The organism is Hydrogenophaga atypica (genome assembly GCF_042665215.1).
GTDB lineage: Bacteria > Pseudomonadota > Gammaproteobacteria > Burkholderiales > Burkholderiaceae_C > Hydrogenophaga > Hydrogenophaga defluvii_A.
Window position 1 is genome coordinate 337,297 of sequence record NZ_JBHTCA010000003.1, and the last position, 107,261, is coordinate 444,557.

The following is a 107,261-nucleotide window of genomic DNA, read 5'->3' on the forward strand; positions in this document are numbered from 1 at the left end:
GGCCGGCGACGATGTGATGGCCGTGCTGCCCAACATCGACTGCGTGTTGATGGTGGTGGGCAACGGCAACAGCACCCGCCGCGAGATCGAGGAGAGCATGCGTCACGTGCCTGCAGACCGCTTGTTGGGCGTGGTGCTGAACAAGGCCGAAGCGGCCACCCGTCAGGGTTACTACTAAATTCTAAAATTTTGACAATTGATATTTGTGTTTTTTTTTCCGCATGAAGTGCCGATAATGAACACATGTTTACAAAATTTGTCATTTCGTCCGCCTGCCTGATCTTGCTCGCCGCGTGCGGTGGTGGTGGCAGTTACGCAACCGATGAGGACCACAACCGTGATGGGTCCAATCAACTGGCGGAAGGTGATCTCCTACAGACCGCCATTCCAAACATAGGCATTGGCGTACACCAACTTTCGTACTGGGACCGCAGCTTTGCCATGGCGGATGTGGTGCGGCAGGCACGTTTCGTTAACTTGAGCTGGGGCATTGACGTAGGAGCAGACGCGCAAGGTGCACCCACTCAAGATTTTTTTCTGATCTTTGGCTCACACAGAACTGGCGCAGGCAAGTACACGCTGATGTTCAACGGGCGCGCGGACGTTACGGTCAGAGGTGCACCTAATGGCAGCATACAAAACATGCGCTACGACGTCACGAGTAATCGCAGCACCGCCGATGTATTGCTTCCCGAAGACGTTTCCGGGAACATTTGGCTCAGCTTCCGCAACACCCGAAGAGCACACACCTCCAGCATCAGCGACGGGGTCACCAATGTGCAGTTGTGGCGCCCTGGCTATCCCACGGATGGTTCTGTCACATTCACCCAGGAGTTCATCCACGCGATGAAGAAGTTCAAGGTGATCCGCACCATGGACCTTGTCAGCACCAACACCAACCCCACCGCCAATTGGAGCGAGCGGACATTGCCGGATTTTGTGGGGATGACGGGTGACAAAGGCCAGTCGTGGGAAATGATGGTGACTTTGGCCAACGCCACCGAGCGCGATCTGTGGATCAATGTACCGGTCAAGGCCGATGATGAATACATTCGAAATTTGGCGCTGCTTTTGCGCTATGGCTCCGATGGCGCTATGCCTTACACCAGCCGGCAGACCGAACCGAAGTACCCGCCGCTCAAAACAGGTATCAAGGTGTACGTGGAGTACGGCAACGAAGTCTGGAATTTTGCTGGAGGGTTCAATGGATTTCGTTGGGCGTTGGAATTGGCCAACCTGCACCGTATGAACCCGGCGCACCCTATTGCCAACGACGGTGTCGTTGGCGACCAATACATGGCACTGCGCCGCTGGATTGCCTTTCGCTCGGCGCAGATCAGTCAAACCTTTCGCCAAGTTTGGGGCGACAGCGCCATGATGAGGACGGTACGTCCAATTTTTGCAACACAAGCGGGTGACGCGAACCGTTACCTCTCACATGGTCTTGCGTGGGCTGAGAGCTACTACGGCGACGTGTCCCGCTTGTGGTACGGCGGCGGAGGCGCTGCGTACTATGACTCCACGGTGGAGCCAACCGACCTGCTGCCTTCCACCATGCAGGCATTTTTCGATGGATTGCCTTCCAGCCAATTCGCACGTACCGTTGCCGCAGACAGCGTTTGGACCAAAGCCTACGGTCTGAGGAACGTAGCGTACGAAGGCGGTCCTGGTCCGGGTGGACGCACGCTTCGTCCCGACAGCGCTAGAGCAGAAATTGCATATGCCTACAACGCCGATCCTCGCATGCGCGACCGTATGCATGTGGCACAAGATATATGGCGTGCCAATGGCGGCGACTTGTTGGTTTACTACGTCTATAGCTCGTCTGCATCGTGGTCGTTCTCTGATGGCTCTCGGCCGCTCACACGATCGGACACGGACAGCACCAAGATGCAATTTGTGTCGGACTTGTCTGATGCGCTTCGCCCCGAGCCCCATGTCGCCCTGGGCACTCCGGTGCCGGGCACCGTGTACCTGCGATCACCCGATGCAGCCATTCAAACACGCATCAGTGGCAGCACCACATGGAAGTACAACGGCACCGCCTACCGCATCAATGCCAATGCACAGCAACCGGCCCATTCAGAAACCGTGCTTGTGCCCATCCACACCCGCAGGACTGGCACCTACAGCGTGTCGGTCAACACGCTGGATGCACTGGCCACAGACCGGCTTGACATCTTTGTGAATGGGCAGTGGGCCGGGCAGGTCAGCCCTGGGGTGACCACCACGCCGGGCCAGCCGGTGGCAACGACCCACGTGACCCTCCGTTTGCCCGAAGGCCTTTCGGTGGTGCGTGTACGGGCTAGGGTGGGCAGCGTGTGGATTCGCGATCTGGTGGTGTCGGCCAATTGAATCTTATCGTGCCGGTCCACGCCCGTAGGTATCTTCGAACCGGACGATGTCGTCTTCACCCAAGTAGCTGCCGCTTTGTACCTCGATCAGTTCAAGCGGCACTTTGCCCGGGTTGACCAGGCGGTGGGTGTGGCCGATGGGGATGTAGGTGGATTCGTTTTCCGTCAACAAAAAGGTTTTGTCGCCACTGGTGACTTCGGCAGTGCCGCTGACGACGATCCAGTGCTCTGCCCGGTGGTGGTGCATTTGCAGGCTGAGCTGTGCACCGGGCTTGACGACGATGCGCTTGACCTGGAAGCGCGCACCGGTGTCGATGCTGTCGTACCAGCCCCAGGGGCGGTGCACCTTGCGGTGTGTGGAGGCCAGGGTGCGTTTTTGCGCCTTGAGCTGTTCGACAACTTTTTTCACATCTTGCGTGCAGCGCTTGTCGGCCACCAGCACGGCGTCAGCCGTTTCAACCACCACAAGGTTGCTGACGCCGACCGTGGCCACCAGCCGGTTTTGTGAGAACAGCAGGCTGTCGCGCGTGTCCACCGCAATGGTCTCACCCGTTCTGGCGTTGCCGGCCTCGTCGCGGGGCAACACATCCCACAGGGCATCCCATGCGCCTAGGTCTGACCAGTCCGCGTCCAACGGCACCACGCACGCAGGCACACCCAGCGCCGGGTTGCGCGGCAGGTGTTCCATGACGGCGTAGTCGATGGAGTCGGCCGGGCAGGTGGCAAAGTGATCGGGCTGCGGGCGTATGAAGTCCATGTCGCGGCTCGGGTTTTGCATGGCCCGCTGGCAGGCCTGCAGCATGGCAGGCTGCAGCTGGGCCATGGACTTGAGCCATTGGTCGGCCCGCACCATGAACAAACCGCTGTTCCACAGGTAGTTGCCGCTGGCCACATAAGCCTGCGCCAACTCAAGACTGGGTTTTTCGGCAAAGCTCTCAATGGCATAGGCTGTGCCGCCCGCCATGGCATGTGCTTTTTGGATGTAGCCGTAACCCGTTTCGGGCCGACTGGGCACGATGCCGAAGGTGACCATGGCACCTTGCGCGGCGAGCGGCCAGGCCGCCTCCACCGCCGCTTGCAGGCGGGCGGGGTTGCCCACCACGTGGTCGGCAGGCATGGCGAGCAGCACCGCGTCGGCCGGCGCGGCCAGGGCAGCCAGCGTGAGTGCCGGCGCGGTGTTTCGCCCCACAGGCTCCAGCACCAGGCTCACGCCGGTGATGCCCACCTCTTGCAATTGTTGCGCGGCCAGAAACCGGTGCTCTGCGTTGCAAACGATCAAAGGCGGGCGCTTGGCGATGGTGGGCGAGAGGCCATCGAGTCGCCGTGCGGTGTCTTGCAACATCGACACACCGTTGCCACCGAGTGCCAAAAACTGCTTGGGGTAGGTTTCGCGCGACAGGGGCCACAACCGGGTGCCAGAGCCGCCACAGAGAATGACCGGGAGGAGGTGAAGGGTGCTCATGAATTTCCTGGGCATGGGGTATTTGAATCAAACCGCCGGGCGCAACGCGAGCCACTGCACCGGCAGCCTGCCGTCGAGTCGAATCAGGTAGTGGCCGTTGGCGTAGCGCACCGGGTGCTCCGGCCACTGGTTGAATGGCCCGTTGCGGTAGAGCTTGAGCCCGGGTGGCGCTTTCACCTGCATTTCGCCGGCCAAAGCTTCTACGCGGAAGGGGGTTTTGTTGCCCGGTGCTGGCATCGATCGGGTGCCGATGGACAGCAGCACATGGCGTGATTCGCCCAGCACCGCATCGTCCAGGCTTTGCACCGCCACCGATGCGTGGCGCGTGTCCAGCTTCAAACGCGCGGCAGGTAACGCGATGTCTTCGCCACCTATCCAGCCCAGTGCCGCTTGGGTGCGTGGGGTGTTGATGGTGTAGGTGCCTTTGGCCCAATTTCGCGTGAGTTGGCCGGTGTCGCTGGTGACTTCCTGGGCGCCGCTGGGCAGCAGCGATGGGTTGGGGTCTTTCAGCACCACCGCACCGGGCGGTGGCGCCACACGTTGCAGCCAGGGCAGGGCAGGGGTCTCGGGCATGGCGATCAGCAGCTTGCCTTTTTCAGCCGCGGTGCGCAGCGCGGGTGCGTTGGCCGCTGAAATGGCCTGGTTGAAAAACACCTCTGCGCCGGGGTCGAACACGTAGGTGGTGGTGGCTTCTTGCACATCACCCCGGCGGTACATGAGTGCGGCGGCACTGAGCATGGGCAACAGCGAAGGATCGTTGTACCCGTGCCAGTTGGATGGGCTGTTCCGCTCAAACGGCTCCTGGCTGTAGGCGTAGTGCATCAGGGCGCGCCAACCCTGGTGCGAGGCCATGGCCGCCATCAGCAAGGGCAAGGTGTGCCTGTCGTGGTTGGGAAACGGCTCTGCGTTCCACTCGCTCACCGTCAGCGGCTTGCCCACCACCTGGGCGGCCGCCGCCCAGTGGCCCAGGTGCGCGGCGTGGGCCGGGTCTTTTTCCAGTTCGCCCACACCGCCGTAGCTGTGCACGTCCACCACGTCACCCACCGTCAAGGCGGGCAGCGACGAGATGGGGTTGCGCCCCCAGGTGCTGGTGGTGGACAGCGCCTGCGTGACGCCCATGCCCCGCAAGTGGCCCACCATGGTGTCGTTGAAGCGTTGCTCCAGGTCGTTCAAAAACAGTTTGCTTGGGCCGTGCTCCCAACTGCGCCACACCTTGTCTGCCGACAGCTTGTGCTGGCGGGCAAACGCGTCGGCCGCGTTGCGGTACACCTTGTGGTGCAAGGGCACTTTTTTGTCGGGCAGCAGCGCGTTGCCAAAGTGGTGGGTGATGTCGTTTTCGTTGGTGATTTGCATCGCCACCACCGCCGGGTCGTCTTTGTAGGCAAGGCCGGTGTAGGCGTTGCGCCGCGTGAGGTAGGCCTCGTTGAAGCGCTGCATGGCCTGCTGCATGGTCAGGTTCACGTAGGCGTAGCCCTTGAGGTCGGCGCTGTCTTTGCCCTTGGCCGCCTCTTCAAAGCCGTAGATGTTGTCGCCAGGCTTGAAGGCGCGCTGCACGTGCAAGTCCAGCCAAACAGCGATGCCTTCGTCTTTCAGGCATTTGATCCACCAGTCCAGTTTGTCCAGCGACTCGGCGCTCAGTTGGGTGGTGCTGTTGTAGGTTTTGGGGTTGCCAAACACGTTGGGGTTGACCCAAGGCGAATCGTGGTGGTGCAGGCGCACCAGGTTGTAGCCCAGGGCTGCCAGACGTTTGGCTTGTTCGGCCACCGCCGGCTTGGGTGTGTTGAACAGGGCGTAAGCCGTGACGTTGGTGCCCCAGTAGCGTGTACTGGCATCCCTGTTCGGCGACGAAGCCGCAGCCAAGGTGGTGGTGCCCGTGGCGCTCAGCAATGGGGCGGGCGCACTGCGGGTGCCAATCACATCGCCGGGCCACATGTTCGCCGGTGGGCCACCCAGACGCTCGGTGCGGCTGGGCTGCCACGTCGCGTCGCCGGTCCAACTGAGTGTGATGGTGTGGCTGCGTTCGCCTGAGGGAACGTGGCCGTCATAAAAGAAGGCGCGAATTTCGGCCGGGTTGTTGCGTTCAAAGTACAGCTTGGGCAAGACAGGCTCAAAGCGCATGGTGAATTGCGTGCCGTCACTTCGGCCCCAGCGCCAGCCGGTGTTGCCCGGCAACAGCTCGGGCCGTCCCATGCTGGCGCCAAATGCCGGCAGGTCGAATTTGAAGACCATACCGCCGCCCACCACATTGGGCATGTGTTGCGGTGCCTCCATCTCAACCTGGTACTGCAGCCGCCTCTCTTCTCCGGTCGCGATGGAGCTACGCCAGGCAACGCCCAGCGCGGGCACTTGCCCGGTCCACCGCTTTATTTGCGACGTGGCTGTTTGTTGGGATGCCATCTTGACCTGAGCCCACTTCCACTCAGGCCCCCAGAAGGCCCAATCCGCTCGCACACCCGCCGCGCCGCCTTCGGAGACGACAGGCAGGCCCGTTGTTTCGTTGTTTTCAATTTGCCAACTCAACTGGGCGAGTGCGCTGAGTGGCGCACAAAACAGCAACAGGCAAGGCGCCAGTCTTTGGCGCATCAAATGAGGCAATGGGTGGGTCATGGAGCGGGTGTGGGGTTGGAGGTCAGGCGTTTGAGCATGTCCAGATACGCGACGCACAGGCCGGCCACCAGCCAGTACACAAAGGGAATCACGCCGACGCTGCTGAGAGATGAAATCATGACGGCTATGCCCACCAGCGTGGCCAGCAGGGCTCTGCCCAAGAATCGGGTTTCATCGTCTGGGGGCAAGCGGCGTTGTGCCTGCCACAACTGCCATGCGAGGGTGACAAAAAAGCCCGCAAACAGCGCCAGCCCAATGGCGCCGTGGTCCAGCGCCACGCCCACATAGCTGTTCACGATGTCGACAATGCCCTCGCCCTGGATCATGCTTTGCATCTCGGGCGTCTGCAGGTAGTCCACCGAGCCCAGCCAAAAGTGGCGGTCGATCACGGACAGTGCCTTGTCTAGCAGCTGCTGTCTGTACGTCACATTGAACTCATCCACCTTGCCAATAAATGGCAGCAAATTCAGTGCTTTTTGCCCCGCTGATGTGACTGAGAGCGCGCCCATTCCCAGCGCAGCAAGCACCACCAACAAGGCCGTGTGGCGTGCCGCCCGCGGCCCCGTCCAAATGAACACCAGAAGGATGACCACAGCGCCGACCCACGGTCCGCGGGACAACGCCGCAACGCTGCCACCAGCCATCATCAGCAAGGGCACTTCGGTGCCTGCGGTTGACGGCCTGTCTGAACGGAGGAACAACCAGAACCCTATCCCGATCGCCATGACATAGCCCAGCACAAGGGGCTGTCCCAAGCTGCCCGAGGCGCGGAGAAGACCATCACGACCCAGGTACCCGCCATAGCCCCAACGCAGCCCAAGCGAGTGGGTCAAGCTTGAGTAAAGGTTCCAGTGCTTCAGCGTTTCAAAAGCCGCCAAAACCCCCAACAGGGCCGCGGCACCCACAAACGCCAGCATCACGACCCGGAAATCACCTAACTGGCGCGGTGCGCGGCTTGCCACGTAGTAGGGCAGTACGGTCCCCAACACCAAGTAGTAGCCCCCTCGCAGCGAACTCGTGAGGTTGGCTTCGCGCAGTTGCAACAGCCCCACCAGAAGAACGTAGGCCAGCAGCAGCTTGTCGGCCGGCGTGGCACCCAGCCGCAGGGTGTTTTTTTGTCGTGAGAGCAAAAAACCGGCGGGCACCAGCAGCAGCAATGCCAGCAGTTGGGGCTGGTTGAGTGACACGAAGTAGTTGATCAGCCCGAAGCCCGGCACATTGATGGATGCGGCTGGCACCGCAAACATCAACAAACAGCAAGCAGCAAGAGCTGCTACAGGATTGAGTTCGCGGGTCAACAGCAGCAGACCTGCCACAGCAGCGTAAATCCAAAAATTCCCCACCAAAAAAGCCGTGAGCGTCACGACGAACCACTGAAGGCACCAAGCGCGCCATTGAGCCGTAGCACCCAAGTTTTTGAGCGCAGGTTGCAGCGCAACCCACGATAGGCCCGAAAGAACTACAACAATGATCAGGGCGCGAATGTGTTCTGGCATGACAATTGTCGAATGGGTGTTCTTCGGTTTTGATAATTGCCGGCAGTCTAAGGCAAGTTCACCCGATCACTGTGGCATCGCAAATCTACAAATAATGTTTCGTACTCTGTTTGTCATTTTTCGTCATCTCAGCCTAAAGCGGAGATGGCAGCTCAGCGTGGTCTTGGCCTTGATGTTATGTGGCGCCGTGGCTGAGATTTTCACGCTGGGTGCCGTGGTGCCATTTTTGGGATTTTTGATCAATCCGGATGCGATATCTGGGGCATCAAGAATCTATACGCCCATAAATGCGATTGCCGTATATTTGGGAACCACGTTGCCCTACGCCGCATCAATGGTATTTGCAGTGTTTGTAGTGTGTGCGGCAGCATTGCGTCTGATATTGTCATGGGCCAGTTTTCGTCTTATATATTCGGTGGGGGCTGATTTCGGCGAAAAGATCTATTCGTTGATATTAAAGCAGCCTTATAGTTATCACGTGGAGCGGAACAGCAGTCAAACCATTGCGGCCGTGGAGAAGGTGACGGTTTTGGTGGCAGGTGTAATGGTTCCCGTCATGAATTTGCTGATTGCAGTTCTTATGGTTGTGGCTTTGCTGGGCGCGATGCTCTCGGTTAACCCGCTGGTGGCCATTAGTGCAGGTGGCCTGTTTGGGGGGCTTTATGTCGGTATCAGCATATGGTCAAAAAATCGATTAAAGCACAACAGCCAGATTATTGCTTTCAATGCCACAAAAAAAGTGCAGGCCCTGCAAGAAGGCTTAGGTGCTATTCGTGACGTGATCATTGACGGCAACCAAACTGTTTATGTGGACAAGTTCGCACAGGCCGACCGTACGCAGCGCACCGCGCAGGCATCCAACCAAGTGTTGAGCATCGCGCCCAAATACTTGGTTGAGAGTGTGGGCATGGTCATGATGGTCCTGCTGGCTATCTACCTCATGCAGCAGCCCGGTGGTGCAGCCTCAGCGCTCCCGCTATTGGGTGCGCTGGCTTTGGGGGCGCAACGCATGTTGCCTCACATGCAAAACATGTATTCGGGTGTAGCGGCTTTTCGTGGTAACAGGGTTGCGGCACAAGAGGTGCTCGACTTGTTGGATCTTCCTGCCCCCCTACATCAGCCAAAAAATACGAGAGCAAAAATCTCTCTTGATCTGAAAAAAATACAAGTGCCGGTCATTGAACTGCGCGATGTTCATTTCTCCTATTCAACTGATTTGGTAGATGTTTTGCAAGGGATTCATTTGAGGGTCGAACGCGGTGCGCGCCTCGGCTTCAAGGGTGCTACAGGTAGCGGCAAAAGTACCCTTATTGATTTGATTCTCGGCTTGTTGAAGCCTACGGGGGGGGAGATAATAGTGAGTGGGCAGCTGTTGGATGAGACCTATTTGCCCGCATGGCAAAGCCGCATTGCACATGTGCCACAAAACATCTTTCTGATTGATGCCAGCATTGCCGAAAATGTGGCACTTGGTGTGCGTGCAGAATACATCGACACCTCCCGGCTACAGGTTGCAATGGCCGCTGCACAAATGACCGAATTTATCGAGCGACTTCCCCATGGCGTCAAAACGCGCGTTGGGGAGCGTGGTGTTCAGTTATCAGGTGGACAACGTCAGCGAATCGGTTTGGCACGGGCGCTTTACAAACAGGCTGATATTTTGGTATTGGACGAAGCTACCAGCGCGTTGGATGGCGATACCGAGGCTCGCGTCATGCAAGCCATTTATCAGCTAAATCCAACAATGGTTGTACTAATAATCGCACATCGCCTCACCACGCTCGAGAAATGCGACGCTATTTTTGAAATTGTGGGTGGGAAGCTGCGCCCTGTGGATGAAGGAGAATAAGAAGAGTGTCCAATTTTATTGGTCAGAGTTTCATGTTCTTATTGTTCTAATAGTTTGGGGTTTTAGGTTGAAGATTATTTTCTTGCTTCCACCAGTTAATTTCTCTGGCGGTATTCGTGTGATTTCAATTTATGCCCAATGGTTGGCTCAGCATGGGCACGAAGTGTTGTTGCTGTCACCACCCCCTAAGCCAGTTCCATTTAGGCGAGCGTTGAAATCTTGGATGCGTGGACGTGGGTGGCCTCAAAAAATGCGTGTGGTACCAAGTCATATTGACGGCAAAGGGCTTAATCATCTGGTGCTTGATTGCCATAGACCTCCAAATATCAATGATATACCTAGGGCGGACGTGATCGTGGCGACATGGTGGGAAACCGCCGAGTGGCTTAACTCGTTTCCAGATAATTGGGGTAGTAAAACGTACTTTATTCAGGGTTACGAAGTCTTTGATTATTTGCCGCGAAATCGTTGTGAAGCGACATATCGTTTTCCTTTTAAAAAAATTGTCGTTGCTCAATGGTTGGCTGATTTGATGAGAGAGAAATATGGTGATCCTAATGTGGAGGTGGTTGTCAATGGAGTGGATCATGAATTGTTTTATTCACCTATTCGGGAAAAACAGTGTCGACCGACCATGGGGGTTTTGTATCACGAGGCCCACTTGAAAGGCTTTGATGTTGCCCTTTCGACGATTAGTCGTTTGAAAGCGAGAATCCCCGATTTGGGCGTCATTGCATTCGGCTCTAGGGCACCCAGTGGTGTATATGATATTCCCGATTACTTCGACCTGCATATTGCGCCAGCTCAAGAGCGATTGCGTGAGCTATATTCTTCGTGTGACGTATGGCTTACCACAAGCCGGTCGGAGGGGTTCAATCTTATGGCTGTTGAGGCAATGGCATGCAGAACACCTGTGGTTTCATCTCGTACAGGTTGGCCATATGGGGCAGTCGTCGACGGTAAAAACGGATATTTATTTGATATTGACGATGTCTTGGCCGCCGAAGATGCGCTATACAAAATACTAAATTTGCCGAATCAGTCGTGGAAAACCATGTCGGATAGCGCATTTTCCACGGCGTCAGAGATTTCGTGGGAATCGTCATGCCTAAAATTCGAATCTGCGCTAAAAAAAGCCGTCGCCTAGACTGTCGTTTCTTTTGTGATTTAAGTTGACTGAGTGATGTATTTTTAATGGGTTTTAGGTGCTCATCTTGGATGTTCTATATTTGTCACTATTTTTGATTTGAGCTCGCAAATGTTGGATGTATTTGTGGTTAACTACAATACGGCTAATTTATTGGTGCCTATGCTCTCTGCATGCCAAAAATCGGCTGTTGATATTGACGTCCGGTACTGGGTTGTTGACAACGCATCGCAAGACAACTCGGTGCAGATTCTGCGTCAGCAGTTTCCTCATGTTGGGCTTGAGGTGAATGCACAGAACGTGGGCTTTGGCCGTGCGAACAATCAGCTATTGCCTAATGTGACGAGAGACTACGTTCTCTTGTTGAATACCGACGCGTTTGTCGCGCCCGATACCTTGCAGCGCACGTTGGCATATATGCAAGCCAACCCCGCCTGTGGCGTACTGGGCGTGAAGCTCGTTGGGCGAGATGGTGATTTGCAACCGAGTTGTCGATACTTTCCAACACCGTGGAATGTGTTTCTTTCTCGGACAGGTTTGGGGAGATTTTTCTCCGGCACACAGATGGTGGACGACATGGCATGGGACCACGCCTCGGTTCGTGAATGCGATTGGGTGCCCGGCTGCTATTACTTGGTACGCCGGGAGGTGTTAGACAAAGTGGGTTTGTTCGACCCGCGATTTTTCCTGTATTACGAAGAGGTGGATCATTGCCGTCGCGTGAAAGCAGCCGGGTGGCAGGTGGTTTATTTTCCTGACACAACGGTAGTGCACGTGGGGGGCGAAAGTGCCAAGTCAGCCGGAAAGCTCTCGGAAAGTGGCCGTCAACTGTCGGCATTGCAGGTAGAAAGTGAGCTGCTCTACTTACGCAAACACCACGGCCTGCCGGGGCTTGCCTTGCATCTCATTCTGGCCACTGTTGGTACGTGCTATCTAACGTTGAAAAACACACTCAAGCACCGGCGCTGGGGAGCGTGGAGAGATGAGCTGAAAGAGTTGCGGTTGACCCTGTTTTTGTTATGGCAAACCCGATTTGCCAGCCATTCAACACGATGAATACGACCTCTCAGTCAGAGTCATCGCAATCCGCTGACATTGCGATCAGCAGTACCGTTCCAGATTGGACCCGCGAATACAAACGCTTGGGCGAGTGGAATCCGGGCAAGAGCCTGTTGGCGAGCATACGCGCTTACCACCGACATCAGCACAGACCAGGCTTTTGGGCGCGAATGGCAAAGCTGCGGGCGGTTCTGCAACACCGTTTATGGTCGGTTGTGAGTGGCGCCGACATCCCGTTGAACTGCCAGATTGAAGGGGGGTTGTTGTTGCCTCATCCTAATGGCATCGTTATTCATCCGGCTGCAAAAATTGGCCCCAATTGCCTTATTTTTCAACAGGTGACTTTGGGCACACGTGGTGATGGCGGGGCACCCATGTTGGCCGGGCATGTGGATGTAGGGGCCGGCGCCAAATTGCTGGGGAGCATTCACGTAGGTGAGCACGCTCAAGTTGGAGCCAATTCGGTTGTGTTGAAAGATGTCCCACCTTACGGGGTGGCAGTGGGTGTGCCTGCTGTCGTGAAAGGGTGTGTGAATGCCTGAACTGGTTTTAAGCGAAGTGGGCCTGGTGGTCATCGGGCGCAACGAGGGTGAGCGCCTAGCTGCTTGCCTGCGATCGGTGGTGGGTCGCGTGCCTCACATAGTCTATGTGGACTCAGGGTCAACCGATGGCTCGTGTGAAATGGCGGCAGACATGGGGGTGCATGTTATTCGATTGGATATGTCGGTGCCATTCACCGCAGCACGCGCGCGCAATGTAGGCTGGCGCAGTCTCATGTTCCGCATGCCAAACTTGGTGTTTATTCAATTTGTGGATGGCGACTGTGAACTGACCCCAGGCTGGTTGAACGATGGTCGTATATTTCTTGATTCGAATCCTGAATTTGCAGCCGTTTGCGGTCGGCTCATTGAGAAATATCCAGAACGCTCAATTTATAACCGCTTGTGTCAATACGAGTGGGATGCTCCATCTGGGGAGGCGAAAGCATGTGGCGGGATAGCGATGTTTCGTGCGACAGCTTTGCTTGCTGCAAACGGATTTCGAGATGAGCTTATTGCTGGAGAAGAGCCGGAACTTTGCTACAGATTGCGCCTAATGAACTGGAAGGTCATGCGCCTGCCAGGTTCTATGGCGTATCACGATGCGGCCATCATGAAATTTACTCAATGGTGGCGCCGGTCTAAGAGAGCAGGCTATGCGTTTGCCGAAGGTGCATGGCTGCATGGTCGTGGTCCTGAAAGATACTGGGTCAAGGAGACACTTCGCGCTGTCATATATGGGTTGGCTATTCCTGTTGTGATTTTTGTCCTGCTGTTTTTTGATCAATTTGTTGCGTTGGCTGGAGCGTTAATTTATCCCGTTCTGTGGGGTAGGGTGTTTTGGAGAAATTTTCTTGTTCAAAAGGCGGCAGCTTACGCCTTTTTTCAAGTTCTTGGAAAATTTTCTGAATCTTTCGGGGTCATGCAATTTTTGTTATCTATTTTGCGTGGATCTCGGCAGCGAATAATTGAGTACAAGTAATGTGTGTGATGTTGTGTTTTGAAGATTTTTGTGAGGTCAAGGGTGAGGTTTCTATTTGGCTATTTGGGTTGAGAGATGTTGAATCTGCCTGCTCATGGGGCTGACTCAATGAATATGACAGATGAACGATTTCTTGCAGGGTTGCGCGCTGAACTTCAGTTGCATTCTGCTGTCTCCCGGGAGTTGTCAAACGGCGCTGACATTTCAGTGCTTCGTGTGGGGTCGAGTGTTTCAGATGGTGCGGCAATATTCAAGATAGGGAAAAGCTATATTTTGCATCTGTCTTCTGAATCTTTTCCAAATGTTGCCGGTGAAGAGGTCGCAGCGATGTGGCATGCGAAAGAAATAATTGGATTGCAGCTTTCTGGTCCGATTTTAGACATTGTGGCGACTGGTTGGTTTCGTGGTAGATCCTATTTTGTCGTGCCATTTGCTTCCTCATTTTCAAGAAATAGATTTTATTATGCGGTACAAAAAAGGCTTGTTCGCAAAGAGGTGCTTGATTGGCTGAGAGGGCTTGCCCTTATCTCGTCAAATGTTGTTGCTGGTGATGTGGATGTTTATCTGTCCAATCTTGATTTTTTGAAGCGCACTATGAATGGTTGTGCTGGTATTGGTGAGGATATAGATGTTGCGATGGCATTGCTGAAAAATAACGAGGTCAAACCCAGTCATATTCCTATGCATTCTGACTTGTGGATTGGTAATGTGATGCGAAAAAAAAATGGAGAATTGGCAATAATTGATTGGGGTGGTTTTGAGTCACGAGGCTATCCGCTGTTTGATCTTGTTCGATTTGCGGAGTCGGTTGGAATGACAAAGTCAAGTCTCAAGACAGAAATAGTTGAGCACCTCTCCATTCTTCGTCAGCCTCCGTACGCTGCGCCAACCTTGCTGCTGTCAGGATTGGGGCATATTGCTCAGAATCTGGGTGAGTTTCCCGTGAAAAGATTCCAGATATTAGTTGAAACGAGTGTACGGCAATTGACTGTTGCCTTCAATTAGGTGTTGTGGGCGGGTATGCTACCTCCCGATTTCCTTGATTCATGATGCTGGTCTCGCTATGCAGGGGTGTTTCATGTGGTTTTGGGGCTGCTTTGGATAAATGTAGGTGTTGAATCTTTATTGTGCATATTGCTTATTTCATTAACCAGTATCCCAAAGTCAGTCACAGCTTCATCCGGCGTGAGATCCTTGCGCTGGAGGCGCGTGGCGTGTCGGTAAGCCGGTTTGCTGTGCGCGGGTGGGCCGATGACCTGGTGGATTCTGCTGACGAGCGGGAGCGCGGCCTTACCCACTATCTTCTGCAGCGTGGCTTGGCGGCCTTGTTTTGGGCGGGCGTGTGTGTGGTGGCGCGACGGCCTCGTGCCTTCTTCAAGGCGGCGGTGCTCGCCCTTACGTTGTCGAACCGGGCAGATCGGCCATGGCCTTTGCATTTGGTGTATCTGCTGGAGGCTTGTCAATTGTTGCGCTGGCTGAACAAGGCGCCCGTGCAGCACATTCACGCCCACTTTGGAACCAACTCTGCCGAGGTGGTGATGCTGACCCACGCATTGGGTGGCCCTGCTTACAGCTTTACCGTGCATGGCCCCGAAGAGTTTGACAAGCCCGAGGCCTTGCATCTGCGTGAAAAGATGACGAGCGCTCGGTTTGTGGTGGCGATCAGCTCGTATGGCCGCAGCCAGTTGTACCGGTGGTTGCCCCACGCACATTGGCACAAGGTGGAGGTGGTGCATTGCGGCTTGGATAAAGCCTTTCACGAAGTGCCTGCCGTGCATGTTCCAGCCGCGCCGCGTTTGGTGTGTGTCGGGCGCCTTTGTGAACAAAAGGGGCAGTTGTTGCTGGTGCGTGCGGCTGCCTTGGTCAAGGCGCGCGGCATCCCTTTTGAGGTGATTTTGGCCGGCGATGGCGAGATGCGGCCGCAAATTCAACAGGAGGTGACGCGTCTGGGCTTGGGTGGGCAGGTTCACATCACCGGCTGGGTGTCGTCGGCGCGGGTTCGAGACGAGTTGCTGGCCGCTCGCGCTTTGGTGTTGCCCAGTTTTGCCGAGGGGCTGCCGGTTGTGATCATGGAAGCCATGGCCTTGCGGCGACCTGTGCTCAGCACGTATGTGGCTGGTATTCCCGAGCTGGTGCTGAATGGCGAAACGGGCTGGTTGTTTCCTGCAGGCGATGTTGAGGCGCTGGCCAGCGCCATGGCCGCTTGTTTGGCTGCGCCCACGGGTGAGCTGGACGCGATGGGCGAGGCTGGGCGCGAAAGGGTGTTGGCGCGCCACGATGTGGACACCGAGGCAGCCAAGTTGGCGGCTTTGTTTGCCAAGCAGAGCCAAGCTGGGGCACCGGGATGATGGTGATCACCTTGATTGCGGTAGTGTTGTGGCTGGTGGTGTTGCTGGCCGCCGTGCCCGTGCTGGTGGTGTGGCTGCAAGTGTGCTTGGCTTGGCCGAGCCGGCATCAGGTGTTGCCAGCCCTTCCCCATGCCGTGCCCGACGACGGCCTGTCCGAGGCGCCCAGTTTTGCGGTGCTCGTGCCGGCTCACAACGAGGAAGCCGTGATTGCCGACACCGTGCGGCAGCTCATGAAGCAGCTGCGCCCCACAGACACCCTGCTGGTGGTGGCCGATAACTGCACCGACGCTACAGCGCGCCTGGCCGGCGAGGCGGGCGCGACGGTGGTGGAGCGAAGCGATGCACTGCGGCGGGGCAAGGGCTACGCGCTGGACCACGGCATGCGCTGGCTGGCAGCCCGTCCCCACGCGGTGCTCATCATTGTGGATGCGGATTGCCGTGTGGAGCCGGGTGGGCTGGGCCAACTGGCCGCCAAGGCACACGCCGTCGACCGACCGGTACAAGCGCTGTACCTGATGCATGCGCCTCCCAGCCCCACACTCAAACAGCGCGTTGCTGCCTTTGCTTGGCGCCTGAAGAACTGGGTGCGCCCGCTGGGCTGGCACAACGCCGGCTGGCCGTGCCAGCTGATGGGCACCGGAATGGCCTTCCCGTGGGCCATGGCTCAGAACATGGCATTGGCCAATGCCGAGCTGGTGGAAGACATGAAGCTGGGTGTGGACCTGGCACTGGCCGGCACGCCGCCGCTGTTTTGCCCACAGGTGCTGGTGCACAGCCATTTCCCCACCTCCGAGCAGGCCACCCAAGGTCAGCGCAAGCGCTGGGAGCATGGGCACCTGGGTGTCATCGCATCGCAGGCACCGCGCTTGCTGGCGCAGGCTTGGCGCAGGCGAGATGCGCGTTTGTGGGCAATGGCCCTCGACCTGAGCGTTCCGCCGCTCGCACTGCTGGTGCTGTTGCAACTGGCTGCGTTGGGCTTGGCTGGTATGGGGGCCTGGTTGGGCCTGGGCAGCGGTCCGTTGGAGGCAGCGATCGGATGCCTTGCCATGTTCGCCATGGCGGTCGGTGCGGCTTGGTGGGGTTGGGGCCGGTCGGTGGTGTCGGCCCGCGATTTGTTGACGGTGCCCTGGTATGTGTTGGGCAAGCTGCCGCTGTACCTGGGTTATGTGTTCAAGAGGCAAAAAGAATGGGTGAGGACGGATCGCAAATGAGGCCCAAATTCCAGCGGTTCAGCATCGCCGGCCTGCCTTTTGACGTTTTGGACCAGGCTGAAGCCGTCAACCGCGTGTGCACGGCCATACAACGCCAAGAGCGTTTGTTTTTCTCCACGCCCAACCTGAACTTTCTGGTGATGGCGCAGGAAGACGAAGCGTTTCGGCAGTCGGTGCTGGCCAGTGATTTGAGCCTGGCCGATGGCATGCCCGTGGTGTGGTTGAGCCGGCTGCAAGGCACGCCCTTGCCCGAGCGGGTGGCAGGTTCTACGGTGTTCGAACAGTTGCGCTCGGGTGCCGGTCAGGGTGTGTTGGGGCGACCGATCAAGGTGTATTTTTTTGGTGGCCCGCCCGGTGTTGCAGAAAAGGCCTGTTCGGTGCTGAACGCCGAGCACGCCGCGGGCCGCGGGCAGATGTTGGGTGTGGGTGCTTTTTGCCCCGGCTTTGGCTCTGTGGCCGATATGTCTGCTCCAGCAACCATCGCCGCCATCAATGCCAGCGGAGCAGACCTGTTGGTGGTGGCGCTGGGGGCAAAGAAGGGGCAGGCCTGGATCATGCACAACCTGGACCAACTGACCATTCCGGTGGTGAGCCACCTGGGTGCCGTGGTGAACTTTGTGGCCGGCACGGTGGAGCGGGCGCCGTTGACCTGGCAGCGCTGGGGGTTTGAATGGCTGTGGCGCATTCGACAGGAGCCGGCGCTGTTCAAGCGGTATTGGAATGACGGATGGGGCTTGGTGTATTTGATTGCACATGCATTGTTGGTTCGAAAGAAAAAATGAAATCAAATAACACGGTGCTGGTGCCCTATTTTCCGCTTTTTGATTGGCTGAGAGCGGTATGCGCGTGTGTTGTTATGCTGCATCACGATGGCGCCTTTGCGTGGGGGCAGGCTGGAAATTTTGCGGTGCAGGTTTTCTTCGCCTTGAGTGGCTGGTTGATTGGTGGAATTTTGCTTCGATTGTCGCCATCGGATTTGCCTCGATTTTATTTTAATCGTGCCGTTCGAATATGGGCGCCCTATTACTTGGCGTTATTTTTTCTGCTCGCGGTGAGTGTTTTGCGTGAGCCAATTACTGCAAAATGGATTGAATTCATAATCTATAAAATATTATTTGTTCATAACATTTTTGGTACGCCACAGTTGGCGGAGTTTGTTTCTGCTATGCCGCAAAAAGGTACGTTAAACCATCTTTGGAGTGTGAATGCCGAAGAGCAGTTTTACTTGGTTGCACCCATTATTCTTGTGATTGCTTCCGCATGGCGGGGCGTTCGATTTTGATGTGGCTTATTTTTGCGCTGTTTGCTTGGTATTTTGATATATATGCGGCAATTGTATTCGGAGTTTTGGCTGCGGTTATTGCGAGTAAGTGTCGCGTGTCGAGCTATTATTTTGTCATTCGGTTTGCTGTTTTCTTTTTGCTGAGTGGCTCGATTTTTTGCTTGGTTGAGTTTCCGGGAATTTATAGAGAGGTTGCGCCCATTGCTGCAATTGCCATTGTTTTGATTTTGGCTAAAAAAGGTGCTAAAACGAAGCTGGGGGCGATTGCGGGTGGCATGTCTTATCCCTTGTATTTGAACCATTGGTGTGGCATGTTTCTTTTTAATTTTCTCCTTCCAAATATGCGCGGTGAACCGATTCGAATAGCTGCTGCAGCTATTGTCAATATTGTATTTGCCATTTTGCTGTATTGGTACTTTGACCGACAACTGCTGGCGCAGCGGTCCGCTTGGTATAGCGAGCGGAGGGCGGTTGGCATCACTGTTATTGCGTACGCGACAGTGATTCTTGGGTTGCTGTACGGCACGTTCATGATGTACCGGACGCAGCTTGTCGGCGCGTGATGTGCGCACTTTCGCGTCAGAGATGGGGCGCCTGAAGCCTGCAAACGCGCTGCCTTGGTCCTTCCGGCCTAACGGACTGAACCGACCGGCACCGGTGGCGTCAGTTGTAATTGCTGCCTTCTCGTTTGCACCCTTCGCGCCCTGTGTCCTCAGTCCCCCGTTTTTCTCGCAAAGAGCGCCTGCTGTTGGTGGGTGTTCTCCTGGCCTTTGCCGCCTTCTATGGTGGCTTGGCCGATTTGGTGGCGCGCTGGTACAAGCAAGAGGAGTACAGCCACGGCTTCTTCCTGCCGTTGATTTCGCTGTACCTGCTGTGGCATCGGCGTGCGGTGTTGGCTGAAAGCCGTGGCGCGCCTTCGGCCTGGGGCCTCGCGGCGTTGGTGGTGGCCGCAGGTTTGCTGGTGTTGGGCGAGGTGACCGCGATCTACATTGCCATCCAGGTGGGGTTTCTGGTGGCGCTGGTGGGGCTGGTGTTGTGCTACGGTGGTGTGTCGCTGTTGCGGGTCACGCTGCTGCCCATTGCCTTTTTGCTGTTTGCCATTCCGCTGCCGTACTTCATCGATTCGCAGCTTTCGTGGCGTTTGCAGCTGATCTCGTCCAACCTGGGCGTGGGCTTTTTGAGGCTGATGGGGTATGCGGTTTACCTCGAAGGCAACGTGATCGACCTGGGCAGCTACAAGCTGCAGGTGGTGGAAGCCTGCAGCGGTTTGCGTTACCTCTACCCGTTGCTCAGCCTGGGCTTTTTGATGGCTTACATGTACCCGGCGGCGCTGCGCTGGCGGGTGTTGTTGTTTGTGTCCACGGTGCCGGTGACGGTGCTAACCAACAGCGCGCGCATTGCCATGGTGGGTGTGCTGGTGGAGCGTTGGGGCAGTGGCATGGCCGATGGTTTTTTGCACTACTTCGAAGGCTGGATCATCTTTCTGGTGTGCCAGCTGGTGCTGATGGGTGAGATTTGGCTCATCGAGCGTTACACCCAACGCCGCAGCTTGCTCGACGTGCAGCAGTTCCCCATGCCGGCGGTGGCCCGCCCGACCGGGGCGTTTGTGGCTGGGCGCATCACGCCGGCGTTGTTGGCCGGTTTGGTGGTGCTGGGGGCGGGCTGGGCCGCCGCGCAAACGGTGGGTGGCCGTGAAGAGATCAAGCCCGCCCGTGTGAGCTTGAAAACCTTTCCGCTGGAACTGGGCAATTGGCGGGCGTCGGAGTCGTCGCTGTCCATCGATGTGGAACAGGCGCTGGGTTTTGACGACTACGTCTTGGCCGATTACCGCAGCGACGCGGGCGATTTGGTCAACTTCTATGTGGCCTATTACTCGTCGCAGCGCAAGGGCGTGTCGCCGCACTCGCCGCAGGTGTGTATACCCGGTGGTGGGTGGGTGATTTCAGGCATCACCCGCGAGGTGGTGCCGCTCAACGATGGCACACCCATGGAGGTGGTGCGTGTGGTGATCGACAAAGGCAGCATGCGCCAGTTGGTGTACTACTGGTTTGAGCAACGCGGGCGGCGCATCTCCAACGAGTACCTGATGAAGTGGTTCTTGTTGTCCGACGCCGTGACCCGCAACCGCACCGACGGTGCGCTGGTGCGTGTGGTCACGCCGGTGCGGCCAGGCGAAGCAACCGATGCGGGCGATGAGCGGCTGGCGGCCTTTGTGCGCCTGGCCGTGCCTTTGATGGGGCCGTTTGTGCCCGAATGATCGACTGAAACAAGGGAGGCGGCCCGCCAGACGGGCCGGTAGAACATGATGCACAACGAACAACGTGTGGGTGGGCGCGTGCCCAAGCGGTACCTGGCGGCCACCTTGCTGGTGGCCATGAGCCTGGGGCTGGCGGGTTGTTCTTCGCCCGAAGAAAAGGTCACGGCTTTCTACAACAAGGGCCAAAGCTACTTGGCAGAAGGCAACCACGTGAAGGCCCGGCTGGAATTTCAGAACGCGCTGCAAATCAACCCCAACAGCGTGCCGGCGCTTTTTGGCATGGCCAACATCGCCGAGCGGCAGAGCGATTGGACGCGCGCCCATGGCTTGCTCAGCAAGGTGGTGGAGCTGGACCCACAACATGTGGAGGCGCACATCAAGTTGGGCAAGCTCCTGCTGGCCGGCGGCGTGATGGACAAGGCGCTGGCGCAGAGTGAGATCGTTCAGTCGCTCAGCCCCGACAGCGCCGACGCCCTGGCCCTGCGCGCGGCGGTGATGTTCAAGCTCAATGACACCAAGGCCGCGGTGGATTTGGCGCAGAAGGCTGTGGCGCGCAACCCCAAACATGTGGACGCCCTGGTGGTGCTGGCCTCTGAGCGTTTGGGCGCAGACGACGCACCGGGCGCCATCGCGTTTCTGGACCGCGCGCTGGAGGGCAACGAGCGCGACGTGGCGCTGCAACTCATCAAGGTGCAGGCGCTGGAAAAAATGGCCCGGCTGGACGGTGCCGAGGACATCTTCAAGAAGCTGATCGACTTTTATCCCGACAACAAGGTGTTCCGTCACATCCTGGCGCAGTTCTACCTGATGCACGACAAGCGCGATTTGGCCGAGGCCCAGTACCGCGCCGTGGTGAAGGCGAACCCCAAGGACACCGAGGCCAAGCTGGACGTGGTGCGTTTTCTGGGCAGCACCCAGGGTCAGGACGCCGCCGCTGCCGAGCTCGCGGCGCTCATCCAGGCCGAGCCCAAGGCGCACGACCTCAAGCTCAACCTGGCCAGCATGCGCCTGCAGCAAAACAAGCGCGACGAGGCGCAGGCGCTGTGGCGTGAGGTCATGGCCCAGGCCGGTGACGATGCCGCCGGGCTGCGCGCACGCGGCGCGTTGGCCACCGACCTGCTGGGGCAAGGCAAAAAGGCCGAAGCAACCCAGCTGGTTGACGAAATTCTGACCAACGATGCGCGCAACGAACAAGGTTTGCTGTTGCGTGCTGGCCTGGCCATGGACGAACGCCGGTTGGACGACGCCGTGGCGGATTTGCGCACCATCTTGCGCGATGTACCGTCGTCCGCACGAGCGCACGCCTTGCTGGCGCGGGCCCACGAGATGCAAGGCGCCAAAGACCTGGCACAGGACCACTACGCCCGTTCGGCGCAGGCCGGCAAATTCGAGCCCGCGTTTGCCATGCCGTACGCCGAGTTTCTGATGCGGACCGGCAAGGCCCGCCAGGTGGAAGATGTGTTGCGTGAAACGCTGCGTGTGGCGCCCCGCCACCTGCCGGCCTACCGCTTGCTGGCGCAGTCTTACCTGAGCACGGGCAACCTGGTGGGGGCACAGAACGTGGCCGATCAGGTGGCCAAGCTGGGCGACCAAGCGGTTGCTGCCAACCAGCTGCAAGGGGTGGTGGCCGCCGCACGCAACCAGTTTGACAGCAGCATTTCCTCTTTCAAGAAGGCGTACGAGCTGTCGCCCAACGATGTGCAGCCCATGGTGGCGCTGGTGCGCACTTACCTGCGTGCGGGCAAGCTCAAAGAGGCACAAAACTTCGTGCAGTCGGTGGTGGTGGCGTCGCCGGACAACGTGCCCGCCCGCCTGCTGCAAGCCCAGCTGGCGCTGCAGGCCGGTAACCGCGCGGCCGCGCGGCTGGGTTTCGAGGCGGTGCTGGCGCGCGACCCCAAACACACGGGGGCCCAACTGGGCTTGTCCAACGTGCTCGTGGCCGACAACAAACTCGACGAGGCCCAGCAGGTGCTCGAGCGCGCACTCAAAGAGCAACCAGACGACCAGGGTTTGCGCCTGGCGCAGGCCGGTGTGCTGGAGCAAGCCAACAAGTTGGACGACGCGATTGCCCTGTACGAGCAGTTGCACAAGGACCAGCCCAATGCGGAGGTGGTGGTCAACAACCTCGCCAGCCTTTTGGCCGACCACCGCAGTGATCCGGCCAGCCACAAGCGCGCTTTCGAGCTGGCCCAGCGCCTGAAAGACAGCCACATCCCCCAATTCAAGGACACCGTGGGCTGGACCCACCACCTCGCGGGCAAACACGCCGAGGCGGCCAAGTGGTTGCGCCAGGCGGCCACCGAGATGCCCGGGCTGCCGTCGGTGCACTTTCACTTGGGCATGACGGAGCTGGCGCTCAACAACACCGGTGCCGCACGCAAGTCGCTGGAGCAGGCGCTTGAGTTGGCCGCGAAGGGCGCCCCGTTTGCCCAGAAAGACCAAGCGAAGAAGAGCTTGCAAGGGCTTTGATGCATGTACGAAGCGCACTACGGCCTCACAGAAAAACCGTTTTCTATCCAGCCCGACCCGGACTTCCTGTACTTGGGGCGGCGCCACGCATTGGCGTTCACCATGCTGCAGTACGGCATACAGAACCGCTCGGGCTTCACCGTCATTTGTGGTGACATCGGTTGTGGCAAAACCACCTTGATCCGGCACCTGCTCAACACCCTGGGCCAGGAGCTGACCGTGGGCCTCGTCTACAACACGCACCCCGACATCGCCGATCTGCTTGAGTGGATCATGTTGTCGTTTGGCCAGCCATTTGATGGCCTGTCCCCGGTGGCGCGCTACGAGGCCTTCCAGCGTTTTCTTATCGCCGAATACGCCGCTGGTCGGCGGACGGTGCTGATCGTGGACGAAGCACAAAACCTCAACGCGGGGGCGCTGGAGGCGCTGCGCATGTTGTCCAACATCAACGCCGACAAAGACCAGCTGTTGCAAGTGATTCTGGTGGGCCAACCGCAGCTGCGCGACTTGCTGAAAAAACCAGAGCTGAAGCAGTTTGCCCAGCGTGTGGGGGTGGATTTTTTCATTCCACCTTTCACCCCAGCCGAGGTCGTTGACTACGTGCAGCACCGGCTGCAGGTGGCCGGCCGAGAGCAGCCACTGTTCACCACCGAGGCGCTGGCCCGCATCGCCGAAGTTACCGGCGGTGTGCCGCGCAGCATCAACGTCTTGTGCGACATGGCGCTGGTCTACGGGTTTGGCGGCGACCAGCCCATTGTCGACTTGCCCTTGGTGAACCAGGTGCTGGCGGACCGGCGGGACTATGGTGTGCTGGGCGGATCGAGCGCCGGGCAATAAACCTTGCCACACGGTAGTCCGATACGCCCATAGGAGGCCAGAGGGCTCCCGATACCATCACTGTCATCTGTTGAATGTGGCGAATCGCCACGACAGATCAATCCACATAGGGAGGTGGCATCCATGTCAATTTTGCGCAATTCTTTTTCTCTTACCTTGTGTGCCGTGGCGCTGGCTTGTGCCAGTGTGGGGGCATCGGCTGCCACCGTGACCCTGCAATACGACCAGCAACAATTTGTGGGTCAAGGCGTGTCTATCGATATGAATGCCGGGCCCGGTACCGACTTCAGGACGATCCCCAGCGGCAGCTTGGGCATGGATGTCAACGGTGTCAGCGGCACGGATCTTTTCACTCCCGACACCGGCATACTGGCGTGGTGCGTGGAGCTGTCACAGGCTGTGTCGACAGCAAACACGGTCTACAACATCGACAGCAGCGGCACACAAAGCTGGCTAAGCTCGCTGCAGAAACTCGTCAACCAGCGTTACACCGAGGTTCTGAGCGCGGCCGACGGCATAGCCTCGTCGGCCATGCAACTGGCGGTCTGGGAGCTGGTGAGCGGTGGAACCAACTTGCGCGATGGCAACTTTCAAGTCAATCCCGTTCAGAATGTTTCCTACCCCACGGAGTCCCACGCCGCCGTTGCCAAGGCGCAGAACTGGTTGGATGAACTGAACACGGGCGCAGTGCCCGAGACCGACAACTACCGCATTGTGGTGTTGACCAACAACGGCGCGCAAGATGTGGTGATGTTCGTGCCGCCGTCCGAGGTCCCGCTGCCTGGCGCGGCCTTGTTGTTCGTGTCGGCACTGGGTGCGGGGGGCTTGGCGCGGCGGCGCAAAGGCGCGGGCCGCAAGTCCGTGCTGGCTTGACGCACAAGGGGGCCAGCGTGTGCCACCGCGTGGCAACAAAAAAAGGGGCGTTGGCCCCTTTATTGTTGTCTCGCGTTCAATCTTGTGATGCCTGTACTGGGGCGCCGCTCATTTGGTCGGCATCAAGCGGCTCAGGGTCTCGACCTTGGAAACGGCTTGGGCCCGGTTCATGACATCGAGCTTTTTGAAGATGCGTTGCATGTGGTTTTTCACAGTGAACGCGCTGATGTCGAGGATGATGCCAATTTCATGGTTGGTTTTGCCCATGCGGACCCATTCCATGATTTCCATTTCGCGCCCGCTCAAGCCACCGACAGGCAGCTGGGTGTCAAAGTCCTGATCGCTGGGCAAGCGTTGGTTGACCACGGCGGGCCGACTGGCCTCAAAGTACTGTTCCGGCAGGGGCGTCACTTGCCGGAAGGCAGCGTCGATGTAGGGCAGCATGAAGCGCAGCGAATCGCGTGCTTTGCCGTCGGTCAGGTCGGTGGCGCCGAGCATGATGTAGATGCAGTCGTGTCGGCCACGCCGATCCTTGATGCCGTGAACCAAGCCGCCCCGCATGTGCCGCATGCCGGCCAAAGTGGCTTGGTCCTCGAACGGTTCGAAATCAAAACCGGTCGAGCCGTTGATGGTGAACGGCGTGTTACCACAGGCCAACCAGCGGCTGAACAAGGCGTTGGCAAAAGGCTCAATCACCTTCTCACTGAAACGATCAGTCCGCAGGCCGTCTATCGGCGACACCACGTCGAAACAGATCAGACCCATGGAAAAGTCGCCCCAGGCGGCGATCACCACATCGTGGGGAATGAAACGCTGCAGGTCGTCTTGCAGCCAATGAAACAAATCGCCATGGCTGCGCACGCCGAACGAGCGCTGCACAACTTGCAGCATGGGACCGAGGTCGTCGATCGAGAGGTGGCCCAAAAGTGACATGGCGTTTGTTTTTCTGTTAACGAAAGTTGGTCGAATTTTTGCACTTCTGAGCGCCATTCACCGGCGCCAAAAACTCAACTTCTGTCAACAAGATCACGGTTTTTGTGGGGTCCGATGGTCCGTTTGACCCGCTGAGCGTGCGGCCCGCACCACGAAAATTGGGCGCCATGACAAGCCCTTATATCTTGGTGACCGGCGGCGCTGGTTACATTGGCTCACACACCACCCTGGCGCTATTGCAGGCCGGTTTTTCGGTGGTGGTGCTCGACAACCTGTGCAACAGCTCGGCCGAATCGCTGACCCGTGTGGCCGCCTTGGCCGGGCGGCAACCGCAGTGGGTGCCAGGCGACGTGCGAGACGCCGCGACGCTTGATGCGCTGTTCCAACGCTATCCCGTGCAAGCGGTGTTGCACTTCGCGGGCCTGAAGGCGGTGGGGGACAGTGTTCGTGACCCCTTGCAGTATTTCGACAACAACGTGGTGGGCAGCTTGACCTTGTGCCAGGCCATGCAACGGGCGAACGTGCACACCCTGGTGTTCAGTTCGTCGGCCACCGTGTATGGGGCCGATGCCCCCAGCCCCTACAGCGAAACGACGCCAGTGGGCACGCCCGTCAATCCCTATGGGCGCAGCAAGCTGATGGTGGAAGACATGTTGCGCGACCTCGCAGCGTCCGATGCACGTTGGCGCGTGGCCTTGCTGCGCTATTTCAATCCGGTGGGTGCGCACGAAAGTGGCCAGATCGGCGAGGACCCCCTGGGCGTACCCAACAACCTGGTGCCCTACATCGCGCAGGTGGCGGTGGGGCGCCTGGGGTGTCTGTCGGTGTACGGGGACGATTACCCCACGGCCGACGGCACAGGCGTGCGCGATTACATCCACGTGGTTGATCTGGCCGAGGGGCATGTGGCGGCCTTGCGTGCCCTGACCAAGCGGGCCGGGGTGGCCGTTTGGAACCTGGGCACGGGCAAAGGCAGCAGCGTGTTGGAGGTGATCCGCAGCTTTGAAGCGGCCAGTGGCCAAGCGGTGCCTTACCGTGTGGTGCCACGCCGCGCGGGCGATTTGGCCGCGTACTGGGCCGATGCGTCTGTGGCGCAGCACGAACTCGGCTGGTCTGCCCAGCGGGATCTGGATCAAATGATGCGGGACACCTGGCGCTGGCAGCAGACCAATCCGCAGGGCTACCGGTTGCCGGTGCCGGCCGTTGAACCGATGCTGAGATAACGGCTGTGTTTGGGGCCTGTGGTTGTCAGCCTGTGTGCCGTTTCTCCAGCGTCACAAAGGCATGGGCCAAGCCGTTGACAGAGGTGCCTGTTTTGCGGGCTGTTTCCACCCACTCGGGGCCCAGCACGGGCGCCAACGCGTCGCCTTCAAAGTCCTGCGCGATCTCCGTCACCACCAGCCGCTGGGCGTGTGGCAGCGCCAGCGCGTAGAGCTGGGCGCCGCCGATCACCCACACCTCGGGCACGTCAGCGCAGCGGGCCAGCGCGTCTTGCAGGCTGTCGCAGCGTTCGGCGCCCTCGGCCTGCCAGTCGCTCTGGCGCGTCAGCACCAGATTGCGGCGGCCGGGCAGTGGGCGAAAGCGCGGTGGGAGGGAATCCCAGGTCTTGCGGCCCATGAGCACCGGGCAGCCGCTGGTGTGGCGTTTGAAGTGGGCCAGGTCTTCGGGCAGGTGCCAGGGCAGCTGGTTGTTCTTCCCGATCACGCCGTTGGCGGCGCGCGCGTAGATGAGGTTGAGGCGCATGGGTGTGCGGGGTGTCAGCGGCGTGCGGTGCCGCGCAGGTTCAAAACGTCGAGCTCGCTCACCGCATCGGCCTGGTTGCCCCAGCTGCGGCGCACATGGGTGAGCACGGCGGCGATGTCGGCGTCGCTCAGCGTCAGCAGGTAGGGCGGCATGCCGTAGGGGCGGGGGTGGGCGGCAGTGGCGGGTGAGAAGCCGCCGTTGAGCACGGTCTGCACCAGGTTGGCGGGCGAGGCCATGAGCACCGCCCGGTTGCCGGCCAGCGGCGGGTAGGCGTCGGGCACACCTTCGCCCGCGTCGCCGTGGCAGGCGGCGCAGTGTTGACCGTACAGCTGGGCGCCCAGGTCGAGGGTGCGCGACGGGGTGGGGCGTTGTGCCTGGGGCGGCGGGGTGTCCACACGCGGCAGGGCTTTGAGGTAGGTGGCCATGGCGCGCAGGTCGGTGTCCGTCCAGTGTTGGGTGCTGTGCTGCACCACCTCGGCCATGGGGCCGGTCACCTGGGCGCCGGGTGCGCGGCCATCGCGGAACAGGGCCACGATGTGTTCCAGCGGCCAGTCCTGCAGGCCGGCCTCGCGCGGCGCGTTGAGCGACGGGGCGTACCAGTTTTGCAGCGGGATCAGACCCCCGGCCAGGTCCAGCATGTTGCTGTTGGCGCCGAGCGCGTTGCGCGGCGCGTGGCAGGCACTGCAGTGGGCCAGGCCTTGCACCAGGTAGGCGCCCCGGTTCCATTCGGCACTGTGTTGCGTTTGGGGTGCGTAGGCGCCCGGGCGGAAGTACAGGGCGCGCCACACGGCCAAGGCTGCTTGGGTGCTGTAGGGCCAGTCCAGTTCGTGCGCGCGGTTGGGCTGGGGCACGGCAGGCAGGCTGCGCAGGTAGGCGTACAGCGCGTCGCTGTCTTCGCGGCTGACCAGGGTGGTGTTGTTGTAGGGAAAAGCGGGGTAAAGCAGCCGCCCATCGCGCGAGCGCCCATGGTGCAGGGCGCGCCAGAAGGCGTCGCTGTTCCACTGCCCCAGGCCGTGGGTGGGGTCGGGCGTGAGGTTGCCGGCGTAAACGGTACCAAACGGCGTGGCAATGCCCCGCCCGCCCGCGTAAGGCGCACCACCGCGTGCGGTGTGGCAGGTCTGGCAGTTGCCCACGGTGGCCAGCTGACGTCCGCGTTCGATGGTGGCAGCGTCCGTTGGGGCCTGCGGCGGCGCATCGGACAGGGGGGCTTCACCGCGCACATTGAGCCACACCACGGCAGTGGCCGTGGCCAGCAGCAGCACGCCCAACATCAGCAGCCATTTGATGCGGTGTGTCATGGTCGGCCCCCTGGCGTGTGGGCCGAGCCACACGCCGCCGGCAAGGCCTGGTTGGGCGGCGGGGCGGGCTTGGCGAATGCCGGTACCGCCTGCGTGGCCAGCCAGCCGCTCACGGCCGACACATCGGTCTGGCTCAGCTGCTCGGCCACCTGGGCCATGCAGTCGGGGGTGTGGGCGCGGCGCTGCCCGGTGCGCCATGCGCCCAGTTGGCTGTTGAGGTAATCGCGTGGCAAGCCGAGCAGGCCGGGGGTGGCGGGCTCCATGCCGGTGAGCTGGCTGCCATGGCAGCTGGCGCAGGCCGGAATACGCCGGGTGGGGTCACCCTGCAGTGCCAGTTGCTGGCCTCGGGCCAGATCGGCCGCCGACACCTGCACCGCTGCGGGCGCGGCGTAGGGCAGCTCCAGCGCGGCAAAGTGCTGCGCAATTTCCCACAGGTAGGCGTCGGTCAGCGGGTCCACCATCTGGGCCATCAGGCGGTAGTGGCGGCGGCCGTCGCGGAAGTTGAGCAGCTGGTTGTAGAGGTAGCCAGCCGGCTTGCCAGCAATGCGCGGGTAGTAGCCATCGGGCGCAGCGCGCCCCTGGGCGCCGTGGCAGGCGGTGCAGGCCTGCATGCGCTGGGCCATGCTGTCTTCAAATGGGGGGCGGGCGGTGGTTTGTGCGCCCGCCGTGCTGGTGGCCAGCCAGCAAGACGCCAGGCAGACCAGCCGCCAGAAGTGCTTCAGGTAACAAGGCATGGCGCTATTGTCGCCGCTCGTGTGTGCGCTCCTGGGTGGCCCGCGTGTGGCGGTTCGTGTTGCGAGCGCTCAGTCGGGGGCGCCAACGGTGAGCGTTACCGCACAGGTGCCGTGTTTGCCCAGGTCCACATGGCCGGCGATGTGGTCGCCCGTGGACACCGCCCCCACCCCTTCGGGCGTGCCGGTGTAGATCAGGTCGCCGGGCTGCAGGTGGTAGTAGGTGGAGAGGTCGGTGATGATTTCGCGGATGTTCCAGATCAGCTTGTCCACGTTGGACGACTGTTTGGTCACGCCGTTGACGTCGAGCGCGATGGCGCCTTGTTCAACGACCACACCTTCCATCGGCACGATCTCGGAGCACACCGAGCCTTCTTCGATGTCCTTGCCGGTGTCCCAGGGGCGGCCCTTGTCGCGTGCCACCAGTTGCAGGTCGCGGCGTGTCATGTCCAGGCCGGCGGCGTAGCCGTACACCAGTTCGTGGGCCTGGTCCTCGCTCACGCGAAAGCCCGGCTTGCCGATGGCCAGCACCAGTTCCATCTCGAAGTGGTAGTTGTTGGTGCGCGGTGGGTAGGCCACGGTGGCGCCGCTTTCCACCAGCGTCTGGGGCGACTTGGTGAAATAAAACGCCTGCTCGACACTTTTGTCCACCGGGCGGCCCATCTCGACGGCGTGTGCGTGGTAGTTGCGGCCCACGCAGAAGATGCGGTTGATGGGGAAACGCTCGGTCTTGCCACGGATGGGCAGGGAGGGGGCGACGGGCGGGGCGAAGAGGTAGGTGGTCATGCTCGGGGAAGGAGGCTGGGGTGGTTATCGCGTCTCGTACACACCGAGCTTGCGGTGCAGTGGGGACTCGTCGGCAATAAAAACAAAGGACGGCTGGTCGGCCGATCGGTTGGTCAGCGTGACGGGCTCATAGCCGGGCGCGCAGCAGGTGTCGGCCTCGACCAGACCGAAGGTCTTGCCGCAGGTGGAGACGTCCGCGCCGCCTTCGATCAGGTGGAACACCTGCGAGGGCGAGCGTGCGGGCAAGTTGAGCGTCTGGCCGGGCTTGAGCATCAGCGCGTAAAAGCCCAGGATGTTCTCGGCGTCATCGCCGGTCTCGGGGTTCACATAGGTCACCTGCACGCAGTCCAGCTGCGGTTCGTTGGCGGCCAGGGCCAGCAGCGCGGCGCGTGTGTCGGCCCAGGGGTAGCGCAGCATGGGGTAGCGTTTGTCGCTGCGCTTGAACACCTGGGTGGGCACCACACCGGCACGGGTCCAGGCGCGGTCACCGCTGCCTTGCTTCACGGTCTGGCGCGCGCCGTTGATGTGGTAGCTGGTCTCCATGTAATACACCAGCGGCAGGTCCAGCACGTCCAGCCACACCACCGGGTCGGTGCCGTCGTGGCCGTGTTCGTGCCACAGCCCTGTGGGAGTGAGGATGAGGTCACCACGCGCCATGGGGCACTTCTCGCCGTCCACCATGGTGTAGGCGCCTTCGCCCTCCACGATCATGCGCACCGCGTTGGGTGTGTGGCGGTGGCTGGGCGCCCATTCGTTGGGCAGCAGCAGTTGCATGCCCAGGTACATGGCTGGGCTGGCCTTCATGTTCTCCAGGCCGTGGCCAGGGTTGGCCAACACCAGCACACGGCGTTCGGCTTTCTCAATCGGGGTGAGCTCACCGGCCTTGAGCAACAGCGGGCGCAGCGTGGCGTAGGGCCAGTGCACGGCTTGTGTGGCGCGGGTGGGGGTGCCCGGCGGCAGCACCGCGCGCAGGCTGGGCCACAGCGGCACCAGGTTCAGGTCTTTCAGGTCGTCGCGGTAGCTTTGTGGCAGGTCTTCCAGGCGGCCGAGTTCGTGGCTCATGGTGTCTCTCCTCTGTCTCAGTAAGGGGTGGCCAGGCAGTTGCCGGCGTTCCAGCCGTACAGCCATTCCATGGCGTCGTAAAAACGCTCCGGGCTGCGGCTCTTCCAGAGCTCGTTGCGCACCAGGCGCTCCACGCCCTTGGCGTGGTAGATGCGGCCCATCTCGCGCGAGCTGAGCACGATGCGGGCGGTGCGCGCCACACGGCTGCGCTGGTACAGGTCCAGCGCCTTGGCCCAGTTGTTGTGGTGCACCCGCAGGGCTTCACCCAGGGTCACGGCGTCTTCCATGGCCATGCAGGCGCCTTGTGCCATGTACTGTGTGGTGGGGTGGGCGGCGTCGCCCAGCAGGGTGGCGCGGCCAAAGGTCCACTGGCCAATCGGTTCGCGGTCGGCCGTGGCCCAGCGTTTCCAGCTCTTGGGCAGGTCGATCAGCTGGCGGGCTTTGGGGCAGATGCCCTGGAAGTAGCTCTGCACCTCTTCCTTGCTGCCTTCGGTCACGCCCCATTCTTCCTGCTGGCGGCTGTGGAAGGTGACGACCACGTTGTATTGTTCGCCGCCCCGCAGCGGGTAGTGCACCAGGTGGCAGTTGGGGCCGACCCAGATGCTGGCGGCGTTCCACTGCAAATCCTCGGGGAAGTCGGCTTTGTCCACCACCGCGCGGTAGACCACATGGCCGGTGACGCGGGCCGGGTCGTTCACGTACTGCTGGCGCACCGCGCTCTTGACACCATCGGCCCCGATCAGCGCCTGCCCACGGTAGGCCAGGCCGTTCTGGTCGTACACGGTCACGCTGTCGGCGTCCTGTTCCACACGCTCAATGCGGGTGCTGGTCTGAAAGCGCACGCGCCCGGTTTCTTCCGCGCCTTCGAGCAGGGACTTGTGCACATCCACCCGGTGGATCACGGCATAGGGGTTGCCAAAACGCTGGCGAAAGGCCTCGCCGGTGGGGATCTTGCCCACTTGGTACTCGTCCAGCGCGTCGTGCATCACCATGTAATCGGTGTAGACGGCACGGCCGCGCGCCTTTTCGCCCACACCCAGTGCGTCAAACGCGTGGAAGGCGTTGGGGCCGAGCTGGATGCCGGCCCCAATTTCGCCGATCTCGGCGGCCTGCTCGAACACCTGCACGTTGAAACCCCGGCGCACCAGGGCCAGGGCTGCGGCCAGGCCGCCGATGCCACCACCGGCAACAAGAACGGGCAACGAGGTGTCGGGTGTGTTCATGGGGGCTCCTGGATTTGCATGCTGATAATCAGCATGCTTATAATAAGTATAGTTAGTATTTCATAATCGCATAAACAAGGGTTTACCCTTGGATTTGTCTGCAGGCAGAATCGGCGACGTCTTCTGCCTCCCGATCGCCATGCAACTCGACGCCTTGCCCGGTCCCTACATTCGCCGCCTGCAACAGATCGCGGTGGCCATCTTCCTGCAGGAAACCGAGGGTTTTGGGGTCACGCCCATCCAGTACGGCGTGCTGCTGACGGTGCACCGCCAGCCGGGGCTGGACCAGCGCACGCTGGCCGGCCTGATGGGCCTGGACACCTCGACCACGGCCGGTGTGGTGGACCGGCTGGAGGCGCGCGGGTTGTTGCGCCGCAGCGCCTCGCCCACCGACCGGCGGGTGCGGCTGTTGGGCATCAGCGCCGAAGGCAGCACCTTGCTGACCGAGATGGAACAAGCCGTCAAAGCCGCCCAGGCGCGCATGCTGGCGCCGCTCAGCGATGCCGAAAAGCCGCAGTTTCTCGACATGTTGACCCGCCTGGTGCGCGCCCACAACGAGAGCAGCCGCTCGCCCACCGAAGGCATGGGCCTGAGCGATGGTTGAGGCCACGCTTCAGAGCCGCAGGCGCTGGGCGTAGCCGGTCATCTCCAGGTAACCCTGTCCCACCTGCTGGCCGCGTGCGTCCAGCAGCCGCGACAAACCTTCCCAGTAGATGTTGCCGGTGCTGGCGCGCGCGTCCAGCTCTTGGGCGTCGAGCCGCGCGCGCACGGTGTGTTCACCAGCCGGCGAGGCCACGCGCCACTCTACGGGGTAGCGCGCGCCGGTCTGGGCGCTGGTCCACCAGCGCACTGGCTCGAAGCGGACCTCGTGGTGGGCAAAGCTGCGTGGCGCCGCATCAGAAGGGCGGCGCAGCGAACCACCTGCCCACAGCGCGCTGCCATCGGCGCGGCGCAGCTGAAACGCGGTCAGCGCGCTGCCATCGTTCAGGTTCATGCCTATCCAGTCCCAGCCCACGGCCTCGGGGTGCAGCAAGGCCTCGCTCCATTCGTGGTCCAGCCAGGCGCGCCCGGTCACCTCGAACGCTTGGCCACGTAGGCCCAGGGTGCCGCGCACCGCCAACTGCGGCTGGGTGTAGTAGTGGCTGGCCTGCACCGCCTCCGGGCCCTTGCGCGACAGGCCCTGATCGCCCTGCAGCAGCAGCGCTTGGGTGGGCTGCGCGCGCAAGTCCAGGCGCAGCTCGTCGCCGGTGATGCTCGCGGTGTAGCCATTCGCCTCGCGCTGGAACGACCAGCCCGACAGCCGCACCGCGGTGTCCAGCAGCGAAGCGTCCACCGCGCCGCCGGGCGTGCCGTTCCAGCGCGCGATGCGTTCGTCGTGCCACAGCTTGTTGGCTTGCACATCGGTGATGGCCGCGTGGGCAAACAGCAACTGGCGCGCTGCCAAGCGGCTGGTCATGGCCTGGGTGCCGTCCACACGGGTGCGGAAAAACGTCACCTGAAAACCGAATTCGCGCCCAGCCGCTGTTTGTGCGTGGCCGGTGAGGTACCACCATTCGGTACGCAGTTCGGGGTGGGCACCGTGGTCGCGCGGAAATTGCAACACACGCGCTGGCAAGGCCCACGCGTGCGCCGCGCCCAGCAGCGGAACAAGCGCAGCGGTTTGCAGCAGCCGGCGGCGTTGTGGCATGTCAGCCCAAAAGTGTCGCCAAGTGGTGGCGTGCGGGGGTGGTGTCACCAAACTGGGCCTTCACCCAGGCCGCGTCGTGGTAGGTGTGTTCGTAGCGTTCGCCCGCGTCGCACAGCAGCGAGAGCACCGAACCAGGCGTCTGCTGGGCGCGCATTTCGTTGGCCAGGCGCAGCATGGCCACGAAGTTGGTGCCGGTGGACGGCCCCACCTTGCGGCCCAGCAGGCCGCCGAGGGCATGCATGGCGGCCACCGATTCCAGGTTGCTCACCACTTCCATGCGCTCCACCAACGTGGGAATGAAGCTGGGCTCCACACGCGGGCGGCCAATGCCTTCGATGCGCGAGCCGGGCGCGGTGAGCGAGGTGTCGCGCTGCGCGTGGTAAGCGGCAAACACCGAACCCTCGGGGTCGGCCACACACAACTGCGTGGCGTGGCGCTGGTAGCGCAGGTAGCGGCCGATGGTGGCGCTGGTGCCGCCTGTGCCCGCGCCCACCACAATCCACGCCGGCACCGGGTGGCGTTCGTGCGCCATCTGCTCAAACATGCTTTGGGTGATGTTGTTGTTGCCCCGCCAGTCGGTGGCGCGTTCGGCGTAGGTGAACTGGTCCATGTAGTGGCCGCCGGTTTCGTCGGCCAGTTGCTGGGCCGCCGCGTACACCTCGCCCGCGTGTTCCACAAAATGCGATCGCCCGCCGTAGAAAGCAATCTGCGCCACCTTTTCAGCCGAGGTGCTGCGTGGCATGACGGCAATGAAAGGCAAGCCCAGCAGGCGCGCAAAGTAGGCCTCGCTCACCGCCGTGGAGCCGCTCGACGCCTCGACCACCGTCGTGCCTTCGTGCAGCCAGCCGTTGCACAGCGCGTACAAAAACAGCGAACGCGCCAGCCGGTGTTTGAGGCTGCCGGTGGGGTGGGTGGATTCGTCCTTGAGGTAGAGGTCGATGCCATGGCGCGCAAACGTGGGCAGGGGCAACGGGATGAGGTGCGTGTCGGCGCTGCGCTGGAAGTCGGCCGCGATGCGGGCGATGGCGTCTTGGACCCAGGAGTTCATGTGCGGGCTTCTTGTTGTGATGAAACGGTGGTTTTACCAGTCTTCGCGCACGGCCCGCACCACGTCGGCGCTGGCCGCCGCGCGCGCGGCCAGCCAGGCGGTGAGGGTGCCACTGGCCACCACGGCCGCGCACAGGGCGATCAGGCGCGGCCAGGGCAGGGCCAAGTCCATGGTCCAGTGAAAACTCTGCGGGTTGACCACAAAAACGAGGATGAGGCTGACGCCCAGGCCCAGCGCGAGGCCGGCCAGCGTGCCGAGCACCGTCCACACCAGGCCTTCGGCCGCCACCAGGCGCAGCACCTGTGGCCGCGTGAGGCCCAGGTGGGCCAGCAGGCCAAATTCGCGCCGACGTGCCAGCACCTGGGCGCTGAAGCTGGCCGCCACACCAAACAGCCCGATGGTGATGGCCACCGCCTGCAGCCAGTAGGTGACGGCGAAGCTGCGGTCGAAGATGCCCAGCGAGCGCGCCCTTATGGCTTCGGCAGACGCGATCTCGATCAGGTCCTGGCCACCGTGGTGTTGTTTCAGCGTGTCGCGCACGGCTTGTTGCACGGCGGCGCTGCTGGCCTGCGAATCCAGGTTCAGCGCGATGTCGTTGAGGCGGTCGTCGCCACTCAGGCGCTGCAGCGCGTCCAGGTCCATCACCAGCGAGCCGTGCTGTCGCGCGTAGTCTCGCCACACCCCAGCCACAAAGAAGGGGGGCGCCCGGGTGAAGGCCCCAGCCAGCGGGGCAAACACCTGCCCGGGTTGTGCGCCGTACAAGGCCTGCAAAGCCTCGCTCACGTAAATGGCGACATGGTCGGGTGGTGCGGGCAGCGGGGGCTGGAGCAGCGGCAGATCGCGCGCCGGGTCGCTCAGGCGGCGGCCCACCAGCGCCACGGCGGGCAGGTTGCTGTCCAGCTGGATCTGCAGCACCCGCAGGCCTTCTGCGCGGGCCACGCCAGGCACCTGGCGGATGGCATCCACCGCAGCCGGTTCAAAAAACACCGTGTCGCCGGCACCACTGCTTTGGGCTGTGCGCACGTAGAGTGGGGCGGGCAGCACCACGTCCAGCCACTGCGTGACCGAGTCTCGAAAGCTCGCCACCATCACGGTGAGCGCCACCGACAGCGCCAGGCTGGCCACCACGCCGCCCGTGGCCACCGCCGCCACCTCGGGCAGGCGGCGTGCCCGCTCCAGCGCCAGCAGGGGCAGGGCGTGTTGTGCGGCCCAGGGTGCCAGGCCACGCAGCGCCCAGCGCGCCAGGCCCGGCAACATGGCAATCCCACCCAGCAGCAACAGCCCCACAGACGCGTAAGCCGCCAGCGGCACGCCGCCCAACGGCGGCAGCAGGGCCAGCCCGGCGGCCAGCACCAGCAGCAGCGCCCCGCGCAGCAGCCCTTGGCGGGCACGCGGCGCGCTGGCCATCAACCCCTTGAGTGCCACCGCAGGCGCCAGCCGCCGCACCGCTTGCGCCGGCCACCAGCCACCCAGGCCGGCCGCCGCGACGCCCAACAGCCCGTAGCCCAGCAGCGCACCCGCAGTCCATCGCAACGCGGGTGCCTGGCTCCCAAAGTAACCACCACCCAGGTCGCCGCCCAGCACCCGCAGTGCCAGCGCGGCCAGGCCGCTGCCCAGGGCCAGGCCCAGCAGGCTGCCCACCGCGCCCAGCAACAGCGATTCCATCAGCACCAGCCGCTGGCGCTGTGCCGCGCCCAGGCCCAACACACCCAGCAGCGCAAACTGCGGCTGGCGTTTGGCCACACCCAGGCTCAGCACCGAATACACCAAAAAAGCGCCGGTGAACAAGGCCACCAGCGCCAGCACGGTGAGGTTGACGCGGTAGGCGCGCGAGAGGCGGTCCAGGCGCTCGTCGGCCGCGTCCGGGGTTTGCCACAGCAGGTCGGTGTCCAGCGCCAGTTCGCGCTGCAGCATGGTCACATCGGTGCCGGGGCGCAGGCGCAGGTCGATGGCGCTGAGCTGGCCGAGGCGGTCAAAACGCTCTTGCGCGGCGGCCACATCCATCACCAGCAGCGGCGCGCCCGGCGCGGCCACGCTGCCGGCCACCCGCAGGGGGTGCAGGGTCAGGCCTTGTTGCACCTGCAGCGCCAGGCCAACCAGCTTCTGGCGGGCGGCGGGGTTGAGGAACACGGCATCGGGCGCGAACACGTCCAGCCGCCCGGCGGCCTCAGCGGGCCGCGCCACCAGCGACGGGTTGATGCGCCCCACGGTCAGCGCGTCCACCCCCAACACCCGCACCGGCACACGCTCGCCCGCCGCGCCTTGTGCGTAGGTCGACAGCTCCAGCAGCGGGCTGGCCACGGCCACCTGCGGGTGCGCTGCGACGCGGTCCAGCAGGGTGTCGGGCAGGCTGCCTTGGCGGGCGCGCAGCGACACATCGGGCCGACCGCTCACCGCCTGGGCGGCGCTGCCAAATTCGGCCAGCGCCGAGGCGTTGATCAGGTGCACCGCATAGGCCAGCGCCACGCCCAGCATCACCGCCAGCACCGCCACGGCGGTGCGCCAGGGGTGGTGGGTGATTTCCTGCCAGGAAAAGGTCTTGAGCAAAGGCCACATGGGCGGGAGCTTACCCGCGCGCCTAAAATCGGCGCTTCACCGGGGGTGCCGGGTGGCCCAAGCGGGCCGCGCGGCTGAGAGAGTCCCCATACCTGATCTGGGTTGTGCCAGCGTAGGGAGTGTGACGGCGCCGTATTGCTCAGCGCGTGTTGCGCCCACGCCCATTGCCCATTTGCCGTTGTTTGTGTCCGAGGGGATGGGTTTGATTCCACGCCGAACGTTTTCCATGGCCACCCTGGCCGCGCTGGCCTGCACACCGCCGGTGCGCGCCGCCACGCCCGAGCTGCGCGTGCTCACCCACAGCTCCTTCAACCTGCCCAAGCCGCTGCTGGGCGAATTTGAGCGCGTGGCCGGCGTGCGCCTGCAACTCATCAAGGGCGGCGATGCGGGCGAGATGCTCAACAAGCTCATCCTCACCCGCGCCAAGCCGATTGCCGATGTGGTGTTTGGCATCGACAACGCCTTGTGGCACAAGGCCCATGCCGCGAATGTGCTCGACCCCTACGACGGCCCGGCTGCGCGCCGGCCTTCGGTGGCCGAGGTGGGCGCGGGCGTGGTGCCCGTCACCTACGGCTTCGTCAACCTCAATGCCGACAAGGCTTGGCTGGCGCGCGAAAAACGCAGCGCCCCCACCAACCTGTTGGACCTGACCCGCCCCGAGTGGGCTGGCAAGCTGGTGGTGCCCAACCCCGCCACATCCAGCCCCGGCTTGGCGTTTTTGCTGGCCACGGTGGGTGGCATGGGCGAAGAAGCGGCTTTCGCTTGGTGGGCGCAAATGCGCGCCAATGGCCTCAAGGTGGTCAAAGGCTGGAGCGAGGCCTACTACACCGAGTTCAGCCGCAACGGTGGCAGCCGCCCGTTGGTGGTGAGCTACGCCAGCAGCCCGGCGGCCGAGGTGTTCTTCAGCAAAGAAAAAACCACCGAGCCACCCACGCTCAACCTGCTGCTCAAGGGTGGGGTGTTCCGCCAGGTGGAGGGCGTGGCCCTGGTGCGCGGGGGCGGGCAACGCGCCGCCGCCGGCCAGTTCATCGAGTTTCTGCGGAGCCCGGCCGTGCAGCAGATGCTGCAGACCGAGATGTGGATGCTGCCGGCCGACAAGGGCGCAGCACCCGTGGCGGCGTTGGCCGTTGTGCCCACCCCAACGGTGGTGGACAACCCATTTGCAGAAACGCTGGCCGCGAACAGCGGGCAATGGGTCACGCGCTGGACGCGCACCGTCCTCAAGTGAAAGCCACCCCGGCACGCTGGCTCTGGCTGTTGCCAGCCACCTTTCTGGTGGGCTTGCTGCTGGCCCCGCTGGCGCGTTTGTTGATTGAAGGCGGCGCCACTGCTTGGGTCGACTGGGCCTGGTGGCAAGACGACCACCTGCGCTGGCGCATGGGCTGGTCGGTGCTGCAAGCCACCGCCACTTGCGCGTTGGTGCTGGTGCTGGGCCTACCCGTGGCGTGGGTGTTGGCGCGGGTGGAGTTTGCTGGCCGGCGCTGGGTGTTGCGCGTGCTGATGCTGCCCTTTGTGGTGCCCACCCTGGTGGCGGCCATGGGCGTGCTGGCCCTGCTGGGGCCACGCGGCTGGGCCGGGCAGATGGGCGTGGACTTGGAAGAGACCCCCTGGCTGCTGCTCTACGGCAACCTGTTCTTCAACCTGTGTGTGCTGGTGCGCACAGCGGTGGAAGCGCTGGAGCGCGTGAGCGCCCAGCGCCTGGCGGCGGCACGCACCCTGGGTGCCACGCCCTGGCGCGCTTTCTGGCGCATCGAGTGGCCCGCCATCGTGCCTGCCGTGGGCGCCGCCCTGTGCCTGGTGTTCCTGTACTGCTTCGCCGGTTTTGGCCTGGCCCTGGTGCTTGGCGGCCAGCGCTACGCCACGGTGGAGGTGGAGATCTACACCCTGGTGGCTCACGAGCTGCAACTGGCGCAGGCCGGCACGCTGGCACTGTGGACGCTGGGTGGCATGTCGGCCGTGGCGCTGGTGTACGTGACCGTGTCGCGCCACCTGGCCGCGCCCGAACGCGCCGACCGCGTGCCGCGCCTGCCCCTGCGCGGTGCCACCTTGCACGCGGCCGTGGCCGGCGCCCTGGGCCTGCTGGCCGTGGTGTGTGGTGCGCCACTGCTGGCCCTGTGGGCCAAGGCGGGTGCGGCCGGGTGGGGCGCTTGGGCTGTGTGGGCCGAGCCCGAAACCCTGGCCGCCCTCGGCAATACCCTGCGCTTCAGCGGTGCGGCCCTGGTGCTGGCCACCACGCTGGGCCTGTTGCATGCCTTCACGCTGCGCCATGCCCTGTGGTGGCGCGGCGCGGTGTATGTGCCGTTGGTGGTGTCGCCCGTCACGGTGGCCTTTGGTCTGTTGCTGCTCTACCCACAATGGACGGCCAGCCTGGCGCTGCTGGTGGCCGCCTACGCGCTGCTGGCCTACCCCTTCGTGGCGCAGGCCCTCATCGGCGCGCTCGACCAACAACCTGCCCACCTGCAACAGGCTGCACGTTCGCTGGGCGCCACGCCCGCGCGCGCCTGGTGGCGCGTTACCCTGCCGCTGGTGGCGCCCGCGCTGCGCCGGGGCATGGCCTTTGCGGCCGCCACCATGCTGGGCGAATTTGCGGTGTCGCTGTTCCTCTCCAGGCCCGAGTGGACCACCCTCACCACCCTCATCTACCAGCGCCTGGGCCGCCCCGGTGCGGCCAACCTCGACGCCGCCCTGGTGCTGGCCTGCGGCCTCATGGCGCTGGCGCTGCTGGTGTTTGTCTGCCTCGAACAGCGCGAAGACCCCCATGCTTGAACTCGACCACATCACCCAGCACTACGATGGCCGCCCCCTGGTCCAGGATGTGAGCCTGCGCGTGGCACCCGGCCAAACCGTGGCCTTGCTGGGCGCCTCCGGCAGCGGCAAAAGCACCTTGCTCAAAATCGTGGCCGGCCTGCAAACACCCGAGGCTGGCCGGGTGTTGTGGGCCGGGCAAGACCTCGCCAGCGTGCCACCCGAACGGCGCGGCTTCGCCCTCATGTTCCAAGACTTCGCGCTGTTTCCCCACCTCGACGTGCGCGACAACGTCGCCTTCGGCCTCATCGAACAGCGGCAACCCAAGGCCCAGGCCCGCGCCGACGCCGAGGCCCTGCTGCAGCGCTTCGGCCTGGCCGCACAAGCCCGGCAAAAGGTGTGGACGCTTTCGGGCGGTGAACAACAGCGCGTGGCCCTGGCCCGCGCCATCATCACCCGCCCCCGCGCCTTGCTGCTGGACGAACCCTTCAGCGCGCTCGACGCCGATTTGCGGCAGCAGTTGCGTGACGAGTTTTCCAAGCGCATTGCCGAGAGCGGCATGGCCTGCCTGCTGGTGACACACGACGAGGCCGAGGCGCGTGCCATGGCGCAGCAGGCATGGCGGTTGCAGAACGGCCGGTTGGTACCACTTTGGTAGCGCTGCACGCGTCGTTTTCGCAGGCACGGCAGGGCGTTCACTCGGTAGGGGTGCGCTGTGAGCCAGGTGCCACCAAGGCGCGGCGCGGAATGGGCGTTGAAAACACGATCGATGTCCGCGTCTCCCCGTAACTGTTGATGGACGAGAGGAACCGCTCCAAATCCTCCAGGCTGCGAGCGACCACCGTCACCACGTAGGAATCTGCTCCCGCCACGTGATGGCACTCCAGCACTTCAGGCGCGCGGCGCAGCTTGTCAATGAACGCTTTTTTGCCCGGCTGTTGCACCGTGACACCCACGATGGCGCGCACCGGATAGCCGACCAAGGCAGGCGCCAGTTCAGCGGTCACTGAACGCACAACACCCGCGTCTTTCAAGCGTTTCAGCCGCTCAACGGTGGCGGGCACAGAAAGCCCTGCTGCCATCGCCAGGGTTTTGAGGGGTGCGCGACCATCGACCTGCAAAGCCATCAACAGGGCCCAGGCTTTTGTGTCCAGTTCAAAGGTGGTTTCTGTCATATGCCAAGATTGCCTGAAAAAACATCGGTAAAGCTGATTTACGCCTGATTTTCAGGCTGTACGGAATATCGGGACTTGTCGAGAATCTGCTCATGACCACGGATTTCTCTTTTCCTTTGACGGCACTCTTTGTCCAGTCTCTGTTGATCGGCTTGTCCATCGCTGCACCTGTTGGGCAGATTGGTGTGCTGGCGATTCAGCGCACGCTGGACCACGGCCGCGCCGCCGGTTTGGCCACGGGTTTGGGGGCGGCCTTTGCAGACGCGGTGTACGGTGCCATCGGCGCGTTTGGTGTCACGGGTCTGATCTCGTGGCTCTTGGGCTTGAAGTTGTGGCTGGGCTTGTTCGGCGGCGGCTTCCTGCTCTGGCTCGCATGGGGCATTGCCAAAAAGCCACCGGTGCGGGGCAGCAAAACGCATCAGCCACCAGGCAGCTTGTTGCGATATGTGTCGGGCACCTTCCTGCTGACACTGTCGAACCCCACGACCATCCTCGCGTTTGTGGCAGTGTTCGGCGCGCTGGCAGGGGGCGCGCCTGTTGTGTCCCCCTGGGCGATGGTGGTGGGCGTGCTGCTGGGCTCGGCGCTGTGGTGGCTGATGCTGTCGACCGCAGTGGCGTGGCTGCGTGATCGGTTTGACGAGCGTTGGCAGCGTGTGGTCAACCTCAGCTCGGCCGCGCTGCTGGCAACCCTGGGCCTTTGGCAGCTCAGCCAACTGCTTTTCTGAGACTTGAGGCTGGCAAGCTTGCCTGAGATATTTTCGTTGTCGCCATGACCAACGAGACAAAGTTGTTGTGTTGAGGACTTTTTCTCACCGACTTGCGGGATACAACTGACAGTGGAATCGTGAGCTTGAAATCGTCAACCGGCAAGGCACACAGACGCCCGTCCTGAAGCTCTTGCGCAATACACGGCCTGGGAAGGCAGCCGAGTCCCAGATTGGCTTCGACAGCGCTGCGCAGAATGTTCAGGCTGTCGCTTTCAAGGACCACGTCGATGCTCGGAACGTGGTCCATCAGTTCCAAAGTGAACTGCCGGCGCGTGTCGCTGAAGCGGTGTTGAAGGCACCACGGTTGCCCGACAAGCTCGGCCGCCTTGAGTCGTTTCGACTTGGCGAGCGGATGTGCGGGCGAACTGAACACCACCAGGGACTCCTTGCCCCACTTGAGCATTTCCAGCGTGGGGCGCACGGTTATGAACTCGATCAGGCCCACGTCCAGAGCCATTTCATCAACGCGATTGATGACCTCAAGTGCGGGCAACACAGCAATGCTCAACTGGACGTCGGGGTTGGACTGCATGAAACGCGTGCAGATGTCGTTGAGCAGGTAGCCCCCCACCGTGGGGCTTGCGCCCAGGCGCAGTTGCTTGTGGTGCGTGGTGGCGTTGAGGGTGGTGATGATTTCGTTGGCCTCTACCAGCAACGATCGCGCCATGGGTTGCAACACCTTGCCACGCTCACTCAGAACCAGTCGCTTGCCCACACGCACGAACAAATCGGCCCCAAGGATGTGCTCCAGTTGCTGAAGCGACATGCTGGCGGCGGGTTGCGTCATGGCCAGTTCGTCGGCGGCATCACTCACGCTGCCGAGCCGGGCGATGGCGTCAAACACGGTGAGTTGCTTCAATGAAAACATAAGAATGACTGATGAAGAAAATAAAAATAATCAGTTGGACATATTAAACACCGGTGCCTACGATGCGGCCCGTCGATTAACCAAATGGAGACAAGCTGTGTTGAATTTCGGATTGGCAGGCGCTGGCCTGCGTAAGCTGCGTGTGTCTTTGGTGGCGGGCGTCGCGGCCTTGCTCACCGCCGTCTCAGCCCAGGCGGATACCTTCCCATCGCGCAACGTCACCCTGGTTGTGCCCACACCGCCAGCGGGGCCGCTGGATTTCTTTGCGCGCAACCTTGCGCCGGAGTTGAGCAAGCGGTGGAACGTGCCGGTGGTGGTGGAGAACAAACCGGGGGCAGGCACCGCATTGGGCACTCAGATCGTTGCGCGCGCACGGCCGGACGGGCACACACTGCTGGTGGCCAACATCGCCATCTCGGCGCACGGAGCATTGAGCAAGGCGCCGATGTTCGACGTCGAGCGTGACTTGCAGCCTCTGACGATGATTGCCAACACACCGTACTTCCTGATTGGCGCGCAAAAAATGCCTGCCAGCCTGGAAGAACTGGTGGCTCAGGGCAAGGCCAATCCGGACCGACTGAATTTCGCCATCATCCCCAACAGCCAGCAGCACCTGGACACCGCGCGACTGCTGTCCACGCTGGGCATCCGTGCCACGCTGGTGCCTTACAGCGGCACAGCACCGATCACCCGTGCGTTGCTGGCCGGTGAGGTGGATGCGTTCCTGGGCACGTTGGCGGGCATGCAGCCGCATTTCGAAACCGGCCGCTTGCGCCCGCTGGCGGTGACCAGCAACAGTCCCTGGCCCACGCTGCCCAATGTGCCCACGCTGACCGCCAAGGGTTTCGACCTCAAGCTCGAACCCTGGTACGCCATGTTCGGCCCGGCAGGGTTGCCTGCGCCCGTTTTGGCCAAACTGCGGGCCGATCTGGTAGCGGTGATGAAAACACCCGCGTTTGAGGCCAAGGTGCGCGACGGCGGCTACCTGCCCTTCACGTCGAGCGACGCGGAACTCGGCCAGATTGCAAGCGCCAACTTGAAGCTTTCACGCGAGCTGGTGCGCGCCCACAACATCCAACCCGAGTGAGTGTGATGAGCGACATGGGCTTCACCCACATCCGCCTGGAAAAACGGGACGGGGTGGCGCACCTGATCCTGGCGCGGCCGGACAAACTCAACGCGTTGGGCTTTGGTCCCGAATCCAATCGCAGCGAGATCGTCCGCGCGCTGGCGCAGGCCGACGCCGATCCGGACGTGGGGGCCATTCTGATCAGCGCCGAAGGCCGGGCCTTTTGTGCTGGCGGCGATTTGTCGGGGCTTCCGCGCATGGATGCCGCCGTTCAGGACGAGCGGCTGATTGCGATGGTGGACGGTTTCCATTTGTCCGTGCGCCAGACCGCGAAGCCCGTGATCGCTGCGGTGCATGGCGCCTGTCTCGGGGCCGGTTTGGGTTTCATCGCCCAATGCGACTTCGTGCTGGCCGCCGATGATGCTCGATTCGGATTGCCTGAGGGGCGCTTTGGGCACCCCGGTGGTCCGGAGCTGGTGCCCCTCGTTGGCCAGGCTTGGGCCAAGTTTCTGATTCTGACGGGCGAGCCCATCGGCGCCCAACGCGCGGCAGAAATAGGACTCGCCTTGCTGGTCCTGGAGCGCGAGTGCCTGCTGCCCGGCGCCCTTGAACTGGCGCAGCGGATCGCACGCATGCCGCGCGATGCCGTGCGGCTGAACAAGGCGGCCATTGATCGCGCGGGCGAAGCCGGTGGCCGTGCCGCTGCACGTGTGGCGGGGCGCGCCGGAGACCTCATCACCAAGACACGAAGCCATCTGGCCAAGGCGCCGGATGGCCGCCTGTTTGACGACATCCTGAAGGCCGAGGGGCCGCAAGGTCTGAAACAAGCGCAGACGCAGCAATACACCGAGTCCTGGCTGGAGCACTATGTCGACCTCCCCCACTGAAACCAACAACCCCGGCCTGGCGCCCGCTGCACTAGCCGGCCTGCGCATTCTGGACATGACCAACGTGGTCATGGGGCCGTATGCCACGCAAATCCTCGCCGATTACGGCGCTGATGTCATCAAGATCGAATCGCCGCAAGGCGACACCACGCGGCAGATTCCGCCCATGCGCAACCCGGACATGGGCTGTCTGTTCTTGCACTTGAACCGCAACAAGCGCAGTGTTGTGCTCGACCTGAAGCAGCCGGAATGTGTCAGTGCGTTTGTTGAGCTCGCGGTCCAGTCCGACGTGGTCATCTGCAATGTGCGCCCCTCCGCCTTGGCCCGCCTGGGCATCACCTACGAGGCGCTGGTCGAGCGCAACCCGCGGCTGATCTGGATCAGCCTGGTGGGTTTTGGCAGCGACGGCCCCTACGGTGGCCGGCCCGCTTACGAGGATTTGATGCAGGGCCTGACCGGCATGCCCGCCATGCTGGTGCAGGCGGGCTCGGAGCAGCCCCATTACGTGCCGCTCTCGTTCAACGACCGGGTTGTGGGCCTGCACGCCGCGATCGCGCTGCTGGCGGCGGTGCAATGGCGCGAGCGCAGCGGCCTGGGGCAATTTGTCGAGGTTCCGATGTTCGAGACCATGACGCAGTTCACCGTTGGCGACCACATGGGCGGTGCCACCTTTGAGCCGCCCGCTGGCCCGATGGGGTACCAGCGCACGCTCACCAAAGAGCGCCGCCCGTACTCCACACAAGATGGGTTCATCTGCCTAGTGGTCTACACCGACAAGCACTGGCGCTCATTCTTCGAAGCGGTCGGTCAGGCCGATCGTTTCGACAACGACTCTCGGGTGCAGAACTTGCGCAGCCGGACCACGCATGCCAACGTGCTGTACGCGGAACTGGCCGAGATCATGCGCACGCGCACCACCGCTGAGTGGTTGCGCCTCATGAGCCAGGCCGACATTCCCGCAGCCCCCATGCACACCCTGGATTCGGTGGTGCAAGACCCGCACCTGCAGGCGGTCGGCATGTTTGACGTCAGCGAACACCCGACCGAAGGCGCGGTGCGACAGCTCCGCCCGCCCAGCCGCTGGAGCAAGTCCCCACCGAGCGTGCGCAGCCATGCCCCCAACCTCGGCGAACACACGGTCGAGGTGCTGCAGGAGGCGGGGCTGCCCGATACACAGATCGCCCGCATCGTCCAGGGCGACGCAAAACGCATGGCCCTGGCTGACTGACGCATACCGGTGGCAGCGCCGCACTCACACCAACCCTCAGAAATCCAACCGGATGAGCACACACATTGAAATTCCCGTTCTGATCGCCGGCGGCGGCCCCGTGGGCCTGGCATTGGGCGTCGACCTGAACCACCAGCGCACGCCCTGTCTTGTGGTTGAGCAGGACACCGGCACCGCGCTGATTCCGCAAGCCAAGGCCGGCACGCACAACGAGCGCAGCATGGAGTTCTGCCGGCGCTGGGGGCTGATCGATCAGATCGCAGCGGCCTATCCGGACGACGAGGCCCGCGACACGGTGTACTGCACCGCGCTCGACGGTCACTACATCGGACGCAGCAAAGTGCCATCCGCCCGCGAGCGCGGCGTGCCGCCGGTCAGTCCCGAAATGATGCGGCGCTGCGCGCAGAACCAGTTCGACCCGATCCTGGCCAAGGCGCTCCAGTCGAGCGACTACGCCACGCTGCGCTACGGTTTGAAGTTTGAATCCTTCGTACAGGATGCAACGGGCGTGACCTCCCAGTTGCGCGATCTGGCCTCGGGCGACGTGGTGCAGGTGCGCTCGCAGTACCTGGTGGGCTGCGACGGTGCGGGCAGTCCGATCCGCAAGGCCTTGGGCATTCCATTTGATCTCATCAAGCAGATGGACTTCTCGCTCAGTGCCATGCTGCGCATCGACAACCTGGGGCAGTACCACCCATTCGGCAACCTGGAACGCTTCATGTTCATCGGGCCCGAGGGGACCTGGGCGAACATGACCTCGGTCGATGGCCGTGGCCTGTGGCGCTTCACCATCGTGGGCGCCGAGTCCGCGCTGGACGCGTCGAGCTTTGACATCACCCCGGTCATCCGGCGCGCTTTCGGGCAACTCGATATTCCCTACACGGTCGAGCGCATGGTGCCCTGGCGCCGTGCACAGACCTTGGCGCGCACCTACGGCCAGGGACGGGTGTGGCTGGCGGGTGATTCGCTCCACACCACATCACCCACTGGAGGCCACGGTTTGAACACCGGCATTGGCGACGCCACCGACCTGAGCTGGATGCTTGCTGCGCGCGTGGCCGGCTGGGGGGGCGACGGCCTGTTGCCCGCCTACACGCTGGAGCGCCGGCCCGTGGCACTGCGCAATCTTGGCAGTGCCACGCAGAACTACAGCGCCTGGGTCGGGCGTGGCATGGACCACGTGACCGAAGACGGCCCGGTGGGCGGAGCGGCGCGGCGCAACATTGGCGACAACCTGGTGGTTGCTTTGCATCAGGAGTGGTCTTCGCAAGGCATTGCGCTGGGTTACCGTTACGACGAATCGCCACTCATCGTGCCCGATGGCACACCCCCCACCACCGACCACCCCAGCTTCTACGTGCCCACGGCACGTCCCGGCCATCGCGCGCCTCACGCGTGGTTGTCAGACGGGCGTTCGATCATCGATCTGTTCGGGCGCGAATTTGTGCTTTTGAGTTTCGGTGCCGATGCCCGACTGACCGCACCGCTTCTGAACCAAGCCTGCGCTTGCGGTGTGCCCCTGCGTCTGGAACGCATTGAGCAACCGGAGATCGCGGCGCTGTACCAGCGCAAGCTGGTGCTGGTGCGTCCCGATGGGCATGTGGCGTGGCGTGCCGACAACTTGCCCGATGATGTCGGGGCGCTGCTCGACACCGTGCGTGGCGCAACCGTCACAACGCCCGCATCCGCCGCTGCGGTTCGCCAGACGGCGGCCGTTTGAACCTTGATTCCTTGGATACTCTGATCACCATGAGCAACACATTTCCCGCCGTTGTCATTGAAGAAACTGACGGCAAAGCAAGCACCGTCTTAAAGCAACTCACGCTGGCCGACCTGCCGGCACACGACACGCTGGTCGAGATCCAGTATTCCGGCCTCAACTACAAGGACGGCCTGGCCTTGAGCGGCAACCGCAACAAGGTGGCGCGGAGCCTGCCCATGGTGGGCGGCATCGACCTGGTGGGCACGGTCGTGGAAACCAGCTCGTCGCAGTGGAAAGCGGGTGATCAGGTCCTGGTCAACGGCTTCGGGTTGTCTGAGCAACACTGGGGCGGTTTCTCCCGTTTTCAGCGTGTCAAGTCCGAGTGGCTGGTGCCGCTGCCCGCCGCTTTCACGCCGCTGCAGGCCATGGCAATCGGTACGGCTGGCTACACCGCAGCGTTGTGTGTGGACGCCCTGGAGCGCTGGGGCCATGCACAGCCCGGGCGTGGCAAGGTGCTGGTGACCGGCGCCGCAGGCGGCGTGGGCTCCGTGGCGGTGGCACTGCTGGCCAAGGCCGGCTACCTGGTCACCGCCTCCACAGGCCGCGTGGACACGCATGAATACCTGAAGGCGCTGGGCGCCACCGAGTGCATTGACCGCGCCAGCTTGCAAGGGCCAGTGCGCCCCCTGCAGCGCGAGACTTGGGCCGGTGCGGTCGATTCCGTTGGCAGCGTGACGTTGGCCAATGTGCTGGCGCAAATGGAGTACGGCGCAGCCGTCGCCGCGTGTGGCTTGGCCGGCGGCATGGACCTGCCGGGCACGGTGTTGCCGCACATTCTGCGCAGCGTGGCGCTGCTCGGTGTCGACTCCGTCATGGCGCCCATGCCCAAGCGCCTGGCCGCCTGGGAGCGACTCGCGCGCGATTTGCCCGCTGACAAGCTGGCCTCCATGACGACGGTCGCGCCCATGTCCGAGTTGCCCAAGTGGGCGGAAGCCATTCTGGCCGGCCAGGTGCGCGGTCGCGTGGTGGTGGACGTGAGCCGTTGAGGTTCTGACGCAAGCCATGTGCAGTTCTTGGTGCAGGCGGACGCCAACTGGGCTGTTGCACCAAGCATTGGGCCGTGTTTGTGTTTGACCAACTGGCGAGACACGGCGTCGCCCTCAAGGCAGAATGGCACCGCACCCACTCGGTGTTACGCACAACAGAGAGGACTCACATGGGCTGGTTTTCCAAGAGCGACAAAGACTTTTTCCTGTCCACCACCACACCCGAAGGCATCACGCGCGGCCAGTACCTGGGCGTGGTCAATGGTGAGGCGGTGATTGGCGCCAACATCTTCCGCGACATGTTCGCGTCGGTGCGCGACGTGGTGGGCGGGCGGGCCGGGGGCTACGAGCGGGCGCTCTCGGGCGCGCGCGATGCGGCCGTTGAAGGCCTGATCGAAGCCGCCAAGGAGTTGGGCGCCAACGGCGTGATCGGCATCGACTTCGACTACGAGGTGCTGGGCGAGACCAACGGCATGATGATGGTGGCCGTGAGTGGCACGGCGGTGAAGCTCTGATGACCCGCGCCCTGCTCGTCATCGACGTCCAGCAAGGCTTGTGCGAAGGCGAGGGCGCGGCGTGGGACTGTGCCAACGTCATCGCCCGCATCAACCGCGTGGCCGCGCACGCGCGTGCCAGCGGGGTGCCGGTGGTGTTCATCCAGCACGAAGGGCAAGGCGGCTACCTGGCGCACGGCAGCCGCGCATGGCAGCTGGCCGATGGCCTGTTGGCCGAGCCCGATGACCTGCGCGTGCGCAAGACCACGCCCGACAGTTTTTTGCGCACCGATTTGCAGGCGCTGTTGTCGGCCCGTGGCGTGAGCGAGCTCATCGTGTGTGGCATGCACAGCGAGTTCTGTGTGGACACGACCACGCGCCGCGCGTTGGCGCTGGGCTACCCCGTCACGCTGGTGGCCGACGCCCACACCTCGGCCGGCAACGTGGCGCTGACGCCGCAGCAGGTGATTGCGCACCACAACGCGACGTTGACCAACATCGCCAGCTTTGGCCCGCGCGTGCGGGCGATCAACTGCGACGACCTACTGGCCAACTGGGTTCTGGTCGCCTAAGGTATCCCAGCCGGGGATGCCGCCGATCTGGCTCTGCCAGTCGGCTGGCATCGCCCCCTGGGGGGTGACGCCGAAGGCGGCGCGGGGGGCGCTTGATTCAGCGCTGCACCCACACCAGCCGCGCCGCCAGCCCCACAAACACCACGGCTGCCGCGCGGTTGAGTACGCGCTGAGCGCTGGGCGAGCGGCGCAGCCAGCCGCCAATCAGTGCGGCAAACCAGGCGAAGCCACCAAACACCAGCAGCGTGGCCAGCACAAACAGTGCGCCGAGTTGCACCACCTGTTGTGTCACCGCGCCGGCCTCGGGTTGGACGAACTGGGGCAGGAAGGCGAGGAAGAAGATGCCGACCTTGGGGTTGGTGAGGTTCATGACCACACCGCGTGTGTACATGCGCCAACCGCTGCCGGCCGTGGCTTCGGCACTCAAGGCGCTGACCGGTGCATGCCACGCGCCCCACGCCAGGTAAATGAGGTAGGCCGCGCCCGCCAGTTTGAGCACGGTGAAGGCGATGGGCGAGGCCGCCAGCACGGCGGCCAGGCCCAGGGCCACGGCTGCGGTGTGGCCCAGCAGGCCGGTGCACAGGCCCAGTGTCACCAGCCAGCCGGCGCGCCGCCCGTGGGTGGCGGATTGCATGAGCACAAACACGTTGTCGGGGCCTGGGCTCAGGCCCAGCAGCACCGAGACGCCGAAGAAGGCCAGGGCGGTGTCCAGCGTCAGCATGTTCAGCCTCGCAATGCCTTCAGGAGTTTCTGACCCGCGCGGCCGGTGGCCTCAAAACCCAGGCGGGTTTGTTCGGCGCGGATGGCGGCACGGCTTTTGTCGCCCAGCATGCCGTCGATGGCGCCAATGTCGTGGCCGCGCATGAGCAGCAGGCCTTGCAGCTCGCGGCGTTCGGCGCGCGAGAGGCCGGGGTCGTCGGTGGGCCAGGGCGTGGCGAAGGGGCCAGCGCCGCGCAGCCGGTCGGACAGGTGGGCGATGGCCAGGCCGTAGCTTTCGGCGGCGTTGTAGCTGTAGACGGCGTCGAAGTTGCGGGTGACGAGGAAGGCCGGGCCGGTTGGCCCGGCCAGCGCCATGAGGCCGGCGCTGCCGCTGGCGGGCAGGGGGCTGCCATCGACACGGCGCAGGCCACGCGCGGCCCACTCGCTCATGGTGCGCTTGGTGCGGCGGCCTTCGCCGGCGGTGCTGAAGCCGGCGGGCAGCTTCACCTCGTAACCCCAGGGCAGGTCCGTTTTCCAGCCGGCTTTTTGCAGAAAGTTCGCGGTGGAGGCCAGCGCGTCGGTGGTGCTGTCCATCAGGTCGCGTTTGCCGTCGCCGTCAAAGTCCACCGCCAGGCGCTCGAAGGTGCTGGGCATGAACTGGGTGTGGCCAAAGGCCCCGGCCCAGGAGCCCACCAGGCGCTCGGGCGCGATGTCGCCCGCCTGCAGTATGCGCAGCGTGGCGTAGAACTCGCCCCGGAAGTAGGCCTGGCGCCGGCCAAAACACGACAAGGTGCCCAGGGCCTGCGTGAGTGGGTAGCTGCCGAAGCTCTGGCCGAAGTTGCTCTCCACACCCCAGACCGCCACCACCGTGGCCGGGTCCACGCCAAAGCGGGCCTCCACCTTGGCCAGCGTCTCGCGGTGCTGGGCCAGCAAGGCGCGGCCTTGGGCCACACGTTCCTCGTCCACCAGGCCGGCCATGTAGTCCCAGATGGGGGTGCGGAACTCGGGCTGGTTGTCCAGCTTTTCGATCACGCTCATGTCGGGCGCCAGGCCCTGGGTGTGGCGGGCGAAGGCGGCGTCGCTCACGCCGGCAGCGCGGGCTGGTGCGCGCAGGTTGGCGAGGCAGCTCTGGAAGCTGTCGGCCGACTGGGCCCAGGCGGTGGACGTGGACAGGACGAGGGCGGAGAGCAGCAGGGTGCGCATGGTCGGTTCAATGTTCGGTGATGCCGTTGGCGCTCAGGCGCAGCAGGCGTTGGGTGCGTGCCGCTGCGTGGTCGGAGTGGGTGACCAACACCAGGGCGGCGCCGTGTTGTTGGGTCTGCGCCAGCAGCAGGTCCAGCACGTGGGTGGCCGTGGCGGGGTCGAGGTTGCCGGTCGGCTCGTCGGCCAGGATGAGGGCGGGGCGGTGCACCAGGGCGCGGGCGATGGCCACACGTTGCAGTTGCCCGCCCGAGAGTTGCTGAGGCAGGCGCGCGCCCAGATCGCCCAGCCCCACGGCGCGCAGCACCTCGGCCACGCGGGCGTTGTCGGGGCGCTGTTGCAGCAGCAGGGGCAGGGCCACGTTTTGTGCCACGTCCAGGTGGGGCAACACGTGGAAGGCCTGGAAGACGAAGCCCACGCGGTCGCGCCGCAGCAGGGCGCGGGCGTTGTCGTCCAGGGCGCTCAAGGGGTGGCCACACAGGTGCACCTCACCGGCGTCCCAGGTGTCGAGGCCGGCCAGGCAGTTGAGCAGGGTGGATTTGCCCACGCCCGATTCGCCCACGATGGCCACGCTCTCGCCGGGTTTCACGCGCAGGCTCACACCTTCAAACACGGTGCTGGCGCCGTAGCGTTTGGCCAGGCCTTCAACCTCAACAACGGCCTCAGCCATGGGCGTCCAGGTGCCGGGCGGCGTGTTGCAACACCTGCGCCAGCGCGTCGGGCGCTTCGCAGGCAATGGGTGTGCGCTGCGGCATGCTGCGCAGCCAGGTGATCTGGCGCTTGGCCAACTGGCGGGTGGCGGCGATGCCTTGTTCGCGCAGCTGCTGCAGCGCGGCGGGCGCGCCTGCGTCCAGCGCTTCCCAGGCCTGGCGGTAGCCCACGCATCGCATGCTGGGCAGGTCGGGGTGCAGGTCGCCGCGCGCGCGCAGCACCTTCACTTCGTCCAGAAATCCGGCCGCCAGCATGGCGTCGAAACGCTGCGCGATACGGGCGTGCAACCAGGCGCGGTCGGTGGGCTCCAACGACAGCAAGGCCCCGGCCGGCAGTGGCCAGGCGCCCTTGCGCGCACCTTGTTGCAGGGCCGAGATGGGCTGGCCGCTGACGCGGAACACCTCCAGCGCGCGCGAGATGCGCTGTGAATCGTTGGGCGCCAGGCGGGCGGCGGTGGCGGGGTCCACCTGGGCCAGTTGGGCGTGCAGGGCCGGCCAGCCCTGGGCCTGGGCCTCGGCTTCAATGGCGGCGCGCACGTCAGGCTGCGCGGGCGGCATGTCGTCGATGCCGTCGAGCAGGGCCTTGAGGTAGAGCATGGTGCCGCCCACCAGCAGCGGCACGCGGCCACGCGCGGTGATGTCGTCGCGCAGCCGGGTGGCGTCGCGCACAAATTCGGCGGCGCTGTAGGCGTCCAGCGGATCGCGGATGTCGATCAGGTGGTGGGGCACGGCGGCCAGCTCGGCGGCGCTGGGCTTGGCGGTGCCGATGTCCATGCCCCGGTAGACCAGGGCCGAATCGACGCTGATGATTTCCACCGGCCAGCGCTGGGCGATGGCGAGTGCGGCGGCGGTTTTGCCGCTGGCGGTGGGGCCGGTCAGGCCCAGCCAACGGGTGCTCATGGTGCAGCAGCCTCTGCCACGCGCTGGGGCGGTGTTTGTGGTTCGCCGAAGCGCCACACCAGCGTCCAGGCGGCCAGGGCAATGGCAGCGGCCCAGAACCAGATGCCATTCGTCAGCGGCAGCACCGAACCCCCGGCGCCCATTTGCATGTTTTGGCCCAACCAGCCGCCCATGGCAAAGGCCACCACGGTGATGAGAAAACCGCTCAGCGCCGAAGCCGCGCCTGCGGCCTGCGGGAAGGGCCCCACGGCGCCGCTCTGGCCACAGGGCTGGTGCACGCCGTGCGCGATCATGAACAGGTAGAAGGGCAGCACGATGGCCCACACGCTTTGCACGCCCAGCAGCGGCAGCACGCCCACCAGCGTGCCTCCCGTGAGCGTGAGGGCTGCCGCCAGACGCACCGTGCGGCGCACGCCCAGGCGGGGCAACAGGCGGCGGCAGACGAAGGTGCCGGCGATGTAGGACAGCGACACCGTGCTCATCACCAGCCCGTAGGCGGTTTTGCTTAAGCCCAGCACCTGGATGAAGACAAACGACGACGCGGCCAGAAAGGTGAACAGCCCGCCGTAGGAGGCGGCCGTGAGCAAGGCGTAGGCCCAGAAGGTGGGGCTGCGCAGGATGTGCGCCCAGGTGCGCAGCAGGTTGCCGGGTTGGAGCGCGTTTGGGTTGCGGGCCGGCACGGTTTCCTCAAAGCGCCAGACGATGAGCACCAACGCCACCGCGCCAAACAGGGCCAGCGCCAACAGCGCCATGCGCCAGCCGAACGCGTCGGACAACAACCCGCCCAACGGTGGGCTGAGAAACGCGATCACCCCCAGGCCTGACAAGCCCTTGGACATGGCGCGCGCGCCTTCGGCCGGGGTGTAGAGGTCGCGCACGATGGCGCGCGCGCACATCACGCCCGCGCCCATGGCCGCACCTTGCACCGTGCGCCAGGCGATGAGCTGCTCCATGCTGCTGGCCACGGTGCAGCCGATGGAGGCGAGCACATAGGCAAGCATGCCGGCCAGCAGCACCGGGCGGCGGCCGAAGCGGTCGGACAGTGGCCCCCACACCAGTTGTGACAGACCAAACGCCAGCAGCAGCGCGGTGAGCGTGAGCTGCGCCTGCGACATGGGTGCGCCAAAACCCTGGGTGAGGGCGGGCAGGGCGGGCAGGTACAGGTCGGTGGTGATAGGCTGCAGACCCAGCATCAAGGTGAGCACCAGCACCACCAGTGCTGGCGACATGGCGTTGGAATTCGGCGAAGAAGGCATCCGGCTGAGGGTAGCAGATGCGGACGCAACGACTGCCCCCTTGCGTCCCGCACCCTTCGGGTGCGGCCCGGGGCTCCACCGCTGCGCGGGTCGCTGCCCCCCAAGGGGGCTGTTTCGCCTTGGGGCGGCCCGGCGGCGAAACGGTCTTCCGCGCGTGAGGACTTTCAACGCAGGCCAAACAACTCCGCAATCGCCACACGGTACTGTGCCTGCCCCACCGAGTTGGTGTTGTGGTGCGAGCCGCCTTCCACCAGCACAAAGGCTTTTTTGCCGGTGGCGGCATCAAACAGGCGCTGGCCGAGTGCGGGCGGGATGAGCCGGTCGTTGCTGCCATGCACCACCAGCAAGGGCGAGCCGATGGCGGGCACGCGTTGCACCGCCTCAAACCGCTGGGTGATCAAAGGCGACACCGGCAGCCAGCCCCACTTGAAAGAGCTGACCACGTCGGGGATGGACGTGAAGGTGCCTTCCACCAGGGTGCCCGCTTCATCGCCCACCTGCGCGGCCAAATCGATGGCGATGGCCCCGCCCAGCGAGTGACCGAAGATGTAGCGCGGCCGGCCGGGGTAGGTTTTGCCCAGCCAGTCCCACGCGGCGCGGGCGTCTTCGTAGGCCATGGCCTCCGAGGGCAGGTCGGCCGTGCTTTTGCCGAAACCCCGGTAGTCGATGCCGAGCACCGAAAAACCCAGCTCCTGCATGCGTTGCATGCGAAAGGCCGAGCCGGTCACGTTCCAGCGCGCGCCGTGCAGGTAGAGCAGGATGGGTGCGTCGGCGCGGCGCTCGAAGTCGGCGTGGGGCGCCCACAGGCCGTGCAGCTTGACCGGCTGACCGCTCTCGCGGGAAGCGAACTCGATCCACACATCGCTCATGCCGGCAGCCGCCTCGGCGCCGCGCGACCAACTGCGGTCAGACGGCTGGAAGATCCACTGGCGCTGTTTTTCGTCCAGCGTGGCGCAGCCGGCCAGCAAGCCCACAGCGGCGATCAATACAAGCAGCAGACGTTTCATGGGGAGGTCGGAGCGGCGCGGAGGCGAAAAGTTCAGGGCAGAATGGCCGCCATGTCCGCATTTACCGTCTGCACATCATGACCGACAGTGTCTTCACCCGCATCGTCCGCCGCGAAATCCCGGCCGCCATCGTGTTCGAGGACGAGCAGGTGATTGCTTTCATGGACGCGGGTCAGGTCAACCCCGGCCACGTGTTGGTGGCCACCAAACGCCAGGTGGAAACCGTGATGGAACTGGCCGAGGCCGAAGCCGCCCACCTGTTTGCCGTTGCCACCCGCGTGGCCAAGGTGGTGCAGGCCACCTTCCAGCCCGAGGGCATGACGCTGCTGCAAACCAACAAACCCGCCGGCTGGCAGACCGTGCCCCACGTGCATGTGCACGTGCTGCCGCGTTATGCCAACGACGGGGCCGAGCTCGTGTGGCCACGCAAAGACCCGCCGCTGGCCGAGCTGCAGGCGCTGGCTGCCCGCATCGTGCTGTGAATCACGGCAGGGCTGGCACGACAATCGCCACGCGGCGGTTGTCGGCCCGGCCTTCGGGGGTGCTGTTGTCCGCCACGGGAAACTGGGCACCCAGCCCCCTGAGTTGAAGCTCGGTGGCGGCGTAGCCCGCCAAAGTCAAGGCGTCGCCCACCGCCTCGGCTCGGCGCAGGGACAACTGTTCGTTGTGAGCCCGCGTGCCCGAATTGTCGGTGTGCCCGTCCACCCGCAGTTTCAGGATCTGGACTGCCCGCAACTGCCGCCCGAGCTTGACGATGGCCTCGCGCGAGCTTTCGTTCACACGTGCGTTGTTGAGGTCGAACAGGATCTTCACGCTCAGCCCCAACTCCCAGCCGTCGTCCGTCTCGCGAAAACCCGCTTGGCGCAACACCTGAAGTTGTTCGTCTTTCAGACGGGATGGCGATTTGGGCGCTGTCGCAGACTTGGGTTGGGGTGCGGATTGACATCCCAACAGCGCCAGACAGCAGGCACCACTGGCGGCCACAAAAAGGCGCCGCGGCGTGGGTGGATTGGGGTGCTTGGGCAAACCTTGTATTGACATGAAATCCTCCTGGGTCAGGCGACCTGCGCGCGCTGTCGCTTCACGCGGTACATCTCGTTGTCGGCTTTGTGCAGCAATGCGCTGGCGCTCGTTCCGTGCTCCGGGTACAGCGCCACGCCAATTGACAGGGCCATCTGCAAAGGTGGGCCTTCGGGCGCCGCAATGGGTAACAACATAGCGTGCTCCAGTGCGGTCACGATGCCGTGCACCCGTGCGAAGTCGCGCACAGGTGCGATCAGTACCGCAAATTCGTCGCCCCCCAACCGGGCCACGATGTCGTTGTCTCGCACTTGTGCGCGAAGGCGTTGTGCCACCTCGCGCAGCACGGCGTCGCCTGCCGCGTGGCCTCGGGTGTCGTTGATTTGCTTGAATCGATCGCAGTCCACAAATAACACCGCCAACTGGCCTTGAGTGGCATGGGCTCGCGCCACAGCAGCCTCCAGTGCGTGGTCGAAGGCGGCCCGGTTGGGCAGTTTGGTCAGCGCATCGTGCTCGGCGCGGTGGGCCAGGTGGGCGTTTTCCTGTTCGAGTGCGGCTTCTCGCAGTGCCAGTTCATCGAGCAGTGCATTGAAGTCGTTGCCAAAGGCCTGCAGTTCAGCCACGCCGGCTGCTGGCACGCGGCGGTGCATGGCCCGATCGTGTCGCACCGCGTGCGCCACTTCGACCATGGCCTGCAGTGGGCCAACGATGTGCCCCATCATGCGCTGGCCCAGACGAAGGGCCAGCCAGGCCGTGGCCGCCAAACACCCCAACACCACAGCCACCACCGTCAGCAGAAAGCGCAGCAGCTCGGAGCCGTCGCCACGCAGGAAGAGTCGCCCCAGCACCTTGCCGTCGCGCTCCAGAGCCATTTCAATGGGGGTGGGCCACAAGGCCTGGGCCGCTTCCGACCACAGGCCACCGGCCTGTGCGCGCCAGTGGGCGAAGGGCTGTCCCGAGGCATCGAACAAGCGCACCTCGGCCACGCTTTCGTCGCGCAGCACGGTATTGAGTGCTTCGGTCGCCGCCTCCTTGTCGTTGAAAACCAAGGCCGCTTCCACCGTGTAGCCCACGGTGCGGCTGAGCAGCTGGAGGTTGTGCATGGCGTGTGTGCGCAAGGCGCCCCAGGCCAGCGCTGTCAGCAGGCCGCCGGCCAGCACCACCGACACCACGATCAGCGTCAGGTGCGCCCGCCGCAGTTCGGCGCGCAAACTCGGCATGGACGGTTCGGCTTGGCGTGGCGTGGGGTTCATGGCGTTCGCGCCTTGCGCCGGGCCAATTGCAGCACGTTGGGATGCACCCGGACCCCACCCCGGGCCAGCGAGTCGAGATTGACTTCAAACGCGATCGAATTCGGCTGTACGTCGAGGCAGAACATGCCGCCAGCCAGGCACTGTTCTCTGCGTTCACCCATTGTGACGATGGGGCGCGGGCCGAGGCGACGCAACAGGGATTGCCAAGCGACATCGTCAAGTGTGCCGAGGTAGACAACCTGACAACTGGTCGGCACCAATTCGGCGTCGACCGACTGGCGGCTGATGCGCAGCCGCCGCTGCGGTGCGATTTCAGTGGACTGCACGCGCAGCAGCTCGTCGGTGTGGTCCGATGGCCCGACGACACAGAGGTTCACGTCGGTCACCTCGGCAGGCCAGCGCACGTAGCTGAGGATGCCAACCACTGTGGTGGACACCCCAACGGCCGGTGGGAGAGAGCCTACTTGGCCCCAGGCCGCACCGGCTGCCCACACCAGCCAAAGCCCTGTGAGCCACGCCCAGCGCGTTTTCCTGGATCCCACCCGTCGATTTCGCGTCATCTTGTGAACAGTGTAACGACGTCCTGTGGCGAGAGATAGGGCGGCCATGCCGCCCGGGCTTCAGATCACACCCTGCGCCAGCATGGCGTCGGCCACCTTCACGAAACCTGCGATGTTCGCGCCGTCCACGTAGCTGACCGAACCATCGGCACGGCGGCCGTGTTGCAAGCAAGCCTGGTGGATGCCGACCATGATGCCGTGCAGGCGCTGGTCCACTTCCTCGCTCGGCCAGCTCAGGCGCATGGCGTTCTGGCTCATCTCCAGGCCCGAAGTGGCCACGCCACCGGCGTTGCTGGCTTTGCCGGGGGCGTACAACACGCCGGCATCCTCAAACACGCGCACGGCGTCCAGCGTGGTGGGCATGTTGGCGCCCTCGGCCACACACTTCACGCCGTTGGCCAGCAGGGTGCGTGCATCTTGGGCGTCCAGCTCGTTTTGTGTGGCGCAGGGCAGGGCCACGTCCACTGGCACGGCCCAGGGGCGCATGCCGGCTTCAAAATGGGTTTTGGTGCGGGCGGCGTAGTCGCTCACGCGGCCGTACAGGTGGTTTTTCACGTCCATCAGCTCGGCCAGCTTTTCGGGCGTGAAGCCGGCTTCGTCGATCACGGTGCCGCTGGAGTCCGACACGGTGACCACCTTGGCGCCCAGCGCCATGGCTTTTTCCACCGCGTACTGCGCCACGTTGCCCGAGCCCGACACGCTCACGCGCAGGCCATCAAACGACATGCCTTTCTGTTTCAGCATCTCCTGCGCGAAGTACACCGTGCCGTAGCCGGTGGCCTCGGGGCGGATCAGCGAGCCGCCGAAGCTCAGGCCCTTGCCGGTGAACACGCAGTCGGCCCGGTTGCTGAGCTTTTTCATCATGCCGGCCATGTAGCCGACTTCACGTCCGCCCACGCCGATGTCGCCGGCCGGCACGTCGGTGTCGGCGCCCACGTGGCGGAAGAGTTCGCTCACCAGTGCCTGGCAGAAACGCATCACCTCGCCGGGGCTTTTGCCTTTGGGGTCGAAGTCGGAGCCGCCCTTGCCGCCGCCCATGGGCAGGGTGGTCAAGGCGTTTTTGAAGGTCTGCTCGAAGGCCAGGAACTTGAGGATGGACAGGTTGACCGACGGGTGGAAGCGCATGCCGCCCTTGTAGGGGCCGATGGCCGAGCTGTGCTGGATGCGGTAGCCGCGGTTGACTTGCACGTCCCCGTGGTCGTTGACCCAGGAGATGCGGAACATGACGATGCGCTCGGGCTCGACCAGACGGTCCAGCAGGCCTTGCTCCGCGTATTTGGGGTGGCGCTGGATGAAGGGCCAGAGGCTCTCCATCACTTCGCCCACGGCCTGGTGGAATTCGGGCTGGCCGGGGTTGTGCTGCGCGACATGCTCAAGAAACTGGTGAACCGATGCGTATTTCAAAGTCATGCTCCATAAAAGTGCATGACATTATGCGAAACGTGCATTTCGTCAACCGAAATGAGGAAATTGGCAATGTTTTGCACTTTAGTGGTGCGAATGGTGGGATCTGCTGCATCAGCGCAGCAAGGTGATGCCCAGCCCAACGGCCGCGCAGGCGCCGAGCAGCGAAAAAACGCCGGTTTTGAACCGGAAAAGCGCCACTGTGGCGGCCACGGTGATCAGGGCCGAGGCGGCGTCGAAGCGCCCGTCCCAGCCTTGTGGCCACCACACGTGGTAGGCGAAGAACAACGCCAGATTCAGGATGACGCCCACCACGGCGGCGGTGATGGCCGACAGCGGCGCGGTGAAGCCCAGCTTGCCGTGGGTGGTTTCCACCAGCGGTCCACCGGCGAGGATGAAAACGAAGGACGGCAGGAAGGTGAAGAAGGTGACGAGCGTGGCGGCGAGCGACGCACCCAGGAACAGCGCGTCCTGCCCCAACACGGCCTGCTGCCAGCCACCCACAAAACCCACGAAGGCCACCACCATGATGAGCGGCCCTGGCGTGGTTTCGCCCAGCGCCAGGCCATCGATCATTTGTGTGCCGCTGAGCCACTGGAAGGTTTCGACCGCGCCCTGGTACACATAAGGCAACACCGCGTAGGCGCCGCCAAAGGTCAGCAAAGCGGCCTTGCTGAAAAACCAACCCATCTGTGTGAGCGTGGCGTCCCAGCCCTGCCAGGCCAGCAGTGCGCCCATCACGGCCAGCCACAGGCCGGCACCGACGGCCAGCACCTTGAGCAGGTGGGCGCGCGAGAAGCGCGCGTGGGCGGGTGTGGGCGTGTTGTCGTCGATGAGGGCCGGGCCATAGCCCTGGTGTGCGCCGCTGTGGCCACCGCCCAGCGCAAACACCGCGGGCGCGTGGCGCGAGCCCAGCCAGCCGATCAGCGCGGCCGCCGCCACGAGGGCGGGAAAGGGCGTGTCGAAAGCGAAGATGGCAACGAACGAGGCCGCCGCAATGCCCCACATCCAGCCATTCTTGAGCGCACGGGTGCCGATGCGGTGGGCCGCGTGCAACACCAGGGCCGTCACGGCCGGCTTGATGCCGTAGAACAGGCCGGCCACCACCGGCACGCTGCCAAACGCCAGGTACACCCACGACAAGGCGATCAAGATGAACAGGGAAGGCAGCACGAACAACCCGCCGGCCACGATGCCGCCCCAGCTGCGGTGCATCAGCCAGCCGATGTAGGTGGCCAACTGCTGGGCCTCGGGGCCGGGCAGCAGCATGCAGTAGTTGAGTGCGTGCAGAAAGCGCTTTTCACTGATCCAGCGGCGGCGCTCGACCAGTTCGGCGTGCATGATGGCGATCTGCCCGGCCGGGCCGCCAAAGCTGATGAAACCCAGCTTGAGCCAGAAGCGCAGGGCCTCGGCAAAGCCCACGGGAGCGGGGCGTTCGGTGGGATGCGGTGTGCTCATCGCATTGGCTCAGCGCCCGCGCAGAAAGAGGCCGTCGAGCTCGCGCATGGACAGCTGGCGCCAGGTGGGCCGGCCGTGGTTGCATTGGTCGGCGCGTTCCGTGGTTTCCATTTGGCGCAGCAAGGCGTTCATTTCCTCCAGCGTGAGCCGGCGGTTGGCGCGCACGGCGCCATGGCAGGCCATGGTGGCCAGCAATTCGTTGCGGGCGCGTTGCACCACGGTGCTGGCTTCATGCTGGCCCAGTTCGGCCAACACACTGCGCGCCAGCGCCACCGCGTCGCCTTGCGCCAGCGTGGCGGGCACGGCGCGCACCGCCAGCGTCTGGGGCGAAAACGGCGTGATTTCCAGCCCCAGCTGCAACAAGCCCTCGGCACTGGCTTCTGCCGTGGCCACCTCGGCCGGGGTGGCAGCGAAGGTGGCCGGGATCAACAGCGGCTGGCTGGCCAGCGCAGCTTCTGGGCCGGCATCAAGCTGCTGTTTGAGGCGCTCGTAGACGATGCGCTCGTGGGCGGCGTGCATGTCCACCAGCACCAGGCCCTGGGCGTTTTCGGCCAGGATGTAGACGCCGTGCAGTTGTGCGATGGCGCGGCCCAGCGGCCAGGTGTCGGTGGGCGGTGCTTCGGCGGCCGGCACAGGCGCCGGCGGTTCGGGTGTTGGCATGGGCGATGCCACCGACCACAAGGCGCCCAGGTCGTGCACACGGTGGCCCACCTCGGGTGGGGTGGTGGGGCGGTACAGAAACGGGCTGGGCGCGGGCCGTTCGGACAGCGGCAGCGGGCTTTGCCAGGCAGGCGACACCAGGTTCACCACCGGCACCGCTGTTGGGGTGGCCGCCACCGGCTGGCCTGCACGGGACGCGGCCAGTGTGTCCTCCACCGCGTGGCGCACCGCCTGGTGCACCTCGCGGCTGTCGCGAAAGCGCACCTCGATTTTGGTGGGGTGCACGTTCACATCCACGCGGCGCGGGTCGATTTCCATGAACAGGGCGTACACCGGCTGGCGCTGGCCGTGCAACACGTCTTCAAAGGCGGCGCGGGCGGCGTGGCTCACCACCTTGTCGCGAACAAAACGGCCGTTCACGTAGGCAAACTGTTGGTCTGCGCGTGTACGCGCGAAGTCGGGCAGGCCCACGCGGCCCCACACGCGTATGGGGTGGGGGTGGTCGCTGCTGCTGCGCCAGGCCACCGGTAGGCTGTTGTCGAGGAACTCGCGGCCCAGCACATCGCCCAGGCGTTGCGCCATGCTGTCTTCGGGGCTGGCGCCGGGCGGCGCAGCGCGCCACTGCTCCACCAGTTTGCCTTCGTGCCAGATGGCAAAACCCACGTCGGGCCGGGCCAGTGCGTGGCGGCGCACGGCTTCCACACAATGGGCCAGCTCGGTGGCATCGGTCTTGAGGAATTTGCGCCGCGCGGGCGTGGCGTAGAACAGCTCGCGCACCTCCACGCTGGTGCCCACGCCGCGCGGCGCGGGGCTGAGTTCGCCGGTGCGGGCGTTGAGCAGCCAGGCGTGTTCGGCGTCGGCGCTGTCGCCAGGCGGTGTGCGCGAGAGCAGGCTGAGCTCGGCCACCGAGGCGATGGCCGCCAGCGCCTCGCCGCGAAAACCCATGGTGCCCACCGATTCGAGCTCGTCGAGCGAGCGGATCTTGCTGGTGGCATGGCGCTTGAGCGCCACCGGCAGCTCGTTGCGTGGGATGCCCTGGCCGTCGTCCTCCACCGCAATCAGCCGCACCCCGCCGGCCAGCAGCCGCACGGTGACGTGGTGCGCGCCCGCGTCCAGGGCGTTGTCCACCAACTCACGCACCACCGAGGCGGGGCGCTCCACCACCTCGCCAGCGGCAATCTGGCTGATCAGCTCGTCGGGGAGTTCAAGAATGGTGCGGCGTTGGGCGTGCCGGGGCGCGGATTCGGGTGCGTTCACGCGGGAATTTTAGGCGGCCACAAAAAAGCCGGCCCAGGGGCCGGCTGGTGGTTGGCCCAACCGGCCAGGTGTTTACTTGCGTGCCTGTGCCACAGCCGCCTGTGTCTCTTTCCACAGGGCTTCGCCCACGTTGGCGGCGATGCTGGCGTTGATGGCGCTGAGCTTCTCGCGCATGCGGTTGGTTTCGGTGGGCGTCAGCTCGTTGACCTGCATGCCCTTGGCCTTGAGTTCGGCCAGGGCCTTGGCGGCTTCTTCGCGGGTGTCCTTGCGCTCAAAGTCGCGGCTCTTGACGGCGGCGTCCAGCAGCACCTTTTGTTCGGCTTTGCTCAGGCCGTCCCAGTACTTCTTGCTGACCAGCACGATCCACGGGCTGTAGACGTGGTTGGTCACGGTCAGGTACTTCTGCACCTCGTAGAACTTGCTGGAGAGGATGGTGTTGTACGGGTTCTCCTGGCCATCCACGGCTTTGGTTTCCAGCGCGGTGAACAGCTCCGAGAAGGACAGCGGCACGGCATTGGCGCCCAGGGTTTTGAAGCTTTCCAGGAACACCGGGTTGGGCATGACGCGCAGCTTGATGCTGTCGAGGTCTTCCAGCTTGTTCACCGCGCGTTTGTTGTTGGTGAGGTTGCGGAAGCCGTTTTCCCAGTACACCAGGCCCACCAAACCTTTTTCCTGCAGCTTGTCCATCACCTTCTGGCCCACGGGGCCGTCGAGCACCACATCGGCTTCCTTGGCGTTGTTGAACAGGAAAGGCGTGTCCCAGATCGCCATTTCTTTGGTGATGCCCACCAGCGTGGCGGTGGAGCCCACCATCATTTCCTGCGCGCCGCCGATCAAGGCCTGCTGCATCTGCGCGTCTGAACCCAGGGCGGCGGCGCCGACAGCGCGCACCTTCATCTTGCCGCCCGAGGCTTTTTCCACCTCTTCTGCAAACAGCTTGACCGCGCGGCCCTGGTTGGACACCTCGTTGAGGCCGTAGCCAAAACGGATGATGCGCGGCTTGATGTCTTGTGCGATGGCGCCGAAAGACGCCACCAGGGTGGCGGCGGACACGGCGGCCAGCAGGGTGCGGCGGAAGGTTGTCATGGAAGTCTCCTTGGGGTTGAGGTCGGGTGAAAAACAGGTTTCAGGTCATCGCATCCAGCGCACCGGCTCGATGACGATCTGCGGAAACACCACCAGCAGCACGAGGATGGCCACGTAGGTGACGAGGAAGGGGTTGACGCCACGGATGACGCTGGGCAGCGAGATGCGCCCGACGCCCGCCACTACGTTGAGCACGGTGCCCACGGGCGGCGTGATCAGTCCAATGGCCCCGTTGAGCACAAACATCAGGCCAAAGTACACCGGGTCGATGCCGGCCTTGACGGCGATGGGCAACATCACCGGGGCGAAGATGAGGATGGTGGGCGTGAGATCCAACGCCGTGCCGATCAGCACCAGCACCAGCATCATCACGGCCATCAGCAGGCGGGGGTTCTCCACCATGGGGCCGAGCCAGCCCGTGAGCAGATTGGGCAGATCGGCCAAGGTGATCATGTAGCTGGCCACCTGGGCACCGGCGCACAGGAACATGACGATGGAGGTGGTTTTGGCGGCGCGCACCAGCACGCCATGCACCGCGCTGAACTTCATCTCGCGGTGCACGAACAGGGCCACAAACAGCGCGTAGAAGGCGGCCACCACGGCGGCTTCGGTGGGCGTGAACACGCCGGATTTCATGCCGCCGATGATGATCAGGGGCATGAGCAATGCCCAGAAAGCGCGTGCGGTGACACGCAGGCGTTCGCGCAGCGGCAAGGGCTCGCCTTGGGGCAGGTTCAGCCCACGCAGCACCCAGCGCCACGCAAAGATCAGCCCCGCACCCATCAGCAGACCGGGCACGATGCCCGAAATGAACAGCGCCGAGATGGAGGTGTTGGTGGTGACGCCGTAGATCACGAAGGGCATGGACGGCGGGATGATGGGCGCGATGATGCCGCCCGAGGCGATCAGGCCGGCCGAGGTGTTCATGGGGTAGCCCTGCTGGCGCATCATGGGCAGCAGAATGGTGGCCAGAGCCGCCGTGTCGGCCAGTGCCGAGCCGCTCATGCTGGCCATCAACACCGCAGCGCCAATGGCCACGTAGCCCAGGCCGCCACGCACATGGCCCACCCATGCCTGGGCCATGTCGATGATGCGGCGGCTGATGCCGCCTGCGTTCATCAGCTCGCCGGCCAGGATGAAAAAAGGCACTGCAAGCAAGGGAAAGCTGTCCACGCCGGACACCAGGTTCTGGGCCAGCAGCTGGGTGTCCCAGAAGTCCAGCACCCAAGCCATACCGGCGCCGGTCAACACCAGGGCCAGGGCCATGTTCATGCCGGTGCCCATGAGCACCAGCATGCCCACCGAAAAAACCACAAAGGCCTGTGCTTCAGCGCTCATCATCACTCCACGTCGGCGCCATGGCCCAGGTCCAGCGGCTTGCGCTGAATCAACTCCCACAAGGCCATCACACCGATGGCCACCGAACACAGCAGGGCCGGCAGCGGCAGCAGCGCGGCCGAGTACCCCATCACCACCGACTGGCTGCCCAGGCCCACGATCACCTGTTGCCAAGCGCCCCAGGCCAGCATGGCGCAGGCGGCAATGACCAGCAGTCGGATCAGTGCGGTGACGGCGGCAAAGGCCAGCGGGCGCCCCGCGAGCAGGCCGGCCAGGCTGGTGAAGGCCATGTGCTCGCCGCCGGGGTAGGCCAGCGTGGCGCCAATGAACACCATCCACACAAACAGCAGCCGCGAGAGTTCCTCGCTGGCGGCCACACCACTGCCAAAGCCGTAGCGCAGCACCACGTTGACGAACACGGCGGTGGCCATCACAGCCAGGCACACGGCCATGGCGCTGCTGGCCCAGCGCACCATCGGGTGCTCCCGCTGCTCAGGGTTGGGGTGGTTCATGGTGCAAGCTCCTTGTGCGGCAACCAGGCCACGGTCTGGGCACACAGCTGGTTCAGGGGCAGGCGTGCGTCCAACCGCAACACGCCCGGCTCGCCCACGGGCGGCTCCAGCGTGGCGAACTGGCTGTCCACCAGCGAGCTGGAAAAAAAGTGGGTGCCGGCACGGGCCGCCACACGCTGGCCGGCCTCCTCGCGGTCGATGTCGAGAAACACAAAACGCAGGCCTGGGCAGGCGGCGCGCAGCTGGTCGCGGTAGGCGCGTTTGAGAGCCGAGCAGGTGAGCACCGCACCCTGTTGGTGGGCCTGCAGCAGCTCGGCCAGGGTGCGCAGCCAGCCGGCGCGGTCAGCGTCGGTCAGGGCCACACCCAGGCGCATTTTTTCGCGGCTGGTGCCGCTGTGGTGGTCGTCGCCCTCGATCAGGGGCACGCCGCAGGCCTGCGCCAGGGCAGCCCCCAGGCTGGACTTGCCACAGCCGGCCACGCCCATGACCACCAGAAACACCGATACAGGCGACTCGTTCATGTGGGACAGCGCTATCCAATGCGTTTAAAAAAGAGCTTCCGTGAAGGAAGCAGACCAAGGCTTCTTGAATGAAGGCCTTGACGAAAAATTGTGTGTTGACGGCTTGTTCAAGCCGTTGGACAGCGCTATCCTAGCAGCAATCTTTCCACATCAACAAAGGGTAAACCCTTGGAACGTGCCGAACCCAAGCGCCGCTCAAGCGGTCGCATCACGCTCAACGAGGTGGCCCGGCTGGCGGCGGTCAGCCCGATCACCGCATCGCGTGCCCTGCGTGGCGAACGCAGCGTGGCCCCCGATCTGGTGGCACGGGTGCAGCGGGCGGCGCAGCAACTGGGCTACGTGCCCGACCCGGCAGCCCGCGCCCTGGCGTCGCAGCGCAGCAGCCTGGTGCCGGTGCTGGTGCCTCTGTTGTCCAACGCGTTGTTTGTGGACGTGCTGGACGCCGTGCACCGGACACTGCAGCCGCAGGGTTTTCAGCCGCTGATCGGCGTCACGCACTACCGCCCTGACGAGGAGGAGCAACTGCTTCGCACCTACCTGGCGCAGCGGCCGGCCGGCCTGCTGCTCACCGGCTTTGATCGCACCGACGCGGCACGCCAGATGGTGGCGGCCAGCGGCGTGCCTTGTGTCCACCTGATGGAGCTGTCGCCAGCACCGGATGTGTACTGCGTGGGCTTCTCACAGCAGGATGCCGGCCACGCCATCACCGCCCATTTGGTGGCGCGCGGGCGCCGGCGCATCGCTTTTGCCGCTGCCCAGCTCGACCCGCGCACCTTGCAGCGCGCTGAAGGCTATCGGCGCTGCCTGCGTGAACACGGCCTGTACGACCCCAAGCTCGAACGCCTGGTGCCCGAACCTTCCAGCATGCGGCTGGGGGGCGAATTGTTTGCCGAGTTGCTGCGCGCCCACCCCGATTGCGATGCCATCTTTTTCAACAACGATGACCTCGCACAAGGTGGCTTGCTGGCGGCGTTGCGGCTGGGTGTGGCGGTGCCGCAGCAGGTGGCGGTGGCCGGGTTCAACGACCTGGCCGGCAGCGACCAGATGTTGCCGCCGCTGACCACCGTGCACACGCCCCGCAAGGCGGTGGGCGAGGCCAGCGCGCAGATGCTGCTCGCCCTCATGCGGGGGGAAAGCCCGCAGCCCAGTTCGCGCGATCTGGGCTTTGAACTGCGGGTGCGCGGCAGCACCTGAAGGGCTGTCGCGCGGCGCCGATAATCCGTGCCCATGGACCTCATTGCGACGCTGATCGATTTCATCCTGCACGTGGACGCCCACCTGGAGGCGTTTGTCCAGGCCTATGGCGCCTGGGTGTACGCCCTGCTGTTTCTCATCATCTTTGTGGAAACCGGTGTGGTGGTCATGCCCTTTCTGCCGGGCGACTCGCTGCTGTTTGTGGTGGGCGCGCTGTGTGGCGCCGGTTTCATGAGCCTGCCGCTGGCCATGGCGCTGCTGGTGGTGGCCGCCATCTTGGGCGACCAGCTCAACTACTCGATTGGCCGCTACTTCGGCCCCAAGGTGTTTCAGTGGGAGGACTCGCGTTTTTTCAACCGCAAGGCCTTTGACCGCGCGCACAATTTCTACGAAAAATACGGCGGTATCACCGTCATCCTGGCGCGCTTCATGCCGTTTGTGCGCACCTTTGTGCCCTTCGTGGCCGGTGTGGCCGAAATGACACGCAGCACCTTCACCTTCTACAACGTGGTCGGCGCGTTCATCTGGGTGGTGGGCCTGACCGGTGCCGGCTACCTGTTCGGCAACCTGCCTTGGGTGCAAACCCACCTGAGCAAAATCATCTGGGCCATGATCATCGTGCCGGGCTTGATTGCGATGTTCGGCGCCTGGCGGGCCTCGCGGGCCGAGGCGAAGTCTCCCGCCTGAGGCTCCGCCCCGTCACGACACCTGCCGCGTGCGCGCCAGCGGCGGGTTGCGGGAGAAGTAGCGCACGATGCCGCGCAACAGCGCATCGGCCAGCTGGTTTTGGTAAGCCGGGTCGAGCAGGCGTTGCTCTTCGTCGGGGTTGCTGATGAAGGCGGTTTCCACCAGCACACTGGGGATGTCGGGCGCGCGCAGCACCGCAAACCCCGCCTGTTCCACGCGGGGTTTGTGCAGCTTGCCCACGCGGCCGATCTCGCCCAACAAGGTGGCACCCACGCGCAAGCTGTCATTGATTTGCGCGGTGGTGCTCATGTCCAGTAGCACCCGGCGCACACCAGCGTCCTGGCCGCCGAGGTTGATGCCGCCCACCAGATCGGCCTTGTTTTCCTTGTCGGCCATCCAGCGCGCTGCCGCGCTGGAGGCGCCACGGTCACTCAAGGCGTACACGCTGGCGCCCTGGGGCCGGGGGGTGTAGAAAGCGTCGGCGTGGATGCTGACGAAGAGGTCGGCCTGCACCCGGCGCGCTTTGTCCACCCGCACATGCAGGGGCACGAAGAAGTCGGCATCGCGGGTCATGAAGGCGCGCATCTGGTGGCCGTTGACCTGGGTGGCGTTGATGCGGGTGCGCAGCCGCTGCGCGATCTGAAGCACCACGTTTTTCTCGTAGGTGCCACCGGGGCCGACCGCGCCTGGGTCTTCACCGCCGTGGCCGGGGTCGAGCGCGACGATGATGAGGCGGTCGGTGGGCGCGGCGCGCACCGGCTCGCGTGGGGCGGGGCTGACGGGTGGTGCGGGCGTTGGCGTTGGGGGCGCGGTGGCGGTCTTCGCCGGTGCGGATTTCTGCGCAATCAGGTCGCCTAACGGATCGGTGTCGGGTGCTGGCGCTGGCGCGGGTGTTGCGCTCATGCCGGGGGCCAGATCTTTGAGGCGCTGTGCAATGAAGTCGTCCAGCGGATCGGGCGGCGTGACCGGGTACAGATCGAGCACAAGCCGGTGCCGGTAGGCCGCGACCGGCTCCAGGCTGAACACCTGAGGTGTGATCGGTTTTTTGAGGTCGATGACCAGGCGCACCACATTGGGCGCGTTCTGTGCCACCCGCAGGCCGGCGATGTTGGGGTCGTCCGAGCGCACCTGGCCCAGCAGTTCGCGCAGGCCGGGCAGCAGATCGATGCCTTCGATGTCCACGGCCAGGCGCGGTGGGTCGGAGACAAAAAACTGGCGTGCCGTCAAAGCGCCGTCCGATTCGATGGTCACGCGCGTGTAATCGCGTGCGGGCCAGATGCGAACCGCCACCACCGAGGCACCACGTGCGATCTGGTGAGCGCCAATCAGCAGCACCAACGAACCTGTTCCGATCAGCTGCCGCCGTCTCATGAGCGGGCGGCCTCCAGCAGTTGCTGGCCACGCGGCGTTCGGGCCATGAAGGTGAGGCGGCGGCTGTGTTCGTGGTCGTCCATGGGGTGCAGGCTCAGGTCGGCATCGGGTGTGGGCATCATGCCCTGGGCCTTTTCCGGCCATTCCACCAGCTTGAGACCAGGCTGTGCAAAAAGTTCGCGAAACCCCGCGTCTTCCCACTCGCGCGGGTCGGTGAACCGGTAGAAATCGAAGTGCCAGATGTTCAGCGGCGCGCCGGTGTGGGCGCCCCAGGCGGCAGGCCAGGGCGCTTCGTGAGGTTCGACCACGGTGTAGGTGGGGCTTTTGATGCGCCCTGCCACGCCCAACGCGCGCAGCAGGTGACGCACCAGCGTGGTTTTGCCCGCCCCCAGGTCGCCATGCAAGGCGATCACCACATTGGCCAACACAGGCGAGCGCGCCATGGTGTCGGCCAGCGCCTGCGTGTGTGTCTCGTCCAGCAGCTGCGTGCGCCACACGCTGTCTGGCGTGGGGGCGCTGCCTACAATCAGGGGGTGGTCGATGCTGCTCAATTCGTTTCGCAAATACAGGCTTGGGGCCGGGAACTCGGATTTTCCCAAATTGGCGTGACGGGTGTCGATCTTTCGAGTGCCGAGCCGGGTTTGCTGGCCTGGCTGGCCGCCGGCTTTCATGGCGAGATGGGCTACATGGCCCAGCACGGGCTCAAACGCGCCCGCCCCGCCGAACTGTTGCCCGGCACGGTCAGCGTGATCACCGCCCGCCTGGACTACCTGCCCGCCAGCACGCCCGAGGGCTGGGCTGCGGCTGAACTGAGCCGGCAGCAACGCCCCGGCGAAGCCGTGATTTCGCTCTACGCCCGAGGCCGCGATTACCACAAGGTGTTCCGACAGCGCCTGCAAAAGCTGGGCGAGCGCATCGCGCTGGCCGCAGCGCCGTTGGCCCACCGCGCGTTCACCGATTCCGCCCCGGTGCTGGAGGCCGAGCTGGCCACACGCAGTGGCCTGGGCTGGCGTGGCAAACACACGCTGGTGTTGCAGCGCGAGGCGGGCTCGATGTTTTTTCTGGGCGAGGTGTTTGTGGACATGGCCTTGCCCACCACCGCACCCACCAGCGCGCATTGCGGGCATTGTTCGGCCTGCATCACCGCCTGCCCCACCGGCGCCATCGTGGCGCCCTACAGGCTCGATGCACGCCGTTGCATTTCTTACCTCACCATCGAACACGCCGGGCCCATCCCGATCGAGTTCCGCCGTTTGCTCGGCAACCGCATCTACGGGTGCGACGATTGCCAGCTGGTGTGCCCGTGGAACAAGTTCGCGCAGCGCTCGCCGCTGCCTGACTTTGAACCGCGGGCGGCCATGGGTGGCAACACGTTGGTGGCCTTGTTTGCCTGGGAAGAAGCCGAGTTTCTGCAGCGCACCGAAGGCAGCGCCATCCGCCGCATCGGCCATGAACGCTGGTTGCGCAACATCGCCGTGGCCCTGGGCAACGCGCTTGCGGCGGGCGAGCCACCCGAGCCCCTGCGCGCTGCCTTGCAAACGCGCCGCGAACACGCCAGCGCTTTGGTGCGCGAGCATGTGGCGTGGGCGCTGGCCCAGGGCTCCGATACGATGTGTCCATGAGGACCGTTCCACCGCCATCTCAGCCGCTGCGCGACCTGGGCCGCGCCGCGTTGCGCTGGAGCGCGCAGTGGGTTTACATCGCGCGGCTGGCTGCGCAGATCATGGCCTGGGCATTGACGCCGGGCAGCTACCCGCGTGCGTTGCGCCCGGTGATGGCGCGTCACCTGTACCAGTCCGCCGGCCCGTCGCTCATGTGGTACGTGCTGATGTTTGGTTTTTTCAGCCTCGTGCTGGTCCGCATCGTGGTGGTGTCGGCCGCCAGTTATGGGCTCTCGCGTTACGCCCTGGAGATGGTGGTGCGGGTGTTGGTGCTGGAGCTGTTGCCGCTGGCGGCTTCGCTGTTTGTGGCCATGCGTTGTGCCATCCCTTACGGCTCGGAGGTCGCGGCCATGCGCGCCAGTGGCCGTTTTGACGCGCTGCTGGCGCAGGGCGTGGACCCCATGCGTCAGGAGGTGCTGCCGCGTGTGGTGGCGGGCGTGTTCGCGGTCTGGTTGTGTACCGCGCTGAGCGCCGTGCTCACGCTGGTGGTGAGTTACCTGGTGGTCTATGGCTTCACGCCGTTTGGTTGGGATCCCTACACCCGCACCGTGGGGCAGGTGTTCGCCCCCGCCGTCACGCTGGTGTTTGTGGTGAAAACGCTGCTCTTCAGCCTGGCCGTGGCGGTGGTGCCCATGGCCGCTGCCACCCACCCACAGCCGACCGGCGGGGGTGCTGCCGGTGGCGCCGAAATCCAGGGCCTGGTGCGCATGTTCATGCTGTTGCTGTTGTTTGAAGCCCTGTCCCTGTTGGGCAACTACTATTGAGCCCCATGGCTGAACCTTCCGCTTCCCCTGCTGGCCTGAGCCGCATCGAGTTCAAAGCCGCCTTGCTGATGCTGCTGTTCGTGTTGCTGGTGGTCGGCTCTGCCGTGTACCTGTTGTACGCGCGTGGTGCCTTTGAAGACCACCAGACCGTGGTGCTGGTGGCTGACGATTCCGAAGGCGTGACCGTGGGCATGGACCTCACGTTCTCGGGTTTTCCCATCGGCCGCGTGCGCCGCATCGAGTTGTCCGCCGAAGGCAACGCCCGCATCGTGATTGACGTGCCCGAGCGCGACGCCCGCTGGCTGCGCCAGAGCAGCATCTTCACGATGGAGCGCAGCGTCGTGGGCAGCGTTCGCCTGCGCGCTTTCAGCGGCGTGCTGGACGACCCACCGCTGCCCGATGGCGCCGAGCGGCGTGTGCTGCTGGGCGATGCCACGGCCGAAATCCCGCAGGTGGTGGCCACCGCGCGCGAGCTGCTGAACAATCTCGCCAGCATGACCAACGCGCAGTCGGCACTCAACACCACGCTGCAACAAACCCAGTCGCTCACCGAAAAACTCAACGGCCCACAAGGCGCCCTGGGGGTGTTGGCCGGCAACGACGCTGACCGCAAACGCCTGGCCGCCACGCTGGCACAGGCCGAGACCTTGATGACCCGCCTCAACAGCCTGGCGCAGCGCACCGAAGGTCTGGTGGTCAACGCCGACCGGCGTGTGCTGGGCGAGGGTGGGCTGGTCACCGACACGCAAGCGCTGGTGCAGCAAATGAACACGGCGCTGGGTGAAGCGCGGCAAAGCCTCAAGAAGTTGGACGCGGTGCTGGTGGAGGCGCAGGGCCTTGCCAGCAACACCCGCGAGGCCACGGTCGATCTGGGGGCTTTGCGCACCGAGGTTGAAGCCAGCCTGCGCAAGGTCGAAACCCTGGTCAACGAGGTCAACCGCAAGTGGCCTTTTGCGCGCGACACGGAGATCAAGCTGCCATGAAGAGTACCCCCCCGTCGCTTGCCCGCTGCGCGTGGCCGCATCCCCCCCAGGGGGCGACACCAGCCGTCCGGCAGAGCCGGCCCGACGGTGTCCGCTTGAAAGGGGCATGGGTCCTTGCCTGGAGCCTGCTGCTCGTAGCCTGCAGCAGCACCCCACCACAGCCCGACTGGGCCGTGAACGCGCAAGGCTCGTTGGCGCGTTCGGTGGACGCCTACCTCAGCGGCAACACGCGCGTGGCCACGCTGGAACTCGACCGCGCCCGCGCCGAGGTGGCCCGCACCGGCGCACCCGAGCGGCTGGCGCGCCTGGAGTTGGTGCACTGTGCGGCCGAGGTGGCCAGCCTGAGCTTCACCGCTTGCCCCGCCTACCAGGCGGTGGCGCCCGATGCGGCCGCGCCAGAGCAGGCCTACGCCCGCTATTTGCGCGCCCAGGCCACAGCCGCCGACGCCTCACAACTGCCCGAGGTGCACCGCACGCTGGTGGGTGCAGCGCCCGATCAAGCCGCCGCCCGCGTCGCCGCCATCGCCGACCCGCTGTCGCGTCTGGTGGCCGCAGCGGTGTTGCTCCGCGCCGAACGCGCCACCGATGCCGTGGTGCGTTCGGCGGTGGACACCGCCAGCGCGCAGGGCTGGCGCCGCCCGTTGATGGCATGGCTGGGTGTGGCGCTGGCGCGCGCACAAGCGGCGGGGCAGGGTGATGAAGCCGTGCGCCTGCAGCGGCGGCTCGACGTGTTGACGCGGCGCGTGCCGGCAGACGCTGCCTCAGCCACCACCCAGTGAACCCAACACCCCCAGCGCAAACGGCAGGCTCAGCATGCCCAGCAGCGTGGACAGCGTGACCAGGCCGGCCACGTAGGCGCCGTTGTAGCCCATGCGCGCGGCCAGCACGTAACAACTGGACGCGGTGGGCACCGCCGAGAACATCAGCAGCACCAGGGTCTGTGTCGCGTCGAGCGCGAACACGCGCGACATGCCCAGCGCCACCAGTGGCAGCACAAAGTGTTTGAGCGAGAGCACCGCCACCCCCAGTGCCTTGGCGCTGGCCAGGCTGCCCAGTTGCATGCCGGCGCCGGCCGCCATCAGACCCAACGCCAGCGAGGCCTGGCCGATGCGGTTGACCGTGGGGTCCAGCCAAGGCGGAATCTGCAAGCCCAGCAGATTGGACGCCAGGCCACACGTTGTGCCAATGATCAGCGGGTTGCGCATCAGCTCCCGCGCGAAGCCGCGCTGGGCATGGCGTGCCATGGGCCACACCGCGCCGGTGTTGAAAAGGGGCACACAAAAACCGATCAGCACCGCGATCAGTTGCAGGCCTTGGGGGCCGACCACTTTTTCGACCAGTGCCAGCGCAATGAAGGAGTTGAAGCGAAAGCCCACCTGCGCGCTGGCCGCGTGCAGCCGCACGTCCAGGTGTTTGCCCAGCCAGGGCCAGTGGGGCAGCGAATACGACAAGGCAATCGCCACCACCGCCATGCTCATGCCAGCACCGATCAGGCCCGACGTGGCGCCCAGATCCAGCGGGCTGGTGACGATGGAGCGAAACAACAGGGTGGGAAACAGGAAGTAGTACACCAGGCTGTCCACCTGCTCCCACACCTTGCGGTTGAGCGCGGTCAGGCGGCACAGCAGGTAGCCGATGAGGATGAGCGAAAAATCGGGAAACAGCAGTTGGGCGAAGTTCACCGGCGCGAGGATACAAGGGTTTGCCCTTGGGGGATTCCATGCGGTCGGGAACCTTCAACCTTCATTTATATTCGCAGCACCTTGCGACACAGTTGTTGCTGTGGCGCCCCTTTTACGTGCTCTCAACAGGAGACTTCCTCATGATGTTCCGCCGCGAAGTGCTGACCCTTGCCGCCCTGGCCACCCTCAGTGGTGCCGCGTTCGCCCAGGCCTACCCCAGCCGCCCCGTCAAGCTGCAGGTGCCGTTTGCGCCCGGTGGTACCACCGACATCATTGCGCGTGTCATGTCCGAGCCGCTGGGCAAGGAACTGGGCCAATCGGTGGTGGTGGAAAACAAGGCCGGTGGTGGTGGTGTGGTGGGGGCTACCGAATTTGCCCGCGCCGCGCCGGATGGTTACATGCTGGCCATGGCCACCGTGTCCACCACGGCGGCCAACCCGGCCATCAACCCCAAGATCAGCTACAACCCGCTGACCGATTTCATCGCCATCACCAACATCGCGGCCACGCCCAATGTGATTGCGGTGCACCCCAGCTTCCCGGCCAAGGACTACAAGGGTTTCGTGGCTGAATTGAAGAAGAACCCCGGCAAATATTCCTACGCTTCATCGGGCACAGGTGCCATCGGCCACCTGCAGACCGAACTGTTCAAGAGCCTGGCCGGCGTGTTCATGACCCACATTCCTTATCGTGGTGCAGGCCCGGCACTCAACGACACCGTGGCCGGTCAGGTGCCCATCATTTTCGACAACCTGCCCTCCGCGCTGCCCTTCATCAACACCGGCAAGCTGGTGCCCATCGTGGTGGCCGCGCCCCAGCGCCTGAGTGCCTTGCCCAATGTGCCCACCTTCAAGGACGTGGGCCTGGAGCCGGTGAACCGCATGGCCTATTACGGCCTGCTGGCGCCCAAGGGCACGCCGGCCGACATCGTGAACAAGGTGCATGGCGCCGCCATGAAGGCCTTGGCCGACCCGGCCGTGCGCAAGCGCATCGAAGACACCGGCTCGCTGATCGTGGCCAACACGCCGGCCCAGTTCACCGAGCAGATCAAGGCCGAGCTGGGTGTGTACAAGCAGGTCGTCGAAAAGCAAAAGCTCAAACTTGACTGAGCCCGATCCGGCGCTGGTGGCCGCCGCCCGGTCTGCGGTGGAGGCGGACACCAGCGCTTTTGTGGATGCCCTCTGGCTGGAAGAGGGCTTGTCGCGCAACACGCTGGATGCCTACCGCCGCGATCTGGCGCTGCTGGGCCAGTGGCTGGCCTCACACGGCAAGCGGCTGACCGACTGTGGCGAAGCCGACATCAACGGCTACTTCGCCGCGCGCCACAGCCAGACCCGCGCCACCACGGCCAACCGGCGTCTCACCGTGTTCAAGCGTTATTTTCGATGGGCCCTGCGTGAGCGGCTCATCAGCGCCGACCCCACCTTGCGCCTGCAGGCGGCCAAACAGCCGTTGCGTGTGCCCAAGACCTTGACCGAAGCCCAGGTGGAGGCTTTGCTCAACGCCCCCGACGTGGGTACCCCCCTGGGTCTGCGCGACCGCGCCATGCTGGAGCTGATGTACGCCAGTGGCCTGCGGGTGAGTGAGCTGGTGTCGCTGCGCACGTTTGAGGTGAGCCAGAGCGAACACGTGTTGCGCGTGACCGGCAAGGGCAACAAGCAGCGCCTGGTGCCGTTTGGCCTGCTGGCCGGTGAGTGGCTGCAGCGCTACCTGCTGGAGGCCCGTGGCGCCATCCTGGGCGGGCAACAGACCGAGGACCTGTTCGTCACCGCGCGTGGTGCGGGCATGTCACGGGTGATGTTCTGGACCCTGGTGAAAAAACACGCCCTGGCCGCTGGCATCCGCAGCCCGCTGTCGCCGCACACCCTGCGCCACGCCTTCGCCACCCACCTGCTCAACCACGGGGCCGATTTGCGTGCGGTGCAACTTCTGCTGGGCCACGCCGACATCTCCACCACCACCATCTACACCCACGTCGCCCGCGAGCGGCTGAAAGACCTGCACGCGCAGCACCATCCGCGTGGCTGATGGTTGCCCCTGCATGCGCCAGGGATATCGCATGTTCTGCCAGCAGGCGTAGTGTGCGGGTTGCGGCAAGGGTGCCGCAGGAGTTTCACCATGAAAAAGACATTTGTGGCCCTGGCGGCCACACTGGTTTCGACGTGGGCCCTGGCCCACAACTGCCCCAACGAGATGAAAGCCATCGACGCCAAGCTGCCCAGCGTTCAGCTCAGCGCCGAGGCCATGGGCAAGGTGAAAGATTTGCGTGCCAAGGGCGAACAACTGCACAAAGAAGGCAAACACACCGAGTCCATGGCGGCGCTGGCCGAAGCCAAGAAGCTGCTGGGGATGTGAGGCGGCGGGGCGCGCGGCCAAGGGTGGGCGCGGTGCACAATGCCGCACCACCTGCCCCACGCCATGCTTCCCGATCTCTTGTCCCTTCAGCTGTTTCAGCGCGCGGTTGAACTGCGCAGCCTGTCGCGGGCGGCCGAGCTGTGCCACCTCTCGCTGTCGGCGGCCAGCCGGCGCATTGCCGCGTTGGAACACCACTTCCAGACCCCCTTGCTGCAGCGCGCCCACAGCGGTGTGCTGCCCACACCGGCCGGTGAGGCCTTGGCCCGTCATGCACAAACGCTGATGCGCGATGTGGACCTGATGCACGGCGATTTGTCCGATTACGCCCGGGGCACGGTGGGCCGCGTGCGGCTGTACGCGAACACCTCGGCCCTGAGCCAGGACCTGCCGGAGCGGCTGGCGCAGTGGACCAGGCTGCACCCCGACATCAAGGTGGATGTGCAGGAGGTGCGCAGCGGGCGCATTGTGGACGCGGTGCGCGAGGGGGCGGCCGATCTGGGCCTGGTGACGTCAGCGCCTGTGCCCGATCTGCGCTTTGAGCCCTACGGCCACGACCGCCTGTGTGTGGTGGTGCCTCAGCGTCATGCCATCAAAGCACGCGCGGTGCGGTTTGAACACCTGTTGGCGCACGAGTTTGTGGGGCTGGACAACTCGGCGGCCCTGACGCAGACCATGAAGCACGCGGCCGAGGCTGCCGGCCAGTTCCTGCGCTTGCGCATACAGGTCCAGTCCTTTGAGGGCGTGTGCCGGCTGGTGGCCGCCGGTCAGGGCATCGCGGTGATGCCGGAGGGCGCGGTGGCCGCCTTCCGTCACACCATGAAGCTGCGCTTCATTCGCCTGACCGACGATTGGGCCGACCGGCCCATGCACGTGTGCGTGAAACACGGCGTGATTCAGGCGCCCGCGCGGCGCCTGTTGCACTTTCTGACCGGCGTGGCCGACGCCTGATCAGCCTTGGGTGGGTGAGGCGCTGGACACGGCCGCCGCAACCGCCTGGCCCACCTCCACGGTGGAGGCGATGCCGCCCATGTCCCGCGTGCGCGGGCCGGTGGCGATCACGTCTTCGATGCAGCGCACGATGTGTGCAGCAGCGGCTTCGTGCGCGGCGTTGCCTTGGCCCAGGTGCTGCAGCATCAGCGCGGCCGACCAAATCTGGCCGATGGGGTTGGCGATGCCCTGACCTGCGATGTCGGGCGCGGAGCCGTGCACGGGTTCGAACAGCGAAGGGTGGCGCCGTGTGGGGTTGAGGTTGGCCGAGGGCGCGATGCCGATGGTGCCGGTGCAGGCCGGGCCCAGGTCGGACAGGATGTCGCCGAACAGGTTGGAGGCGACCACCACGTCGAACCAATCGGGGTGCTGCACAAAGTGGGCGCACAGGATGTCGATGTGGAACTTCTTCACGCTCACGTCCGGGTAGCGTTTGGCCATTTCGGCCAGCCGCTCGTCCCAGTAGGGCATGGTGATGGAAATGCCGTTGCTCTTGGTGGCGGCGGTGAGCGACTTGCGCGGGCGGCTGCGCGCCAGCTCGAACGCGTATTGCAGGATGCGGTCCACACCCCGGCGGGTGAAGATGGATTCCTGGATGGCCATCTCGTTGTCGCTGCCTTCGAACATGCGCCCGCCCACCGACGAGTACTCGCCTTCGGTGTTTTCGCGCACCACCAGGAAGTCGATGTCGCCGGGCTGGCGGTGTGCCAGGGGCGCGGGCACACCACGCATGAGGCGCACCGGGCGCAGGTTGACGAACTGGTCGAACGCGCGGCGGATCTTGATGATGGAGCCCCACACGGCCTCGTGGTCGGGCACGATGTCGGGCGTGCCCACGGCGCCGAAGAAGATCGCGTCGTGGCCACCGATCTGGGCCTGCCAGTTGTCCGGCATCATGGTGCCGTGCTTCAGGTAGTGCGGCGTGCACCAGTCGTTGAAGTGGTCAAACTGGAAGGCGATGCCGAACTTCTTGCCGGCGGCTTCCAACACGCGCAGGCCTTCGGGCATGACTTCGGGGCCGATGCCGTCGCCAGGGATGACGGCGATGCGATGGGTGGACATGGAGACTCCTGAAACATCGTGAGGGGAGCTGCCCGGCACGCCTACGGCGCGGGCATGCGTAGAACCGGGAGACACCGCCGGGCCGGCTCTGCCGGACGGCTGGTGTCGCCCCTTGAGGGGGATGCGGCCACGCGCAGCGGGCAAGCGACGGGGTGGGTTTAACGTCCTGCGAGCAAGGCCACGAGCTCGGGCACCAGCTTGCGCGGGCCACCTTGTTGCACGGCGTGGTCGTAGGTGCCGGCCACGGCGTCGGCGATGGCGTGTTGGGCTGAGGCGTCGCTGGCCATGTTGACGTAGTAGCCCAGGTCCTTGAGCGCGTTGCTCATGAAGAACTGCAAGCCGCTGGGATCTTCGTTCAGCAGGTAGGGCTTGAGGCGCTCCAGCGCGATGCCGGCGCCGCCGCCGGTGGACAGCACGTCCACCAGCACCGGCATCTCGATGCCGCCGCGCTGGGCGCAGGCCGCCGCTTCGGCCAGCAGGGCCACCGAGCCCAGCGACACGAAGTTGTGCAGCAGCTTCATGCGGTGGCCGGAGCCGAGGGCGCCGGTCAGCACGATGTTTTCGGCAAAACAACGCAGCACCGGCATCACGGCCTCGGTGTCGGCGGCGTCGCCCCCCACCAGCAGGTTGAGCTTGCCTTCGTGGGCGTGTTGCACCGAGCGTGTCATGGGCGCGTCCACAAAACGCGCGCCGCGCGCTTGCACCAGGGCGGCCATGCGTTCGGTGGCGGTGGGGATGGCGGTGGAGCAGTCCACCACGATGGCACCGGGGCGCAGGCCTTCGAGCACGCCGCCTTCGCCGGTGAGCACGGCCTCCACTTCGGGTGAGCCGGTCACGCACAGGATGACCACGTCGCTGGCCTGGGCCACGGCGCGGGCGGTGGTCTGGGTGGTGGCGCCACCGGCCAGCAGTTCGGTGAGGGGCTGGTTGCCCGGGTGTTCGAGGGCGGTCAGCGCAAAGCCGTGTTTGAGCACGTTGCGGGCAATGCCATGCCCCATCATGCCCACGCCAATGATGCCTACTGCTGCTTTCATGTGTCTCCGTTCGACTGTCAACTGATCAGGTGCCAGCTTGACACTGTACGGAGCCCAGCGCGGTCTGACCAGTGCGCGTTCGCGAACCGGGGCTTGCAAAAAATGCAAGCCCTGGCGTGATGGGGGTCAGACCAGGCCAGTGACCGGGATGGACGCGCCGTGGATGGCGCGTGCGGCGTCTGAGCCCAGGAAGGCGATCACGTCGGCCAGGGCGGCGGGGGCCACCCACTGGGCGGGGTCGGCGTCGGGCATGGCGGCGCGGTTGTCGGCGGTGTCGATGATGGAGGGCAACACGCAGTTGACGTTGATGCCCTGGCCTTTGAGTTCGGCTGACATCGATTCGGTCAGCCGCTGCAGCGCGGCCTTGCTGGCCGCGTAGGCGCCCATGTGCGCGCCTCCGCGTTGCGCGCCAAAGGCGCCCACGGTGACGACGCGCCCACGCCCGGCCGCCAGCATGGCGGGCACCACCGCTTCGCTGATGTGCAGGAAAGCGCGCACGTTGAGGTCGAGCATGCGCTCCAGCGTGGCGCTGGGGGTGGCATGCACCGGCTCGCCCATGCCAAAGCCACCGGCCAGGTGGCACAACACGTCGATCTGTCCCATTTCACCCAGGGCGCTTTGCACGGCTTGCTGGGTGCTGCCGCTGTCCAGCAGGTCGGCACTGAGGCAAAGCTGTTGGGCGGTGTCAGCGCCAAAGGCCTGGCGCAGCGCATCGGCGTTGCGGTCCAGCAGCACGCGTCGCGCGCCTTGAGCCGCAAACGTGGCGGCCACGGCGCGGCCCAGGTGGCCGGCGGCGCCGGTGATGAGAACGGTGGGAGTGGCCATTTCAAGAGCCCTTTCGTTTGCCGGCGTGGTAGGCGCCGCTGCCCCGGCTGAAGACCTGCTCGGTCGGCAGCACGTCGCCCGGCTGCAGCGCCGGCGCGGCCTGGGTGCGCTCGTACAGCGGCGCGAAGTCGATGCGGGTGAATTCCAGCAATTCGTCCAGGTCGCGGATGACGAAGTAGCTCTCCTGGAAATCGTCGATGCGGTAGTGGGTGCGCATCACCCGCTCCAGGTCGAAGCGGATGCGGTTGGGGCTAGGGCTCTCCAGGCAGAACTGCGACTCGGTGAACGAGGACGCAATACCGGCGCCGTACAGGCGCAGGCCGTTGCCCTGTTGCAGCAGACCGAATTCGATGGTGTACCAGTAGACCCGCGCAAGTTGTGTGAGGTGGCCCAGCTGCTGCGCGCGCAGGCCGCCCTGGCCGTAGGCCTGAATGAAGTCGGCAATGGCTGGGTTCATGAGCATGGGCACATGGCCGAACACGTCGTGGAACACGTCGGGTTCTTCCAGGTAGTCCAGCTCGTGGGGCTTGCGGATGAAGTTGCCCGAGGGGAAGCGCCGGTTCGCCAGGTGGTCAAAAAACACCTCGTCGGGCACCAGGCCGGGCACGGCCACCACCTGCCAGCCAGTGCGTTGTTGCAGCACTTCGTTGAGTTGCTCGAAGTTGGGGATTTCGTCGGCGCGCATGGGCAGGTCGCGCATGCCGGCGACGAATTCGTCGCAAGCGCGGCCGGGCAGCAGTTGGCTTTGGCGCTCGAACAGGGTTTTCCAGGTCGCGTGGTCGGCGGCGGTGTAACGCTCCCAGCCTTGGGGGATGGTCCAGTCGGTGCTGGCTGGGCGGCCGGCGTCACCGGCGGCCAGACCGTGTTTCTGGGTGGGTGTTTCGGTGCTTGCCTCGGCTTGCATGGTGGGCTCCTCGGTCAGGCGGCGCGGCGGGCAAAGGCCTGGTCGGCCACGCGCGCCCAGTCGATGTCGCGTGGCGACAGGCCACCGGCGTCGTGGGTGGTCAGCGTCACGTCCACGCGGTTGTAGACGTTGAACCACTCGGGGTGGTGGTTCATGCGCTCGGAGACGGTGGCCATTTCGGCCATGAAGCCAAAGGCCTGGGCGAAGTCGTCGAAGCGGAAGGTGCGTGTGATCTTGCCGGTCGCGAGATCGGCCTGCCAGGCGGGCAGGGTGGCCAACAGGGCGCTGGCTTCGGTGGGGGCGAGTGGGCTCACGGTGTGTCTCCTGAGATGGTGCAATGGTGTGCAGTTTGCGCCGATTGAGGGACAATTTGTTTGCGTTCTTGTACAAGATGACGGCTACATACAAAGGTTTCTCTCATGAAAGAAGAAAAAATCGACGATTCCTTGCAGGGCCATACGCTGGACCGGGTGGACCGCCGCATCCTGGCCACGTTGCAGGCCAACGGCCGCATCAGCAACCAGGAGCTGGCGTCCACTGTGCACCTCTCGCCTGCGCAGTGCAACCGGCGCCACCGCCGGCTGGAGCGACTGGGCTTCGTCAAACGCTACGAGGCGCGGCTGGACGCCGACCGCCTGGGGCTGGGCGTGACGGCCTTTGTCCACATCACCATGGAGCGCGGGCAGTTCAAGGAGGTGCTCAAGTTCCAGCGCACCATCGAGCGGATGCCCGAGATACTGGAGTGCCACGCGGTGACGGGCGATTTCGACTACGTGTGCAAGGTGGTGGCCAGCGACCTCAAAAGCCTGTCCAACTTTTTGCTGGGCACGCTGGCGCAGCTGCCCGGCGTGAACGGCGTGCGTTCCAGCATTTGTTTGAACGAACTCAAATGCACCAGCGCCTTGCCGCTGGAGTGAGCGTGATTGCGCCGAACCGTCAGGGTTTGGCCAAGTGCCAGACTGAGCGCACGCCGTCACCTTTGCGGTCGCCCGGCTGCTTGTCGTCCACCCACTGGTACAGCGCCATCGATTTGTGGGTCCATTGCCGCTGGCCGTCTTCGCGGGTGATGAAGCCCTGGTCGCCGCTGGCCTGGGCGTTGGGTGCGGCCAGGTAGGGCGTCCACAACATCAGGCAGGGGCCATAACACACGGTTTTGCCGGGCGTGGTTTTGTCGTTGTCGTTGACGTAGAGGCTCATGCCGGCGGGTGTGGTCAACACGCTGTCTTTGACCACCGGCTGCGCTACCGCAGCGGGGGCGCACCACAGGGCAGACATGAGCGAAAGGCCGGTCAGCAAGGTGGGCAGCGTTTTCATGGAAGTCTCCGGGGAAGGGGACTTCATCTTGTGCCTGTTGTGCTGGCCCGGTTTTGACCCAGGTCAAGCGCGTGCCAGCGCCTCCAGCACGCCCGCATCGAAGTGGGTTTCGATGAAATCGGCCAGGCCATCGAACACGCTGTCGAGCGTGGGCACGCTGGCGCCGAACAGGGCGCGCAGCACGTTGGCGTCTTCGAACAGGCCGTGTTGGTAGATGCCCAGCACGTTGCCTGCCCCGTTTTGCCAGGCCAGGCCGGGCAGCACGGTGTGGGCCAGGTCGCCGGCGGCGGCCATGGCGGGGTGTTGCACCGTTTGGCCGTGGTGGATTTCGTAGCCGCTCACGGTCACGCCCGTCAGCGCGTGCCAGGCGCCACGCACCTCGCCCAGGGTGGTGTGGCTGGGTCGCACGGTTTTCACTTCCTCGAACTGCGTGACCAGAGGCAGCAGGCCCAGGCCGGGCGCATTGCCATCGATGCCGTGTGGGTCGAGCAAGGCCTCGCCCAGCATCTGCAGGCCGCCGCAGATGCCGAGGACGCGCCCGCCGGCAGCGGCGTGGGTTGCCACAGCGCGGTCCAAGCCCTGGGCGCGCAGCCAGACCAGGTCGCCGCTGGTGTGTTTGGAGCCGGGCAGCACGACCCAGTCGGCGCCCGCGCAATCGGCCGGTGTGCGTGCCCAGCGCAGGCGCACGCCGGGCACGTTTTTGAGCGGCTGGAACTCGTCCAGGTTGCTGATGCGGGGGTAGGCGATGACCGCGATGGTGGTGTGCACCTCGCCGCTGGCGCGGGTGCGGTCATCGAACACGCCGTCCTCTTCGGGCAATCCGTGGTGCCACCACATGGGCAGGGTGGCCACGGTGGGCACGCCGGTGAGGTCTTGCAGCATCTGCGGCGCGGGCGCCAACAATGCCGCATCGCCACGAAAGCGGTTGAGCACAAACCCCTGCATGAGTGCGCGTTCTTCGGGTGGCAGCAAGGCCCAGGTGCCGTACAGGTGCGCAAAGGCGCCGCCCCGGTCGATGTCGGTCACGAGCAGACAGCGCGCCTGTGCGTGGCGTGCCACGCGCATGTTGACGATGTCGCTGGCGTGCAGGTTGATTTCGGCGGGCGAGCCGGCACCCTCGATCACCACCACGTCGTTTTCTGCGCGCAACGCGTCGAGCGCGGCGGTGATGTGGGACCACACCCGTTCGCTGCGGCCGCGCCAGGGCATGTCGCTGAGTTCGCGGCTGACCTCGCCCATCAGCACCACCTGGCTGCGGGTGTCGGCCTCGGGCTTGAGCAGCAGCGGGTTCATGCGCACCTCGGGCGCGGCGCGGGCGGCCAGGGCCTGGAAGTACTGGGCGCTGCCGATTTCGCCAAAGCCGCCGCTGGGGCTGGGCACCACACGCGCGTTGTTGCTCATGTTCTGCGCCTTGAAGGGCGCGACGCGCAAGCCCTGGCGGGCGTAGTGGCGGCACAGGGCGGTGGTGAGCCAGCTTTTGCCGGCACCGCTGGTGGTGCCCAGCACCATCACGCAGCGGGCCAAAGGAGAAGTGTTCATGGTGTGGGCAGGGCCACCCAGTGGGCGCCCAGTGGGTGGATGGTGATGCGGTGGTCGAACACCGCTTCCAGGGTTTGATGGGCTTGTGGTTGGGCGCACGGGCCGGTGTAGGCGACCTGACCCTGGCGCATGACCACCAGGTCATCGGCCATGAGCGCGAGGGAAATTTCGTGCAGCACGCTGACCACGGTTTTGCCTTCGACCACCAGGGCGCGCACCAGGGCAATCCAGTCGGCCTGGTGGGGTGGATCGAGGTTGGCCAGCGGCTCGTCCATCAGCATCACCGGCGCTTGCACCGCCAGCAGGCGCGCCAGCAACACCCGCTGACGTTCGCCGCCCGAGAGTGCGCCCAGCGGGCGGGCCCGCCACTCCCAGGCCTGGGTCTGGCGCAAGGCAGCTTCCGCGGCGGCGTGGTCGGTGGTGCTGGGCGGCGCCAGCCAGGCCTGGTGCGGCAGCCGGCCGAGCAGGGCGACGTCGTAGACGGTGAGGTCGTCGGCGCTGGCTTCACCGGCGCCGCTCTGTGCCAGCCAGGCCAAGGCACGGGCGCGTTGGCGCGGGCTCAGCGCGCACAGCGGCTGCCCATGCAGTAGCACGCTGCCCTGGTGCGGTATGAGTTGCGCCAGCGCGCGCAGCAAGGTGGACTTGCCGGCGCCGTTGGGGCCAACGATGGCGGTCCAGGCGCCGGCGCGCAGTGTGAGGTTGAGGCCAGACAGCACCTCTCGGCGCGTGGTGCCGCTGCCGAGCGAGACGCTCAGTTGGCTGGCCTGGAGGGCGGGGGCGCTGTTCATGTGGTCAACCCACCCGCCGGTGCATCAGCCACAACAGGTAGCCGCCGCCCAAGACGGCGGTGAGCACGCCCACCGGCAGCTCTTGTGGGGCCAGCAGCCCGCGCGCCAAGGTGTCGGCCAACATCAGCAGCACACCGCCCATGAGGCTGGCCAGCAGCAGCAACCAGGCATGGGTGGTTTTGATAACGCCGCGCACCAGGTGCGGCGCGGCCAGGCCCACAAAGGCGATCAGGCCGGTTTGGGCCACGGCGGTGCCGGTGGCCAGCGCCAGCACCGCCAGAAGCGCGGCGCGCAACGGTGCCAGGGGCAGGCCCAGGCTCACAGCGGTGGACTCGCCCAGGGCCAGCCCATCCAGCGCACGCGCCAGCGCCCACGCCAGCAGCAGGCACGAGCATCCGATGCCGGCCATCAGCGCATTGCCGGCCCAGCCGACGGTGGCGGTGGTGCCCAGCATGAAGGCCTGCATGGCGGCCAGGGTTTCGGGCGCGGTCAGCGTGACCAGCGAAGTCAGCGCGCCCAGCACCACCCCCACCACCACCCCCGCCAGCAGCAGGCGCAGGGTGTGTTGCACGCCGCGCGCCAGCGCCAGGGTCAGCAACACGGCCAGCACCGCGCCCACAAAAGCGGCGCCGGTGAGCCCTAGGCGGAGCCACCAGCTGCCGGCTGCCGCCGATGTGGCCCAGGTGGCGAGCGCCAGCGCCACGCCCAACGAGGCGCCCGAGGCGCTGCCGAGCAAAAAGGGATCGGCCAGCGGGTTGCGGAACAGGCCTTGCGCCACCGCGCCGGCCAGGCCCAGCAGCGCACCTGCGCAGAAAGCGGCCACGGTGCGTGGGGCGCGGATGTCCCAGACGATTTGTGCAGCGATCGGGTCGTCCCATAACGTCCACACCGCCTGCAACCCGGTGCTGCCCACACCCAGGCCCACCAGCGCCAACACGCCGCCACACCACACCAAGGTGGCCACCAGCCAGGCCGGGTGGCGTGTGCGGGCGTGCGTCAAGGCGCTTTCTCCGTCAGACAACGGGCCATGATCCGGGCGCCTTCGGCCAGGCGTGGGCCGGCGCGCATCAGCACGTCGGTTTCGGCTGCGTTGAAGACGCAGCGGCGCTGTTCGCGTACCGCGCGCAGGGCCGACCAGCCGGGGCGTTGGGCCATTTCGGCGGCGTTGTGCAAGCCCACCATGATGATGTCCGGATCGGCGCGGACCACAAATTCCGGGTTGAGCCGAGGGAAGGGCCCGAGCTTTGGCGGCACGATGTTGTTGACCCCGAGCCGGGTGAGGGTTTCGCCGATGAAGGACGGAGGGCCGGCCGCGTAGGGTCCGCTGTCCGCCTCGTAATAGACCCGTGCGCGTCGGGTTCGCGGCGGCAGGGTCTGGGCCACGGTCGCCACGTCGGCATCGATCTGGCGCCAAACGGCACGGCCCGCTTGCGGGTGTTGGCCCAGCAGGGTGGCCACCTGTTCCAGCACCCTCAACACATCGGCGTGGGTGCGGGGCTCGAGCGCAAGCACATTCAGGCCCAGCCCCTCCAGTTGTGGGATCACGCGGGCCGACTGCGCCAGCAACACCACATCGGGGCGCAGCGCCAGCACGGCTTCCACGCTGGGGTCCAGGCCCCCGCCCAGGCGCGGCAAGTGAGCGATCTCGGCAGGCCAGTTGGTGTAGCGGTCGACACCCACCAGGCGCTGGCACTGGCCGAGCGCACACACGGTTTCCGCCAGCGAAGGCAGCAGGGTGACGATGCGTTGGGGTGGCGCAACGAAGCGCACGGTGACACCTCGGTCGTCGGTGATGTGCAGGCCCGCCGCGCTGGCGCTGGCACACATCCACAGCAACGCGGCCCAAGGCAACCACCGGCGCAAACAGCCGCTCAGCAGGGGGTGCCACACGAGGCAGAGGAAGGGGGTTGGCATGAAGGGCGGGACAGGTGCCACAGGGCGGCCCATTGTAGTGACCGGGTGTGGGGGCAGCCGGTGGTCAGCGGGCGCGGGCGGGTGGCGGAGGGTGGGGTTAACCAGATGAATCAGGGGTGAATAAGTGGTAGCCCTCAGCCGAGGTTTGGTCTACACTGAATCGTCAAATTTTGCGAAAACAACAAAACACCCTTCAAGTCAGACCAAATTTTTGTTCTTGATTTGCAATGGTGGGCGGAGGTGAGGCGTGCTTGTGCCCTTTCGAGGGCCGGCATGGGGATTTCAACGTTGACGACAGCCTGCCCCAACCGTCAACACGATGCAGCCACGCGCCACAGCGATCCGGGGTTTGAGACTTCCGGTCCAGAGCGCTGCTGTCAAAGGGAGCGTATGAAAACCACAAGTCTGAAGCGGGCTGGCCAAGCGGCCGCCATGGTGCTGGTCGCCGTGTTGGTGTTGGCCGCCTGGGTGCTGCACCGGTTCGAGAAAGCCGGCGATGCGGTCAGCGAGGCGCAGCAGTCGCGTTACGCGTCCTACCTGCTGGCCGATGAGTTGCGGCAAGGCTCCGACGATTTGACCCGCCTGGCCCGCACCTACGTGATGACCGGCGACCCCCAGTGGGAAGCGCAGTACGTGGAGATACTGGACATCCGCGCGGGCAAAAAACCCCGGCCCGCCCACCCCGAACGCATTTACTGGGACTTCCGCGCCGCCAACGTCGATCCAGGGCGAGGCACACAAGAGGCTGCCTCCTTGTTGGATTTGATGAAAGCCGCAGGCTTCACCGAAGCCGAGTTGGCCAAACTGCAGGAGGCTGCTGCCAATTCCGACGGGTTGGTCCGCACCGAAACCATTGCCATGAACCTGGTCAAGGGCTTGGCCGCCGATGCCAGTGGGGCGTTCACCGTGCAGGTGGCCCCAGACCTTCACCGGGCGCAGGAGATGATGCACGACGGCATGTACCACGCCAACAAGGCCAAGATCATGAAGCCGCTGGACGAGTTCTTTGTGGCGCTGGACGAGCGCACCCAGCAGGCGGTGGCCAACGCCATGGCCGACCGCGACCGCTGGTTTTTCATCCTCGAGTTGCTGGCGGTGGTGTTGGCGGCCCTGCTGGTGGCAGGGGCCTGGTGGGCCTACCAGCGCCTGGCCCATTCGCTGCAGGCGGCCGTGCGCGCCAGCGATGCCATGGCGGCGGGCGATCTGGCCACCACCATCCACCCCCAAGGCCCGACCGAGGTGGCGGTGCTGTTGCGGTCCTTGGCCAACACCCAGGCGCACCTGGCCGAGATCGTCGGTGGTGTGCGATTGGGGGCCGAGAACGTGGCCGCCGCCAGCCAACAGATCGCGTCGGGCAACAACGATTTGTCGGCCCGCACCGAACGCCAGGCCAGCGCCTTGCAGCAAACCGCATCGGCCATGGACGAGCTGGGCACCACGGTGCAGCACAACGCCGACAACGCGCAGCAGGCGAATGCGCTGGCCCGGGGGGCCAGCGACATTGCTACCCAAGGCGGTGAGGTGATGGGGCAGGTGGTGGACACCATGAAGGGCATCACCGACAGCTCACGGCAGATCGCCGACATCATTGGTGTCATCGATGGCATCGCGTTCCAGACCAACATCCTCGCCCTCAATGCGGCGGTGGAAGCGGCGCGTGCGGGCGAACAGGGGCGCGGGTTTGCGGTGGTGGCGGGCGAGGTGCGCAGCCTGGCCCAACGCAGCGCCGAAGCGTCCAAACAAATCCGTGAACTGATCACCGCCAGCGTGCAGCGGGTGGAACGCGGCACCGCGCTGGTGGACCAGGCCGGCGCGACCATGAACGAGGTGGTGCAGTCGATCCGGCGCGTCACCGACATCGTCGGTGAGATCAGCAGCGCCAGTGGCGAACAAAACAACGGCGTGAGCCAGATCGGCCAGGCGGTGGCCCAGATGGACACCACCACTCAAGAAAACGCCGCGCTGGTGGAGGAAAGTGCGGCCGCTGCCGAAAGCCTGAGCCAGCAGGCGCGGCAACTGGTGGAGGCGGTGGCGGTGTTCAAGGTGGCGCATGGCGAACGCACGCACGCACCCGCGCCCGTGGTGACCTCGGCGGCACCCAGTGCCACGCGCCGTTCGCCCAGCGTGTCCTCACCGGCGGGCCGTGTGGCCATGCCTGCGCCCAAGCGGGCCACCCAGCCAGCGGCGGTGGGCTTGACGCGGCCGGCGCCGACACAAGCGCCGGTCAAAGCGCCCACCAAAGCGTCGGCCCCGGCGCTGGCCGGAGGTGGCGACGGCGACTGGGAAACCTTCTGAGCACACACGCATAATGCACGGCGGTGGGGCGGTGCGTGCCGCCCAGGTTTTCTTTCAGACACACACTGCCATGAGCTCCAACATCGCCGCCCCTGCTACACCGCTCGCGCCCCGCGACAAGGCCGACATCCTCGCCCAGGCCTTGCCCTACATCCGCAAGTACCACGGCAAGACCATGGTCATCAAATACGGCGGCAACGCCATGACCGACCCGGCTCTGCAGGCGGCCTTTGCCGAAGATGTGGTGATGCTCAAACTGGTGGGCATCAACCCGGTGGTGGTGCACGGCGGTGGCCCGCAGATCGAAGGTTTGCTGCAGCGCCTAGGCAAGAAGGGCGAGTTCATCCAGGGCATGCGCGTGACCGACCCCGAAACCATGGAGGTGGTGGAGTGGGTGCTGGCCGGCGAGGTGCAGCAGGACATCGTGGGCCTGATCAACCGCGCCGGTGGCAAGGCCGTGGGCCTGACCGGGCGCGACGGCGGCATGATCCGCGCGCGCAAGCTGCGCATGCTCGACCAGAAAGACCCCAGCGTGGAACACGACGTGGGCCAGGTGGGCGACATCGTGGCCATCGATCCCAGTGTGGTCAAGGCCCTGCAGGACGATGCCTTCATCCCGGTCGTCAGCCCCATCGGTTTCGGCGAGAACAACGAGAGTTACAACATCAATGCCGACGTGGTGGCCGCCAAGCTGGCGACCACGCTGCAGGCCGAGAAACTGCTCATGCTCACCAACATCCCCGGCGTGCTCGACAAGGAGGGCAAGCTGCTCACCGAGCTGACCATGCGCCGCATCGATGAGCTGTGCCAGGACGGTACCATCAGCGGCGGCATGATCCCCAAAATCGCCGGTGCACTGGATGCCGCCAAGAGCGGCGTGAATGCAGTGCACATCATCGACGGCCGTGTGCCACACGCGCTGCTGCTTGAAATCCTGGGCGACCAGCCGTTTGGCACCATGATCCGCTCGCACTGAAGGCGCGTGGCGATGCACAGCGACGATCTCGAGACCGACGACACACCGGCTGACGGGCAGGGCGGGTCCATCGGGCGCAAGCGTCCCAAGCCCGGCGAACGCCGGGTGCAGATCCTGCAGACCCTGGCGGCCATGCTGGAGCAGCCCGGCGCAGAACGTGTAACCACCGCCGCGCTGGCTGCCCGCCTGCAGGTCAGCGAGGCGGCGCTGTACCGCCACTTCGCCAGCAAGGCGCAGATGTTTGAAGGCCTGATCGAGTTCATCGAAAGCAGCGTCTTCGGACTGGTGCAGCAGATCACGCAGCGTGAAAGCAACCCAAGCCAATGCGCCGCACGGTTGGTGACCATGCTGTTGCAGTTCGGCGAAAAAAACCCGGGCATGGTGCGGGTGATGGTGGGCGACGCGCTGGTGTTCGAACACGAACGCCTGCAACAGCGCATGAACCTGTTCTTCGACAAGTTCGACGCCGCGCTGCGCCAAGCCTTGCGTGAGGCGGTGCCGACTTCGGACACTCCCACCACCGACACCAACGTGCTCGCCGGCGTGCTCACCGCCTTTGCGGTGGGCCGCTTGCAGCGTTTCGCGCGCAGCGGGTTCCGGCGGGTGCCGACCGAGCAGTTGGATGCGGCGTTGGTGTTGTTGCTGGCCGACGCTTAAGTACCTGCCGCCCCCATCACCGCGTCGATCAGTCGCCGCACCTCGGGCAGGAACAAGGCTTCGGCCTTGTTCGCTACCGTGACCAGCCCGAACCGGGCCTTCGCCTTGAGTGGCGGGATAACGGGCAGTTCCACCAGGTGGGGCGCACACGCTCGGATGGCGAGCAGGACGGTGTCGGTCTGTTCGGTCACCTGGATCATGTGTGAAATTTCGTCGCTGCTGAACTTGACCAGCACGTCCGGGTGCGCGCGCTCGCCATAGCGTTCGACCAGGATGCGGGCGAGCTCGTCACTCAGTGGCGTGGAAGCCACCGGATAGCTCGCCACGTTCTTGAAGCTCACTTTGGGCAGATCTGCCAGTGGATGACCCCGGCGGCACATGAAGGTGCCATCCATCTCAACGATGTGTGACACCTTGAGGTCGGGGGCGGGGCGCAGCGAACGGATGTCAACCACCAGGGCGTCGAGCTGTCGGTCCCTGAGCATCTGCGCCAGGCTGCTGGTGTTGGCCCGCACGATATCGACATGGAACTTGGGAAAGTGTTTAGCAAAATGCGCCATCAGCGGGGCGCTGAGCATGGCGCCTGGCCCCGAGCTCAGGCCCAGACGGATGCGTCCGCTGTCGTCGGCGCTGAGCCGCCGGCCACTGTGTTTGAGTTGTTCCGCCTCTTCCACCAGTGCCTGGCTGCGCACCAGCACCTCCTGCCCGAAGGCGGTCAGCTCAATGCGTTTGCCGATGCGGTCAAACAGCAGCTGACCGAGCTCGTCTTCCAGCGACTTGATGCTGCGGCTCAACGCGGGCTGCGTCATGCACAACACATCGGAGGCCTTCACAAAAGAGCCCACCCTGGCCAAGGCAATCAGGTGGCGAAGTTGCACCAGTGTCATCTTGAATCCATGCGTTTGAGATCATGAAAAAGCAATTAAAAATGCATTGGACCACATCAATGTCGATCCCTAAGATGGGCTTGCATTTCAACCACATTGCAGAGGAGAACGACATGAAATCCCCCTTGAAAGCCTGGGTGGCCGCGGCTTGCGGCTTGTTGGTGTGTGGCGCGGTCTGGGCCCAGACCTTTCCCTCCAAGCCGGTCACGCTGATGGTGCCGTACCCGGCCGGCGGTGTGTCCGACGTCATTGCCCGCAGCCTCAACAACGCCCTGTCCAAACAGCTGGGCCAACCCGTTCTGGTGGAGAACCTGGGGGGTGCCGGTGGGGGCATCGCGGCCCAAAAGGTGTTGAACAGCCCGGCCGATGGCCACATGATTTTCCAGGGCTCGCCCAACGAGTTGATCCTCTCGCCGCTGTCGAACGCGGCCATCAAATACAAGCCAGAGGACTTCCGCCTGGTGCAGATGATCACCATCAACCCGCTGGTGATGCTGGCCCGCAAAGACCTGCCCGCCAACAACGGCGATGAGCTGGTGGCCTACGCCCGCAAGAGTGCCGCCGAAGGCAAGCCGCTGACCTTTGCCAGCGTGGGGCCCGGCTCGCTGTACCACCTGCTGGGCGAACACATGGCCAAGGTGACGGGCCTGCCCATGACCCATGTGGCTTACAAGGGCGGCGCGCCCGCCGTGCAAGACCTCATGGGTGGGCAGGTGGACATCTTCATGACGCCCTACGGCAAGGGCCAGGTGCAGTTGGTGGAGGACGGCAAGCTCAAGGCACCGGCTGTGTTGTCGGCCGAGCGCCAGGCGCTGTTCAAGCAGGTGCCCACGCTCAACGAGAGCAAGGCGCTCAAGGGTTTTGTGTTCGACACCTGGGCCGGGTACTTTGTGCACAAGGACACGCCCGAGCCGGTGGTGTTGGCCCTGCACAAGGCGCTGAGCGAGGTGGCCAACGACGCGGCCGTGCGCGGCGTGTTGGAGGCGCAGGCCATGACCGTGCCGCGCCCCCAGCCGCTGGCGGCGGTCGGCAAGCTGTATGCCGACAACACCGCCAAGTACCAGGCCATTGCCAAGTCCATGAACCTGCAGGCGCAATGAACGGACCACAAACCATGACGGAGAGTGCCTACCTCAGTCACGCGCTGGCCGACCGGGTGGGCGAGTTCATCCAGTTGCGCCGCGACATCCATGCCCACCCCGAACTGGCGTTCGAGGAGCACCGCACGTCGGCCCTGGTGGCGCACAAGCTGCGCGGCTGGGGGTATGAGGTCACCACCGGCCTGGGGCGCACCGGGGTGGTGGGCACGCTGCGCCGGGGGCACAGCCAGCGCGCGCTGGGCATACGCGCCGACATGGATGCCCTGCCCATCGCCGAGGCCAGCGGCCGTGCGTGGGCCAGCACCACCCCCGGCCTGATGCACGGCTGTGGCCACGACGGCCACACCGCCACCCTGCTGGCGGCGGCCCGTCTGGTGGCTGAAGACCTGGACTTTGATGGCGTGTTGCACCTCATCTTCCAACCCGCCGAGGAAGGTGCTGGTGGTGCGGTACAGATGATGGCCGACGGCCTGTTCGAACGCTTTCCCTGCGACGCCGTGTTCGCCCTGCACAACATGCCGGGCATCGACACCGGGCGTTTTGTGTTCAGGCCCGGTGCAGCCATGGCGTCCAGCGACAACGTCAGCATCACCCTCACCGGACGGGGTGGTCACGGCGCGCTGCCACACGAGGCGCGCGATACGGTGGTGGCCGCCGCGTCCATCGTGATGGCCTTGCAGACCATCGTGGCCCGCAACGTGGACCCGCAGCAGGCGGCGGTGGTGACCGTGGGTGCGCTGCATGCCGGCCAGGCCAACAACGTGATCCCCGAGGAAGCCCGGCTGGAGCTGAGCGTGCGCGCGCTGGACAACGGCGTGCGCGCGCTGCTCAAGGCCCGCATCCACGAACTGGTGCAACTGCAGGCAGCCAGTTACGGCGTGTCCGCCGCGATCGACTGGCGCGATGGCTACGCCGTGCTGGTCAATACGCCGAAAGAAACCGCTCTGGCCACCCAGGTGGCGCTGCGTCTCTTTGGACCAGAGCATGTCGAGCCGCATGGCCCGGCCTTCACCGCCAGTGAAGACTTCGCCTTCATGCTGCAACAGGTGCCGGGTTGTTATGTGTTTGTGGGCAATGGCGGGCCAGGCACACCGGGTGCCTGCAACGTGCACAACCCGGGCTACGATTTCAACGACGACATCATTGGGCCCGGGGCCACGTTCTGGTGCGGCCTCGTGCAGGCTTTTCTGGATCACCAAGCCGTTTGACCGGGGCGGGCGTGTGCGTCAGGTGGCGGCTTCGCCACCGTGGTAGGCGCGGCGCACCTGCGCCACCTCCACCGAGTAAGACGTGTACCAGCGCTCCCGCCCCTGCTGCTGAGCCAGCAGGTGTTCGGGATGGGATTTCCAGGCGCGGATGGCGGCCTCGTCCGGCCAGTACGACAGGGCCACTTCCTGCGTCCCCTCGGTCACCGCGTGGAAGGCCAGGCAGCCGAATTCGGTCAGGGCCAGTTCACGCATGCGCGCGGCCATCTGGGTGTAGGTTTCATCGAGTTGGCGCACGGTGGCGCGGAAGATCACAACGTACATGGGCGTCGTCAGAGGTTGGTTAGAGACCACACTCTAGACAAAAGCCCCTGCGCTGCGCGTTTGTCATCTGGACAACACCGGATTTGCGTACAAAATAGAACGACCGTTCGTTTTATTTTGTGCCCACCTCCACTTCGACGTCCACCTCCATGACAGCGACATCTTCCGCCCGAGTTGCCCCAGTGCGGCGCAGCACACAAGCTGCGGCACACAAGGCCGCCCACAAGGGCCAGCAGACCAAAGCCGCCATCGTGGACGCGGCCTTGGGCATGGCCACCCATGTGGGTGTGGAGGGTTTGAGCATTGGCGCGCTGGCCGAGGCCATGCAGATGAGCAAATCGGGCGTGTTTGCCCACTTCGGCTCGCGCGAGGAGCTGCAAATTTCCGTGGTGCGCGAGTACCACAACCGCTTCGAGGACGAGGTCTTCAAGCCTGCACTGAAAAAGCCGCGTGGCCTGCCACGCCTGCGCGCGCTGTTCGACAACTGGATGCAGCGCACCTCGGTCGAAATCGACTCGGGCTGCATCTACATCAGCGGCGCGGTGGAGTTTGACGACCGGCCCGGCCCGGTGCGCGATGCGCTGGTGGACACCGTGATGACCTGGCACGCCGCCATGAAACGCGCCATCGCGCAGGCCAAGGCCGAGGGCCATTTGAACGCCACTGTGGACGAGGACCAGACCTTGTTTGAAATCCACGGCCTGATTCTGGCGCTGCACTACGAAGCGCGTTTTCTCAAGTCGCCCGAATCGATTGCCCGCGCCCACCGCGGTTTTGACCACATCCTGGCCCGTTGCGGCGCCAGCAGCTGATTTCCGTTTCTTTTTTCACGAACCTACAGGAGCCAAGCCATGCCCGTTTACAACCCGCCTCTGCGTGACATGCAGTTCGTGATGCACGAAGTGCTCAACGTCTGCGACGACTTCCGCGCCATGCCGGTGCACGCCGAAGTCGATGCCGACACCATCAACGCGGTGCTGGAAGAGGCCGGCAAGTTCGCCTCGCAGGTGGTGTTTCCGCTGAACATCAGTGGCGACACCGAGGGCTGCCAGCTCGACCAGGCCACCCACGAAGTCAAAACCCCGACCGGCTTCAAGGCCGCTTACAAGCAGTACGTGGAAGCCGGCTGGGCGGCGTTGAGCTGCGATCCGGCTTTTGGTGGCCAGGGCCTGCCGCTGGTGGTGAACCAGTGTCTGTACGAGATGCTCAACTCCGCCAACCAGGCCTGGACCATGTACCCCGGTCTGACCCACGGCGCTTACGCCTCGCTGCACACCCACGGCACCGACGAACAAAAGGCCACCTACCTGCACAAGATGAGCAGCGGCGAATGGACCGGCACCATGTGCCTGACCGAGCCGCACTGCGGCACCGACCTGGGCCTGATGCGCACCAAGGCCGAGCCCCAGCCTGATGGCACCTACAAGATCACCGGCAACAAGATTTTCATCAGTGCCGGTGAACACGACATGGCCGAGAACATCGTCCACCTGGTGTTGGCCCGCCTGCCCGACGCGCCGCCCGGCATCAAGGGTGTGAGCCTGTTCATCGTGCCCAAGTACCACGTCAACAAAGACGGCACGCTGGGCGAGCGCAACGGCATCTACTGCGCCGGCCTGGAGCACAAGATGGGCATCCACGGCAACGCCACCGCACAAATTGTGCTGGAAGGTGCCATTGGCACCATGGTGGGCCAGCCCAACAAGGGCATGCAAGGCATGTTCGTGATGATGAACGCCGCCCGCCTGGGCGTGGGCAACCAGTCGCTGGGCCTGACCGAGGTGGCCTACCAGAACGCGCTGGCCTACGCCAAGGACCGCATCCAGATGCGCAGCCTGAGTGGTGCCAAGAGCAAAAACCAGCCGGCCGACCCGATCATCGTGCACCCCGATGTGCGCAAGATGTTGCTCACCGCCAAGGCCTATGCCGAAGGGGGGCGCGCGCTGGCGGTGTTCTGCTCGGTGCTGCTCGAAAAAGTGCACCACCACCCCGACGAGAAAGTGCGCAAGGACAGCGACGACATGCTGTCGCTGCTCACGCCCATCGTGAAGGCCTTCCTGACCGACAACGCCTGGACCGCCACCACCCTGTGCCAGCAGGTGTTTGGTGGCCACGGCTACATCAAGGAATGGGGTATGGAGCAGTACGTGCGCGATGCCCGCATCAACATGATTTACGAAGGCACCAACACCATCCAGAGCCTGGATTTGCTGGGCCGCAAGGTGCTGGGCAACAACGGTGCCACGCTCAAGAAGTTTGGCAAGCTGGTGACCGCGCTGGTGATGGAAGAGGGCGTCAACGAGAAGATGGCCGAGTTTATCAACCCGCTGGCGGTGCTGGGTGAGCAGATCAACAAGTTCACCATGGAGCTTGGCTTCAAAGGCCTGCAAAACCCCGACGAGGTGGGCGCTGCCGCGGTGGACTACCTGCGTGTGGCCGGCCACCTGGTGTTTGGCTACTTCTGGGCCCGCATGGCTCAGACGGCGCTGCGCGAGATCGCCAACGGCAACACCGACCCGTTCTACGCCGCCAAGCTGCAGACCGCGCGCTTCTATTTCGCCAAGCTGTTCCCCGAGACCGCCACGCTGATGCGCACCGCGCGTGCTGGCAGCAAGGTTTTGATGGACACCGAACTGGCCCTGGCCTGATCGCGACCCCTTTCCACCACACATCCCTGGAGACACCCATGAAGCACACGCTCGCAGCCACCGCACTGGTCCTCTTGTCTGGCACGGCCCTCGCGCAGGCGACGCCGGTGGGCCAATGGCACACCATCGATGACAAGACGAACGAGATCAAGAGCCTGATCGTGATTTCGGAGTCGGGTGGTGTGCTCACTGGCCGCATTGACAAGCTCTTGCGCAAAGGTGCCGACCAGGACGCCAAGTGCACCGAGTGCACCGACGACCGCAAAGACAAGCCCATGTTGGGCCTGGAGATCATCCGGGGCGCCAAGAAGGCCGACGGCAAGGACGTGTGGGAGGACGGCAAGATCCTCGACCCCGAGAACGGCAAGAACTACACCCTGCGCCTGACGCCCATCGAAGGCGGCAAAAAGCTGGAGGTGCGTGGTTCCGTGTTCGGCATTGGCCGCACCCAGACCTGGGTACGCGTGCAGTAAGCCTCAACCGAAAGTCATTTCATGTCCCGATTCAATGTCCGCAAAGTCGCCGTGCTCGGCGCCGGCGTGATGGGCGCGCAGATTGCCGCCCACCTGGTCAACGTCAAAGTGCCGGTGGTGCTGTTCGACCTGCCCGCCAAGGAGGGCCCGGCCAATGGCATCGCGCTGCGCGCCATCGACAACCTCAAGAAGCTCAAGCCCGCGCCCCTGGGCGACGCGCGTGACGCCGACCTCATCCAGCCCGCCAACTACGGCGAGCACATGGACCTGCTGCGCGAATGCGACCTCGTCATCGAGGCCATCGCCGAGCGCATGGACTGGAAGGTGGACCTGTACCAGAAGATCGCGCCCTTTCTGGCGGAGGGCGTCATCGTGGCCTCCAACACCTCGGGCCTGTCGATCACCCAGCTGAGCGAGGCCCTGCCCGAGTCCATCAAGCCGCGCTTCTGCGGCATCCACTTCTTCAACCCGCCGCGCTACATGACGCTGGTGGAGCTGATCGCCACACCGGGCACGCAGCCCATCATCCTCGACCAGCTCGAAGCCTTTGCCACCAGCACCCTGGGCAAAGGTGTGGTGCGCGCCAAGGACACGCCCAACTTCGTCGCCAACCGCATCGGCATCGCCGGCATGTTGTCGACCATGAAGGAAGTCGAACGTTTTGGCCTTACCTACGACGTGGTGGACGACCTGACCGGCAAGAAGCTGGGCCGCGCCAGCAGCGGCACCTTCCGGACCGCCGACGTGGTGGGCCTGGACACCATGGCCCACGTGGTCAAGACGCTGCAGGACAACCTGAGCCTGGCCACCGACCCCTTTTACGGCAGCTTCGGCACGCCCGAGGTGCTCAAGACCCTCATCGAGATGGGCCACCTGGGCCAGAAGGCCAAAGCCGGCTTTTACAAGAAGGTGGGCCGCGACGTGCTGCGCTTCGACCTGGCGAGCAAGGACTACGTGCCCGCTGGCGAAAAGTCGGACGAGGTGTATGCGCGCATGCTCAAACGGCCCGCCGCCGAGCGCCTCAAGCTGCTGCGCAACGCCGAAGGGCCGCAGGGTCAGTTTTTGTGGGCCATCTTGCGCAACAGCTTCCACTACGCCGCCGTGCACCTGGCCTCGATTGCTGAAACCGCGCGCGACGTGGACCAGGCCATGCGCTGGGGCTTTGGCATGAAGCAAGGCCCGTTTGAGCTGTGGCAGGAAGCTGGCTGGCTCGACGTGGCGAAGATGGTGCAGGAAGACATTGACGCGGGCAAGGCGCTGTGCAACGCACCGCTGCCCGAGTGGGTGTTCAAGGGCCCGGTGGCCGATGCGGGTGGTGTGCATACGGCACAAGGTTCGTGGAACCCCAGCAAAGGCGTGTTCGAAGCGCGCCGCAGCCTGCCGGTGTACCAGCGCCAGCACTTCCCCGAGTTGTTGCTGGGCGAGGCCGGGCCGAAGTTCGAAACCGCTGGCACCACCATCGACGAAAACGACAGTCAGCGCACCTGGACGCTGGATGGCGAGGTGTTGATTTTCAGCATCAAGACCAAGATGCACGCCATCAGCCCCGAGGTGTGTGAAGGCCTGATGGCCGCCGTCGAGCTGGCCGAGAAGGACTACCAGGGCCTGGTCATCTGGTCGGGCGACGAGCCCTTCAGCGCTGGCGCCGACCTGCAGGCCATGCTGCCGGCCTTCATGGCCGTGGGCGTGAGTGCCATCGAAGATGCCGAGGGTTTCATGCAGCAGACCATGCTGCGCCTGCGTTATGCCTCGGTGCCGGTGGTCAGCGCGGTGCGCGGCCTGGCCCTGGGCGGCGGCTGCGAACTGGCGGTGCACAGCGCCCGCCGCGTGGTGCACATGGAAAGCTACGTTGGCCTGGTCGAAGTGGGCGTGGGCCTGGTGCCCGGCGCCGGCGGCCTGACCTACATCGCACGCCGCGCGGCGGAGAATGCCGAGGCTTCGACGGGCAAGGACTTGTTGCCATTCCTCACCGAAGGCTTCACCGCCGCTGCCATGGCCAAGGTGGGCACCAGCGCGCTGGAGTCGCGCAAGCTGGGCTATGTGTTGCATTCCGACGTGATCGTGCCGCACAAGGACGAACTGCTGTTCGTGGCCATCAACGAGGCCCGTTCGCTGTTCCAAGGCGGCTACCGCGCGCCGCACAAGCGCCTGTTCCCGGTGGCCGGTCGCTCGGGCAAGGCCACCATCCTGGGCAGCCTGGTCAACATGCGTGACGGTGGCTTCATCAGCCAGCACGACTTCCACATCGCCTCGCTGATCGCCAACGTGGTCACCGGCGGTGACGTGGAGCCGGGCACCCTGGTCAGCGAGGACTACCTCATGACCCTGGAGCGCCAGGCCTTCTGCTCGCTGATCGTGCACCCGAAAACGCAGGAGCGCATCCTCGGGATGCTCAACACCGGCAAGCCCGTGCGCAACTGAGGACACCCCATGAAACAAGTTCAAGACGCCTACATCGTTGCCGCCACCCGCACGCCCATTGGGCGTTCGCACAAGGGCGCCTTCAAGCACCTGCGGCCTGACGACCTGCTGGCCCACGCCCTGAGAGCCGCTGTGGCCCAAGTGCCCTCGCTGGACCCCAAGGCCATCGAAGACGTGATCGCTGGCTGCGCCATCCCCGAAGCCCAGCAGGGCCTGAACGTGGCGCGCATAGGCGCCATCCTGGCCGGCCTGCCCAACAGCGTGGGTGGCATCACCGTCAACCGCTTCTGCGCCTCGGGCCTGTCGGCCGTGGCCATGGCGGCCGACCGCATCCGCGTGGGCGAGGCCGATGTGATGATCGCGGCCGGCGTGGAAAGCATGAGCATGGTGCCCATGATGGGCAACGCGCCCAGCCTGTCGCCCGCCATTTTCAGCAACACCGACGACGTGGAGAACTACGGCATCGCCTACGGCATGGGCCTGACCGCCGAGAAGGTGGCGCAGCAGTGGAAGGTCTCGCGCGACGCACAGGACGCCTTTGCGCTGCAGTCGCACCAGCGTGCCGTGATCGCCATGAAAAACGGCGAGTTCAGCGACGAGATCACGCCCGTTGAAGTGACCGAGCGCAGCGTGGACCTGACCAGTGCCGAGGTGTCTACCCGCACCCGCACGATCAGCCTGGACGAAGGTGCGCGCCCCGACACCACGCTCGAAGGCCTGGCCAAGCTGCGCACCGTGTTCGCCGCGCGCGGCTCGGTGACGGCGGGCAACAGCTCGCAGACCAGCGACGGCGCCGGCGCGCTGATCCTGGTGAGCGAGGCCGCGCTCAAGCGTTACAACCTTACGCCGCTGGCGCGGTTTGTGAGCTACGCCTCGCGTGGTGTGCCGCCGCACATCATGGGCATCGGGCCCATCGAGGCGATCCCTGCCGCATTGAAGTCCGCCGGCCTGAGCCAGAACGACATCGACTGGTACGAGCTGAACGAAGCTTTTGCTGCGCAGTCGCTGGCGGTGCTGAACACCCTGGGCCTGGACCCGGCCAAGGTCAACCCCATGGGCGGCGCCATCGCGCTGGGCCACCCGCTGGGCGCCACCGGCGCCATCCGCTCGGCCACCGTGGTGCACGCGCTGCGCCGCCACAACAAGAAGTACGGCATGGTCACCATGTGTGTGGGCATGGGGCAGGGCGCCGCCGGCATTTTTGAGCGCGTGTGACAGCACGCCGGGGGGTGAGGCTGGCAAACTTGTCGCATGAGCAAGCCACCCACTCCTCACCCTTTTGACGCCGCGCTGGCGCTGTCGCAAGACACGCCTGGCCACTTCACCGGGCACACCAGCCCCGCCTACTGGAACATGGTCGGGCCTTTCGGTGGCATCACCGCGGCCACGATCGTCCGCGCCATCATGGACCACCCGCAGCGCCTGGGTGAGCCGCTGTCGCTGACGGTGAACTACGCCGGTGCCCTCACCGAGGGGCCCTTCGAACTGCAGGTCACGCCTGTGCGCACCAACCGCTCCACCCAGCACTGGACGGTGACCCTGCTGCAAAACGACCCGGCAGGTCTGCCGGTGGTCACGACCACTGCCACGGCCGTGACCGCCGCGCGACGCGAAACCTGGAGCCAGAGCGACACGCCCATCCCTGCCGTGCCGGCGCCCGAGACGCTGGAACGCCGCGTGATGTTCAAAGGCGTGGAGTGGCTCAGCCGCTACGACATGCGGCCCATCACCGGCCCGGTACCGCGCCTGTGGGACGGTGGCGGCCACACCAGCCTGACGCAGCTGTGGATGCGCGACGAGCCCGCCCGGCCGTTGGACTTTGCCGCGCTGGCTTCGATGTGCGACGTGTTCTTCCCGCGTGTGTGGTTGCGCCGTGCCACCCAGGTGCCGGCCGGCACGGTGTCCATCACCGTGTACTTCCACGCCGGCAGCGCGGCCCTGGCCGCCACCGGCAGTGGCTACCTGCTGGGCCAGGCGCAGGCACAGGAGTTTCGCAACGGCTTTTTTGACCAGACCGCCCAGGTCTGGAACCAGGCGGGCGTGATGCTGGCCACCTCGCACCAGGTGGTGTACTTCAAAGCGTGATGGCCCCCACGCTCCGCTGCTGCGCGGGTCGCTGCCCCCCGAGGGGGTGCGTTGTCAGCTTGGGGCGGCCCGGCGCTGACAACCCGGTCAAGGTCGGCCAAGGAAAAAGTACACGCCGGTGAAGCCCTTGGGCGCGTGCACCAGCGCCAGGTAAACCGGCCCCACACCGGTGTCGGCACCCAGGAACACGCTGCTGCCCAGGCGCAGATCGCGCAGGCGGGGCGTGTCGTTGCGCGCCCAGGCGTTGCCCAGCTCCAGCGTGGCGCCCGCAAACAGCGCGCGCGCGATGCCGGGGTTGACGTCCAGCCGGCGGTAGTGGGTCAGGCGCAGCAGCGCCAGGTCGTTGCCGATGATCTGGCCCACGCGGTAGCCTGAGAGCTGGTGGAAACCACCCAGCGAGTACTCGTCGATGGCGCCCAGCGGCAGCGAGCTCGAACGCGCCAGACGCAGGTGCAGGTTGAGGGTGTCGCGCCCGGCGCTCAGGGCGTAGGTGCCGCTGAGTTCCTGGCGGTGAAAACCTTGCCGCAGCCCCAGCAGGTCGCGCCGGCCGGTGATGGCTTCGGCGCGCAAGCGGTAGCCCGACAGCGGGAAGTTGGCGTGGTCGAGCTGGTCGGACACCAGCGCCAGCCGCAGGCCTTGTTCGTTCCAGCCCACCCGCTCCAGGTCGCGCCCGGTGTAGCCGGCGATGATGTCCGGGATGGTGACCCGGCGGGCGCCGAACCAGCCGAGGCGGGCATCGCCGAAAGCGCCGTCCCGGCCCAGGGTGGTGCCCAGGTCCAGCCCGATGCGGGTTTCGCGACGGCGGTAGACGGCCGTGGCCTGGTTGTCCTCGCCATAGGTGTCAAAGCGCCGCATCCAGTGGTCGAGGTAGGCGGAGACGAAGTAGCCGGCGCTGCGGTCCAGGGGCTGGAAGAACTCGGAATACAGCCCACTTTTTTCGCCCAGCTGGATGCGGTTGCGCCATTCGGCACCTTGGTCATTGACCCAGTGGCGGTTGTGGCTCAGGCGCAGGTTGAATTCACCCGAGCCCCGGAAGTCGGTCCGCAGGTCCAGGCCCAGGCGGAAGTGGTTTTGCCCCCAGTCTTTTTCAGCCAGTTGGTAAATCAGGCCCTCGCCGCCGGCCTCGGTGGCCAGGCGGTAGTCCGCGCGCATGTAGTCGCCGCTGGCCGCCAGGCGCTGCAGGTCTTGTTCGGCGCGTGCAGGGGCCATGGTTTGGCCGGGCTGGACTTCGATCTGGGTCCGCAGGCGCGCCAACCGTTCAGGGGGAACGCCCTCGATGGCGACAAACGCCAGTTGCGCCGGCAGTGCCTCGGCGCGCGCAGCTTGCTGGCGGCGTGCACGCCACGCTTGGTACTGCGCCGGTTCAACGGCAAAACGTGCCAGTGCTGGGGCGGCTTGGCGCGCGGCGTCCAGGCCCAGCGCCACCAGGTCGCTGGCCTTGTCGAAGTCGCCCGAGGTCAGGCGCCCCAGCGCAGGGGTCACCAGCAGATCGTGTGGCGTGAGGCTGGCCAGACTGCGCTGCACGTTCTGCTCGGTCAGGATGTTGATCATCTGCGCGGTCAGGCCGATCACGCTGCCCAGGGTGTCCCGCCCCGCCAAGGGGGTGCCAATGTTGACGGCGATCACCACATCGGCGCCCAGGGCACGTGCCACGTCGACCGGCAGGTTGTTGACCAGGCCACCGTCGCCCAGCAGGCGGCCGTCCAGTTCGAGTGGCGCAAACACGCCGGGCACCGACATGCTGGCGCGCATGGCGGCGGCCAGGTCGCCCTGGCCCAGCACCACCGCCTGCCCACTTTCCATGTCGGTGGCCACGGCGCGAAACGGCGTGGGCAGGGCATCGAAATGGGGCAGGGCACGTGTGCCCAGGGTGTAGCGGCGAAGGAGCATTTCCAGCGAGCGGCTGGACACCGCGCCGGTGGGCAGGCGGAATTCACCGTCCTTGAAACCCAGTTGCAACACGGGCGAAAACTCGAAGTCCTCTTCCTTGCGGCGCTGCGACAGCAACTGGCGCGGCTCGCGGGTGTTGAAGAGCGCGTTCCACTCCACCGCCAGCAGCTCGCGCTCCAGCTCGTCCGCGCTCAGGCCGGTGGCGTAGAGGCCGCCGATGATGGCGCCCATGGAGGTGCCCACCACCAGGTCCACCGGCACCCGAGCGGCTTCCAGTGCCTTGAGCACGCCCACGTGGGCAAAACCCCGTGCACCACCGCCCGAGAGCACCAGCGCCACGCGTGGGGGGCGGTCGGCGGTGGTCGTGGCTGAACTGGGCTGCGCCCATGCCGGCGCCAGTGCGAACCAGGCGCTCAGCCAGGCCAGCGGCCACAGCAGAAAGAAGGGCAGGCGGTGAACAGTGGGCATGGCCAGAGTTTAGGTTGGGGCGGGTGGGGCGCGTGTTGGCACCGCCGCTACCCAACCGACCCTGCCCGGGTGAAAGCGTCGGTCAACGGGCCAAAAGCCGCAGATGGCCCGCTGTCACGGGTCTTTTTTTGCCCATGTGGCGGGGGGCGGGGCGCGATAATCGGGCACGTCCTGCCTTGTTGTTGTCCCTCCCAGCCCGCACCCATGATCGATACCGACCCTGTTGACGCACCGTCGCTGTCCGATCGGACCACGTTGGAGCGCATCCGCATTTTTTTTGGCCATGCCGCAGGGAACATGTTCAGCATCGTCGTGGCCGGGGTGCTGATCGCGGTGGTGTTGCGTTTGGCCGGGGTGGCTGACGCCCTGTTGATGTGGTGGTTTGGTGGCCTGGTCCTGGCCTCGGTGGCGGTGATTTTTTATGAAGCCTGGGTGCAGGGCCAGACCCTGCAGACGGTGGCCACCGCGCGTCGCCTGTTGCGCTGGCGCATGGTGCTGGGGGCCGTGGTGGCGCTGCAGTGTGGGACGGCGGTGTTCATGCTGCCGTCAGGGGCACAGCACACCGAGGCGGCCTTCCTGTTTCTGATCGTCTCGACGGTGGTGACCATAGGCGCACTGAGCTACGCTGTGGTGCCGGCCTACTACACCATGCTGGGCCTGATCGGCATGCTGCCCATGGTGCTGTACAACGCCCACGCCTTTGTGCGCAGCGGGGACAATTTCCACCTGATGTTGATGGTCATGGCCGTGGCCTGGCTGGTGGTGGTGCTGATCAAGGCGCGCCGTGTGTCGCTCACCGCCATCGAGGCGATTGCGCTCAACGAGCGGCTCAAGGACGCGGTGGAGGAGCAGCGCCGCACCAAGGAGTACATGAGCCACATGGCCATGCACGACGAACTCACCGGCTTGGCCAACCGGCGTTATTTTGAACAGGTGTTTGTCCGCACCCGCAGCCTGGCCGAGCGCGAGGGCAGCCGTTTTGGCGTCATGTCCATCGATCTCAACGATTTCAAACCCGTCAACGACCGCCACGGCCACGCCGTGGGCGACGTGCTCTTGCAGACCGTGGCCAGCCGCCTGCAAAAAGCCATCCGCGCGAGCGACTTTTGTGCCCGGGTGGGTGGCGACGAGTTCGCGCTCATCATCGACAAGGTGAATGCCGACACCGATCTGGACGGCATGGCCACCAAGTTGCGGGGTGTGCTGGGCAAGCCCTTCCTGCCGTTGGGCATTTCAGTGGCCACCGGGGCCAGCGTGGGCTGGGCGCTGTTCCCGTCCGATGGGAACGAGATGGCCCCCCTGCTGGCGGTGGCCGACAAGCGCATGTACGCCGAAAAGCTGGCCCTGAGGCGCGCGGCCCGCGCGCGGGCGCGGGTCTGACAGGCGATGCTGGGGGCAAATCTGGGGTTGTGTCAGCAGCAAATAGAACTGTCCGGTTTTGTAGCAAGTAGATTGTCCGCTTTGACGTGATGTGATGGTGCTGGCAGCCAAGCTGCGAAGGGCGCAGCCCGAAGCGGCTTGGCTGCCAGCACGCG

Annotated in this window: 101 protein-coding genes (1 of these 101 running past the window's edge); 54 read left to right on the top strand and 47 right to left on the bottom strand. The window is 64.6% G+C overall.

Features of this window, described 5'->3' with window-relative positions; genetic code table 11:
- Positions 1–178 carry the end of a CpsD/CapB family tyrosine-protein kinase gene (locus ACFQPB_RS06135; RefSeq protein WP_382220679.1) on the top strand. Its footprint begins 704 nt before the window's first position, so only the last 178 of its 882 coding nucleotides appear in the window; the start codon falls outside the window, past its left edge; it ends in the stop codon at positions 176–178.
- A 65-nt stretch (positions 179–243) separates the two neighbouring features.
- Positions 244–2,355 carry a hypothetical protein gene (locus ACFQPB_RS06140; RefSeq protein WP_382220682.1) on the top strand — a complete coding sequence of 704 codons (2,112 nt, stop codon included), beginning with the start codon at positions 244–246 and terminating at the stop codon, positions 2,353–2,355.
- A 3-nt stretch (positions 2,356–2,358) separates the two neighbouring features.
- Here ACFQPB_RS06140 and ACFQPB_RS06145 read toward each other — a convergent pair whose 3' ends face one another.
- The 3 genes from ACFQPB_RS06145 to ACFQPB_RS06155 all read right to left on the bottom strand — a co-directional run bounded on the left by ACFQPB_RS06145 (position 2,359) and on the right by ACFQPB_RS06155 (position 7,661).
- Positions 2,359–3,816 carry a mannose-1-phosphate guanylyltransferase/mannose-6-phosphate isomerase gene (locus ACFQPB_RS06145; RefSeq protein ID WP_382220685.1) on the bottom strand — a complete coding sequence of 486 codons (1,458 nt, stop codon included), beginning with the start codon at positions 3,814–3,816 and terminating at the stop codon, positions 2,359–2,361.
- Positions 3,817–3,843: 27 nt separating this feature from the next.
- Complete coding sequence (locus tag ACFQPB_RS06150; RefSeq protein WP_382220688.1) at positions 3,844–6,087, bottom strand: glycoside hydrolase 5 family protein; 2,244 nt, start codon at positions 6,085–6,087, stop codon at positions 3,844–3,846.
- A 332-nt stretch (positions 6,088–6,419) separates the two neighbouring features.
- Positions 6,420–7,661 (bottom strand): O-antigen ligase family protein, encoded by a 1,242-nt coding sequence (locus ACFQPB_RS06155; RefSeq protein ID WP_382220691.1) that lies wholly within the window; start codon positions 7,659–7,661, stop codon positions 6,420–6,422.
- Positions 7,662–7,917: 256 nt separating this feature from the next.
- Between ACFQPB_RS06155 and ACFQPB_RS06160 the strand changes: the two genes are divergently transcribed.
- The 15 genes from ACFQPB_RS06160 to ACFQPB_RS06230 all read left to right on the top strand — a co-directional run bounded on the left by ACFQPB_RS06160 (position 7,918) and on the right by ACFQPB_RS06230 (position 24,772).
- Positions 7,918–9,768, top strand: coding sequence for an ABC transporter ATP-binding protein (locus tag ACFQPB_RS06160; RefSeq protein ID WP_382220693.1), 1,851 nt, complete (start codon positions 7,918–7,920; stop codon positions 9,766–9,768).
- Entirely contained in the window at positions 9,755–10,915 is a 1,161-nt protein-coding gene (locus ACFQPB_RS06165; RefSeq protein WP_382220696.1) for a glycosyltransferase family 4 protein, read from the top strand. Before ACFQPB_RS06160 ends, ACFQPB_RS06165 begins: the two co-directional genes overlap by 14 nt.
- A gap of 111 nt (positions 10,916–11,026) precedes the next feature.
- Positions 11,027–11,971, top strand: a complete 945-nt coding sequence (locus tag ACFQPB_RS06170) for a glycosyltransferase family 2 protein (protein ID WP_382220699.1) — start codon at positions 11,027–11,029, stop codon at positions 11,969–11,971.
- Complete coding sequence (locus tag ACFQPB_RS06175; protein ID WP_382220701.1) at positions 11,935–12,516, top strand: serine O-acetyltransferase; 582 nt, start codon at positions 11,935–11,937, stop codon at positions 12,514–12,516. The genes ACFQPB_RS06170 and ACFQPB_RS06175 overlap by 37 nt, the downstream gene beginning before the upstream one ends.
- A complete protein-coding gene (locus ACFQPB_RS06180; RefSeq protein WP_382220704.1) occupies positions 12,509–13,495 on the top strand; it encodes a glycosyltransferase family 2 protein in 987 nt (328 codons plus the stop codon). The genes ACFQPB_RS06175 and ACFQPB_RS06180 overlap by 8 nt, the downstream gene beginning before the upstream one ends.
- A gap of 75 nt (positions 13,496–13,570) precedes the next feature.
- Positions 13,571–14,500, top strand: a complete 930-nt coding sequence (locus ACFQPB_RS06185; protein ID WP_382220707.1) for a hypothetical protein — start codon at positions 13,571–13,573, stop codon at positions 14,498–14,500.
- 122 nt (positions 14,501–14,622) lie between these two features.
- A complete protein-coding gene (locus tag ACFQPB_RS06190; RefSeq protein ID WP_417453147.1) occupies positions 14,623–15,843 on the top strand; it encodes a glycosyltransferase in 1,221 nt (406 codons plus the stop codon).
- The gene (locus ACFQPB_RS06195; protein ID WP_382220713.1) at positions 15,840–17,054 is read left to right on the top strand and encodes a glycosyltransferase family 2 protein; all 1,215 of its coding nucleotides are present in this window, start codon (positions 15,840–15,842) and stop codon (positions 17,052–17,054) included. The genes ACFQPB_RS06190 and ACFQPB_RS06195 overlap by 4 nt, the downstream gene beginning before the upstream one ends.
- On the top strand, positions 17,051–17,836 hold the full coding sequence (locus tag ACFQPB_RS06200; protein ID WP_382220716.1) for a WecB/TagA/CpsF family glycosyltransferase: 786 nt from the start codon (positions 17,051–17,053) through the stop codon (positions 17,834–17,836). Before ACFQPB_RS06195 ends, ACFQPB_RS06200 begins: the two co-directional genes overlap by 4 nt.
- Entirely contained in the window at positions 17,833–18,336 is a 504-nt protein-coding gene (locus ACFQPB_RS06205; RefSeq protein WP_382220719.1) for an acyltransferase family protein, read from the top strand. Before ACFQPB_RS06200 ends, ACFQPB_RS06205 begins: the two co-directional genes overlap by 4 nt.
- Positions 18,315–18,899 (top strand): hypothetical protein, encoded by a 585-nt coding sequence (locus ACFQPB_RS06210; RefSeq protein WP_382220721.1) that lies wholly within the window; start codon positions 18,315–18,317, stop codon positions 18,897–18,899. Before ACFQPB_RS06205 ends, ACFQPB_RS06210 begins: the two co-directional genes overlap by 22 nt.
- A gap of 143 nt (positions 18,900–19,042) precedes the next feature.
- On the top strand, positions 19,043–20,593 hold the full coding sequence (xrtD, locus tag ACFQPB_RS06215; RefSeq protein ID WP_382220724.1) for a VPLPA-CTERM-specific exosortase XrtD: 1,551 nt from the start codon (positions 19,043–19,045) through the stop codon (positions 20,591–20,593).
- A 48-nt stretch (positions 20,594–20,641) separates the two neighbouring features.
- Positions 20,642–23,062 (top strand): tetratricopeptide repeat protein, encoded by a 2,421-nt coding sequence (locus ACFQPB_RS06220; RefSeq protein ID WP_382220727.1) that lies wholly within the window; start codon positions 20,642–20,644, stop codon positions 23,060–23,062.
- Positions 23,063–23,065: 3 nt separating this feature from the next.
- Complete coding sequence (locus tag ACFQPB_RS06225) at positions 23,066–23,899, top strand: ExeA family protein (RefSeq protein ID WP_382220729.1); 834 nt, start codon at positions 23,066–23,068, stop codon at positions 23,897–23,899.
- 123 nt (positions 23,900–24,022) lie between these two features.
- Entirely contained in the window at positions 24,023–24,772 is a 750-nt protein-coding gene (locus ACFQPB_RS06230; protein ID WP_382220732.1) for a VPLPA-CTERM sorting domain-containing protein, read from the top strand.
- Positions 24,773–24,880: 108 nt separating this feature from the next.
- On the opposite strand, the gene epsA is transcribed toward ACFQPB_RS06230, so the two are convergent.
- On the bottom strand, positions 24,881–25,705 hold the full coding sequence (gene epsA / locus ACFQPB_RS06235) for an XrtB/PEP-CTERM-associated transcriptional regulator EpsA (protein WP_382220734.1): 825 nt from the start codon (positions 25,703–25,705) through the stop codon (positions 24,881–24,883).
- Between the two features lie 167 nt (positions 25,706–25,872).
- Between epsA and galE the strand changes: the two genes are divergently transcribed.
- Positions 25,873–26,928: a UDP-glucose 4-epimerase GalE gene (gene galE, locus ACFQPB_RS06240; RefSeq protein ID WP_382220737.1), complete on the top strand. Its 1,056-nt coding sequence runs from the start codon at positions 25,873–25,875 to the stop codon at positions 26,926–26,928.
- A gap of 25 nt (positions 26,929–26,953) precedes the next feature.
- On the opposite strand, the gene ACFQPB_RS06245 is transcribed toward galE, so the two are convergent.
- The 6 genes from ACFQPB_RS06245 to ACFQPB_RS06270 form a co-directional block, all read right to left on the bottom strand.
- Positions 26,954–27,448: a dihydrofolate reductase gene (locus ACFQPB_RS06245; RefSeq protein WP_382220740.1), complete on the bottom strand. Its 495-nt coding sequence runs from the start codon at positions 27,446–27,448 to the stop codon at positions 26,954–26,956.
- A 14-nt stretch (positions 27,449–27,462) separates the two neighbouring features.
- Positions 27,463–28,746, bottom strand: a complete 1,284-nt coding sequence (locus ACFQPB_RS06250; protein ID WP_382220742.1) for a c-type cytochrome — start codon at positions 28,744–28,746, stop codon at positions 27,463–27,465.
- Positions 28,743–29,480 (bottom strand): c-type cytochrome, encoded by a 738-nt coding sequence (locus ACFQPB_RS06255; protein ID WP_382220745.1) that lies wholly within the window; start codon positions 29,478–29,480, stop codon positions 28,743–28,745. Before ACFQPB_RS06255 ends, ACFQPB_RS06250 begins: the two co-directional genes overlap by 4 nt.
- A 69-nt stretch (positions 29,481–29,549) precedes the next feature.
- A complete protein-coding gene (locus ACFQPB_RS06260; protein ID WP_382220748.1) occupies positions 29,550–30,263 on the bottom strand; it encodes a fumarylacetoacetate hydrolase family protein in 714 nt (237 codons plus the stop codon).
- Positions 30,264–30,287: 24 nt separating this feature from the next.
- Positions 30,288–31,325 (bottom strand): cupin domain-containing protein, encoded by a 1,038-nt coding sequence (locus ACFQPB_RS06265; RefSeq protein WP_382220751.1) that lies wholly within the window; start codon positions 31,323–31,325, stop codon positions 30,288–30,290.
- 17 nt (positions 31,326–31,342) lie between these two features.
- Positions 31,343–32,548: a 3-hydroxybenzoate 6-monooxygenase gene (locus ACFQPB_RS06270; protein WP_382220754.1), complete on the bottom strand. Its 1,206-nt coding sequence runs from the start codon at positions 32,546–32,548 to the stop codon at positions 31,343–31,345.
- A gap of 139 nt (positions 32,549–32,687) precedes the next feature.
- Between ACFQPB_RS06270 and ACFQPB_RS06275 the strand changes: the two genes are divergently transcribed.
- Positions 32,688–33,152 (top strand): MarR family winged helix-turn-helix transcriptional regulator, encoded by a 465-nt coding sequence (locus tag ACFQPB_RS06275; RefSeq protein ID WP_382220757.1) that lies wholly within the window; start codon positions 32,688–32,690, stop codon positions 33,150–33,152.
- Between the two features lie 9 nt (positions 33,153–33,161).
- Here the strand turns inward: ACFQPB_RS06275 and ACFQPB_RS06280 are convergent, their stop codons facing one another.
- From ACFQPB_RS06280 to ACFQPB_RS06290, 3 genes are read right to left on the bottom strand one after another with little or no spacing between them, the layout of a single operon-like run.
- Positions 33,162–34,235 (bottom strand): lipocalin-like domain-containing protein, encoded by a 1,074-nt coding sequence (locus ACFQPB_RS06280; protein ID WP_382220760.1) that lies wholly within the window; start codon positions 34,233–34,235, stop codon positions 33,162–33,164.
- A 1-nt stretch (position 34,236) separates the two neighbouring features.
- Positions 34,237–35,283: a PLP-dependent cysteine synthase family protein gene (locus tag ACFQPB_RS06285; RefSeq protein WP_382220762.1), complete on the bottom strand. Its 1,047-nt coding sequence runs from the start codon at positions 35,281–35,283 to the stop codon at positions 34,237–34,239.
- A 33-nt stretch (positions 35,284–35,316) separates the two neighbouring features.
- Positions 35,317–37,839: an ABC transporter permease gene (locus tag ACFQPB_RS06290; RefSeq protein ID WP_382220764.1), complete on the bottom strand. Its 2,523-nt coding sequence runs from the start codon at positions 37,837–37,839 to the stop codon at positions 35,317–35,319.
- A gap of 226 nt (positions 37,840–38,065) precedes the next feature.
- On the opposite strand from ACFQPB_RS06290, the gene ACFQPB_RS06295 reads away from it, so the two are divergent.
- The 3 genes from ACFQPB_RS06295 to ACFQPB_RS06305 are packed head-to-tail and all read left to right on the top strand — an operon-like array spanning position 38,066 to position 41,242.
- Complete coding sequence (locus tag ACFQPB_RS06295) at positions 38,066–39,067, top strand: thiamine ABC transporter substrate-binding protein (RefSeq protein WP_382220766.1); 1,002 nt, start codon at positions 38,066–38,068, stop codon at positions 39,065–39,067.
- The gene (locus ACFQPB_RS06300) at positions 39,064–40,605 is read left to right on the top strand and encodes an ABC transporter permease (RefSeq protein WP_382220769.1); all 1,542 of its coding nucleotides are present in this window, start codon (positions 39,064–39,066) and stop codon (positions 40,603–40,605) included. The genes ACFQPB_RS06295 and ACFQPB_RS06300 overlap by 4 nt, the downstream gene beginning before the upstream one ends.
- Positions 40,598–41,242, top strand: a complete 645-nt coding sequence (locus tag ACFQPB_RS06305; RefSeq protein ID WP_382220772.1) for an ABC transporter ATP-binding protein — start codon at positions 40,598–40,600, stop codon at positions 41,240–41,242. Before ACFQPB_RS06300 ends, ACFQPB_RS06305 begins: the two co-directional genes overlap by 8 nt.
- Positions 41,243–41,279: 37 nt before the next feature.
- Here ACFQPB_RS06305 and ACFQPB_RS06310 read toward each other — a convergent pair whose 3' ends face one another.
- On the bottom strand, positions 41,280–41,759 hold the full coding sequence (locus ACFQPB_RS06310) for an Lrp/AsnC family transcriptional regulator (RefSeq protein WP_382220774.1): 480 nt from the start codon (positions 41,757–41,759) through the stop codon (positions 41,280–41,282).
- Between the two features lie 92 nt (positions 41,760–41,851).
- On the opposite strand from ACFQPB_RS06310, the gene ACFQPB_RS06315 reads away from it, so the two are divergent.
- Positions 41,852–42,484, top strand: coding sequence for a LysE/ArgO family amino acid transporter (locus ACFQPB_RS06315; protein ID WP_382220777.1), 633 nt, complete (start codon positions 41,852–41,854; stop codon positions 42,482–42,484).
- Here the strand turns inward: ACFQPB_RS06315 and ACFQPB_RS06320 are convergent.
- Entirely contained in the window at positions 42,465–43,370 is a 906-nt protein-coding gene (locus ACFQPB_RS06320; protein ID WP_382220780.1) for a LysR family transcriptional regulator, read from the bottom strand. The genes ACFQPB_RS06315 and ACFQPB_RS06320 overlap by 20 nt on opposite strands.
- On the opposite strand from ACFQPB_RS06320, the gene ACFQPB_RS06325 reads away from it, so the two are divergent.
- The 7 genes from ACFQPB_RS06325 to ACFQPB_RS06355 all read left to right on the top strand — a co-directional run bounded on the left by ACFQPB_RS06325 (position 43,312) and on the right by ACFQPB_RS06355 (position 50,392).
- Complete coding sequence (locus ACFQPB_RS06325) at positions 43,312–44,481, top strand: Bug family tripartite tricarboxylate transporter substrate binding protein (protein ID WP_382220783.1); 1,170 nt, start codon at positions 43,312–43,314, stop codon at positions 44,479–44,481. The two genes, ACFQPB_RS06320 and ACFQPB_RS06325, sit on opposite strands and share 59 nt — an antisense overlap.
- Positions 44,482–44,495: 14 nt before the next feature.
- Positions 44,496–45,350: an enoyl-CoA hydratase/isomerase family protein gene (locus ACFQPB_RS06330; RefSeq protein ID WP_382220786.1), complete on the top strand. Its 855-nt coding sequence runs from the start codon at positions 44,496–44,498 to the stop codon at positions 45,348–45,350.
- On the top strand, positions 45,331–46,578 hold the full coding sequence (locus ACFQPB_RS06335; protein WP_382220789.1) for a CaiB/BaiF CoA transferase family protein: 1,248 nt from the start codon (positions 45,331–45,333) through the stop codon (positions 46,576–46,578). Before ACFQPB_RS06330 ends, ACFQPB_RS06335 begins: the two co-directional genes overlap by 20 nt.
- A 52-nt stretch (positions 46,579–46,630) precedes the next feature.
- Positions 46,631–48,298, top strand: a complete 1,668-nt coding sequence (locus ACFQPB_RS06340; RefSeq protein WP_382220792.1) for an FAD-dependent monooxygenase — start codon at positions 46,631–46,633, stop codon at positions 48,296–48,298.
- A 29-nt stretch (positions 48,299–48,327) separates the two neighbouring features.
- Positions 48,328–49,326, top strand: coding sequence for an MDR family oxidoreductase (locus ACFQPB_RS06345; RefSeq protein ID WP_382220795.1), 999 nt, complete (start codon positions 48,328–48,330; stop codon positions 49,324–49,326).
- Between the two features lie 170 nt (positions 49,327–49,496).
- Entirely contained in the window at positions 49,497–49,841 is a 345-nt protein-coding gene (locus ACFQPB_RS06350; protein WP_382198724.1) for a heavy metal-binding domain-containing protein, read from the top strand.
- A complete protein-coding gene (locus ACFQPB_RS06355) occupies positions 49,841–50,392 on the top strand; it encodes a cysteine hydrolase family protein (RefSeq protein WP_382220798.1) in 552 nt (183 codons plus the stop codon). Before ACFQPB_RS06350 ends, ACFQPB_RS06355 begins: the two co-directional genes overlap by 1 nt.
- Before the next feature lie 97 nt (positions 50,393–50,489).
- Here the strand turns inward: ACFQPB_RS06355 and ACFQPB_RS06360 are convergent, their stop codons facing one another.
- The 6 genes from ACFQPB_RS06360 to ACFQPB_RS06385 form a co-directional block, all read right to left on the bottom strand.
- On the bottom strand, positions 50,490–51,113 hold the full coding sequence (locus ACFQPB_RS06360; RefSeq protein WP_382220800.1) for a LysE family translocator: 624 nt from the start codon (positions 51,111–51,113) through the stop codon (positions 50,490–50,492).
- Positions 51,114–51,115: 2 nt separating this feature from the next.
- Positions 51,116–52,294 carry a lytic murein transglycosylase gene (locus ACFQPB_RS06365; RefSeq protein WP_382220802.1) on the bottom strand — a complete coding sequence of 393 codons (1,179 nt, stop codon included), beginning with the start codon at positions 52,292–52,294 and terminating at the stop codon, positions 51,116–51,118.
- A 7-nt stretch (positions 52,295–52,301) separates the two neighbouring features.
- Positions 52,302–52,961, bottom strand: coding sequence for an ABC transporter ATP-binding protein (locus tag ACFQPB_RS06370; protein WP_382220805.1), 660 nt, complete (start codon positions 52,959–52,961; stop codon positions 52,302–52,304).
- Positions 52,954–53,901 (bottom strand): tRNA (adenosine(37)-N6)-dimethylallyltransferase MiaA, encoded by a 948-nt coding sequence (miaA, locus tag ACFQPB_RS06375; protein ID WP_382220807.1) that lies wholly within the window; start codon positions 53,899–53,901, stop codon positions 52,954–52,956. The genes ACFQPB_RS06370 and miaA overlap by 8 nt, the downstream gene beginning before the upstream one ends.
- Positions 53,898–55,130, bottom strand: a complete 1,233-nt coding sequence (locus ACFQPB_RS06380) for a multidrug effflux MFS transporter (protein ID WP_382220810.1) — start codon at positions 55,128–55,130, stop codon at positions 53,898–53,900. Before ACFQPB_RS06380 ends, miaA begins: the two co-directional genes overlap by 4 nt.
- 191 nt (positions 55,131–55,321) lie before the next feature.
- Positions 55,322–56,164 carry an alpha/beta hydrolase gene (locus tag ACFQPB_RS06385; protein WP_382220813.1) on the bottom strand — a complete coding sequence of 281 codons (843 nt, stop codon included), beginning with the start codon at positions 56,162–56,164 and terminating at the stop codon, positions 55,322–55,324.
- Positions 56,165–56,241: 77 nt separating this feature from the next.
- Between ACFQPB_RS06385 and ACFQPB_RS06390 the strand changes: the two genes are divergently transcribed.
- Positions 56,242–56,646, top strand: coding sequence for an HIT family protein (locus ACFQPB_RS06390; protein WP_382198732.1), 405 nt, complete (start codon positions 56,242–56,244; stop codon positions 56,644–56,646).
- A gap of 1 nt (position 56,647) precedes the next feature.
- Here ACFQPB_RS06390 and yfiB read toward each other — a convergent pair whose 3' ends face one another.
- The 10 genes from yfiB to ACFQPB_RS06440 all read right to left on the bottom strand — a co-directional run bounded on the left by yfiB (position 56,648) and on the right by ACFQPB_RS06440 (position 67,233).
- Positions 56,648–57,205, bottom strand: coding sequence for an outer membrane lipoprotein YfiB (gene yfiB / locus ACFQPB_RS06395; RefSeq protein WP_382220816.1), 558 nt, complete (start codon positions 57,203–57,205; stop codon positions 56,648–56,650).
- Between the two features lie 14 nt (positions 57,206–57,219).
- Positions 57,220–58,437, bottom strand: coding sequence for a diguanylate cyclase DgcN/YfiN (gene dgcN / locus ACFQPB_RS06400; protein ID WP_382220818.1), 1,218 nt, complete (start codon positions 58,435–58,437; stop codon positions 57,220–57,222).
- A complete protein-coding gene (gene yfiR, locus ACFQPB_RS06405) occupies positions 58,434–58,874 on the bottom strand; it encodes a regulatory sequestration protein YfiR (RefSeq protein WP_382198735.1) in 441 nt (146 codons plus the stop codon). The genes dgcN and yfiR overlap by 4 nt, the downstream gene beginning before the upstream one ends.
- Before the next feature lie 183 nt (positions 58,875–59,057).
- Complete coding sequence (gene gdhA / locus ACFQPB_RS06410) at positions 59,058–60,401, bottom strand: NADP-specific glutamate dehydrogenase (RefSeq protein WP_382220967.1); 1,344 nt, start codon at positions 60,399–60,401, stop codon at positions 59,058–59,060.
- A 114-nt stretch (positions 60,402–60,515) separates the two neighbouring features.
- Positions 60,516–61,859, bottom strand: a complete 1,344-nt coding sequence (gene chrA / locus ACFQPB_RS06415; RefSeq protein WP_382220821.1) for a chromate efflux transporter — start codon at positions 61,857–61,859, stop codon at positions 60,516–60,518.
- A 9-nt stretch (positions 61,860–61,868) separates the two neighbouring features.
- Complete coding sequence (gene mutL / locus ACFQPB_RS06420) at positions 61,869–63,776, bottom strand: DNA mismatch repair endonuclease MutL (protein WP_382220823.1); 1,908 nt, start codon at positions 63,774–63,776, stop codon at positions 61,869–61,871.
- A gap of 72 nt (positions 63,777–63,848) precedes the next feature.
- Positions 63,849–64,862, bottom strand: coding sequence for a TRAP transporter substrate-binding protein (locus ACFQPB_RS06425; RefSeq protein WP_382220826.1), 1,014 nt, complete (start codon positions 64,860–64,862; stop codon positions 63,849–63,851).
- 45 nt (positions 64,863–64,907) lie between these two features.
- Positions 64,908–66,200, bottom strand: coding sequence for a TRAP transporter large permease (locus ACFQPB_RS06430; protein WP_382220829.1), 1,293 nt, complete (start codon positions 66,198–66,200; stop codon positions 64,908–64,910).
- A 2-nt stretch (positions 66,201–66,202) separates the two neighbouring features.
- A complete protein-coding gene (locus ACFQPB_RS06435) occupies positions 66,203–66,712 on the bottom strand; it encodes a TRAP transporter small permease subunit (protein ID WP_382198740.1) in 510 nt (169 codons plus the stop codon).
- Positions 66,709–67,233, bottom strand: a complete 525-nt coding sequence (locus ACFQPB_RS06440; RefSeq protein WP_382220832.1) for a gluconokinase — start codon at positions 67,231–67,233, stop codon at positions 66,709–66,711. Before ACFQPB_RS06440 ends, ACFQPB_RS06435 begins: the two co-directional genes overlap by 4 nt.
- A 168-nt stretch (positions 67,234–67,401) precedes the next feature.
- Here ACFQPB_RS06440 and gntR point away from each other — a divergent pair, with 168 nt between their 5' ends.
- Positions 67,402–68,427 carry an HTH-type transcriptional regulator GntR gene (gene gntR / locus ACFQPB_RS06445; protein WP_382220834.1) on the top strand — a complete coding sequence of 342 codons (1,026 nt, stop codon included), beginning with the start codon at positions 67,402–67,404 and terminating at the stop codon, positions 68,425–68,427.
- A gap of 33 nt (positions 68,428–68,460) precedes the next feature.
- The gene (locus ACFQPB_RS06450; protein ID WP_382198743.1) at positions 68,461–69,114 is read left to right on the top strand and encodes a DedA family protein; all 654 of its coding nucleotides are present in this window, start codon (positions 68,461–68,463) and stop codon (positions 69,112–69,114) included.
- Between the two features lie 12 nt (positions 69,115–69,126).
- Here ACFQPB_RS06450 and ACFQPB_RS06455 read toward each other — a convergent pair whose 3' ends face one another.
- Together ACFQPB_RS06455 and tsaE are read right to left on the bottom strand one after the other, a co-directional pair.
- Positions 69,127–70,485, bottom strand: coding sequence for an N-acetylmuramoyl-L-alanine amidase (locus tag ACFQPB_RS06455; protein ID WP_382220837.1), 1,359 nt, complete (start codon positions 70,483–70,485; stop codon positions 69,127–69,129).
- A complete protein-coding gene (gene tsaE / locus ACFQPB_RS06460) occupies positions 70,482–71,036 on the bottom strand; it encodes a tRNA (adenosine(37)-N6)-threonylcarbamoyltransferase complex ATPase subunit type 1 TsaE (RefSeq protein WP_382220840.1) in 555 nt (184 codons plus the stop codon). Before tsaE ends, ACFQPB_RS06455 begins: the two co-directional genes overlap by 4 nt.
- On the opposite strand from tsaE, the gene queG reads away from it, so the two are divergent.
- From queG to ACFQPB_RS06480, 4 genes are all read left to right on the top strand, one after another.
- Positions 71,019–72,107: a tRNA epoxyqueuosine(34) reductase QueG gene (gene queG, locus ACFQPB_RS06465; RefSeq protein WP_382220843.1), complete on the top strand. Its 1,089-nt coding sequence runs from the start codon at positions 71,019–71,021 to the stop codon at positions 72,105–72,107. The genes tsaE and queG overlap by 18 nt on opposite strands.
- Positions 72,104–72,910 carry an MlaE family ABC transporter permease gene (locus tag ACFQPB_RS06470; protein WP_382220846.1) on the top strand — a complete coding sequence of 269 codons (807 nt, stop codon included), beginning with the start codon at positions 72,104–72,106 and terminating at the stop codon, positions 72,908–72,910. The genes queG and ACFQPB_RS06470 overlap by 4 nt, the downstream gene beginning before the upstream one ends.
- A gap of 5 nt (positions 72,911–72,915) precedes the next feature.
- Positions 72,916–73,893: an MlaD family protein gene (locus ACFQPB_RS06475; protein WP_382220849.1), complete on the top strand. Its 978-nt coding sequence runs from the start codon at positions 72,916–72,918 to the stop codon at positions 73,891–73,893.
- A 173-nt stretch (positions 73,894–74,066) separates the two neighbouring features.
- A complete protein-coding gene (locus ACFQPB_RS06480; protein ID WP_382220852.1) occupies positions 74,067–74,672 on the top strand; it encodes a hypothetical protein in 606 nt (201 codons plus the stop codon).
- Here the strand turns inward: ACFQPB_RS06480 and ACFQPB_RS06485 are convergent.
- Positions 74,655–75,575, bottom strand: coding sequence for an AEC family transporter (locus tag ACFQPB_RS06485; RefSeq protein WP_382220854.1), 921 nt, complete (start codon positions 75,573–75,575; stop codon positions 74,655–74,657). The two genes, ACFQPB_RS06480 and ACFQPB_RS06485, sit on opposite strands and share 18 nt — an antisense overlap.
- A gap of 143 nt (positions 75,576–75,718) precedes the next feature.
- On the opposite strand from ACFQPB_RS06485, the gene ACFQPB_RS06490 reads away from it, so the two are divergent.
- From ACFQPB_RS06490 to ACFQPB_RS06505, 4 genes are all read left to right on the top strand, one after another.
- Entirely contained in the window at positions 75,719–76,684 is a 966-nt protein-coding gene (locus ACFQPB_RS06490; RefSeq protein ID WP_382220970.1) for a tripartite tricarboxylate transporter substrate binding protein BugE, read from the top strand.
- A gap of 16 nt (positions 76,685–76,700) precedes the next feature.
- On the top strand, positions 76,701–77,603 hold the full coding sequence (xerD, locus tag ACFQPB_RS06495; protein WP_382220972.1) for a site-specific tyrosine recombinase XerD: 903 nt from the start codon (positions 76,701–76,703) through the stop codon (positions 77,601–77,603).
- Between the two features lie 90 nt (positions 77,604–77,693).
- Positions 77,694–77,930 carry a hypothetical protein gene (locus tag ACFQPB_RS06500; protein ID WP_382220857.1) on the top strand — a complete coding sequence of 79 codons (237 nt, stop codon included), beginning with the start codon at positions 77,694–77,696 and terminating at the stop codon, positions 77,928–77,930.
- Between the two features lie 63 nt (positions 77,931–77,993).
- Positions 77,994–78,878: a LysR family transcriptional regulator gene (locus ACFQPB_RS06505; RefSeq protein ID WP_382220860.1), complete on the top strand. Its 885-nt coding sequence runs from the start codon at positions 77,994–77,996 to the stop codon at positions 78,876–78,878.
- Here ACFQPB_RS06505 and ACFQPB_RS06510 read toward each other — a convergent pair whose 3' ends face one another.
- The 5 genes from ACFQPB_RS06510 to ACFQPB_RS06530 form a co-directional block, all read right to left on the bottom strand.
- Complete coding sequence (locus ACFQPB_RS06510) at positions 78,879–79,979, bottom strand: tartrate dehydrogenase (RefSeq protein ID WP_382220863.1); 1,101 nt, start codon at positions 79,977–79,979, stop codon at positions 78,879–78,881.
- A gap of 158 nt (positions 79,980–80,137) precedes the next feature.
- A complete protein-coding gene (locus ACFQPB_RS06515; RefSeq protein ID WP_382220866.1) occupies positions 80,138–81,013 on the bottom strand; it encodes an NAD(P)-dependent oxidoreductase in 876 nt (291 codons plus the stop codon).
- A 126-nt stretch (positions 81,014–81,139) separates the two neighbouring features.
- Positions 81,140–81,838 carry an SDR family NAD(P)-dependent oxidoreductase gene (locus tag ACFQPB_RS06520; protein WP_382220869.1) on the bottom strand — a complete coding sequence of 233 codons (699 nt, stop codon included), beginning with the start codon at positions 81,836–81,838 and terminating at the stop codon, positions 81,140–81,142.
- Between the two features lies 1 nt (position 81,839).
- Positions 81,840–82,742 (bottom strand): phenylalanine 4-monooxygenase, encoded by a 903-nt coding sequence (phhA, locus tag ACFQPB_RS06525; protein WP_382220872.1) that lies wholly within the window; start codon positions 82,740–82,742, stop codon positions 81,840–81,842.
- Between the two features lie 14 nt (positions 82,743–82,756).
- Complete coding sequence (locus ACFQPB_RS06530; RefSeq protein WP_382220875.1) at positions 82,757–83,056, bottom strand: 4a-hydroxytetrahydrobiopterin dehydratase; 300 nt, start codon at positions 83,054–83,056, stop codon at positions 82,757–82,759.
- A gap of 132 nt (positions 83,057–83,188) precedes the next feature.
- On the opposite strand from ACFQPB_RS06530, the gene ACFQPB_RS06535 reads away from it, so the two are divergent.
- Positions 83,189–83,659 (top strand): Lrp/AsnC family transcriptional regulator, encoded by a 471-nt coding sequence (locus ACFQPB_RS06535; protein ID WP_382220975.1) that lies wholly within the window; start codon positions 83,189–83,191, stop codon positions 83,657–83,659.
- Positions 83,660–83,678: 19 nt separating this feature from the next.
- On the opposite strand, the gene ACFQPB_RS06540 is transcribed toward ACFQPB_RS06535, so the two are convergent.
- The 5 genes from ACFQPB_RS06540 to ACFQPB_RS06560 all read right to left on the bottom strand — a co-directional run bounded on the left by ACFQPB_RS06540 (position 83,679) and on the right by ACFQPB_RS06560 (position 88,210).
- The gene (locus tag ACFQPB_RS06540) at positions 83,679–84,056 is read right to left on the bottom strand and encodes a COG4315 family predicted lipoprotein (RefSeq protein ID WP_382220878.1); all 378 of its coding nucleotides are present in this window, start codon (positions 84,054–84,056) and stop codon (positions 83,679–83,681) included.
- Between the two features lie 63 nt (positions 84,057–84,119).
- Positions 84,120–85,595, bottom strand: coding sequence for a cobyric acid synthase (locus ACFQPB_RS06545; RefSeq protein ID WP_382220881.1), 1,476 nt, complete (start codon positions 85,593–85,595; stop codon positions 84,120–84,122).
- Positions 85,592–86,383, bottom strand: a complete 792-nt coding sequence (locus ACFQPB_RS06550) for an ABC transporter ATP-binding protein (protein WP_382220884.1) — start codon at positions 86,381–86,383, stop codon at positions 85,592–85,594. Before ACFQPB_RS06550 ends, ACFQPB_RS06545 begins: the two co-directional genes overlap by 4 nt.
- A gap of 4 nt (positions 86,384–86,387) precedes the next feature.
- Positions 86,388–87,383, bottom strand: a complete 996-nt coding sequence (locus ACFQPB_RS06555) for a FecCD family ABC transporter permease (RefSeq protein WP_382220887.1) — start codon at positions 87,381–87,383, stop codon at positions 86,388–86,390.
- On the bottom strand, positions 87,380–88,210 hold the full coding sequence (locus tag ACFQPB_RS06560) for an ABC transporter substrate-binding protein (RefSeq protein WP_382220978.1): 831 nt from the start codon (positions 88,208–88,210) through the stop codon (positions 87,380–87,382). The genes ACFQPB_RS06555 and ACFQPB_RS06560 overlap by 4 nt, the downstream gene beginning before the upstream one ends.
- Before the next feature lie 477 nt (positions 88,211–88,687).
- Here ACFQPB_RS06560 and ACFQPB_RS06565 point away from each other — a divergent pair, with 477 nt between their 5' ends.
- The 3 genes from ACFQPB_RS06565 (at position 88,688) to slmA (ending at position 92,225) form a co-directional block, all read left to right on the top strand.
- A complete protein-coding gene (locus ACFQPB_RS06565; protein WP_382220890.1) occupies positions 88,688–90,592 on the top strand; it encodes a methyl-accepting chemotaxis protein in 1,905 nt (634 codons plus the stop codon).
- 70 nt (positions 90,593–90,662) lie between these two features.
- Positions 90,663–91,568, top strand: a complete 906-nt coding sequence (argB, locus tag ACFQPB_RS06570; RefSeq protein WP_382198766.1) for an acetylglutamate kinase — start codon at positions 90,663–90,665, stop codon at positions 91,566–91,568.
- A 12-nt stretch (positions 91,569–91,580) separates the two neighbouring features.
- Positions 91,581–92,225, top strand: a complete 645-nt coding sequence (gene slmA, locus ACFQPB_RS06575; RefSeq protein WP_382220893.1) for a nucleoid occlusion factor SlmA — start codon at positions 91,581–91,583, stop codon at positions 92,223–92,225.
- On the opposite strand, the gene ACFQPB_RS06580 is transcribed toward slmA, so the two are convergent.
- Positions 92,222–93,112 (bottom strand): LysR family transcriptional regulator, encoded by an 891-nt coding sequence (locus ACFQPB_RS06580; protein ID WP_382220895.1) that lies wholly within the window; start codon positions 93,110–93,112, stop codon positions 92,222–92,224. The two genes, slmA and ACFQPB_RS06580, sit on opposite strands and share 4 nt — an antisense overlap.
- A 113-nt stretch (positions 93,113–93,225) precedes the next feature.
- On the opposite strand from ACFQPB_RS06580, the gene ACFQPB_RS06585 reads away from it, so the two are divergent.
- Both ACFQPB_RS06585 and ACFQPB_RS06590 read left to right on the top strand, forming a co-directional pair.
- Entirely contained in the window at positions 93,226–94,212 is a 987-nt protein-coding gene (locus ACFQPB_RS06585) for a Bug family tripartite tricarboxylate transporter substrate binding protein (RefSeq protein WP_382220898.1), read from the top strand.
- A gap of 14 nt (positions 94,213–94,226) precedes the next feature.
- A complete protein-coding gene (locus ACFQPB_RS06590) occupies positions 94,227–95,420 on the top strand; it encodes a M20 aminoacylase family protein (RefSeq protein WP_382220981.1) in 1,194 nt (397 codons plus the stop codon).
- An 18-nt stretch (positions 95,421–95,438) separates the two neighbouring features.
- Here ACFQPB_RS06590 and ACFQPB_RS06595 read toward each other — a convergent pair whose 3' ends face one another.
- On the bottom strand, positions 95,439–95,741 hold the full coding sequence (locus ACFQPB_RS06595) for an antibiotic biosynthesis monooxygenase family protein (RefSeq protein WP_382220901.1): 303 nt from the start codon (positions 95,739–95,741) through the stop codon (positions 95,439–95,441).
- Between the two features lie 149 nt (positions 95,742–95,890).
- Here ACFQPB_RS06595 and ACFQPB_RS06600 point away from each other — a divergent pair, with 149 nt between their 5' ends.
- Genes ACFQPB_RS06600 through ACFQPB_RS06625 form a run of 6 tightly spaced genes read left to right on the top strand, consistent with a single transcriptional unit; the run spans position 95,891 to position 103,368 of the window.
- Positions 95,891–96,553, top strand: a complete 663-nt coding sequence (locus tag ACFQPB_RS06600) for a TetR/AcrR family transcriptional regulator (RefSeq protein WP_382220904.1) — start codon at positions 95,891–95,893, stop codon at positions 96,551–96,553.
- A 39-nt stretch (positions 96,554–96,592) separates the two neighbouring features.
- Positions 96,593–98,389: an acyl-CoA dehydrogenase C-terminal domain-containing protein gene (locus ACFQPB_RS06605; protein WP_382220907.1), complete on the top strand. Its 1,797-nt coding sequence runs from the start codon at positions 96,593–96,595 to the stop codon at positions 98,387–98,389.
- A 38-nt stretch (positions 98,390–98,427) separates the two neighbouring features.
- The gene (locus ACFQPB_RS06610) at positions 98,428–98,862 is read left to right on the top strand and encodes a DUF2147 domain-containing protein (protein ID WP_382198774.1); all 435 of its coding nucleotides are present in this window, start codon (positions 98,428–98,430) and stop codon (positions 98,860–98,862) included.
- A gap of 21 nt (positions 98,863–98,883) precedes the next feature.
- Complete coding sequence (locus tag ACFQPB_RS06615; protein WP_382220910.1) at positions 98,884–101,283, top strand: 3-hydroxyacyl-CoA dehydrogenase/enoyl-CoA hydratase family protein; 2,400 nt, start codon at positions 98,884–98,886, stop codon at positions 101,281–101,283.
- Between the two features lie 9 nt (positions 101,284–101,292).
- The gene (locus tag ACFQPB_RS06620; protein ID WP_382220913.1) at positions 101,293–102,498 is read left to right on the top strand and encodes an acetyl-CoA C-acyltransferase; all 1,206 of its coding nucleotides are present in this window, start codon (positions 101,293–101,295) and stop codon (positions 102,496–102,498) included.
- 36 nt (positions 102,499–102,534) lie between these two features.
- On the top strand, positions 102,535–103,368 hold the full coding sequence (locus ACFQPB_RS06625) for an acyl-CoA thioesterase (RefSeq protein WP_382220916.1): 834 nt from the start codon (positions 102,535–102,537) through the stop codon (positions 103,366–103,368).
- Positions 103,369–103,455: 87 nt separating this feature from the next.
- Here ACFQPB_RS06625 and ACFQPB_RS06630 read toward each other — a convergent pair whose 3' ends face one another.
- A complete protein-coding gene (locus tag ACFQPB_RS06630) occupies positions 103,456–105,726 on the bottom strand; it encodes a patatin-like phospholipase family protein (protein WP_382220919.1) in 2,271 nt (756 codons plus the stop codon).
- A 204-nt stretch (positions 105,727–105,930) separates the two neighbouring features.
- On the opposite strand from ACFQPB_RS06630, the gene ACFQPB_RS06635 reads away from it, so the two are divergent.
- Positions 105,931–107,106 carry a diguanylate cyclase domain-containing protein gene (locus ACFQPB_RS06635; protein ID WP_382198780.1) on the top strand — a complete coding sequence of 392 codons (1,176 nt, stop codon included), beginning with the start codon at positions 105,931–105,933 and terminating at the stop codon, positions 107,104–107,106.
- The last annotated feature ends 155 nt before the right edge of the window (positions 107,107–107,261 follow it).

Coding starts and splice junctions, on each gene's coding strand:
- ACFQPB_RS06140 (WP_382220682.1), top strand. CDS start 244: ATGTTTACAAAATTTGTCATTTCGTCCGCCTGCCTGATCTTGCTCGCC.
- ACFQPB_RS06145 (WP_382220685.1), bottom strand. CDS start 3,816: ATGAGCACCCTTCACCTCCTCCCGGTCATTCTCTGTGGCGGCTCTGGC.
- ACFQPB_RS06150 (WP_382220688.1), bottom strand. CDS start 6,087: ATGGAGGCACCGCAACACATGCCCAATGTGGTGGGCGGCGGTATGGTC.
- ACFQPB_RS06160 (WP_382220693.1), top strand. CDS start 7,918: ATGACAATTGTCGAATGGGTGTTCTTCGGTTTTGATAATTGCCGGCAG.
- ACFQPB_RS06165 (WP_382220696.1), top strand. CDS start 9,755: ATGAAGGAGAATAAGAAGAGTGTCCAATTTTATTGGTCAGAGTTTCAT.
- ACFQPB_RS06170 (WP_382220699.1), top strand. CDS start 11,027: ATGTTGGATGTATTTGTGGTTAACTACAATACGGCTAATTTATTGGTG.
- ACFQPB_RS06175 (WP_382220701.1), top strand. CDS start 11,935: ATGGCAAACCCGATTTGCCAGCCATTCAACACGATGAATACGACCTCT.
- ACFQPB_RS06180 (WP_382220704.1), top strand. CDS start 12,509: ATGCCTGAACTGGTTTTAAGCGAAGTGGGCCTGGTGGTCATCGGGCGC.
- ACFQPB_RS06185 (WP_382220707.1), top strand. CDS start 13,571: ATGTTGAATCTGCCTGCTCATGGGGCTGACTCAATGAATATGACAGAT.
- ACFQPB_RS06195 (WP_382220713.1), top strand. CDS start 15,840: ATGATGGTGATCACCTTGATTGCGGTAGTGTTGTGGCTGGTGGTGTTG.
- ACFQPB_RS06200 (WP_382220716.1), top strand. CDS start 17,051: ATGAGGCCCAAATTCCAGCGGTTCAGCATCGCCGGCCTGCCTTTTGAC.
- ACFQPB_RS06205 (WP_382220719.1), top strand. CDS start 17,833: ATGAAATCAAATAACACGGTGCTGGTGCCCTATTTTCCGCTTTTTGAT.
- ACFQPB_RS06210 (WP_382220721.1), top strand. CDS start 18,315: ATGGCGGGGCGTTCGATTTTGATGTGGCTTATTTTTGCGCTGTTTGCT.
- ACFQPB_RS06220 (WP_382220727.1), top strand. CDS start 20,642: ATGCACAACGAACAACGTGTGGGTGGGCGCGTGCCCAAGCGGTACCTG.
- ACFQPB_RS06225 (WP_382220729.1), top strand. CDS start 23,066: ATGTACGAAGCGCACTACGGCCTCACAGAAAAACCGTTTTCTATCCAG.
- ACFQPB_RS06230 (WP_382220732.1), top strand. CDS start 24,023: ATGTCAATTTTGCGCAATTCTTTTTCTCTTACCTTGTGTGCCGTGGCG.
- epsA (WP_382220734.1), bottom strand. CDS start 25,705: ATGTCACTTTTGGGCCACCTCTCGATCGACGACCTCGGTCCCATGCTG.
- galE (WP_382220737.1), top strand. CDS start 25,873: ATGACAAGCCCTTATATCTTGGTGACCGGCGGCGCTGGTTACATTGGC.
- ACFQPB_RS06245 (WP_382220740.1), bottom strand. CDS start 27,448: ATGCGCCTCAACCTCATCTACGCGCGCGCCGCCAACGGCGTGATCGGG.
- ACFQPB_RS06250 (WP_382220742.1), bottom strand. CDS start 28,746: ATGACACACCGCATCAAATGGCTGCTGATGTTGGGCGTGCTGCTGCTG.
- ACFQPB_RS06255 (WP_382220745.1), bottom strand. CDS start 29,480: ATGCCTTGTTACCTGAAGCACTTCTGGCGGCTGGTCTGCCTGGCGTCT.
- ACFQPB_RS06260 (WP_382220748.1), bottom strand. CDS start 30,263: ATGACCACCTACCTCTTCGCCCCGCCCGTCGCCCCCTCCCTGCCCATC.
- ACFQPB_RS06265 (WP_382220751.1), bottom strand. CDS start 31,325: ATGAGCCACGAACTCGGCCGCCTGGAAGACCTGCCACAAAGCTACCGC.
- ACFQPB_RS06270 (WP_382220754.1), bottom strand. CDS start 32,548: ATGAACACACCCGACACCTCGTTGCCCGTTCTTGTTGCCGGTGGTGGC.
- ACFQPB_RS06275 (WP_382220757.1), top strand. CDS start 32,688: ATGCAACTCGACGCCTTGCCCGGTCCCTACATTCGCCGCCTGCAACAG.
- ACFQPB_RS06280 (WP_382220760.1), bottom strand. CDS start 34,235: ATGCCACAACGCCGCCGGCTGCTGCAAACCGCTGCGCTTGTTCCGCTG.
- ACFQPB_RS06285 (WP_382220762.1), bottom strand. CDS start 35,283: ATGAACTCCTGGGTCCAAGACGCCATCGCCCGCATCGCGGCCGACTTC.
- ACFQPB_RS06290 (WP_382220764.1), bottom strand. CDS start 37,839: ATGTGGCCTTTGCTCAAGACCTTTTCCTGGCAGGAAATCACCCACCAC.
- ACFQPB_RS06295 (WP_382220766.1), top strand. CDS start 38,066: ATGGCCACCCTGGCCGCGCTGGCCTGCACACCGCCGGTGCGCGCCGCC.
- ACFQPB_RS06305 (WP_382220772.1), top strand. CDS start 40,598: ATGCTTGAACTCGACCACATCACCCAGCACTACGATGGCCGCCCCCTG.
- ACFQPB_RS06310 (WP_382220774.1), bottom strand. CDS start 41,759: ATGACAGAAACCACCTTTGAACTGGACACAAAAGCCTGGGCCCTGTTG.
- ACFQPB_RS06315 (WP_382220777.1), top strand. CDS start 41,852: ATGACCACGGATTTCTCTTTTCCTTTGACGGCACTCTTTGTCCAGTCT.
- ACFQPB_RS06325 (WP_382220783.1), top strand. CDS start 43,312: ATGGCCAGTTCGTCGGCGGCATCACTCACGCTGCCGAGCCGGGCGATG.
- ACFQPB_RS06330 (WP_382220786.1), top strand. CDS start 44,496: ATGGGCTTCACCCACATCCGCCTGGAAAAACGGGACGGGGTGGCGCAC.
- ACFQPB_RS06335 (WP_382220789.1), top strand. CDS start 45,331: ATGTCGACCTCCCCCACTGAAACCAACAACCCCGGCCTGGCGCCCGCT.
- ACFQPB_RS06340 (WP_382220792.1), top strand. CDS start 46,631: ATGAGCACACACATTGAAATTCCCGTTCTGATCGCCGGCGGCGGCCCC.
- ACFQPB_RS06345 (WP_382220795.1), top strand. CDS start 48,328: ATGAGCAACACATTTCCCGCCGTTGTCATTGAAGAAACTGACGGCAAA.
- ACFQPB_RS06350 (WP_382198724.1), top strand. CDS start 49,497: ATGGGCTGGTTTTCCAAGAGCGACAAAGACTTTTTCCTGTCCACCACC.
- ACFQPB_RS06355 (WP_382220798.1), top strand. CDS start 49,841: ATGACCCGCGCCCTGCTCGTCATCGACGTCCAGCAAGGCTTGTGCGAA.
- ACFQPB_RS06360 (WP_382220800.1), bottom strand. CDS start 51,113: ATGCTGACGCTGGACACCGCCCTGGCCTTCTTCGGCGTCTCGGTGCTG.
- ACFQPB_RS06365 (WP_382220802.1), bottom strand. CDS start 52,294: ATGCGCACCCTGCTGCTCTCCGCCCTCGTCCTGTCCACGTCCACCGCC.
- ACFQPB_RS06370 (WP_382220805.1), bottom strand. CDS start 52,961: ATGGCTGAGGCCGTTGTTGAGGTTGAAGGCCTGGCCAAACGCTACGGC.
- miaA (WP_382220807.1), bottom strand. CDS start 53,901: ATGAGCACCCGTTGGCTGGGCCTGACCGGCCCCACCGCCAGCGGCAAA.
- ACFQPB_RS06380 (WP_382220810.1), bottom strand. CDS start 55,130: ATGTCGCCAGCACTGGTGGTGCTGGTGCTCACCTTGATGCTGGGTCTG.
- ACFQPB_RS06385 (WP_382220813.1), bottom strand. CDS start 56,164: ATGAAACGTCTGCTGCTTGTATTGATCGCCGCTGTGGGCTTGCTGGCC.
- ACFQPB_RS06390 (WP_382198732.1), top strand. CDS start 56,242: ATGACCGACAGTGTCTTCACCCGCATCGTCCGCCGCGAAATCCCGGCC.
- yfiB (WP_382220816.1), bottom strand. CDS start 57,205: ATGTCAATACAAGGTTTGCCCAAGCACCCCAATCCACCCACGCCGCGG.
- dgcN (WP_382220818.1), bottom strand. CDS start 58,437: ATGAACCCCACGCCACGCCAAGCCGAACCGTCCATGCCGAGTTTGCGC.
- chrA (WP_382220821.1), bottom strand. CDS start 61,859: ATGAGCACACCGCATCCCACCGAACGCCCCGCTCCCGTGGGCTTTGCC.
- ACFQPB_RS06425 (WP_382220826.1), bottom strand. CDS start 64,862: ATGACAACCTTCCGCCGCACCCTGCTGGCCGCCGTGTCCGCCGCCACC.
- ACFQPB_RS06430 (WP_382220829.1), bottom strand. CDS start 66,200: ATGAGCGCTGAAGCACAGGCCTTTGTGGTTTTTTCGGTGGGCATGCTG.
- ACFQPB_RS06435 (WP_382198740.1), bottom strand. CDS start 66,712: ATGAACCACCCCAACCCTGAGCAGCGGGAGCACCCGATGGTGCGCTGG.
- ACFQPB_RS06440 (WP_382220832.1), bottom strand. CDS start 67,233: ATGAACGAGTCGCCTGTATCGGTGTTTCTGGTGGTCATGGGCGTGGCC.
- ACFQPB_RS06450 (WP_382198743.1), top strand. CDS start 68,461: ATGGACCTCATTGCGACGCTGATCGATTTCATCCTGCACGTGGACGCC.
- ACFQPB_RS06455 (WP_382220837.1), bottom strand. CDS start 70,485: ATGAGACGGCGGCAGCTGATCGGAACAGGTTCGTTGGTGCTGCTGATT.
- ACFQPB_RS06470 (WP_382220846.1), top strand. CDS start 72,104: ATGAGGACCGTTCCACCGCCATCTCAGCCGCTGCGCGACCTGGGCCGC.
- ACFQPB_RS06475 (WP_382220849.1), top strand. CDS start 72,916: ATGGCTGAACCTTCCGCTTCCCCTGCTGGCCTGAGCCGCATCGAGTTC.
- ACFQPB_RS06490 (WP_382220970.1), top strand. CDS start 75,719: ATGTTCCGCCGCGAAGTGCTGACCCTTGCCGCCCTGGCCACCCTCAGT.
- ACFQPB_RS06500 (WP_382220857.1), top strand. CDS start 77,694: ATGAAAAAGACATTTGTGGCCCTGGCGGCCACACTGGTTTCGACGTGG.
- ACFQPB_RS06505 (WP_382220860.1), top strand. CDS start 77,994: ATGCTTCCCGATCTCTTGTCCCTTCAGCTGTTTCAGCGCGCGGTTGAA.
- ACFQPB_RS06510 (WP_382220863.1), bottom strand. CDS start 79,979: ATGTCCACCCATCGCATCGCCGTCATCCCTGGCGACGGCATCGGCCCC.
- ACFQPB_RS06515 (WP_382220866.1), bottom strand. CDS start 81,013: ATGAAAGCAGCAGTAGGCATCATTGGCGTGGGCATGATGGGGCATGGC.
- ACFQPB_RS06520 (WP_382220869.1), bottom strand. CDS start 81,838: ATGGCCACTCCCACCGTTCTCATCACCGGCGCCGCCGGCCACCTGGGC.
- phhA (WP_382220872.1), bottom strand. CDS start 82,742: ATGCAAGCCGAGGCAAGCACCGAAACACCCACCCAGAAACACGGTCTG.
- ACFQPB_RS06540 (WP_382220878.1), bottom strand. CDS start 84,056: ATGAAAACGCTGCCCACCTTGCTGACCGGCCTTTCGCTCATGTCTGCC.
- ACFQPB_RS06545 (WP_382220881.1), bottom strand. CDS start 85,595: ATGAACACTTCTCCTTTGGCCCGCTGCGTGATGGTGCTGGGCACCACC.
- ACFQPB_RS06550 (WP_382220884.1), bottom strand. CDS start 86,383: ATGAACAGCGCCCCCGCCCTCCAGGCCAGCCAACTGAGCGTCTCGCTC.
- ACFQPB_RS06560 (WP_382220978.1), bottom strand. CDS start 88,210: ATGTGTGCCAGCGCCAGCGCGGCGGGCCTGCACATCACCGACGACCGA.
- ACFQPB_RS06565 (WP_382220890.1), top strand. CDS start 88,688: ATGAAAACCACAAGTCTGAAGCGGGCTGGCCAAGCGGCCGCCATGGTG.
- argB (WP_382198766.1), top strand. CDS start 90,663: ATGAGCTCCAACATCGCCGCCCCTGCTACACCGCTCGCGCCCCGCGAC.
- slmA (WP_382220893.1), top strand. CDS start 91,581: ATGCACAGCGACGATCTCGAGACCGACGACACACCGGCTGACGGGCAG.
- ACFQPB_RS06580 (WP_382220895.1), bottom strand. CDS start 93,112: ATGACACTGGTGCAACTTCGCCACCTGATTGCCTTGGCCAGGGTGGGC.
- ACFQPB_RS06585 (WP_382220898.1), top strand. CDS start 93,226: ATGAAATCCCCCTTGAAAGCCTGGGTGGCCGCGGCTTGCGGCTTGTTG.
- ACFQPB_RS06590 (WP_382220981.1), top strand. CDS start 94,227: ATGACGGAGAGTGCCTACCTCAGTCACGCGCTGGCCGACCGGGTGGGC.
- ACFQPB_RS06595 (WP_382220901.1), bottom strand. CDS start 95,741: ATGTACGTTGTGATCTTCCGCGCCACCGTGCGCCAACTCGATGAAACC.
- ACFQPB_RS06600 (WP_382220904.1), top strand. CDS start 95,891: ATGACAGCGACATCTTCCGCCCGAGTTGCCCCAGTGCGGCGCAGCACA.
- ACFQPB_RS06605 (WP_382220907.1), top strand. CDS start 96,593: ATGCCCGTTTACAACCCGCCTCTGCGTGACATGCAGTTCGTGATGCAC.
- ACFQPB_RS06610 (WP_382198774.1), top strand. CDS start 98,428: ATGAAGCACACGCTCGCAGCCACCGCACTGGTCCTCTTGTCTGGCACG.
- ACFQPB_RS06615 (WP_382220910.1), top strand. CDS start 98,884: ATGTCCCGATTCAATGTCCGCAAAGTCGCCGTGCTCGGCGCCGGCGTG.
- ACFQPB_RS06620 (WP_382220913.1), top strand. CDS start 101,293: ATGAAACAAGTTCAAGACGCCTACATCGTTGCCGCCACCCGCACGCCC.
- ACFQPB_RS06625 (WP_382220916.1), top strand. CDS start 102,535: ATGAGCAAGCCACCCACTCCTCACCCTTTTGACGCCGCGCTGGCGCTG.
- ACFQPB_RS06630 (WP_382220919.1), bottom strand. CDS start 105,726: ATGCCCACTGTTCACCGCCTGCCCTTCTTTCTGCTGTGGCCGCTGGCC.
- ACFQPB_RS06635 (WP_382198780.1), top strand. CDS start 105,931: ATGATCGATACCGACCCTGTTGACGCACCGTCGCTGTCCGATCGGACC.